At 62.3% G+C, this 112,256-nt stretch carries 111 protein-coding genes and 1 tRNA gene (1 of these 112 cut by a window edge); 64 read left to right on the top strand and 48 right to left on the bottom strand.

Annotation, left to right across the window (positions count from 1 at the left end; all coding sequences use genetic code 11):
- A protein-coding gene (glmS, locus tag UF78_RS21985) for a glutamine--fructose-6-phosphate transaminase (isomerizing) (protein ID WP_045164324.1) crosses the window boundary here: on the top strand, positions 1-1,144 show its 3' portion. 707 nt of this gene lie to the left of the window's left edge; the window shows 1,144 of its 1,851 coding nt (coding positions 708-1,851); its start codon lies off the left edge, out of view; its stop codon occupies positions 1,142-1,144.
- A gap of 435 nt (positions 1,145-1,579) precedes the next feature.
- Positions 1,580-2,275 carry a dihydrofolate reductase family protein gene (locus tag UF78_RS21980; protein WP_045164323.1) on the top strand — a complete coding sequence of 232 codons (696 nt, stop codon included), beginning with the start codon at positions 1,580-1,582 and terminating at the stop codon, positions 2,273-2,275.
- A 5-nt stretch (positions 2,276-2,280) separates the two neighbouring features.
- Here UF78_RS21980 and cysC read toward each other — a convergent pair whose 3' ends face one another.
- From cysC to UF78_RS21935, 9 genes are all read right to left on the bottom strand, one after another.
- The gene (gene cysC / locus UF78_RS21975) at positions 2,281-2,949 is read right to left on the bottom strand and encodes an adenylyl-sulfate kinase (protein ID WP_045164322.1); all 669 of its coding nucleotides are present in this window, start codon (positions 2,947-2,949) and stop codon (positions 2,281-2,283) included.
- Positions 2,950-2,972: 23 nt separating this feature from the next.
- On the bottom strand, positions 2,973-4,130 hold the full coding sequence (locus UF78_RS21970; RefSeq protein WP_230623724.1) for a sulfotransferase family protein: 1,158 nt from the start codon (positions 4,128-4,130) through the stop codon (positions 2,973-2,975).
- The gene (locus UF78_RS21965) at positions 4,127-4,843 is read right to left on the bottom strand and encodes a hypothetical protein (protein WP_045164321.1); all 717 of its coding nucleotides are present in this window, start codon (positions 4,841-4,843) and stop codon (positions 4,127-4,129) included. The genes UF78_RS21970 and UF78_RS21965 overlap by 4 nt, the downstream gene beginning before the upstream one ends.
- Before the next feature lie 80 nt (positions 4,844-4,923).
- Positions 4,924-5,187 (bottom strand): hypothetical protein, encoded by a 264-nt coding sequence (locus UF78_RS21960; protein WP_196298707.1) that lies wholly within the window; start codon positions 5,185-5,187, stop codon positions 4,924-4,926.
- Positions 5,188-5,219: 32 nt separating this feature from the next.
- Positions 5,220-6,560 (bottom strand): arylsulfotransferase family protein, encoded by a 1,341-nt coding sequence (locus tag UF78_RS21955; RefSeq protein WP_045164319.1) that lies wholly within the window; start codon positions 6,558-6,560, stop codon positions 5,220-5,222.
- A 162-nt stretch (positions 6,561-6,722) separates the two neighbouring features.
- Positions 6,723-7,286 (bottom strand): biliverdin-producing heme oxygenase, encoded by a 564-nt coding sequence (locus UF78_RS21950; protein ID WP_045164318.1) that lies wholly within the window; start codon positions 7,284-7,286, stop codon positions 6,723-6,725.
- Positions 7,286-9,685: a response regulator gene (locus tag UF78_RS21945; RefSeq protein WP_045164317.1), complete on the bottom strand. Its 2,400-nt coding sequence runs from the start codon at positions 9,683-9,685 to the stop codon at positions 7,286-7,288. The genes UF78_RS21950 and UF78_RS21945 overlap by 1 nt, the downstream gene beginning before the upstream one ends.
- Before the next feature lie 70 nt (positions 9,686-9,755).
- The gene (locus UF78_RS21940) at positions 9,756-10,241 is read right to left on the bottom strand and encodes a response regulator (RefSeq protein ID WP_045164316.1); all 486 of its coding nucleotides are present in this window, start codon (positions 10,239-10,241) and stop codon (positions 9,756-9,758) included.
- Positions 10,242-10,254: 13 nt separating this feature from the next.
- Positions 10,255-12,513, bottom strand: coding sequence for an ATP-binding protein (locus UF78_RS21935; protein WP_045164315.1), 2,259 nt, complete (start codon positions 12,511-12,513; stop codon positions 10,255-10,257).
- Positions 12,514-12,715: 202 nt separating this feature from the next.
- On the opposite strand from UF78_RS21935, the gene UF78_RS21930 reads away from it, so the two are divergent.
- A complete protein-coding gene (locus UF78_RS21930) occupies positions 12,716-13,123 on the top strand; it encodes an SMI1/KNR4 family protein (RefSeq protein ID WP_045164314.1) in 408 nt (135 codons plus the stop codon).
- Positions 13,124-13,211: 88 nt separating this feature from the next.
- Positions 13,212-13,586, top strand: coding sequence for a DUF3301 domain-containing protein (locus UF78_RS21925; RefSeq protein ID WP_045164313.1), 375 nt, complete (start codon positions 13,212-13,214; stop codon positions 13,584-13,586).
- Positions 13,587-13,593: 7 nt separating this feature from the next.
- On the opposite strand, the gene UF78_RS21920 is transcribed toward UF78_RS21925, so the two are convergent.
- Positions 13,594-14,562: a CobW family GTP-binding protein gene (locus UF78_RS21920; RefSeq protein ID WP_045164312.1), complete on the bottom strand. Its 969-nt coding sequence runs from the start codon at positions 14,560-14,562 to the stop codon at positions 13,594-13,596.
- Positions 14,563-14,654: 92 nt separating this feature from the next.
- Here UF78_RS21920 and UF78_RS21915 point away from each other — a divergent pair, with 92 nt between their 5' ends.
- Positions 14,655-15,011: a hypothetical protein gene (locus tag UF78_RS21915; protein ID WP_045164311.1), complete on the top strand. Its 357-nt coding sequence runs from the start codon at positions 14,655-14,657 to the stop codon at positions 15,009-15,011.
- Positions 15,012-15,054: 43 nt separating this feature from the next.
- On the opposite strand, the gene UF78_RS21910 is transcribed toward UF78_RS21915, so the two are convergent.
- Positions 15,055-15,579: a DUF3617 domain-containing protein gene (locus UF78_RS21910; protein WP_045164310.1), complete on the bottom strand. Its 525-nt coding sequence runs from the start codon at positions 15,577-15,579 to the stop codon at positions 15,055-15,057.
- Between the two features lie 149 nt (positions 15,580-15,728).
- Here UF78_RS21910 and UF78_RS21905 point away from each other — a divergent pair, with 149 nt between their 5' ends.
- From UF78_RS21905 to UF78_RS21890, 4 genes are all read left to right on the top strand, one after another.
- Entirely contained in the window at positions 15,729-16,247 is a 519-nt protein-coding gene (locus UF78_RS21905; protein ID WP_045164309.1) for a sigma-70 family RNA polymerase sigma factor, read from the top strand.
- Positions 16,244-17,203: a FecR domain-containing protein gene (locus UF78_RS21900; RefSeq protein WP_045164308.1), complete on the top strand. Its 960-nt coding sequence runs from the start codon at positions 16,244-16,246 to the stop codon at positions 17,201-17,203. Before UF78_RS21905 ends, UF78_RS21900 begins: the two co-directional genes overlap by 4 nt.
- 104 nt (positions 17,204-17,307) lie before the next feature.
- Entirely contained in the window at positions 17,308-19,782 is a 2,475-nt protein-coding gene (locus UF78_RS21895; RefSeq protein ID WP_045164307.1) for a TonB-dependent siderophore receptor, read from the top strand.
- Positions 19,783-19,850: 68 nt separating this feature from the next.
- On the top strand, positions 19,851-21,035 hold the full coding sequence (locus UF78_RS21890) for a PepSY-associated TM helix domain-containing protein (protein WP_045164306.1): 1,185 nt from the start codon (positions 19,851-19,853) through the stop codon (positions 21,033-21,035).
- A 166-nt stretch (positions 21,036-21,201) separates the two neighbouring features.
- On the opposite strand, the gene UF78_RS21885 is transcribed toward UF78_RS21890, so the two are convergent.
- The 3 genes from UF78_RS21885 to UF78_RS21875 all read right to left on the bottom strand — a co-directional run bounded on the left by UF78_RS21885 (position 21,202) and on the right by UF78_RS21875 (position 24,760).
- Positions 21,202-21,603 carry a DUF1850 domain-containing protein gene (locus UF78_RS21885; RefSeq protein WP_045164305.1) on the bottom strand — a complete coding sequence of 134 codons (402 nt, stop codon included), beginning with the start codon at positions 21,601-21,603 and terminating at the stop codon, positions 21,202-21,204.
- On the bottom strand, positions 21,600-23,633 hold the full coding sequence (locus UF78_RS21880; RefSeq protein ID WP_045164304.1) for a TRAP transporter permease: 2,034 nt from the start codon (positions 23,631-23,633) through the stop codon (positions 21,600-21,602). The genes UF78_RS21885 and UF78_RS21880 overlap by 4 nt, the downstream gene beginning before the upstream one ends.
- A 173-nt stretch (positions 23,634-23,806) precedes the next feature.
- Positions 23,807-24,760: a TAXI family TRAP transporter solute-binding subunit gene (locus UF78_RS21875; RefSeq protein ID WP_045164303.1), complete on the bottom strand. Its 954-nt coding sequence runs from the start codon at positions 24,758-24,760 to the stop codon at positions 23,807-23,809.
- Positions 24,761-25,129: 369 nt separating this feature from the next.
- On the opposite strand from UF78_RS21875, the gene UF78_RS21870 reads away from it, so the two are divergent.
- The 10 genes from UF78_RS21870 (at position 25,130) to mdcH (ending at position 32,628) form a co-directional block, all read left to right on the top strand.
- Positions 25,130-25,558 (top strand): DNA methylase, encoded by a 429-nt coding sequence (locus tag UF78_RS21870; protein ID WP_045164302.1) that lies wholly within the window; start codon positions 25,130-25,132, stop codon positions 25,556-25,558.
- 72 nt (positions 25,559-25,630) lie between these two features.
- Positions 25,631-25,873 carry a hypothetical protein gene (locus tag UF78_RS21865; RefSeq protein WP_045164301.1) on the top strand — a complete coding sequence of 81 codons (243 nt, stop codon included), beginning with the start codon at positions 25,631-25,633 and terminating at the stop codon, positions 25,871-25,873.
- Positions 25,874-25,954: 81 nt separating this feature from the next.
- The gene (locus UF78_RS21860; RefSeq protein WP_045164300.1) at positions 25,955-26,392 is read left to right on the top strand and encodes a YqaA family protein; all 438 of its coding nucleotides are present in this window, start codon (positions 25,955-25,957) and stop codon (positions 26,390-26,392) included.
- A 116-nt stretch (positions 26,393-26,508) separates the two neighbouring features.
- Positions 26,509-28,176 (top strand): malonate decarboxylase subunit alpha, encoded by a 1,668-nt coding sequence (gene mdcA, locus UF78_RS21855; RefSeq protein WP_045164299.1) that lies wholly within the window; start codon positions 26,509-26,511, stop codon positions 28,174-28,176.
- A complete protein-coding gene (locus UF78_RS21850) occupies positions 28,176-29,054 on the top strand; it encodes a triphosphoribosyl-dephospho-CoA synthase (protein ID WP_045164298.1) in 879 nt (292 codons plus the stop codon). The genes mdcA and UF78_RS21850 overlap by 1 nt, the downstream gene beginning before the upstream one ends.
- A gap of 2 nt (positions 29,055-29,056) precedes the next feature.
- The gene (locus UF78_RS21845; protein ID WP_045164297.1) at positions 29,057-29,356 is read left to right on the top strand and encodes a malonate decarboxylase subunit delta; all 300 of its coding nucleotides are present in this window, start codon (positions 29,057-29,059) and stop codon (positions 29,354-29,356) included.
- On the top strand, positions 29,349-30,215 hold the full coding sequence (locus UF78_RS21840; protein ID WP_045164296.1) for a biotin-independent malonate decarboxylase subunit beta: 867 nt from the start codon (positions 29,349-29,351) through the stop codon (positions 30,213-30,215). The genes UF78_RS21845 and UF78_RS21840 overlap by 8 nt, the downstream gene beginning before the upstream one ends.
- A complete protein-coding gene (gene mdcE, locus UF78_RS21835) occupies positions 30,212-30,997 on the top strand; it encodes a biotin-independent malonate decarboxylase subunit gamma (RefSeq protein ID WP_045164295.1) in 786 nt (261 codons plus the stop codon). Before UF78_RS21840 ends, mdcE begins: the two co-directional genes overlap by 4 nt.
- Before the next feature lie 84 nt (positions 30,998-31,081).
- Entirely contained in the window at positions 31,082-31,702 is a 621-nt protein-coding gene (locus UF78_RS21830) for a malonate decarboxylase holo-ACP synthase (protein ID WP_045164294.1), read from the top strand.
- The gene (gene mdcH, locus UF78_RS21825) at positions 31,699-32,628 is read left to right on the top strand and encodes a malonate decarboxylase subunit epsilon (protein WP_045164293.1); all 930 of its coding nucleotides are present in this window, start codon (positions 31,699-31,701) and stop codon (positions 32,626-32,628) included. Before UF78_RS21830 ends, mdcH begins: the two co-directional genes overlap by 4 nt.
- 162 nt (positions 32,629-32,790) lie before the next feature.
- Here the strand turns inward: mdcH and UF78_RS21820 are convergent, their stop codons facing one another.
- The 4 genes from UF78_RS21820 to UF78_RS21805 all read right to left on the bottom strand — a co-directional run bounded on the left by UF78_RS21820 (position 32,791) and on the right by UF78_RS21805 (position 36,871).
- On the bottom strand, positions 32,791-34,107 hold the full coding sequence (locus UF78_RS21820) for a TRAP transporter large permease (protein WP_045164292.1): 1,317 nt from the start codon (positions 34,105-34,107) through the stop codon (positions 32,791-32,793).
- Entirely contained in the window at positions 34,104-34,673 is a 570-nt protein-coding gene (locus tag UF78_RS21815; RefSeq protein ID WP_045164291.1) for a TRAP transporter small permease subunit, read from the bottom strand. The genes UF78_RS21820 and UF78_RS21815 overlap by 4 nt, the downstream gene beginning before the upstream one ends.
- 90 nt (positions 34,674-34,763) lie before the next feature.
- Positions 34,764-35,756, bottom strand: coding sequence for a TRAP transporter substrate-binding protein DctP (gene dctP / locus UF78_RS21810; RefSeq protein WP_045164290.1), 993 nt, complete (start codon positions 35,754-35,756; stop codon positions 34,764-34,766).
- A 173-nt stretch (positions 35,757-35,929) separates the two neighbouring features.
- Positions 35,930-36,871, bottom strand: coding sequence for a LysR family transcriptional regulator (locus UF78_RS21805; RefSeq protein ID WP_045164289.1), 942 nt, complete (start codon positions 36,869-36,871; stop codon positions 35,930-35,932).
- A 345-nt stretch (positions 36,872-37,216) separates the two neighbouring features.
- Between UF78_RS21805 and UF78_RS21800 the strand changes: the two genes are divergently transcribed.
- Positions 37,217-37,408, top strand: a complete 192-nt coding sequence (locus UF78_RS21800) for a hypothetical protein (RefSeq protein ID WP_045164288.1) — start codon at positions 37,217-37,219, stop codon at positions 37,406-37,408.
- A gap of 157 nt (positions 37,409-37,565) precedes the next feature.
- Here UF78_RS21800 and ampC read toward each other — a convergent pair whose 3' ends face one another.
- The 4 genes from ampC to UF78_RS21780 all read right to left on the bottom strand — a co-directional run bounded on the left by ampC (position 37,566) and on the right by UF78_RS21780 (position 42,444).
- Positions 37,566-38,732 carry a class C beta-lactamase gene (ampC, locus tag UF78_RS21795; protein ID WP_423831612.1) on the bottom strand — a complete coding sequence of 389 codons (1,167 nt, stop codon included), beginning with the start codon at positions 38,730-38,732 and terminating at the stop codon, positions 37,566-37,568.
- A gap of 91 nt (positions 38,733-38,823) precedes the next feature.
- Positions 38,824-39,525, bottom strand: a complete 702-nt coding sequence (locus UF78_RS21790) for a fumarylacetoacetate hydrolase family protein (protein WP_230623722.1) — start codon at positions 39,523-39,525, stop codon at positions 38,824-38,826.
- Positions 39,526-39,583: 58 nt separating this feature from the next.
- A complete protein-coding gene (locus UF78_RS21785; RefSeq protein ID WP_045164396.1) occupies positions 39,584-41,293 on the bottom strand; it encodes an IlvD/Edd family dehydratase in 1,710 nt (569 codons plus the stop codon).
- 119 nt (positions 41,294-41,412) lie between these two features.
- Complete coding sequence (locus UF78_RS21780) at positions 41,413-42,444, bottom strand: LacI family DNA-binding transcriptional regulator (RefSeq protein ID WP_045164287.1); 1,032 nt, start codon at positions 42,442-42,444, stop codon at positions 41,413-41,415.
- A gap of 236 nt (positions 42,445-42,680) precedes the next feature.
- On the opposite strand from UF78_RS21780, the gene UF78_RS21775 reads away from it, so the two are divergent.
- The 9 genes from UF78_RS21775 (at position 42,681) to UF78_RS21735 (ending at position 51,087) form a co-directional block, all read left to right on the top strand.
- Positions 42,681-43,832, top strand: coding sequence for a mandelate racemase/muconate lactonizing enzyme family protein (locus UF78_RS21775; RefSeq protein WP_045164286.1), 1,152 nt, complete (start codon positions 42,681-42,683; stop codon positions 43,830-43,832).
- A gap of 112 nt (positions 43,833-43,944) precedes the next feature.
- On the top strand, positions 43,945-44,922 hold the full coding sequence (locus UF78_RS21770; RefSeq protein WP_045164285.1) for a Bug family tripartite tricarboxylate transporter substrate binding protein: 978 nt from the start codon (positions 43,945-43,947) through the stop codon (positions 44,920-44,922).
- 34 nt (positions 44,923-44,956) lie between these two features.
- Positions 44,957-45,424 carry a tripartite tricarboxylate transporter TctB family protein gene (locus UF78_RS21765; RefSeq protein ID WP_045164284.1) on the top strand — a complete coding sequence of 156 codons (468 nt, stop codon included), beginning with the start codon at positions 44,957-44,959 and terminating at the stop codon, positions 45,422-45,424.
- 33 nt (positions 45,425-45,457) lie between these two features.
- Complete coding sequence (locus tag UF78_RS21760; RefSeq protein ID WP_230623720.1) at positions 45,458-46,966, top strand: tripartite tricarboxylate transporter permease; 1,509 nt, start codon at positions 45,458-45,460, stop codon at positions 46,964-46,966.
- Between the two features lie 56 nt (positions 46,967-47,022).
- Positions 47,023-47,952, top strand: coding sequence for a dihydrodipicolinate synthase family protein (locus UF78_RS21755; protein WP_045164283.1), 930 nt, complete (start codon positions 47,023-47,025; stop codon positions 47,950-47,952).
- 3 nt (positions 47,953-47,955) lie between these two features.
- Entirely contained in the window at positions 47,956-48,966 is a 1,011-nt protein-coding gene (locus UF78_RS21750; RefSeq protein WP_045164282.1) for a 2-hydroxyacid dehydrogenase, read from the top strand.
- Entirely contained in the window at positions 48,956-50,128 is a 1,173-nt protein-coding gene (locus tag UF78_RS21745; protein WP_045164281.1) for an alpha-hydroxy acid oxidase, read from the top strand. The genes UF78_RS21750 and UF78_RS21745 overlap by 11 nt, the downstream gene beginning before the upstream one ends.
- Positions 50,129-50,152: 24 nt before the next feature.
- Positions 50,153-50,611, top strand: a complete 459-nt coding sequence (locus UF78_RS21740; protein ID WP_052679352.1) for a GlcG/HbpS family heme-binding protein — start codon at positions 50,153-50,155, stop codon at positions 50,609-50,611.
- A gap of 59 nt (positions 50,612-50,670) precedes the next feature.
- On the top strand, positions 50,671-51,087 hold the full coding sequence (locus tag UF78_RS21735) for a VOC family protein (protein ID WP_045164280.1): 417 nt from the start codon (positions 50,671-50,673) through the stop codon (positions 51,085-51,087).
- Positions 51,088-51,118: 31 nt separating this feature from the next.
- On the opposite strand, the gene UF78_RS21730 is transcribed toward UF78_RS21735, so the two are convergent.
- Both UF78_RS21730 and UF78_RS21725 read right to left on the bottom strand, forming a co-directional pair.
- Positions 51,119-51,487, bottom strand: a complete 369-nt coding sequence (locus tag UF78_RS21730; protein WP_045164279.1) for a PH domain-containing protein — start codon at positions 51,485-51,487, stop codon at positions 51,119-51,121.
- 124 nt (positions 51,488-51,611) lie between these two features.
- Positions 51,612-52,484 carry a LysR family transcriptional regulator gene (locus UF78_RS21725; RefSeq protein ID WP_045164278.1) on the bottom strand — a complete coding sequence of 291 codons (873 nt, stop codon included), beginning with the start codon at positions 52,482-52,484 and terminating at the stop codon, positions 51,612-51,614.
- A 99-nt stretch (positions 52,485-52,583) separates the two neighbouring features.
- On the opposite strand from UF78_RS21725, the gene UF78_RS21720 reads away from it, so the two are divergent.
- The 3 genes from UF78_RS21720 to UF78_RS21710 all read left to right on the top strand — a co-directional run bounded on the left by UF78_RS21720 (position 52,584) and on the right by UF78_RS21710 (position 55,646).
- On the top strand, positions 52,584-53,936 hold the full coding sequence (locus UF78_RS21720) for an acyclic terpene utilization AtuA family protein (RefSeq protein WP_045164277.1): 1,353 nt from the start codon (positions 52,584-52,586) through the stop codon (positions 53,934-53,936).
- On the top strand, positions 53,936-54,265 hold the full coding sequence (locus tag UF78_RS21715; protein WP_196298706.1) for an AtuA-related protein: 330 nt from the start codon (positions 53,936-53,938) through the stop codon (positions 54,263-54,265). The genes UF78_RS21720 and UF78_RS21715 overlap by 1 nt, the downstream gene beginning before the upstream one ends.
- A gap of 73 nt (positions 54,266-54,338) precedes the next feature.
- On the top strand, positions 54,339-55,646 hold the full coding sequence (locus tag UF78_RS21710) for a CitMHS family transporter (RefSeq protein ID WP_045164275.1): 1,308 nt from the start codon (positions 54,339-54,341) through the stop codon (positions 55,644-55,646).
- A gap of 85 nt (positions 55,647-55,731) precedes the next feature.
- Here UF78_RS21710 and UF78_RS21705 read toward each other — a convergent pair.
- A tRNA-Arg gene (locus tag UF78_RS21705) sits at positions 55,732-55,808 on the bottom strand.
- Positions 55,809-56,137: 329 nt separating this feature from the next.
- Between UF78_RS21705 and gabD the strand changes: the two genes are divergently transcribed.
- From gabD to UF78_RS21685, 4 genes are all read left to right on the top strand, one after another.
- Positions 56,138-57,586, top strand: a complete 1,449-nt coding sequence (gabD, locus tag UF78_RS21700) for an NADP-dependent succinate-semialdehyde dehydrogenase (RefSeq protein ID WP_045164274.1) — start codon at positions 56,138-56,140, stop codon at positions 57,584-57,586.
- Positions 57,587-57,883: 297 nt separating this feature from the next.
- Complete coding sequence (locus UF78_RS21695) at positions 57,884-59,989, top strand: 3-hydroxyacyl-CoA dehydrogenase NAD-binding domain-containing protein (RefSeq protein ID WP_045164272.1); 2,106 nt, start codon at positions 57,884-57,886, stop codon at positions 59,987-59,989.
- A gap of 43 nt (positions 59,990-60,032) precedes the next feature.
- A complete protein-coding gene (locus tag UF78_RS21690; RefSeq protein WP_045164271.1) occupies positions 60,033-61,229 on the top strand; it encodes an acyl-CoA dehydrogenase family protein in 1,197 nt (398 codons plus the stop codon).
- Positions 61,230-61,241: 12 nt separating this feature from the next.
- Positions 61,242-62,384: an acyl-CoA dehydrogenase family protein gene (locus tag UF78_RS21685; RefSeq protein ID WP_045164270.1), complete on the top strand. Its 1,143-nt coding sequence runs from the start codon at positions 61,242-61,244 to the stop codon at positions 62,382-62,384.
- Positions 62,385-62,583: 199 nt separating this feature from the next.
- On the opposite strand, the gene UF78_RS21680 is transcribed toward UF78_RS21685, so the two are convergent.
- On the bottom strand, positions 62,584-63,486 hold the full coding sequence (locus UF78_RS21680) for a serine aminopeptidase domain-containing protein (protein ID WP_045164269.1): 903 nt from the start codon (positions 63,484-63,486) through the stop codon (positions 62,584-62,586).
- 92 nt (positions 63,487-63,578) lie between these two features.
- Here UF78_RS21680 and UF78_RS21675 point away from each other — a divergent pair, with 92 nt between their 5' ends.
- A complete protein-coding gene (locus UF78_RS21675; RefSeq protein ID WP_045164268.1) occupies positions 63,579-64,157 on the top strand; it encodes a TetR/AcrR family transcriptional regulator in 579 nt (192 codons plus the stop codon).
- A gap of 16 nt (positions 64,158-64,173) precedes the next feature.
- Here the strand turns inward: UF78_RS21675 and UF78_RS21670 are convergent, their stop codons facing one another.
- Positions 64,174-64,956 carry an IclR family transcriptional regulator gene (locus UF78_RS21670; protein ID WP_045164393.1) on the bottom strand — a complete coding sequence of 261 codons (783 nt, stop codon included), beginning with the start codon at positions 64,954-64,956 and terminating at the stop codon, positions 64,174-64,176.
- Positions 64,957-65,551: 595 nt separating this feature from the next.
- Here UF78_RS21670 and rpmB point away from each other — a divergent pair.
- Together rpmB and rpmG are read left to right on the top strand one after the other, a co-directional pair.
- Complete coding sequence (gene rpmB, locus UF78_RS21665) at positions 65,552-65,788, top strand: 50S ribosomal protein L28 (RefSeq protein WP_019339373.1); 237 nt, start codon at positions 65,552-65,554, stop codon at positions 65,786-65,788.
- An 11-nt stretch (positions 65,789-65,799) separates the two neighbouring features.
- Positions 65,800-65,955: a 50S ribosomal protein L33 gene (rpmG, locus tag UF78_RS21660; RefSeq protein WP_014854577.1), complete on the top strand. Its 156-nt coding sequence runs from the start codon at positions 65,800-65,802 to the stop codon at positions 65,953-65,955.
- Positions 65,956-66,019: 64 nt separating this feature from the next.
- On the opposite strand, the gene UF78_RS21655 is transcribed toward rpmG, so the two are convergent.
- Positions 66,020-67,345 carry an aspartate aminotransferase family protein gene (locus UF78_RS21655; protein ID WP_045164267.1) on the bottom strand — a complete coding sequence of 442 codons (1,326 nt, stop codon included), beginning with the start codon at positions 67,343-67,345 and terminating at the stop codon, positions 66,020-66,022.
- Between the two features lie 199 nt (positions 67,346-67,544).
- On the opposite strand from UF78_RS21655, the gene UF78_RS21650 reads away from it, so the two are divergent.
- The gene (locus UF78_RS21650; protein WP_045164266.1) at positions 67,545-69,038 is read left to right on the top strand and encodes an aldehyde dehydrogenase; all 1,494 of its coding nucleotides are present in this window, start codon (positions 67,545-67,547) and stop codon (positions 69,036-69,038) included.
- Positions 69,039-69,176: 138 nt separating this feature from the next.
- Here the strand turns inward: UF78_RS21650 and UF78_RS21645 are convergent, their stop codons facing one another.
- From UF78_RS21645 to UF78_RS21605, 9 genes are all read right to left on the bottom strand, one after another.
- Positions 69,177-70,577, bottom strand: a complete 1,401-nt coding sequence (locus UF78_RS21645) for a glycosyltransferase family 2 protein (protein ID WP_045164265.1) — start codon at positions 70,575-70,577, stop codon at positions 69,177-69,179.
- Positions 70,574-71,692, bottom strand: coding sequence for a HEAT repeat domain-containing protein (locus UF78_RS21640; RefSeq protein ID WP_045164264.1), 1,119 nt, complete (start codon positions 71,690-71,692; stop codon positions 70,574-70,576). The genes UF78_RS21645 and UF78_RS21640 overlap by 4 nt, the downstream gene beginning before the upstream one ends.
- Complete coding sequence (locus UF78_RS21635; protein ID WP_045164263.1) at positions 71,682-72,812, bottom strand: YaiO family outer membrane beta-barrel protein; 1,131 nt, start codon at positions 72,810-72,812, stop codon at positions 71,682-71,684. Before UF78_RS21635 ends, UF78_RS21640 begins: the two co-directional genes overlap by 11 nt.
- Positions 72,809-73,198, bottom strand: a complete 390-nt coding sequence (locus tag UF78_RS21630) for a response regulator transcription factor (protein WP_025243681.1) — start codon at positions 73,196-73,198, stop codon at positions 72,809-72,811. Before UF78_RS21630 ends, UF78_RS21635 begins: the two co-directional genes overlap by 4 nt.
- Positions 73,195-76,065 (bottom strand): ATP-binding protein, encoded by a 2,871-nt coding sequence (locus tag UF78_RS21625; protein WP_045164262.1) that lies wholly within the window; start codon positions 76,063-76,065, stop codon positions 73,195-73,197. The genes UF78_RS21630 and UF78_RS21625 overlap by 4 nt, the downstream gene beginning before the upstream one ends.
- A gap of 169 nt (positions 76,066-76,234) precedes the next feature.
- Positions 76,235-77,869, bottom strand: a complete 1,635-nt coding sequence (locus UF78_RS21620; protein ID WP_045164392.1) for a diguanylate cyclase — start codon at positions 77,867-77,869, stop codon at positions 76,235-76,237.
- Entirely contained in the window at positions 77,862-78,251 is a 390-nt protein-coding gene (locus tag UF78_RS21615) for a response regulator (RefSeq protein ID WP_045164261.1), read from the bottom strand. Before UF78_RS21615 ends, UF78_RS21620 begins: the two co-directional genes overlap by 8 nt.
- Positions 78,248-80,641: a PAS domain S-box protein gene (locus UF78_RS21610; RefSeq protein WP_045164260.1), complete on the bottom strand. Its 2,394-nt coding sequence runs from the start codon at positions 80,639-80,641 to the stop codon at positions 78,248-78,250. The genes UF78_RS21615 and UF78_RS21610 overlap by 4 nt, the downstream gene beginning before the upstream one ends.
- A gap of 43 nt (positions 80,642-80,684) precedes the next feature.
- Positions 80,685-81,071, bottom strand: coding sequence for a response regulator (locus UF78_RS21605; RefSeq protein WP_045164259.1), 387 nt, complete (start codon positions 81,069-81,071; stop codon positions 80,685-80,687).
- A gap of 528 nt (positions 81,072-81,599) precedes the next feature.
- Between UF78_RS21605 and desA the strand changes: the two genes are divergently transcribed.
- Together desA and UF78_RS21595 are read left to right on the top strand one after the other, a co-directional pair.
- A complete protein-coding gene (gene desA, locus UF78_RS21600) occupies positions 81,600-82,790 on the top strand; it encodes a delta-9 fatty acid desaturase DesA (RefSeq protein ID WP_045164258.1) in 1,191 nt (396 codons plus the stop codon).
- Positions 82,791-82,930: 140 nt separating this feature from the next.
- A complete protein-coding gene (locus UF78_RS21595; protein ID WP_045164257.1) occupies positions 82,931-83,929 on the top strand; it encodes a GGDEF domain-containing protein in 999 nt (332 codons plus the stop codon).
- Between the two features lie 69 nt (positions 83,930-83,998).
- On the opposite strand, the gene UF78_RS21590 is transcribed toward UF78_RS21595, so the two are convergent.
- The 6 genes from UF78_RS21590 to UF78_RS21565 all read right to left on the bottom strand — a co-directional run bounded on the left by UF78_RS21590 (position 83,999) and on the right by UF78_RS21565 (position 88,830).
- Positions 83,999-84,382 carry a hypothetical protein gene (locus tag UF78_RS21590; protein WP_045164256.1) on the bottom strand — a complete coding sequence of 128 codons (384 nt, stop codon included), beginning with the start codon at positions 84,380-84,382 and terminating at the stop codon, positions 83,999-84,001.
- An 85-nt stretch (positions 84,383-84,467) separates the two neighbouring features.
- Entirely contained in the window at positions 84,468-85,061 is a 594-nt protein-coding gene (locus UF78_RS21585) for a lytic murein transglycosylase (protein WP_230623732.1), read from the bottom strand.
- 134 nt (positions 85,062-85,195) lie between these two features.
- Positions 85,196-85,765, bottom strand: coding sequence for a hypothetical protein (locus UF78_RS21580; protein ID WP_230623718.1), 570 nt, complete (start codon positions 85,763-85,765; stop codon positions 85,196-85,198).
- A gap of 132 nt (positions 85,766-85,897) precedes the next feature.
- Positions 85,898-87,013, bottom strand: a complete 1,116-nt coding sequence (gene aguA / locus UF78_RS21575) for an agmatine deiminase (protein ID WP_045164253.1) — start codon at positions 87,011-87,013, stop codon at positions 85,898-85,900.
- A 142-nt stretch (positions 87,014-87,155) separates the two neighbouring features.
- Positions 87,156-88,034, bottom strand: coding sequence for an N-carbamoylputrescine amidase (gene aguB, locus UF78_RS21570; protein WP_045164252.1), 879 nt, complete (start codon positions 88,032-88,034; stop codon positions 87,156-87,158).
- A 148-nt stretch (positions 88,035-88,182) separates the two neighbouring features.
- A complete protein-coding gene (locus tag UF78_RS21565) occupies positions 88,183-88,830 on the bottom strand; it encodes a TetR/AcrR family transcriptional regulator (RefSeq protein ID WP_045164251.1) in 648 nt (215 codons plus the stop codon).
- A gap of 300 nt (positions 88,831-89,130) precedes the next feature.
- Here UF78_RS21565 and UF78_RS21560 point away from each other — a divergent pair, with 300 nt between their 5' ends.
- From UF78_RS21560 to UF78_RS21505, 12 genes are all read left to right on the top strand, one after another.
- Positions 89,131-89,673, top strand: a complete 543-nt coding sequence (locus UF78_RS21560; RefSeq protein WP_045164250.1) for a DinB family protein — start codon at positions 89,131-89,133, stop codon at positions 89,671-89,673.
- Between the two features lie 99 nt (positions 89,674-89,772).
- Complete coding sequence (locus tag UF78_RS21555; protein WP_045164249.1) at positions 89,773-90,285, top strand: DUF6998 domain-containing protein; 513 nt, start codon at positions 89,773-89,775, stop codon at positions 90,283-90,285.
- Positions 90,286-90,613: 328 nt separating this feature from the next.
- Entirely contained in the window at positions 90,614-91,228 is a 615-nt protein-coding gene (locus tag UF78_RS21550) for a LysE family translocator (protein ID WP_045164248.1), read from the top strand.
- Positions 91,229-91,300: 72 nt separating this feature from the next.
- Positions 91,301-91,924, top strand: coding sequence for a LysE family translocator (locus UF78_RS21545; protein ID WP_045164247.1), 624 nt, complete (start codon positions 91,301-91,303; stop codon positions 91,922-91,924).
- A gap of 93 nt (positions 91,925-92,017) precedes the next feature.
- Positions 92,018-92,506 carry a DUF1772 domain-containing protein gene (locus UF78_RS21540; protein ID WP_045164246.1) on the top strand — a complete coding sequence of 163 codons (489 nt, stop codon included), beginning with the start codon at positions 92,018-92,020 and terminating at the stop codon, positions 92,504-92,506.
- A gap of 5 nt (positions 92,507-92,511) precedes the next feature.
- Entirely contained in the window at positions 92,512-93,201 is a 690-nt protein-coding gene (locus tag UF78_RS21535; protein ID WP_045164391.1) for a class I SAM-dependent methyltransferase, read from the top strand.
- Between the two features lie 60 nt (positions 93,202-93,261).
- Entirely contained in the window at positions 93,262-93,570 is a 309-nt protein-coding gene (locus UF78_RS21530) for a chorismate mutase (RefSeq protein ID WP_045164245.1), read from the top strand.
- 62 nt (positions 93,571-93,632) lie between these two features.
- Positions 93,633-94,001, top strand: coding sequence for a VOC family protein (locus UF78_RS21525; RefSeq protein WP_045164244.1), 369 nt, complete (start codon positions 93,633-93,635; stop codon positions 93,999-94,001).
- 13 nt (positions 94,002-94,014) lie between these two features.
- Positions 94,015-94,377, top strand: coding sequence for a TfoX/Sxy family protein (locus tag UF78_RS21520; RefSeq protein ID WP_045164243.1), 363 nt, complete (start codon positions 94,015-94,017; stop codon positions 94,375-94,377).
- Between the two features lie 247 nt (positions 94,378-94,624).
- Positions 94,625-94,873 carry a VOC family protein gene (locus UF78_RS23165; protein WP_230623716.1) on the top strand — a complete coding sequence of 83 codons (249 nt, stop codon included), beginning with the start codon at positions 94,625-94,627 and terminating at the stop codon, positions 94,871-94,873.
- Between the two features lie 93 nt (positions 94,874-94,966).
- Positions 94,967-95,458: a helix-turn-helix domain-containing protein gene (locus UF78_RS21510; RefSeq protein WP_045164242.1), complete on the top strand. Its 492-nt coding sequence runs from the start codon at positions 94,967-94,969 to the stop codon at positions 95,456-95,458.
- Positions 95,455-95,862, top strand: a complete 408-nt coding sequence (locus UF78_RS21505) for a VOC family protein (RefSeq protein WP_045164241.1) — start codon at positions 95,455-95,457, stop codon at positions 95,860-95,862. The genes UF78_RS21510 and UF78_RS21505 overlap by 4 nt, the downstream gene beginning before the upstream one ends.
- A 40-nt stretch (positions 95,863-95,902) precedes the next feature.
- Here UF78_RS21505 and UF78_RS21500 read toward each other — a convergent pair whose 3' ends face one another.
- Entirely contained in the window at positions 95,903-97,279 is a 1,377-nt protein-coding gene (locus tag UF78_RS21500; protein ID WP_045164240.1) for a glutamine synthetase family protein, read from the bottom strand.
- Positions 97,280-97,530: 251 nt separating this feature from the next.
- On the opposite strand from UF78_RS21500, the gene UF78_RS21495 reads away from it, so the two are divergent.
- The 8 genes from UF78_RS21495 (at position 97,531) to UF78_RS21460 (ending at position 106,910) form a co-directional block, all read left to right on the top strand.
- Entirely contained in the window at positions 97,531-98,277 is a 747-nt protein-coding gene (locus UF78_RS21495; protein ID WP_045164239.1) for a gamma-glutamyl-gamma-aminobutyrate hydrolase family protein, read from the top strand.
- Between the two features lie 40 nt (positions 98,278-98,317).
- Complete coding sequence (locus UF78_RS21490) at positions 98,318-99,673, top strand: glutamine synthetase family protein (RefSeq protein ID WP_045164238.1); 1,356 nt, start codon at positions 98,318-98,320, stop codon at positions 99,671-99,673.
- A 91-nt stretch (positions 99,674-99,764) separates the two neighbouring features.
- Complete coding sequence (locus UF78_RS21485) at positions 99,765-101,123, top strand: aspartate aminotransferase family protein (protein ID WP_045164237.1); 1,359 nt, start codon at positions 99,765-99,767, stop codon at positions 101,121-101,123.
- Between the two features lie 255 nt (positions 101,124-101,378).
- Positions 101,379-102,476, top strand: a complete 1,098-nt coding sequence (locus UF78_RS21480) for a polyamine ABC transporter substrate-binding protein (protein WP_045164236.1) — start codon at positions 101,379-101,381, stop codon at positions 102,474-102,476.
- 231 nt (positions 102,477-102,707) lie between these two features.
- On the top strand, positions 102,708-103,793 hold the full coding sequence (locus tag UF78_RS21475; protein ID WP_045164235.1) for a polyamine ABC transporter substrate-binding protein: 1,086 nt from the start codon (positions 102,708-102,710) through the stop codon (positions 103,791-103,793).
- Between the two features lie 102 nt (positions 103,794-103,895).
- Positions 103,896-105,047 carry a polyamine ABC transporter ATP-binding protein gene (gene potA / locus UF78_RS21470; protein ID WP_045164234.1) on the top strand — a complete coding sequence of 384 codons (1,152 nt, stop codon included), beginning with the start codon at positions 103,896-103,898 and terminating at the stop codon, positions 105,045-105,047.
- Entirely contained in the window at positions 105,044-105,940 is an 897-nt protein-coding gene (locus UF78_RS21465; protein ID WP_045164233.1) for an ABC transporter permease subunit, read from the top strand. Before potA ends, UF78_RS21465 begins: the two co-directional genes overlap by 4 nt.
- Positions 105,941-106,016: 76 nt before the next feature.
- Positions 106,017-106,910 carry an ABC transporter permease subunit gene (locus UF78_RS21460; protein WP_045164232.1) on the top strand — a complete coding sequence of 298 codons (894 nt, stop codon included), beginning with the start codon at positions 106,017-106,019 and terminating at the stop codon, positions 106,908-106,910.
- A 59-nt stretch (positions 106,911-106,969) separates the two neighbouring features.
- Here UF78_RS21460 and UF78_RS21455 read toward each other — a convergent pair whose 3' ends face one another.
- Positions 106,970-107,554: a DUF6436 domain-containing protein gene (locus UF78_RS21455; protein ID WP_045164231.1), complete on the bottom strand. Its 585-nt coding sequence runs from the start codon at positions 107,552-107,554 to the stop codon at positions 106,970-106,972.
- A gap of 100 nt (positions 107,555-107,654) precedes the next feature.
- On the opposite strand from UF78_RS21455, the gene UF78_RS21450 reads away from it, so the two are divergent.
- The gene (locus UF78_RS21450) at positions 107,655-108,593 is read left to right on the top strand and encodes an alpha/beta hydrolase (RefSeq protein ID WP_045164230.1); all 939 of its coding nucleotides are present in this window, start codon (positions 107,655-107,657) and stop codon (positions 108,591-108,593) included.
- A gap of 8 nt (positions 108,594-108,601) precedes the next feature.
- On the opposite strand, the gene UF78_RS21445 is transcribed toward UF78_RS21450, so the two are convergent.
- Positions 108,602-109,372, bottom strand: coding sequence for a hypothetical protein (locus UF78_RS21445; protein ID WP_045164229.1), 771 nt, complete (start codon positions 109,370-109,372; stop codon positions 108,602-108,604).
- 153 nt (positions 109,373-109,525) lie between these two features.
- Between UF78_RS21445 and UF78_RS21440 the strand changes: the two genes are divergently transcribed.
- Positions 109,526-110,134: a 2OG-Fe(II) oxygenase gene (locus tag UF78_RS21440; protein ID WP_045164228.1), complete on the top strand. Its 609-nt coding sequence runs from the start codon at positions 109,526-109,528 to the stop codon at positions 110,132-110,134.
- Positions 110,135-110,210: 76 nt separating this feature from the next.
- Here the strand turns inward: UF78_RS21440 and dctM are convergent, their stop codons facing one another.
- Both dctM and UF78_RS21430 read right to left on the bottom strand, forming a co-directional pair.
- Positions 110,211-111,491, bottom strand: a complete 1,281-nt coding sequence (gene dctM, locus UF78_RS21435; protein WP_045164227.1) for a C4-dicarboxylate TRAP transporter large permease protein DctM — start codon at positions 111,489-111,491, stop codon at positions 110,211-110,213.
- The gene (locus tag UF78_RS21430) at positions 111,491-112,117 is read right to left on the bottom strand and encodes a TRAP transporter small permease (RefSeq protein WP_045164226.1); all 627 of its coding nucleotides are present in this window, start codon (positions 112,115-112,117) and stop codon (positions 111,491-111,493) included. Before UF78_RS21430 ends, dctM begins: the two co-directional genes overlap by 1 nt.
- Positions 112,118-112,256 lie beyond the last annotated feature (139 nt).

Raw genomic sequence — 112,256 nt, 5'->3', positions numbered from 1 at the left:
GCAGTACCACGAGGGCGCCGAAGCGGCGGACAAGGGCGAGTACCGTCACTTCATGCTCAAGGAGATCCACGAACAGCCCAAGGTCGTGCAACGCACGCTCGAAGGCCGGCTGGGCGATCATCAGGTGCTGGTGCAGGCCTTCGGTCCGCAGGCCGCCGAGCTGTTCGCCAAGGTGCGCAACGTGCAGATCGTCGCTTGCGGCACCAGCTACCATGCCGGCATGGTTGCACGTTACTGGCTGGAAGAGCTGGCCGGCATCCCCTGCCAGGTCGAAGTGGCCAGCGAGTTTCGCTACCGCAAAGTGGTGGTTCAGCCCGACACGCTGTTCGTGACCATCTCCCAGTCCGGTGAGACAGCCGACTCCCTCGCGGCGCTGCGCAACGCCAAGGCGCGTACGGCCGAGGAGGGCCGTTACCTCGCCAGCCTGGCGATCTGCAACGTCGGTATCAGTTCGCTGGTGCGCGAATCCGATCTCACCCTGCTGACCCAGGCCGGGCCGGAAATCGGCGTGGCGTCCACCAAGGCGTTCACCACCCAGTTGGTCGGCCTGCTGCTGCTGACCCTGTCATTGGGCCAGGTACGCGGCACCCTGGCACCGGCGCTGGAGGCGGAATTGATCGATGAGCTGCGCCGTCTGCCGACGCGTCTGGGCGAGGCGCTCGCCATGGACACCACCGTGGAAAAGATTTCCGAACACTTTGCCGAGAAGCACCACACGTTATTTCTCGGACGCGGTGCGCAATACCCGGTGGCGATGGAGGGGGCGCTCAAGCTCAAGGAAATCTCCTATATCCATGCCGAGGCCTATCCGGCCGGCGAACTCAAGCATGGCCCGCTGGCGCTGGTAGACGCCGATATGCCGGTGGTCACCGTGGCGCCGAACAACGAGCTGCTGGAAAAACTCAAATCCAATCTGCAGGAAGTGCGCGCGCGCGGCGGCGAGCTGATCGTTTTTGCTGACCGGGAAGCGGGCATCGAAAACGGCGAGGGCACCTTCATTGTCAGCATGCCGCACATACACGACGTACTGGCGCCGATTCTCTATACCCTGCCGTTGCAGCTGTTGTCCTATTACGTCGCGGTACTGCGCGGCACCGATGTCGATCAGCCCCGCAACCTGGCCAAGAGCGTAACGGTGGAATAAGCGGCGCCGTTCCGAGCGAGCTCCCTCATCCTCTCCTCCTGGGATACGCTCGCTCGGGGCGGCCAGCGGCATTCCGTTCTGCCAGACGGATGCTGACGCTAGGGGCGGCGTGTCTCACCCCCAACGGCGCGTAGTGCCTCGGCGATGATCATCAAGCGGTCCGCGACGGCGAACTCTCCATCGTTGTCATGCAGATCGAATATTCGCTGAAGGAATGGTTCCGGCGTGCGCAATGCTGCGCCCTAGCTCATCGCGGTGTCGATTTCAGCCGCCCTCATTCGATGATTCAGTGACCGGGAAAGTCGTTGAGGATCGTCGGCGGGCTCCACGCACGCTTGCACACGAATATCCCGCCACCTGAAACGGAAGCAAAAAACCGAGGACACCCGTCGTTCGTTCTCTGGATAACGCAACCACGGGAACTGGAGAAAGCTGATGAGAAAGATCATTGCCATCACCCATGTCACTCTCGACGGCATCATGCAGGCCCCTGGCGGGCCGGAGGAAGATCCGAGGTACGGGTTTCTGCACGGCGGCTGGGTCATGCCGTTCTGGGACGACGCCCTGGGCCAGGCGATCGGCGAGATTCTGTCCGGTGAGTTCGACATGCTCCTGGGGCGGCGCACCTATGAAATCTTTGCAGCATATTGGCCGTACGCTGGCGACAATTACATCGCGACGGCCTTCAACAAGGCCATCAAATACGTCGCCACCTGCAGCCTGGAAAAACTCGAGTGGAACAATTCGCTGGTCATAAACTGCGATGTCATGGCTGGGATCCGCCGGCTGAAAGCAACGGAAGGGCCTGAGGTACATATCTGGGGTAGCGGTGAACTGCTGCAATCGTTGATCGCCGCCGAGCTCATCGATGAATACCGCCTCTGGATCTTCCCGCTGATGCTCGGCGGAGGAAAACGGCTATTCGAACAGGGTGTGCCGCCGCGCAGCCTTACCCTTGTCGACACGCACAGCACGCCGAAGGGCGTCCTCATCAGTACCTATCGACCAGCCGGCCCGCTAGCGCTGGGCGCCACCGAGGCAGATACGCCCTCGGCCGCTGAATTGGCTCGACGCGAAAAGATCGCTGGCGAAGAAACTGACGCATACGAGACGGAGTCGCCGAAGGGCTAATTCGTTCAGAGCATGGCGCGCGCGCGTAGCAGCGCCATGACCTGTTCGGCGAGCACCTCGGGTGACGCTTCGCCCGCTGGCAGGCGCAACTCGGGCGCGCTCGGCGGCTCGTAACGGCTGTCGATGCCGGTGAAGTTAGGCAACTGGCCGGCCCTCGCCTTGCGGTACAGGCCCTTGGGATCGCGCGCTTCGCAGATTTCGAGCGAGGCGTCGACGAAAATCTCGAGAAATTCGCTCGGCTCCATCAACGTGCGCACCATCTGCCGTTCACTGCGGAACGGCGAGATGAAGCTGACCAGCACGATCAGCCCGGCATCCACCATCAGCCGTGCAACTTCTCCCACTCGGCGAATGTTTTCGATTCGATCGGCGTCGCTGAAGCCGAGATCGCGGTTGAGCCCATGGCGCACGTTGTCACCATCCAAAATCATGGTGCGTTTGCCCAGAGCGTGCAGCTGCTGTTCGACCAAGTCCGCCACTGTCGATTTGCCCGCTCCCGACAATCCGGTGAACCACAGGACACACGGCTTCTGACCGTTGATTGCGGCTCGTGCGGCCTTGTCCACCGTCATCGCATGCCGATAAAGATGCGCATCCGGCTTCGCGCCAACCCGCGGGATTTCCTCGATGCCAGGCGGCTCGGCCTGGTGCAGCGGGGCGCCGGTATGTGCCATGGGGACCTCTTCAATGGGCTGAGTCATCTTCTGGAAACTGCGTCTTCGCCGTAGCCGAAGCGGGCTGCGACCGGACCGGTGATGGTCTGGATGAGCGCCATCTCCTCGTCGCTGAACGTCGGACGGTAATAGCCGGGGGCGTGCAGTCCTGCTGCGGCGGTGTCCAACCAGTCACCTGTGACGGGCAGGTCACTGTGTTCGAAAACCCGTGCCAGCGTGGTCCTCGGGTCGCTGCACAAGGCTTCGTAGCGCACCATCAGGCAGGCTTGGTGTAACGCCTCGTCGTTCGCCAACACATCGGCCACGTAGCTGTAGATGGCTGCCCAGTAGTGCGCCCAGCCTTCCACTTCGCGTCCCGATGCCCAGAGCTCGGTGATCTTGCGGGTCAGGGCGGTGTCGCCGGTATTGATCGCCCGCCGGTCGAGCCCGAATTCATAGTGGCCGACCCTACGCATGTGTTCCAGGGCTCTGGGCTCTGCGTTCTCGCCGGTGACGAACAGGCGGTGCTGCTTGATCAGCGAAGCGATGTGCCAGATCGGATCGCGGATCGCCAGCACGAAGCGGGCTTCGGGATAGAGACGATGTAGGTATCCCAGCCGGACCAGATTGTAGTTTCCCTTGGCGACATAGCGCTGGCGTTTACGCACGGCCAACAGCTTGCGCAGGTGCTCCGCGTAGAAGCGCTCGAACTCGGGATGGACGTGTTGCCGCCCCATGACCGAGCTTTGATCCGGATCGTGAGCGTCGGGGAAAAACGCCATCCAGAGAACCTCCTCGAAGGCTTCCGGACTCTGCGAGGTGATGCTGATGCCGTCCTGGTGCGCACGCTCCCTGGCGACTTCGGTCGCACGTGGCACCATTTCCAGCCAGCGGTTCCACCAATAGGGCGTCAGTACCGGCGGATAGTCGATATAGCGATGGCTGGTCACCTGCGGGTGCGTAGCCAGCTGCTCGAGCAACACGGTGGTGCCTGAACGAGCCAGTCCGGCGATAAAGATCGGCCGATCCACCCGCACATCCTCAATGGCGTCGGCGACCGCCTTGGTCTCCAGATTACCGAGCCGGATCCAGAGTTGCGGATTGCGATGGATCCAACCGCTGAGCAGGTGCATCCAGGTCGGTACCGTGAAACCGGGATCGCGCGTCTCGTGCTTGATGTTGGCGACGTTCAGATCGTTCATTCCACGCGCGCCCAGCGATAGGTGAGCAATGACACCAGCACCATGGTTGGTAGCAGAATGGCCAGCCAGGAGCGCATCCAGGGGGGGCCGAAAGGCAGGTAGGCGCGCTGTGGCAGGTCAATGCTGACGCGCTCCAGGCCGGTTTCGCCGGACAGATAGCCAAGGGGGTTGGCGACCAGCCAGTTCCACCACTGGCGCCGCTCGATCACTGGGATCGGTGCGGTTAAGGCGATTTCCACCAGTTCGCTGCCGGCAACGCCGATGCGGACCAGCGGTATGTCGCTGTCGGCGATCCATTCAGCGAAATCGGGTTCGGGTTCGACCATCATCACCGGGGGATCGTCTCGGTCCGGAAAATCGTAGCTGTAGGTATGATCGATCCAGGTCAGCAGCGCGAGTAGCGGCAACATGGAGAGTAGGGTAGGGATCAGCACCAGGCCAAGATGGCGAAAGGCAGCGCTGAACTGACCCCGGATCAAGGGACCGGCCTCGGCGAATTCGCCGTCGAACTCGTTCAGTCGACGTCGGGCTTCGCGAGCGTCTCGCTTGGCCTGCCCGATCCGTGCCTGGGGCGAGATCAGCCGATACAGCAGCAGAGTGCCGGCGCCGGCCATGATGGCCCAGATGACCAAGCGTGCACCAGCGGGCATCAGCGCAGCCATCAGGCTGTCAATCGCGGCGAATAGCGGTCCGGGCAGATCCAGAATTCCCATGACAATCCTCCCAATCAACCAGCCGCTTGGCTGCTATGTCGGCCGGCCTTCCAGGCGTTGCCCTGGCTCGGCAAGCCGGGTCAGGAGTGCGTGGAATCCCGGCTACGTTCAGGCTCGATGGTGGGGTGCGCGGCTCCCTCAGTGCGCGCCGTAGCGGCGGCCTGTTCGGCCTTGCGCCGCCGGCGCATGCGGCGGATCGGCCACATCACTACGTAGAAGACCGCGACTCCGGCTGCCGCCAACAGACCCCACAGCGCCGTCAGGAGCCCCAGCCCAGCGCCTGGACCGACATAGGCGTTAGCAACCAGCGGCAGCGCGGCGGCCGTCACGATAAGAAAATTCATGCTGTTTCGGATGTGCCGTGAATTCATGTCATTCACCTGTTCAGCGACTGATCGATAACGGCGCGGAATGTCGCGTCGAGCGTTTCGTAAGCGATCCGTTGCCCAGATGAGACGATGGGGATAAAGGCTTCGTTATCACCGCCCCGAACCGGGTTGATGAACTCCCAGACGATGTTCCCTTCCTGAGTGACCTCAAACAGGCGCCCGCCATCGGATTCGGTGATCAAGCGGTTGCCGTTGGGCAGTGTTTCCGCAGAGCTGCGGACGTAACTTTCAAAGGGTTGCTCATCGTTTCCTTCGTAACTCCAGACCACTTCATGGGTGCCCGGGTTCACTTCCAGCACCCGGGAAATATTCGCCTCCCGATAGTTGGCCGCATTGTCGAAGAGGGTCATATTTCCGTTCGGCAGCACACGGGCATCGTGCTGGACCAGCCAGGGGCCGGTGGTGGCCCAGGTTGCGACGCCCTGTTGTGGGTCGACCAACGCGATGGTGCTGAGGTTGCGGAACGAGACGAGCACCTGCCCCGGTCGGCCCTTGGCTGGGGCGAAGGCAGCGGTTTGCCGGTCGTCGAGAAAGTGCACGCTGTTGGCATGCAGCGGATCGCCGGTGGCGTAGCTGGGCGTCTGGTACAGCGGCTCGGCGAAGCGCGACTCGAGAAAGGCCTGGGACAGCGATACCTTGCTCAACTCTTTGCCGCTTTCCAGATCCAGGGTCACCAGAAAATCATCCAGCCAAGGGCGTTGGAGACCCTGCAGGCCGGGGATATCTTCCTCGCTGAAGTCATGGGTGAGGGTGACCACCCGACCGTCCGGCGTCAGGTGCAGGTCGTGATGGGCAGCGCCGTGGTAAGCCCAGACCAGCTTGGAGTCGCGATCGATGCGGATCAGGCCGTAGCCCCAAGGCGTGTCGTTATCGGCGGTGATCACCACCAGCAAATCGCCGTTGGGCAGCAGGCGAACCTTGTCCCAGTAAATTCTGTCTTCCGGCCTTGGGGTGCGGCCGGCCGGGCTCTGTTTCCAGATCTCGCGATAGGGCAGCTGCCAGCGGTGAATCACCTTGCCCTGCATATCCATCAGGTTGGCGTAACTGCCATCGCCTGAGGTGTAGACCGTCAGCCCCTCGAACGCGCCCTGCGCATCATGAATGGTTACGCCCCGCTCCTGGCGCCGTGCTTGTCGCCATAGATGCGTCTCGGTGTAGAGATCGGTTTCGGTGAGCTGGGCCAGCGCCGCGTGAGCCGCCTTGTAGGCGTCGTTCAGATAGCGATAAGGAAAGCTCTGCGAAAGCGTGACCAACGCGCCACCCACAAAGGCGATGAAGGCAATGGCAAGGATGAATACAACGAAACCGGCACGATCTGCCTTGTCCATGAACCCCCCTGGTGGGCTGCGATATCGAGTTGGCTGCTGGCCGTTTCTGGCTAACGAAACGGTGAATGCTGCGTGTTGAGACTCGCATAGCCGGACCAGGTTCGCCGTTGCGCCCATAGGGAGCGATCGTTGGGAAGGTGAAGAAGAAATGGCCGGACGGCGCTAAGGCGATGGCGAGGCGGTCGCTTGCAATTCGTACTCGGCGGCCCGGAGAAACCGGCCGAATGCCAGCTGGGTCCCGAGCAGCAGTTGGCCGCGGTCGACGCGCGTTGCTCGTTGCTCGAATTGCGCCAGAAAACGCGGCCACAACGGAATGCCTTCGCCATGAGCGAGGTAGTGCAGTGGACTGCCCGAGCCGCCGGCGCGGACACGCTGGGACAGCACCCGGCCACCGAGCCGCGAGCCTTCCAGCACATAGACGACCCCCCAGTACCAGCCTTCGTCGCTGCCCGGTTGGACACTCAGCGCTGCTGGTAGGGCGATCTGCAGCGCCTGCAGGTCTTGCCGTAACGCCGCGCTGCGGCGCCGTTCGGGCCAATCATTCAGCAGTTGTGCTATCGGGCCCTGTTCGAGTGCCGTTTCCAGGGCGAACAGCGCCGCAGCGTGTGCACGCAGAAAAAGTTCGTAATCCTGGCGTTCGCTCAGGTCGAAGCGGGAGAAGGCCGTATCGACTCGCTGGTGCAGCGGCGCGCTAGCGTCGCGGAGCCATTGACGCAGGGATGACATCAGGCGGGACTCGTTTCGGTGAGCGCGCCGAGAATCTTGCTGGCCAGATCGTCTTCGCGGAAGGGCTTTTGGATGATCGTCGTGCTGCCCATGCCCAGTTCGCCGAGCTCGGCATAGCCGGTGATGAATACCACGGGCAGCTTCGGGTAACTCGACAGAACGGCGCGGGCCAGCTCGCCGCCGTTCATGCCCGGCATGGCGAAGTCGGCCAGAAGCAGATCCACCGTCGTGCCGTCTTTCAGCAATTGCAGGGCCCGCTGGCCGCTCTCCGCCTGGATCACCGAATAGCCCAGGTTGATCAGCATCTGCGCGGTCACTTCACGTACGCTCTGATCGTCGTCCACCAGCAGGACGGTGTTCGATGCGTCACCGATCGGTGTGCTGTGTGAGTATGCCGGCGCGTCGATCGTCAGCTCCGGAGCCCGAACCCGAGGCAGGTAGACGCTGACGGTAGTACCCACGCCCAGCTCGGTCTCGATCCGCGCGCCACCCCCGGATTGCTTGGCGAAGCCGAACACCTGGGCCAAGCCGAGCCCCGAACCCTTTCCCACCTCTTTGGTGGTGAAAAACGGTTCGAAGGCCTTCTGCAACACCTCGTCGCTCATACCTGAACCGGTATCTCTCACCGACAGCACTACGTACTCGCCGGGCCCCGGCTCTTCGGCACGTTGCGCGGGTGTGTCGATCACCGCGTTGGCGGTACTGAGGGCGAGCCGGCCACCAGAGCCCATGGCGTCGCGAGCGTTGATCGCCAGGTTGAGGATGATCATCTCGATCTGGGTCGGATCGACCAGTGCATGCCAGAGCCCGGCGCAGGTGTCGGTTTCGATGGTGACGGAGCCACCAAGCGTGCTGTGCAACAGGCTGAGCATGCCGACCAGCGTGTCGTTGAGGTCCACCGCCTTCGGGGCTAGCTGCTGACGACGAGCGAACGCCAGCAGCTGACTGGTCAGGGTCGCACCGCGCTCGCCGGACTCCTGGATGTATTGCAGGCGGCTCAGCGACTTGGCCAGCGGCGCGCCACGCTCCAGGTCGTTCTTGAGAAAGCTGGCGCTGGTGAGGATCACTGTCAGCAGATTGTTGAAGTCATGCGCGACGCCGGCGGTGAGCTGGCCGACAGCCTCCAGTCGCTGCATCTGCTGAAGGGTCGCCTCGATGCGTTCACGTTCCTTGATCTGTTCCGTCAGCTCGCGGTTGGCCGCCGCGAGCCGGTCGACGGCCGCGATCTCGCTGGTGATGTCGCGTCCCGCGGCGTACATCTTTTCGCCCTCGGGCACGGCGGTCCAGGACAGCCAGCGATAGCTGCCATCGCGGTGCTGCATGCGGTTGACGAAGCGGTCGGTGACTTGGCCCCGGCGAATCCGCTCGGTTTCTTCGAGGGTTGCGCTGAGGTCGTCGGGGTGCACCAGCGCCCAGAGCGGTCGGTCAGTGAGTTTTTCGCGCGGCCAGCCGAGCATGCCTTCCCAGACCGGATTGAGCGCGACGGCCGTGGTATCGAAGCGCATCACCGCGAGCAGGTCGCGTGACAGCTCCCAGGTGCGGTCGCGCTCGCGGGTGCGTGCCTCGACGCGCTCGCCGAGTGTTTCGTTCATGCGCTTGAGCGCTTCGGTGGCCAGTTTCTGCTCGGTGACATCCATCACCACGCCGATGAAGCGCTTGCACGCGCCGTCCTCGAAGAAGCCTTGTCCGCGGGTCTCCACCCAGCGTACCCGCCCGTCGCCGAGCAGAATGCGATAGTCGACGGTGAATTCCTTGTCGCCCTCGTCCGTAAGCGTGTCCCGGACCTTCTCGCGTATGCGCGACAGATCATCCGGATGGCAGAACGACGCCAACGCGCTGATGTTCACCGCTGCGTCGGGTGGCAGACCGAACATGGTGCGACAGCGCTGATCGAGAATCATCGTGCCGCTTGCCAGCTCGTAGTCCCACATGCCCAGGCCCGCCGCATCGATCGCCAGACGAGCGCGAACCTCCACTTCGCGCAGCGCCTCTTCGGCGCGCAGGCGTCCGTGGCGTTCCTGCACCTCGCTCAGAGCCCGCTCGACCGCCTTGGGCAAAAAATTCAGGTTCTGTTTGAGCACGTAATCAACGGCGCCGGAGCGCATCATGTTGACCGCGTGCTCCTCGCCGAATACGCCGGAGAGGAAAATGAAGGGGGTGTCGGGGGCCAGTTGCTTGGCGTCCTGCAGGGCCTGGCTGCCGGAATAACCCGGCAGGATCAAGTCCGAAAGAATCAGATCGAAACGCCGTCGTTGCAGTGCCTCGACAACGCCGGCACGGTCGTAGACGACTTCCGTCTCGATGATGTAATGGTTTCGTTCGAGCGTCAGGAGCGCCAGCTCGGCATCGTGCGGGCTGTCTTCAACGAACAGGAGGCTGATGTTTTTTTTCGGTGGCATAACCATCCTGTTGCGGGTGTCGCACGGCTTGATAAAAGTCTGCTTCTGAGTCGCTCAAAGTCGCTGCCTTTCAGCTCTGCTCCTCATCGTCCTGGCGATCCCGGCGTTGGCGTTGCAGCCGCAACGATCCCGGCGGCGGCTCGTTGAGCACAGCCCAGAAGATACCGAGGTCGGAAATGGCGGCCACGAAGTCCCGGAATTCGACCGGTTTGACCACGTAAGCGTTCACCCCCAATTCATAGGCCTTCGTCAGGTCGGGTTCCTCACGCGAGGACGTCAGCATCACCACCGGTATGCTGCGCAGCTCAGGGGTCTCGCGAACAATTTTCAGCACCTCAAGCCCGTCTACTTTGGGCAACTTGAGGTCTAGCAGCAGCACGGCCGGATTGCCATCGGCGCGATGGGCATAGTCGCCACGACGCAGCAGGTAATCGAGTGACTCGGCGCCATCGCGCATGACAATCACATCGTTGGCCAGTTGACTGCGCTCGAGCGCGACCAGCGTCAGCTCGAGGTCGTGAGGATTGTCTTCTACCAAAAGAATCGGTTTGAGCATCAAGGGTCTCGTACTAAAGGGATGACGCGTAAGCGAGGCGAGGCAGTGAAAAAAAGAAGGTCGCGCCCTGGTCGACTTCGCCGTTCGCCCAGACCTGCCCATCGTGGCGCTCGATGATACGTCGCACGCTGGCCAGCCCGATTCCGGTGCCTTCGAACTCCTCCATCCGATGCAGGCGCTGGAAGACGCCGAATAGCTTGTTGGCGTATTGCATGTTGAAGCCGACACCGTTATCGCGAACGTAAACGATGGTTTCTTCGGCGCGCTGTTCGGCGCCTATCTCGATGACCGCCTGCTCACGCGTGCGGCTGTACTTGAGCGCATTGGAAATCAGGTTGCGCAGGGCCATGTGGATGAACGCGGCGTCGGCGACCACGACGGGCATGGACTGAACGTGCCATTCTATCTGCCGGCCTTCGCAGTCCGGCGCCAACTCCCGACGGATGGATTCGACCAGCGCGCTGAGATTCACGTCGGACAGGCGCAGCGCGGCGCGGCCCATCTGGGAGAAACTCAGTAGATTGTCGACGAGCGTGCCAGCGAAACGGGCGGCATCGCCGATGTTGTCAAGGAAGCGCAGGCCACGATCGCTGAGTTTGCTGCCTTCGAGCTCGCCCAACAGCTCGGCATAGCCGGTGATATGCCGCAGCGGCGCGCGCAGATCATGCGAGACGCTGTAGGAGAAAGACTCCAGCTCTTTGTTGCTTTCACGCAGCTCACCGGCGAGCTGGGCCATTTCTTCGGCCTTACGCAGCACGATGCCGAGCACTGCGGTGCGCAGTTCGAGTGCACCTTCCAGCTCCACCGGTTGCCAGGGCTGGGCGTAGCCACGCACCGTCTCGCGCCAGTTCTCGAAACTGTCGCGCGGGGACAATCCGCCGCGACCGTCAAATTGCTTGCCCGTCTGACCGGCCCAGTTCACGGTCTTGATCTGCTCACGACGGAACCACAGCAGGTAATGCGGATGCAGGCGCGAAATCGACACCGCCAGCAGGCCCGCACAATGCGCGGCCAGTTCCGGCACGGCGGGAATGTCGCGAGAAACGCAATCGGAACTGAACACCAGACGCTCATGCTGCTGCGACAGCCATAGCGTCAAGGCGGTCAGCAATTCGGGTGGAGGTGTCTCACCGATGATTTCGTGGGATTCGCCCGAGACGATGGCGGCGCCGTCGGCACTGGCGAATCCGAGTACGGCGGCCGGAAGATTCTTGAAGCCTTCGATGACGCTGTCGCGGTCGGCCATTGCCGAAAGCAGCTCGACGATCTGGCGACGTAATTCCAGCTTGCGCTGGGCCAGCGCCGCCGCCTCCTTGGCTTCGATCTGCAGCGAAAGAATTCGCCCCAACAGCTCGCAAGCCGTGCGGGTCTGATAACCCACGGTGCGCGGCGCGGCGTCATGGCAAGAGATCATGCCCCAGAGCTCGCCCTGCACGACGATGGAAATCGACATCGACGCGAGCGTGCCCATGTTGCGCATGTACTGTAGGTGTACCGGCGACACGCTGCGAAGCGAGGCGAAGCTCAGATCCAGCGGTTCACCCGTGTCCGGATTGAGCGCGGGTACCAGCGGGGAGGGTCGGTAGTTGGCGTCCTGGATCACGCGGATCAGGTTGTTGCGGTAGAGCTGGCGTGCCTGTGGCGGAATATCCGAAGCTGGAAAGTGCAGCCCCAGATAGCGCGGGTAACCTTCGTCGGCTTCTTCTGCCAGTACCACGCCGTTGCCTTGGGCATCGAAGCGGTAAGCCTTGACCCGACCGAAGCCGGTGATGCGTTTGACTTCGCGCACGGCCAGTTGGCAGATGAATTCAAGCGCCTGCGCTTCTTGCAGCTGCACCACGAAGGTTCGCATCAGCGGATAGAGCGTGTCGTAGGCCTTGCCGGAACTGCCCGCGGCCTCGAACTCGACGATGAGCCGGCCCGAGTAGCGGTGGGCCATCAAGGCGAACGTCGGCCGGTCATTGCTACCCGGCAGCGTGAAACTGATGTCGCTTAGGTGGAACGGATTGTGATCGTCTTCGGCCAGCGCAGCCAGGCGTTCGGCGAAGCCGCACTCGCCGATGAGCTCGGCGAGGGGCTGGCCGAGCAACGCATGGGCTTCGACGCCGAGCCACTGCAAGACATTGTCGCTGGCTTGGACGATGGTCAGCTGAGGTTCGCGGAGCACCAGCAGAAACCCATGGGGTTGAATACTGCCGGGGATGTGGATGGGTTCTTCAGCGCACTGGGCGAGCGCCTCTGTGAGCCTGTCGCTTGCTGGGGTGGATGCCACGATATCTCCTAGTCGAGCCCGAGCGGGCTGAACGATGAGCAGGCATCCATGCGGCTATTCAGGTCGGTGCCTGCTTCGTAACGCTTGCATGGGCACACCGGATTTTCGAGCGGAGGCCACTTTAGCGCGACTGGTACTGGCTAGCCAATGCGAGGGCTTGTATAAACGGCGCATTCCAGGCGACTGCAGAGGGGGGATTGTCATGGAAGAGGTGATCGAGCAACTGCGTGAGCTCAACGAACCGGTACCGGTTCCGTTGGAGCTCCCGGACGACGACCGGCTGGTCGAGGTCGAGGAAGAGCTGTTGATCAACCTGCCGTTCGGTTTGCGTGAATTCCTGCTGACGGTCAGCGACGTGGTCTATGGCCGGCTGGAGCCGGTGACCGCGGCCGACCCACAGTCGCACACCTATTTGCCGGAAGTGGCCGCCAACGCCTGGGACGCTGGCGTGGCGCGCGACCTGCTGCCGATCTGCCAGGACGGGCCGGATTATTACGTGGTCGATCTCGAAGGCGAGGTCATGCTGTTCGACGGCGACGAGCACGAGTTGACCGACGAGAGCTGGGAGTCGGTGTGGCACTGGGCACGCGACGTCTGGCTGGAAAGTTGAGCGGCCAGGCCCACGTCTGCGGGCGCATATCGCCCATATCGGGCCGGCACGTGCCGTTCGCGGCGATCTCCCATGGAGCGCAACGTCCATGGTGACGCTCGGCAATCTGTTCATCTTTCTCTTGCTGCTAACCGGTGTCGCCTGGCTTTGGCATGCGCATGGCATCCGTGAGCGCGCGCTGGCAGCGGTGCGGCGCCACTGCAAGACGATGGATGTCGAGCTGCTGGACGGCAATGTGGCGTTTCGCCGTCTGGGAGTGATTCGTGACGCACGGGGACAACGCCGTTTCGCACGGGTCTACGGTTTCGAATTCACCGTCACCGGAGAGCAACGCCATCAGGGCAGCATCGTCATGTTCGGTGCCCGTCCAGGATCGATCGAGATGGAGGCGCACCCCTTTCATGCGCCACCTGATTCGGGACGAGTGATCCAGTTGGACGAGTGGCGCCGTCGCGGCGAGTGAGCCTGCGTTAGAGTCGACAGGCCGCCATTGCTGCCATCAGACGCTCTTGGTCTTGGGGCTCGTCGAAAATCAGTTCGAGCCTCGAATCCTTCCGCCATTCGCTGGGCTCGAACCGCAGCGGCTCGCCGGCCAGTGCGTTAGCCGAGCGCCAGCCATCGGGCCCGTGCACGACCAGCTTCGCTCTGCGCCAGTTGAGACTACCGAGCCATTGGGCTATGTCTTGCAGATCGAAATGCTGGCTCGGATGCCAGCGCCAGCCGATGCTCCAGCCATCCGCGCCGCCCTGGCTCTGGGAGAAGGGCTGTTGCGGATCCAGCCAGACGCCACCGGTTACGCCGGCGGTAGCGGGCAAAGGCATTTCAAGCTCGTCATGGGCCATGCCGGCTTGTCTGTCGATGCCGGGCAGTTCGGTGATCGGCAGAGCGCCCTCACGTATCCAGCGCAGGGGTAGCGCGGGCAGCCGCGTAGCGAGGTGCTGGCGATCGGTCTGAGTCAGCTGTTCGCACTTGTTCAGCAGCAACAAGCCGCTGCTCTGTAGCGCTTCTTGCTGGCTCGGCGGCAACGGCTCACCACGTGCCAGAGCTGCGGCGTCGAGCACGGTAACGCACGGCTGTAACGCCAGAACTTCGTGCCAGGGTGGCGCACTGAGTTGCTTCAGCAGCTCGGACGGATGCCCCAGTCCTGAGGGCTCGATCAGCAGCCGATCCGGTTTGGCCTTGCGCAGCAAGCGGCTCAGGCCGACCTGGAACGGCACGCCATTGATGCAACACAGGCAGCCACCGGCGATTTCGGCCAGGCTGATACCGGTGTCATCGGTGGTCAGCAGCGCGGCGTCGATTCCTATCTGGCCGAACTCGTTGATCAGCACGGCCCAGCGTTCGCTGGCGGGCTTCTGCGCCAGCAGCGAGCGGATCAGACTGGTCTTGCCGGCGCCGAGCGGTCCGCAGATTACATGGGTAGGTATGTGGGTCAGCATGTGGGCTATGGTGCGCACTCGGTGGCTGGGGTGGAAGCGATTTCAGGATCTGCGTGCTAGAGTCGCGGCGGGTAGATCAAGGGTACCGTTCGATGCGTTCAATGTGTTTTCTGTTGCTGTCGCTGACCATCGCTGGACAGGCGTGGGCCGAGGGTTGCGTGATCCACAGCCAGGATGAGCGGATCGAGGTGAAGCTCTGTCAGCAGAATCGCACGATCCCGGCGGAACTGTTTCGCTCCGGCTTCTGCCAACCGCAACTCAAGGACCAAGAGGTGGAAGTCGCTTTCGTCGAGCAATGCCCCACCGGCGCCTTTGGTATCTGCCGTAATGCCCAGGTCTCCAATATGCCCTATCGGCAAGATATTCATTATTACGGCGTCGCCAGCGACGCACGCTTTCTCCAGCCAGCCTGCGAGCAGACCAGCGGCGGTGAATGGGCTGAAGAATAGCGTGGGGCAGGCTGATGCCCATGGGTTCCACGTGAAACCTTCGCTATTTTCTCGGCTTGAGCGTGCCGCAATCGGTGCCCAGCCACTTCCCGCGTGATTGCATGCGGCTGCTGCCCTGCTGCGTGCCGACCCGATAATCGCTTTCGATCGTGCTGACCACCTCTCGCTCGCTGATCAGCTGGGTCTCGCCGTGCCCCTTGGCGTCAGGGCATTCGAAGCTGAATTTCCACAGATTGTCGGTCTGTTCGACGAGTTTCTGGCTGCAGCCGGGCTCATCCTGAAATGGCAGTTCACGGGATTTCACCTGCGCTTCGCTCAGGCACATGCGCACCCCGCCAGAGCCCAGCTCGACGCCTTGCGCCGCAAGCATGTCTTCCATCATTTTCTTTTGCTCAGGCGGCAAGCCTTTCATCTGCTCGAGCATTTCCGCCATGCCTGGCATCTGCGTGCCATCCACTTCGATGTTGTCACTGGAAAACTCCCAAAGCCCAGGAAGCATTTCCAGCGCCTGAACAGGGAGTGAGCCAAGCAGTAACGCAGCAGCGCAGAGGTGAATGATGGGTTTCATCTCGAGACTCCAAAGTGATGTCCGTAAAGCCTAGCCGAGTCAGAAAAACCCGAGTGGTGTTGAGTCATGCGTGTCGACGCGCGAGGGGCATAGCTTTGTGTTTATGAGAAGCGTTAGCATTAACGCTTCTCAAGGCGAAGGGTACGACCATGGCGACCGAGGGTATGGTCAGACATGAGCTGGTGCATCGGCTGTATGTCGACCATCAAGGCTGGCTGAACGGCTGGTTGCGGCGTCAGCTCGGCTGCAGCCAGAAGGCCGCCGATCTGGCGCAGGACACCTTTGTTCGCGTATTGAGCAAAGACCATGGTCTGGAACCCATTCGCGAACCTCGCGCCTACCTGCACACCATCGCCAAGGGGTTGCTGATCAATCACTGGCGACGCAAGCGGATCGAGCAGGCCTATCTGGACGCGCTCGCCTTGCAGCCGGAGGCGGTCATGCCGTCGCCGGAATCCCAGGCGCTGATCGTCGAAACGCTGATGCAGGTCGATACGATGCTGACGCGTCTACCTTACAAGGTGCGTCGCGCATTCCTGCTGTCGCAGTTGCACGGGTTGACCTATGCGGCCATCGCCGTCGAGCTCGATGTGTCCGAGCGAATGGTTAAGAAGTATATGGCGCAGGCCATGCTGCATTGCCTGATGCTGGCCGAGGAGGCGCCATGAGCCTCGACTATCAGGTGCTGCAAGCGGCGGCGCAGTGGTTCGCGGTGCTGCAGTCCGATTCGGTCAGCGAGGCTGATCGCGAGGCCTGGCGCGCCTGGCTCTCGACGCCGGAACATGCCCGGGCCTGGCAGCGGGTGGAGCGGATCAGCGGATGTCTGGAGCCCTTGGCCGGCGATCCGTTCAGCCCCGCGGCGACGGCTTTATTGCGCTCGGGACAGCCAACTCGGCGACAGGCGCTGAAAACCCTGTCGATTCTTTGCGGAGGCGGCGCGCTGGCCCTGGCCACGGGCGCGGTGCCTTGGCGAAGCTGGGCGGCGGACCAGCGCACGGCTGTTGGAGAGGTGCGCAACTGGCGCCTGGATGATGGCTCGCGGCTGTGGCTGAATACCGACAGCGCGGTGGATGTCGTCTTCGAAGAGCGCTCCCGTCAGCTCTCGTTGTACCGCGGCGAATTGCTGATGCAGGCGGCCGCCGAGCCTCGTCCGCTGGTGCTGCAAACGGCCGAAGGCAGGTTACGGGCGCATGGCGTCACCCGGTTTTCGGTATTGCAACGTGACGGCAGCTCCCAGCTCAGTGTGTTCGACGGCACGGTCGAAGTCATGCCCAGCGGGCAGGGGGGGGCGCGTACCGTCATGAGCGGCCAGCAAGTCGCTTTCGACAGCCGTCACATCGAACCCGAACGTTCCGTGCAGGCGGGCCGGCAGTCCTGGACCAATGGTGTTCTGGTGGCCGATAACCTGCGCCTCGACGCGTTCGTCGCCGAGCTGGCGCGTTATCGCCAGGGCTATCTCGGTTGCGATCCGCGTGTAGCGGGCTTGCGCGTGGTGGGCGCCTATCCCCTGGCGGACACCGATCGAGTGCTGGACGTGTTGGCGGACACCCTGGCGCTTCGCATCAATCGCCGGCTGCCTTGGTGGGTGAACCTCGAACCTGCGGAACAGCGTTCCAGCTCCTGATTAAACACGAATGCAAAAAATTCGTATCTGCAGTTCCCTTTTTGCGATGTCACGGGGCTTAACGGCAACGATCACGATTTTGCCTTTCGCAAAAAGGATGACTCATGCGCTCCATCGTTCTTCCGTTCCGCCGCTCCAGTACGCTTGCCCAGGCCGTTCGTGCCGCCATGCTCTGCCTGCCTCTGGCGGCGCTCGCCACTTCGCCGATGGCCTTGGCGCAGTCCACCAGTCAGCAGTCGGTGCGCGGTTACGACATTCCCAGGGGCTCGCTGTCCAGCGCCCTTAGTCGCTTTGCCGGCGAAGCCGGGGTCATGCTGTCGGTCGATGCCCGACTGATCGAAGGGCGGCAATCGAGCGGCCTGCAAGGCCAATACGGTATCGAGGACGGCTTCGCGGCGCTGCTCCAGGGCAGCGGGTTGCAGGCGGTGCGCGGGCGCGGCACCTATTCGCTGGCGCCGCGTCCTGAGCAGACCGGCACCGTCGAACTGAAGCCCATGGTGGTCGAGGGCTTTGCGCTGGGTAACGCCTTGGGCGAGATGGAAGGCTACAACGCCACGCACAGCAGCGTGGCGACGAAGACGAGCATGCCGCTGGCCGAAACCTCTCAGACCGTTTCGGTGGTTACTCGCCAGCAGATCGAAGATCAGGGCTCTCGATCGATCGCTCAGGCGGTTCGCTACACGCCGGGATTGATGAGTACGCCTTATGGCGCCACTACCCGCTACGATTATGTCGCCATGCGGGGTATCACCGATGGCTCGGTGGATAACCTCTACCTCGACGGCCAGAAGCTGCTGGGTGATAGCGGCACCTACAGCAGCCTGCAAGTCGATCCATATTTCATCGAGCGCATCGACATTCTCAAGGGACCTTCATCGGTGCTCTACGGGCGCAGTCTTCCCGGCGGGCTGGTGGCGATGACCAGCAAGAAGCCGCAATACGAAGGCAGCCGTCAGATTCAACTGTCCTATGGCAGCGAAGACAACAAGCAGGCCGCTTTCGACCTTACCGGTCCGCTGGATGATGAGCGGATCGCTTATCGGCTCGTCGGGGTCGTCAAGGACGCCGACAACCAGGTCGATGGAGTCGAGGAAAAGCGCTACGCAGTGATGCCATCGCTGAGCATCGACTTCACTGAGGACACACGCCTGACCTTGCTGGCCATGCTCCAGCGTGATCCCGAGAGCGGCTACCATGGCGGATTGCCGGCAGACGGAACCATCACCTCGCACAATGGGCAACGCATCTCGCGCAGCTTCTTCGAAGGCGACGAAGACTACGAAAAGTTTGAGCGCGACCAGCAGATGATCGGCTATCAGTTGGAGCATCGCTTCAACGACGTGGTGTCGGCCCGTCAGAATTTCCAATATCTCGATTCGACGGTGGAATCCGGGCAGGTCTACCAGTACGGCTATGCCACTGCAGATGAATTGGTGCGCTACTACACCGGTGCCGACGAAGTCCTGCATGCTTGGACCATCGATAACCAATTGCAGTTTCTCTTCGATACCGGCGCGCTCAGTCATACGCTGGTAACGGGCCTGGACTATCAGCGTCGCAAGGCCAAGGTCGACTACGACGCCGGTAATGGGCTGAGCAAAATCAACCCCTACACCGGCAGCGTCAGCGCCGGTAGCCCAACCTTCTATCACCAGTACGATGAATTGCGTGAGCTGGAGCAGACCGGGCTCTATGTGCAGGATCTAATCAGCCTGGGTAATTGGCGATTCTCGCTAGGGGCGCGGCAGGATTGGGTCGACGTCTCTTTCGATCAGACCGAATCGATCTACGGCGATCAGTCCGATCAGTCCAAGCTCGAACAGTTCACCGGACGCGTCGGGGTGCTCTATGCCTTCGACAACGGATTGTCCCCCTACATCAGTTATTCCGAGTCGTTCAATCCCAACGCCACCGGCGCCTATAACTACGATGGCAGCGCCTACGACATCACCTTGCTCGACCCCACCGAAGGCGAACAGGTAGAGCTCGGGCTGAAATACCAACCTCTCGGCACCGATGACCTTTATACGATTTCGCTGTTCGACCTGAAGCAATCCAATCTGTCGAGCAAGGATTCCAACGAGAACTTTTTCCGCTCCGTTGGCGAAATCACCTCTCGTGGCGTGGAGCTGGAAGCGCGTTTGAACCCGCTGGAAAACGTCAACGTGCTGGCCAGCTACACCTACATGGATGTCGAGTACAGCAAGGACTACATCGGTACGGCCGGCATTAATAACCGTGGCAACACGCCCAACGCGGTGGCGCGCAACATGGCGTCGCTGTGGACGGACTATACCTTCGATAAGGGGCTTATCGCCGGCCTGCAAATCGGCGGTGGCGTGCGTTACTTCGGCAAAAGCTGGGCGGATGCGGAGAACACGTTGCGTATTCCTTCCTACACGCTCTATGACGCCATGCTCAGCTACGACATGTCCCGCGTCGGGGTGGATGGCGTGGGTGTACGCCTGAATTTGAACAACCTTACCGATGAAAAGTACGTTGCGGCTTGCAACAGCCTTAACCAGTGTTACTACGGTGAAGAGCGCAACGTGATGGCCACTCTGACCTACGACTTCTGAAACGGGCATTCGCGCCGCTGGCTCAAAAGGCCGGCGGCTTTTTGCTATCTGCAAGAAGGGAACCGACGATGCGCTCCATACTCGTTCTTCTGCACCGCTACATCGGCCTGGCCACGGCGCTGTTCCTTTTTCTCGCCGGCATCACCGGCAGCGTTCTAGCCTTTCACCATGAGCTGGACGAGTGGCTGAATCCGGAGTTCTATCACACTGAGAGCCGTGGTCCGGTGCTGGCCCCGGGCACGCTGGTCGATCGTGTCGAACGGGCGAACCCGCGGATGCAGGTCTGGTACATGGAATTCCCGGATGAACCGGGGCACGCCGCGCTGATGGCGTTGGTGCCGCGCAACGACCCGGCGACCGGCAAGCCATTCGAAGAGCAGCCGGTGGTGCATTATCTCGACGCGGTGACCGGTGAGCAGGTCGGCACGCGCTATTGGGGCGAGTGCTGTTTCTCGCGGCAGAATTTCGTGCCGTTCCTGCTGGAGTTTCACTACAACCTGTCGCTGCCGGGCAACTGGGGACTTTGGTTGATGGGGCTCGTTGCCATCTTCTGGACCCTCGACTGCTTCGTCTCACTGCTGCTGACCTTCCCTCGCGGGCGGCCGTTCTTCGGCAAGTGGTGGACGGCCTGGAAAATCAAGCGGCAGCGCCTCAACCATGATGTGCATCGCGCCGGCGGCCTTTGGTTGTGGTTGTTGCTCACGCCGGTGGCGGTCAGCAGCATTGCGATGAACCTGCCCGAACAGGTCTTCAAACCGGTGGTGTCGCTGGTATCGAAGGTGGAGCCGAGCGTCTACGCGGCGCGCGGCAAGTTGCCAAAGGAAGAGCTGGGCGTGACTCAGTACGACTTTCATCGGGCCTATGACTTCGCCATGCAGCATGCCGCCGAGTTGGGCCTGAGCGAGCCCATCGGCGAGCTGTATTACAGCTTCGAGTACAACTTCTACGGGGCCGGTTTCGGTGATCACGACAGCGATCAGGGCAACGCCTGGCTGTTCTTTCATGGCAGTGATGGCACGCAGTTGCTGGGGCAGGAAATACCGGGGCAGGGCACGCTGGGCGAGCAGTTCCACATGCTGCAGCCGGCGATCCATGGCGGACGGATTCTCGGCTTGCCCGGACGCATTTTGATCGCGGTATTGGGCATAGCGATCGCCGTGCTCTCAGTGACCGGCGTGGTGATCTGGTGGCGCAAACGGCGCGCCAGGTACGTAGCGGCCAGCAAGCGCAACGAGGCATTGCACGCGATCTGATGAACGCCTTCGGCGCTGAGTCAACGTAGGGTGGATCTCGCTTCACCGATCTACCGTGACGTGATCCCGAGCGCGGCAGGCCTCCAGCTAACGTAGGGCGGATCACGCTTCACCGATCCGCCAGGGCGTTGTACGCGCCCCGAACGAGGCGAAGCCTGACACAGAATTAGGTGGAGCCGTCCGCTTGCGCGGCGCAACTCCAAAGTTCCAGCGCGGGCTGGTCCGCTTTTGGCGGGCCGAGCCATTCGCTCACCGCGTGGCAACGCTGGTCGAAACACAGTTGGTAGTCCCCTGCTTCGGGGGTTCGCCCCACACGCAGCGGTTGTAACGGTGGCATCTGGCGCTGGTAGTGCCAGGCCCCGTCACGCAGTTCGGCGTTATCCGGAATCTCCATTCCGGCACCTGAACCCTTGACCCGCGCTTCGCCGAGCAGCAGCCCGTCCGGTGTCACGCGGTAATCTTCTTCCCAGCGGATCTTCTCGATCGTATGGGTCCAGGCCAGGGTGAAGTCGGCTGTGGGCACCTGTGCCCACACCACCCCGGCCAAGCCCAGGCAGAGTCCGATCACGCCAGCGCCGGTCCGGCGCGGCGGGCCCGGACGATGTGCTGTGCCAGCAGCAGCGCGCCGATGGCGAAGCCAATTTCATCGGTGATCGGCATGGCCATGATCAGCGTCGCACCTGCGGCAAATCCAAGCACGCGTTCCCACCAGGCCAGCGGACGCTGCAGATAGCCGATCGAGGCGATACCCCAGAGACCGATGGCGAATGCGGCCTTGAACAGCATGTACGCAGTCATCCAGAGGCTGTCGCCCTGCAGCATCAGCGCCGGGTTGTAGACCGCCATGAATGGCACCACGAATCCCGCGATGGCGATCCGTACGGCCCACATGCTGATTTTCAGCCCGGTCTCCTTGGCAATCGGCGCAGCGGCAAAGCACGCCAGCGCCACGGGCGGGGTGAGATCGGCAAGGATGCCGAAGTAGAACACGAACATATGCGAGACGATCAGCGGTACCCCGAGATCCAGCAGCGCTGGCGCGGCGATCGAGCTGGTGATGATGTAGTTGGGGATCGTCGGGATGCCCATCCCCAGAACCAGACAGGTCAGCATTGTCAGGAGCAGGGAGAGGAACAGGTTGTCCTGGCCAACCGCGAGGATGTAACCGGCGAAGGTCGAGGCCACACCGGTCAGTGAAACCACGCCGATGATCACGCCCACCAGGGCACAGGCGATACCGACCGGGACCGCATGACGGGCGCCTTCGACCAGCGCATGCAGACATACCCGCAGCGTGTCGCGGCCACCCTTGATGAACCAGCAGGTCGCCACCAGTGCCGCGATGACCCCGAAGATCACTCCGATGCCCATCTGGAAGAATCCTGCGCAGAGCAGCCCCAGGGCGATCCAGAAGGCGATTCGCAAGCCGAACGAGGAAACCTTCAGAATGATCGCCGAGCCGAGGATCACGATGGCGGTCAGCGACAGGCCGATAATCCCGGCGAACATGGGCGTGCGGCCGGAGAACAGCAGCCAGACCAGCACCAGCAGCGGAATCAGCAGGTACCAGCGTTCTTTCACAGCCGCCATGGCGCTGGGGCACTGATCTTTCGGGAGACCCTTGAGGTCGGCGCGTTTGGCTTCCAGATGCACCATCCAGAACGTCGAGCCGAAATACAGCAGCGCCGGAATCAGGGCGGCCTTGGCCACTTCGACGAAGGGCACGTTGATCGTCTCGGCCATGATGAAGGCTACGGCGCCCATCACGGGCGGCATCATCTGGCTGCCCATGCTCGCCGTCGCCTCGACACCGCCGGCAAACGCGGCGCGGTAACCAAAGCGCTTCATCAGCGGGATGGTGAACTGGCCGGTGGTGACCACGTTGGCCACGCCCGAGCCGGTGATGGTGCCCATCAAGGCTGACGACACCACCGACACCTTCGCCGGGCCGCCGAGCTTGTGGCCGAACAGGCCCATGGCGAAATCGGTGAACAGCTTGATCATGCCAGCCTGCTCTAGGAAGGCACCGAACAGGATGAACAGGAAGATATAGGTGGCCGACACGTAGGTCGGTGTTCCGTATAGGCCCTCGGTGCCAAATGCCAGCTGATTGACCAGTTGGTCGAAACCATAACCGCGGTGTGCAAGGTCGCCGGGCAGGTATTCACCCAGCAGACCATAGGCGAGGAACGTCGCGCAGATGATGGGCAGTGCGATGCCCATCACACGGCGCGCGGCCTCGAAGACCATGACGATGAGCACCACCCCGACAGCGAAGTCGAAGGTCGTCAGATCACCGGAACGCTGAATCAGGTCGCCTTCGAAATACCACTGATAAAACGCCGTACCCATGCCGGCCAGCGCGAGCACCCAGGCCAGGGGTTGCCAGGGGCGACCTTTGCCATGGGCAGGGAAGCTCAGGAAGACAATCATCAGCAAGAAACCGACGTGCCCCGCCCGCAGTACCTGACTCGACACCGGATGAAACGCCGCCATGGTGATCTGGTAGATGGAAAACAGCAGGGCGACATAGAACAGCGCCTTGGGCCACTCGGCAGGGCTGCCGCCCAGGCCTTGCTCTTGTTGTAATTCGCTCATGAAATGCCTCGAGCTGATAAAGCGTGGTCGCGTAGAGCCGCTAACAAAACCTGCCGTGAACACACGCTGGTTTTACTAGCACCTCTGCAAAGATCGTTTGGGATGCCGGCAGCGAGTGCGGGGATGCACTCGCCAGCCGGAGTCGGAGCGGCGTTTGCCGCTCCTCGGCGTACTCAGAGTACGCCGGCTTCCTTGTAGTAGCGCTCGGCGCCCGGATGCAGCGGGATCGGCAGGGCCTTGGTGGCGTTTTCGAGCTTGATGTCCTTGGCAGCCGAATGGGCCTTGGTCAGCTGGTCGAGGTTCTCGAACAGCAGTTTGGTCATTTGGTACGCCACGTCATCGGATACGCCTTCATGGGTCACCAGAATGTTGGTGATGGCCACTGTAGGTACGTCAGCATCCTGGCCGTCATAGGTGCCCGCCGGGATGTTGGCCGCCTGGTACGCCGGGTTGTTGATCTTGGTGACGACGTCTTGCGGAATTTCGACGTAGTTCAGCGGCATGGTGGATGACAGGTCACGGATCGCAGCCATGCCCAGACCAGCGGACTGCAGGGTGGCATCGAGCTGACGGTTCTTGATCAGCTCCACGGACTCTGCGAACGGCAGGTATTCGACCTTGCCGATGTCCTCGTAGCTCAGGCCTGCCGCCTTGAGGATGGCGCGAGCATTGAGCTCGGTACCGGACTTCGGTGCGCCGACGGACAGCGATTTACCCTTGAGATCGGCCAGGGTCTTGATGCCGGACTCTTTGCTGGCAACGATCTGGATGTAGTTCGGGTAGCTGCCGCCGATGGCGCGCAGCTTTTTCAGCGGGGCCTTGAAGCCGGCGTCTTCGACACCATTCCAGCCGTCTGCCACCGAGTCACCAAGCGCGAGGCCCAGCTCACCGCGGCCGGCTTGCAACAGGTTGAGGTTTTCCACCGAAGCCTTGGTGGCCTGTACGGACGTTTTCGAGCCTTCGATGCCTTTGCTGTACAGCTGGGAGATGGCTACGCCGATCGGGTAGTAAACACCGCTGGTGCCGCCAGTCAGAATATTGATAAAGGTCGGCGCGGCAACCGCGGCGGTGCTGGCGGTAAAGGCCGCTGCGGCAGCCAGCAGGGTGAGTTGTTTGGTCAATCTCATTGTGTTTCTCCGTTTCGTTGTTATTGGTTTTCGCAGAACTGACGATAGACGATCAGCCGCAGCCATAGCGCTGCGAGCGGGCAAGAAAAGACGGATACACACGAATGGCTTTCGCTGGAAAGCGGGAGTGCGCTGTGCGGCTTTTCTTGTGGTTGATCGCATCGGGCACTACAGACATAGCACGAGCTGTGCCATCACTGGCGAAGGCTCTGGCCCGCGGCGTCGATCTATTTCCGCTGTGTCTATGGGCGAAAAGCTGCCTATGGGTGCATGGGGATCGGCGGATTTTCGCCTATCAACCCGGCGCTATGGGAACCCCGGCATGCATCGAGGCGTCGCATTGGGACGCCCTTTCAGACGAGGTGCAGCATGGCCAGCGAAATCAGTGCGAAGGAACTCGGTATCGACATCGAGAAGGGTGAAGGCGAGCTGTTCAAATGGTTCATTGCCAGCTTTCTGTTCGGCAAGCGCATCCAGCAGGACATCGCCGCCGAGGCCTATCGGGTGATCGTCGAAAAGCATGGGCGCGACACGCCCCGCAAACTCTGCAATTGCAGCTGGCAGGCGCTGGTGAACATGCTCGGCGAGGGGCATTACGTGCGCTACGACGAGTCGACCGCTGAGCGCCTGCTAAAGCTGTGCGACAAGCTCAACAAGGAATACGGCGGCAAGCTCGGTAACCTTCACCAGCAAAGCAAGGATCGTAAGGACCTGGAGAAGCGGCTGGCGGAATTCGAGGGCGTCGGGCCGAAAACCGTTGAAATCTTCATGCGTGAAGCACGTAAGGTCTGGGACTGAGCGCGCCGGATGACGCTTGCGCCGGCCCAGGATCCGGTTAAAGTGGCGCCAGCTCCCCATCGAATCCCGATCATGCGCGCCTTCCTTCTCACCTTCAGCCTGTTTCTGCCTCTGCTGGCCACCGCTGGCCCCGCGCCTTATTACCAGTGGCAAAGCAAGGCCGACGGTACCGTGATATGCCGGCAGACGCCGCCCGGGCATGGCTGGGAGCTGCTCAACGGACAGCCGTTTCGTGATCTCAACTGTACGCAACCGGCCGGGCGAGTCGAGCGTCCCAGTGTGGTGCCGGGCTTTCGCCCACAGCCGGGGCGGTGACGACGAGCCGTTTCATCAGCGTTGAGCAGCGGCTGCGCTAGCCAGTGCTCAGCACGATCATTCCTTAAGCCAGCAGAACCCATGCTCGACCTGCCCGCCTACTTCGGCCTGTTCGGTGCTGCCCTTGCCGCGGCCACGCTGGTGCCCGCGCAATCCGAAGCCGTGCTGGTCGGGCTGTTGCTGCACGGCGGCTACTCGGCCACCGGCCTGCTGCTGGTTGCCACCTTGGGCAACGTGCTGGGCTCGCTGGTCAACTGGCTGCTGGGCCGCTCGGTTGAGCGGCTGCGTCATAAACGCTGGTTTCCGGTCAGCGACCAACAGCTCGAACGCGCACAGCGCCGATATCACCGCTACGGTCGTTGGTCGTTGCTGCTGAGCTGGGTGCCGATCATCGGCGACCCGCTGACCGTGGTCGCCGGCACTCTGCGCGAGCCGCTGTGGAGCTTCCTGCTGTTGGTGACCCTGGCCAAGGGTGGCCGCTATGTGCTGCTTGCAGCCATCACGCTCGGCTGGCTATGAGCCCATCCAGAGCCTTCGTTAACCTCAGCGTAACGAAACACCTCTGCGCTTGATTGATGACCCTTCGGTCGTCTCCCTACTGTGCGCTCCACAAGCGGAAAACCTGTGGAGTCGCCATGACAACAACAATCTCCCCACCGCCGCAGTGGTCGCGTCGCCGCGCTGAAAAAGCCCGTCGTCTCGATCAGGTGCGGCGCCTCGCCGATGGCGTGGTGCTGCCCAGCGCGCGGATCGTCGAGGCCCTGGAACTCTTGATCGCCCCCGGCGACCGGGTGGTGCTCGAGGGTAACAACCAGAAGCAGGCGGACTTCCTCTCCCGCTCCCTGGCCAAGGCCGACCCCGGCAAGCTGCACGACCTGCATATGATCATGCCGAGCGTCAGCCGCGCCGAGCATCTGGACCTGTTCGAACGGCAGATCGCCCGTAAGCTCGACTTCTCCTTTGCTGGCCCGCAGAGCCTGCGCATCAGCCAGCTGCTCGAAGACGGCCTGCTGGAAGTCGGTGCCATCCATACCTACATCGAGCTCTATTCGCGCCTGCTGGTGGACCTGATTCCCAATGTCGCGCTGGTCGCCGGCTTCCAGGCCGACCGTCACGGCAACATCTATACCGGCCCTAGCACTGAGGACACCCCAGCGCTGGTCGAGCCAACCGCCTTCTCCGATGGCATCGTCATTTTCCAGGTCAATGAAATTGTCGACGAGCTGCCACGCGTGGACATCCCGGCCAGCTGGGTCGACTTCGTGGTGGTCGCCGACAAGCCGTTCTACATCGAGCCGCTGTTCACCCGCGACCCGCGCCATATCAAGCCGGTGCACGTGCTGATGGCGATGATGGCCATCCGCGGCATCTACGAGAAACACAACGTGCAGTCGCTCAACCATGGCATTGGCTTCAACACCGCTGCCATCGAGCTGATTCTGCCGACCTACGGCGAGTCGCTGGGCCTTAAAGGCAAAATCTGCCGCAACTGGACTCTGAACCCGCACCCGACGCTGATCCCGGCGATCGAGACCGGTTGGGTCGAGAGCGTGCATTGCTTCGGCACCGAGCTGGGGATGGAGAACTACATCGCCCATCGTCCGGACGTGTTCTTCACCGGCCGCGACGGCTCGATGCGCTCCAATCGCATGATGTGCCAACTGGCCGGGCAATACGCGGTGGACCTGTTTATCGGCGCCACCCTGCAGGTCGATGGCGACGGCCATTCCTCCACCGTCACCCGCGGGCGCCTGGCCGGTTTCGGCGGTGCGCCGAACATGGGCCACGACCCGCGCGGTCGCCGTCATCCAACTCCGGCTTGGCTGGACATGGCCATGCCCGGTGGCGAAGCCCCGGTGACCCTGCTCGAGCGCGGCAAGAAGCTCGTGGTGCAGATGGTCGAGACCTTCCAGGAAGGCGGCAAACCCACCTTCGTCGAGCAACTCGATGCGGTGGAGGTGGCGAAAAAGAGCGGCATGCCGCTGGCCCCAATCATGATTTACGGCGACGACGTCACCCACCTGCTGACCGAGGAAGGCATCGTCTACCTGTACAAGGCGCGTTCGCTGGAAGAACGCCGGGCGATGATCGCCGCGGTGGCCGGCGTCACCAGCATCGGCCTGCGGCACAACCCGAAAGACACCGAGCGCATGCGCCGCGAAGGCCTGATCGCGCTGCCGGAAGATCTTGGCATCCGCCGCAACGATGCGACTCGCGAGCTGCTGGCCGCCAAGAGCATCGCCGAACTGGTCGATTGGTCCGGCGGCCTCTACAACCCGCCCGCGAAATTCAGGAGCTGGTGATGAGCGCACTCATTGCAAGACAGGCGCAGCCAACCCTGGCTGAGCGCCTGGCGGACCTGGCGGTGCAGGCGCTGATCGACGAGGCCGACCTCTCGCCCAAGCCGGGGCTGGTCGATCGGCGCGGCAACGGCGCGCATGACGACCTGCACCTGGGCCTGATGCACGCCTCGGCTGATGCGCTGTGGCCGGCCTTCAAGGCGATGGCCGAAGCGGCGCAGGAAATTGGCGAAGTCGGCCAGCCCTTGCGCGAAACCCTCGGCCAACTGGGCCGGGCCGGAGAAGCCGACATGCTCCGCGTCACCGGCGGTGTGAATACCCATCGCGGCGCTATCTGGGCGCTGGGGCTGCTCAGCGCGGCGGCGGCGCTGCAAATCGACGCGCCTGATGCCCGAGGCGTTGCGGCGACCGCCGCGGCACTGGCGCGTTTGAGCGACCCGGCCGCCCCGCACAATCCGCACAGCCATGGCGCACGGGTCTGCCGTACCTATGGCGTGCTCGGTGCACGCGAACAGGCGCAGCACGGCTTTCCCGCCGTCATCGAACAGGGCCTGCCGCAGTTGCTGGTGAGCCGTCGCGGCGGGGCGGGTGAGCAGAATGCCCGGCTTGATGCGCTGCTGGCGATCATGACCGAACTGAGCGACACCTGTGTATTGCACCGCGCTGGCCTCGCCGGGCTGAATCGCATGCAGCTAGGCGCCCTCGCCGTACTGGCTGCCGGCGGTTGCGCCAGCCTCGCCGGGCGCCGCCAGCTGCGCGCACTGGAAGGCGAGATGTTGTCGCTGCGCGCCTCGCCGGGCGGAGCTGCCGATCTACTCGCCGCCACCTTATTCCTCGACCGCCTGGCGCCCGCCGCACCGGCGCCGACTGGGAGCAATTGAACATGGAAACCCTGTCTTTCGAATTCGCCGCCGGGCAACCCGCCCGCGGCAGGGCCCTGGTCGGCGTGGTCGGCTCGGGCGATCTGGAAGTGCTGCTGGAACCCGGCCAGGCCGGCAAGTTGGCGATCCAAGTGGTCACCTCGGTCAATGGCGCCGAGCAGCGCTGGCAGCAACTGTTCGAGCGAATGTTCCGCGAGCAGAACCTGCCAGCGCTGAATATCGATATTCACGATTTTGGGGCCACACCCGGCGTAGTGCGTCTGCGTCTGGAGCAGGGGTTGGAGGAGGTCGGCCATGACTGATTCCTTTGCTGATAACGTGGCCCGTTTACTCAAGTCGCGCAGCTTCGTCGAACTGGGCGCCCGCCAGCGTGCCCGTGTGCTGCTGGACGCGGGCAGCTTTCGCGAATTGCTCGATCCCTTCGCCCGCGTCACTTCGCCCTGGCTACCGAAGCAGGGCATCGTCACCCAGGCCGACGATGGCTTGGTGGTTGCCAAGGGCACGATCGACGGCCAACCGGCGGTGATCGCCGCCATCGAAGGTGCCTTTCAGGGCGGCAGCATGGGCGAGGTCGGCGGCGCCAAGATCGCCGGCGCCCTGGAGCTAGCCATCGAAGACAACCGCAATGGCATTCCGACTCGCGCCGTGCTGCTGCTGGAAACCGGCGGTGTACGTCTGCAGGAGGCCAACCTGGGCCTGGCGGCCATCGCCGAGATTCAGGCAGCCATCGTCGAACTGCGTGACTATCAGCCGGTGATTGGCGTGGTCGCCGGCTCCGTCGGCTGCTTCGGCGGCATGTCCATCGCCGCCGGGCTGTGCAGCTATCTAGTCGTCACCCGCGAAGCCCGCGTCGGTCTCAACGGCCCACAAGTGATCGAGCAAGAAGCCGGGATCGAGGAATACGACTCGCGCGACCGGCCGTTCATCTGGAGCCTGAGCGGCGGTGAGCAGCGTTATGCCAGCGGCTTGGTGGACGCCTATGTCGCTGACGACACCGACGCCATCCGCGAGCAGCTGCACGAGCTGTTCGCCCTCGGCATTCCCGTTCAACCGCGCAGCTGCCGTCACGCCTGGTTTCTGCAGCGCCTGGCGGACGTCGATACCCGTGCGCAGCTCGATGCAGACGCCGTGCGTGCCCTCTACGAAGGAGATGCCCAATGAGCCGTGGACTGAACTGGTTGCAAGCCCTGGCCGGTGGTCAAGCACTGGATGGCTATCCGGCCTCGGTACAGGTGGTCGACGGGTCGCTGGACGACCGCACGGCACGCTATATCGCCGTGGTGCCGGACGCCGAGAATCCCTTCCCGCGCGCGCGCAACGGCGAGGTCGGTCTGCTCGAAGGCTGGGCGCTGGGCCAGGCGCTGGACGAGGTGATCGCGGCCGATCGCGACAAGGCGGACAAACGCGTGGTGGTCGCCATCGTCGACGTGCCGAGCCAGGCCTATGGCCGTCGCGAGGAGGCGCTGGGCATCCATCAGGCCCTGGCCGGTGCGGTGGACGGTTATGCTCGCGCGCGCCTGGCCGGGCATCCGGTGATCGCGCTGCTGGTGGGCAAGGCCATGTCCGGTGCCTTTCTCGCACACGGCTACCAGGCCCAGAGGATCGTCGCCCTGCGTGATCCGGGCGTAATGGTGCACGCCATGGGCAAGGCCGCCGCGGCGCGCATTACCCTGCGCAGCGTCGAAGAGCTGGAAGCCCTGGCCGAATCAGTGCCGCCAATGGCCTACGACATCGACAATTACGCGACCCTCGGCCTGCTTTGGGAAACCCTCTCGGTGGACAGCATCGAGCAGCCTTCTGCCGGCGATCTGCAGCGTGTGCGTGACTGCCTGCAGCGAGCCGTGGACGACATCGGCAGCAGTACCGACTTGCGTGGTCGTCTCGGCGCACCGAACCGTGAGGCCTCGTCGCGGGTGCGGGAGTTGATGCGCGCGCAGTGGTAGGTCATTCACGTCGGGGCTGCTGTCGAATGTGACGAAATCGGCTCCGATGTCTCACTCATAACGAGGTTTCGCGAGGAGGTTTTAATGCACGACCGTCCATGCCCCCATGATCTGCTCTGGGGCATGAGCCCGACACAACTGCCCTCTGACACGCCGGTGTGGGTGCGACAGGTGCTTGAGATCGACCAACCCGTGGTCGTGCGACGGGCCATGGTGGCGAGCGGTCAGATCGCCGTCGGAGTACGTGGCGCCTCGCGTGATCAGCGCTATGCCACGCTCATGTCAGTAGACGCTGTGCGCCGTCGTGTGCGGCCTGAAGAGCTGACCGCGGGTGTCTACGCCAGTGAGCTACCGGCACTGCGTGCGCTGATACAGCTCAGGCCGGTGATGAATGAACTGGGCTTGGATTGGGGCATAACCGGTTCCGTCGGCTATCAGCTGGCCACCGGCATCCCGGCTGCGCATGCCAACAGCGATCTCGATTTGCTCGTGCGCGTGCCGCAGTCCTTTTCACGGCCCAGGGCCCGCGACCTGTTGCAGCATCTTGATGACGGTCCCTGTCGCGTCGACCTACAGCTGGAAACGCCCTTCGGTGCCATCGCCCTGCGCGAATGGGCCGGTGACTCTACACGCGTATTGCTCAAGTGCCCCACCGGGGCGCGGCTGGTCGGAAACCCATGGAACCAGCAGGAGCAGGTCGCATGAGCAGCCTGTTCGCTTTCCCCGGCCAGGGCGCACAGAAACCCGGCATGCTGCATCGATTGCCGCAGGAGCCCGAGGTGATTGATTGCCTGGAGCAGGCAAGCGAAGTCCTTGGCCATAACGTGCTGGATCTGGACAGCGAAGATGCTTTGGCCTCAACCCGCGCCGTGCAGCTGTGCTTGCTGATCGCCGGGGTCGCGGCTGCCCGGTTGTTGATGCGCGGCGGTCAGGCGCCCGACTATGTGGCAGGCCTGTCCATTGGCGCTTATGCCGCTGCAGTGGCGGCGGGTGCGCTGGATTATCGCGATGCCGTGCGGCTGGTCGAGCTGCGCGGCGAGCTGATGCAGAACGCTTATCCCCAGGGTTTCGGCATGACCGCTATCCTCGGGCTCGATCTCACTTCGGTCGAACGCCTGCTGGGCGAAGTCCATGACAAGTCGGTGCACCTGGCCAATATCAATGCCGACAACCAGATCGTCATTGCCGGGGCAGACGATGCCATGGCGGCGGTCGCGGCACGCGCTAAAGCGCTGGGCGCCTCATGTGCCCGACGCCTTGCGGTCAGCGTGCCGTCGCATAACGCTTTGTTGGACGCACCGGCTGCACGACTGGCCGAAGCGTTCTCCCGCGTCGAGCTCCGTGCGCCACGCATTCGCTATCTGAGCAGTACCACGGCACGTCCCATTGCTGTTCCCGAGCGCCTGCGCGACGACCTGGCTTTCAACATGTGCCGCGTCGTCGACTGGCACGGCACCCTGCGCACCGCCTACGAGCGCGGCGTGCGGCTGCATATCGAATTGCCCCCCGGCTCGGTGCTGACCGGCCTGGCACGGCGGGTGTTCGAACAGGGCACGCTGATCGCTTTCGACGGTGCACGGCTGGACACCCTGATCGCCTTGCTGCGTCAGGAAGCCGATCGAGTCGAATAACCCCATCACCGCACTGGCCTTACTTTCCAGGCGCTTAGATTGCTCCGATCCGAGCGCTACGCATTGGCGTAAGCGCAAAAAAAAACGGGCCCCCAAAGGAGCCCGTCAAATTCGCCTATGGCCAATGGCCAATGGCCAATGGCCAATGGCCAACATATATGCTTATAGGGCTTCGCCCATCACATAGTCAGGCAGTACGGTCGCGATCTGTGGGAACGCACACAGCACGATGATCGCCAGCACCATGACCAGCGCGTAAGGGAGCGCCCCCCAAAGGATGTCCCGGGTCGGCACCTGGGGTGCGATGCCATTGATGACGAACAGATTCAGGCCCAGCGGCGGCGTGATCAAGCCGATCTCCATGTTGATGGTGAGGACCACTGCGAACCAGTAGGGATCGAAGCCGGCCTGTACGACGATGGGGAAGAGCAGGGGCGCAGACATCACGATGACCGCGACCGGCGGGAGGAACATCCCGGCCACCAGCAGGAACAGGTTGATCACACCCATCAGCACCCAGCGGTTGACCTCCAGACTGGCAATCGTCTCGGCCAGCGACTGAGTGATGTAGAGCGACGACAACGCGAAGGCAAACAGCTCGGCAGAGGCCAGGATCATCATGATCATGACGCTTTCACGCATGCCGGAGCTGAAGATATTGCGGAAGGTGCCCATCTTGAACAGCCGGTAGGCCAGCACCACGACCACCAGCGTGAGCATCGCACCTGCGCCGGCTGCCTCGGAAGGCGTGGCCACGCCGCCATAAAGCACGTAGAGCACGCCGATGATCACCAGGATCAGCGGAAAAATACGCGGCAGTGCTGCCAGCTTGTCGCGCAGGCTGTAATACACACCTTCGGTGCCGAAGCGGAAGCCCTTGCGGCGGGCATCGATCATCGCCCAGCACATGAACATGGCCGTCAGCATCAGGCCCGGCAGAACCCCGGCGAGGAAAAGCCGGCCGATGGAGGTTTCCGTGGCGATGCCATAGATGATCATCGTCACCGAAGGAGGTAACAGGATGCCGAGCGTGCCGCCCGCGGCAATCGAACCAGTCGCCACCGAGGAGGGGTAGCCGCGGTTGATCATCTCCGGGATGCCCAGCTTGCCGATCGCAGCGCAGGTGGCCGGGCTCGAGCCTGTCATACCGGAAAAGACAGCGCAGGCGCCGATGTTCGAGAGCACCAGACCGCCTGGAACCTTGTACATCCAGCGGTCCAGCGCGCGATAAAGATCGGCTCCGGCGGGCGTGCCGGCCACGATGGCGCCCATCAGCACAAACATCGGAATCGAGACGAATGCCAGATTGCCGATCCCGGCGAACATGGTTTCAGCCACCACGCCGATGACATCAGGGCCCATCGCCAAGAACAGACCGCCCATGGCCGCCAGGCCCAGGGCAAAGGCGATCGGCATGCCGGTGGCCAGGAACAGGAGCAAGGCGCAGATCAAAAGCGTACCTGTAAGGGTCGGCGTCATGGTGCTTCTCCCAGATTCTGGCGGCTGTGTCCGATGGGTTCATCCGTGATGGCCGAAGCGCTTTGCTGCTCCGAGATGGCCAGGGCGGGGCAGATGAGCTTCATCATCTCTGCCACGTATTGCAGGCATAGCAGGCCGAAGCCCACGAGCATAGGCGTTGCAGGAATCCATAGCGGTATGGCGGCAATCGTCGGGGTGGTCCAGCCGCCTTCCCAGGCTTCGTGGACATAGATGACGCTCGCCACGGTCATCAGCAGGCAGAACGTCAGGCCCAGCACCGCCCCGAGCAGCTGCATACGGCGCCGGTTGGGCGAGGACATCATCAGTTCTATGACGTCGACGCCGACGTGGCCCTTTTTCATCAGCACGTAGGGCGCGCCGATAAAGATCGCCGCGGTGGCGGCAAATACCACGACCTCGGTCTGCCAGACGGTGGGCGCTCTGAATAAGTAGCGCATCAGGATCATCTGGCACATCACAACCATGGCGATGATCAACAGGAACACGGAGCTGACCCCACCAAGGCGCGACAGGGCCTCGATGGAGCGAATAAATCGTCTGGACATGGGGACTCCTTTGAACCCGGGCCATGAAGCAGAAGCACGGAGCGTGCTTGAACACAGCGAAGGCCGCTGAGGTAGCGGCCATGTGGGGCATCACTGCACGGCGAGGGCCTTGTCCAGGAGGTCTTGGCCGCCTTTGACTTTCTCGGCGAAGTACTTGTAGGAAGAGTCGCGGGCGACCTGCATCCAGGCGTCGTGTTCTTCTTTGCTCAGGCTGACAACCTTGACGCCGGCCTTGGCGAACGTCTCGTTCATCCGCTGCTCACCTTTTGGTCCTTCCTCGGCGAAGTAGGCCTCGGCCTTGCTTGCTGCCGCGAGCATGGCTTCCTTTTGTTCCGGGGTGAGTTTGTCGAAGGTGCGCTTGGAGATGAGGACGGGTTCATACATGAACCATAGGGCGTTCTCGCCCGGCGCGGTCAGGCATTTCACCTGCTCATACAGGCGGTATGAGACGAAGCTGTCGTTGGAGGTGTTGGCCGCATCAAGTACGCCGGTCTGCATGCCGCTGTAGATCTCGGACGAAGGCATCGACGATATCGAGGCACCGGCGGCGGCGAGCATGTTTTCGAAAGCCGGACCAGCGGCGCGGATGACCTGCCCTTTGATGGTGTCAGGCGAGGTAATGCAGCTCTCTTTGGAAGCGAATCCACCAGCCAGCCAGGCATCAGCGAGAATGATCGCGCCGTTCTTCTCAGCCAGCGCGTGTATTTCCTTGATGAAGTCGGAGTCGTTCAGGCGCTCGGCGTGGTCGTAGTTCTTGACCAGCCCAGGCATCAGCGTGGCGGAGAATTGCGGTACGCGGCCCGACGCGTAGTCCAGCGGCAAGGCTGTCATGTCGAGTTGGCCACGGGTCAACGCGCCCCATTGTTCGTTGGCTTTGTACAAGGAGGAGGCGGGATAAATCTGGACTTTGAGGCCAACATTGGCGGCGGCCACTTCGCGCGCGATGATCTGCACCATTTCATCGCGCGGGTCGCCCTGATTGCCAGGGAACTGATGGGAAGCGCGAAGGACTGTCTCGGCGAAACTGGGGGCGCTGGCGACTAGCATTGCAGCCACAACCGATGTACGGAGTAGGGCTTTCATTGGAATTCTCCTAGATTGACACTTAGAGCCACGCTACGCGGCTCATAATTATTTTTATTACGTCACAGGAATTTCTTCTTGTTATCCGAGCGTCCGCTGCTCGAGTGAAATGCAGGCTAGCGTGCGCAACGGGGGGGATCAATTAAGACCTCCCTTCTATCGTTACGGCTAAGTTAACGATCCGTTGAAGACCCCGGTTCGGTGCTGGATCGGGACCGATACATTCGGCATTCGGCGACCAGAGCAAGCAGGTTGGGATCGCGCTCCTTGGCCTTGAGGAACACAATGCCGATCTGCTGCTGCAGGCGGTACTTGCTCTGTAGGGGGATCAGGCGGATGCGGTTCTCGTAAACCGCTGCGACCCGCCCTGGAAGCAGGGCGTAACCGACGCCTGAACTGACCATGCTGAGCAGAGTGAAGATGTCGTTGACCTGCATCCCTACATTCGGCTTGAAGCCTGCCTGGTCGAACACACGAGCGCTGTCGCGATGGGTGGCGAAACCCTGGGTGAGGGTGATGAAGGTCGCATCACGCAAGTCGCCTAAGTCCACCTCTGCCTGCTCGGCAAATGGGGAGTCGGCGGGTACAGCAAGAAAGATGTCATCGGCAAAGAGCAGCAATTGCTCGCAATCTATATTGATCAGGCTGTCGTCGAGAGAAATCAGGACGGCATCGAGTTCCATGTTCTTGAGTTTGTAGAGCAGATCTACGTTGGAGCCGAGGATCAGGTCGATGTTGAGCTCGCTGCGGCGCAGCTTCAGGCCCATGATCAGCTGCGGCACGGTCTTCACCGTCAGCGAATAGAGCGCCCCGAGTTTGAAGCGCTCGGCCGAGAACCCAGCCGATTCACGCGTCTGGCGCACCGTTTCGAGGACATCCTGGACCAGCTTCTGCGCATGTTCCTCCAGCACAAAGGCACTCTCCAGCGGGATCAGGTTGCGGCCCTCGTGTTTGAACAGCGGGCAGCGCAGGGCGCTTTCCAATGAATGGATGGCGCGGTGAACGCTGACGTTGCTGGTGTTCAGCTCGGCGGCCGCTTTGCTCAGGTTGCCGCTACGCATGAAGGCCAGAAAGACTTCAAGCTTCTTCAGGGTGAGTTCTTCGTCGATTTGCATGGGCAAGGGCTCGGGCAAGGAGGACAATTATGCCTAACGCGGACCGGCTTAGGGCTTGGCCATGGGAACGATCTGCGCGTGTCGGGTTGCTCGTCCTGTTCGGCTGTGTGTGATGCCTGCTCAAGGCGCCAGCGGGCGACATGCACATCGCATGGCGCGCTAACGGAGGCCATGCAATTTGCACGATAATTGAAATTTGCCATCACAGCAACTATTTGATTTATAAGGAAAAATTAAGAAATACGCGATGGCACGTTCGATGCTGTTGTGCTGTGCCAATTTGGCAAAGCAGACAAAAACACGAACGAGGGCTGGACGACGCTCCGGCCCAGGAAATGGAACGAAATGGATAACAGGCTAAACAGCAAGACGCAAATATGGGCCGACGGGTACTCCTTCATGGAGGTTACCGAGACGCTGCTGATGGCTCTGGGAATCCGACCGGACGACCCCGGGCGTGGCGAACCGGAACCTGCGCAACCGGAGCCGGCCGCCTCGACCACCCATGATTCAACCGACGCGAAGGTGGGCCGCTAGCCCGGCTCTGGTGAGCGAGTATCGATAGCGCCCAGACCGCTGAGCGAAAGCCGATCGTCTTGGCATTCTTAAGCGGCCGAGGCGGTCGGCTCCCCTTCAGCCCACCGCCGAGGCATGCCTTTGAGCCGCGTTACGCGATCCGGCTGACCTGTTTCCGTTATTGCGCCAACTGGCCGAGGATGCGATAGGCGAGCTTCACCCGGTCCTCGTTCGGGTAATACCGGTTGGCCAGAATGACAATGCCCAGCTGTTCGGCCGGAATGAAGGCCAGGTAGGCACCAAAACCGTTGGTCGAGCCGGTCTTGTTGATCCAGACGTCGGCCTGCGGTGGTGACGGAGGGGAAATCGGTTCCACCGGCTGGCTGTCGAGTACCATCTTGCTGCCATTGCCAACCAACAGATCGTCCAGCGCGACCGGATAATCGTACTGTTCCCATACCAACGCCTGGGTCATGGCGCCCACCCGGTAATGGCGGGTTTGGGTCGCGGTTATGGCCTGTCTGACCGAGCGGTCCGTTTTGATCGTGCCGAGCTGCGCTTCGACGAAGCGCAGCAGATCCTGACTGGTGGTCTTCACGCCGTACGCTTCATTCGCCAGCAGCGCCGGATTCAGCCGGACCGGGTCGCCGTTCTTGTTGTAACCCTGGGCATAGCGCATTCTCTCGCCGGACGGCAGATCGATGTAGGTGCTGTTCATCCCGAGCGTTGGCAACAGCCGGCTCTGCAGGGCCTCGACATAGGGGATCCCCAGGCCGCTGGCCACCGCCATGCCCAGCAGACCCATGCCGGGATTGGCGTAGACGCGCCTGGTGCCAGGTGCGTAGCGCGGCTGCCAAGACCTGAAGTAATCCGTCAACTGCTGATCGTTGCGAATCGCATCGGGCAGCTGCAACGGGAAATCTCCAGCCGTATGGGTGGCCAGGTCGATCAGGGTGATCCGGTCGAGCTGGCTGCCTTGCAGGGCGGGCAGATAGCGGCTGGGGCTGTCGGTGAGAGACAGCTTGCCCTGGGTTTCGGCATAGGCCGCCAGGGTTGCGGTCAGGGTTTTGCTGACCGAGCCGATCTCGAACAGGGTATCGCGGGTCACGGCCTGCTGCGTCGCCTTCGAGGCCACGCCGAACTCATAGAAACGCTGCTCGCCCTGTGCCGTGATCGCGATCGCCAGACCGGGGATCGCGTGTTGCGCCATGACGGCTTGGGCGGCGTCCGTTACCGTCGCGTCGATGCCGGCGAAATCCACGTCGGCCGCGGCGGGGCGGCTGAGCGCCATGGTCACCGCGACGAGCAACAGCCCCGCCCGGCACTTTCTGGATGAGCGCATCATGGCTCCTCGAATCACCTGAAGGGCTTGGAAACTAGCATCTGCCGGCCGCTTGCAGAAGTGCCTTTCCAGCCCCGTCAGTGATACCGAACATTTAACCCACCGTGACTTCCAGCGTACCGATGCCTTCAACGCCGCCGCTCAACCGATCGCCACGCTGCACCGCGCCGACACCGGCCGGCGTGCCGGTCATGATCAGGTCGCCGGGCTCGAGCACGAACAGCCGCGACAGGTAGGCGATTACCTCCGGCACGCTCCAGATCAGCGACGCCAGATCACCTTCCTGACGGAGCTCGCCATTGATCTCAAGCCAGATGCGGCCTTCGCTCGGATGGCCGACCTTGGTTGCCGGTACCAGCGCCGAACAGGGCGCGGCGTGATCGAAGCCCTTGGCCACCGCCCAGGGTCGGCCCATCTTCTTCGCCTCGGCCTGCAGGTCGCGGCGGGTCATGTCCAGCCCCACGGCATAGCCGTAGACGTGCTCAAGCGCCTGTTCAGGCGGAATATCGGCGCCGCCACGGCCAATGGCCACGACCATCTCGATCTCGTGGTGCACACTCTCGGTGCCCGGCGGGTAGGGGAACACACTGCCATCGGGCAGCAGGCTGTCGGGATGCTTGGTGAAGAAGAACGGCGGCTCGCGGTCCGGATCATGACCCATCTCGCGGGCGTGTTCGGCATAGTTGCGGCCCACGCAGTAGATGCGCCGCACGGGGTAGCGTTGGTTGCTATCCGCAATCGCGAGGCTGGGGATGCTGGGGGTGAAGAGGTAGTCGTTCGGGTCTGTCAAATTCACTGTTCGGGCTCCAGGTTGTTGAGGTTTTTGCGCTGGGTGCGACGCGACGGCTTTGGAATCATTTACGCAGCGGCACGCTGCCGGCCTCGTCCAGGCTGCGCAGAAAGTCGAAATCACAGCCGCGATCGGCTTGGGTCACGGTGTCGAGGAACAGCTTGCGATAGCCGCGCTCGTCGCCTTCGCGCGGTTCCGGTCGCTCAAGCGCATCGCGCCGACGCGCCAGCTCCCCGTCGCTGACCAACAAATCCAGGGAACGCTCGGCCACGCTCAGACGCAGGCGATCGCCGCTTTCGATCAGCGCCAGTGGCCCGCCATCCGCCGCTTCGGGCGTGACGTGAAGGATGATGGTGCCGCCCGCCGTGCCGCTCATGCGGCCATCGGAGATGCGCACCATGTCTTTGACGCCGGCACGCGCCAGCTTGCGCGGAATGGGGATGTAGCCGGCTTCCGGCATGCCGGGCGCGCCCTTCGGGCCGATGTTCTTCAGCACCAAGATGTCGTCGGCGTTGACGTCGAGGTCCGGGTCGTCGATGCGCTGGGCCAGATCCTCCAGGCCATCGAACACCACCACCCGGCCTTCGTGCTCCATCAGCTCGGCGCTGGCGGCCGACTGCTTGATGATCGCCCCGTCCGGCGCCAGGTTGCCGCGCAGGAAGGCGATGCCGCCCTGTGGATAGATCGGGTTGTCCAGCGAGCGCACCACGTCCTGCGGGAAGGCGGCGATTTCATCCAACTCTTCGCCCAGCGTGCGTCCGGTGACGGTCAGTGAATCGAGGTGCAGGAAAGGCCGTAGTTCGCGCAGCACGGGGGCCAGGCCGCCGGCCTTGTGCAGGTCTTCCATGTAATGCGTGCCGGACGGTTTGAGATTGACCAGCACCGGGATCTTGCGACCGAGCGCGTCGACCTGATCCATGTCGATGCGGATGCCGCAGCGGCCGGCGATCGCTGACAGATGCACGATGGCATTGGTCGAGCCGCCGATGGCGAGCAGCACCATCAGGGCGTTCTCGAAGGCCTGCTCGGTGAGGATGCGGTCTGGCGTCATCCGTGACTGGATCATCGCCACCGCCTGGGTGCCGGTGCGCTCGGCGATACGGATGCGGTCGGCGGTGACCGCCGGTGGTGTGGCGCCGCCGGGCAGCATCATACCCAGTGCTTCGGTGACGCAGGCCATGGTGCTGGCGGTGCCCATCACCGAGCAGGTGCCGACGCTGGCCACCAGCTGGTCGTTGACCTCGGTGATCTCCTGCTGGTCGATCTCATCGCCGCGGTACATGCCCCAGAAGCGCCGGCAATCTGTACAGGCGCCGACTCGCACACCACGGTGCGAACCGGTCAGCATCGAGCCGCTGACCAGTTGAATGGCCGGCACGCCGGCGCTGGCGGCACCCATCAACTGAGCGGGCACGGTCTTGTCGCAGCCGCCGATCAGGACCACCGCATCGATCGGCAGGGCGCGGATCATTTCCTCAGTGTCCATCGACATGAGATTGCGCAGGAACATGCTGTTGGGATGGGCGAAGCTCTCGTGAATCGAGATGGTTGGGAAGTCCACCGGCAGCCCGCCGGCGAGCATCACCCCGCGCTTGACCGCTTCGATCAGCTGCGGCGCGTTACCATGGCAGGGATTGAAGCCGCTGCCGGTGTTGGTGATGCCGACGATCGGACGCGACAGCGCATCGTCCGAATAGCCCGCACCCTTGATGAAGGCCTTGCGCAGGAACAGCGAGAATTCCTCATCGCCATAGTTGGTCAACCCTTTGCGCATGCCGCGCGCCGGATCGTCGGTTTTGCTGCCGGAGTCATTGTTGTTGTTCACGGGCGTTACCTCTCGATCGTTGTGATGCGTGCCGGGCGTGCGGCACTTTGGCGGCGAGGCGCGCGGCCTCAACCGGAGGGTTCGGGTGCCGGCCCCGAGCTGCCGCGTACGATCAGCTCCGTGGCGACGGCAATGGGGCCCGGCCTGGGCTTGCCGTCGAGCGCTTCCAGCAGGTAGGTGCCGGCGCGAGTGCCGATCTGTTCGAGCTCGACGCGGGTGGTGGTCAGCGGTGGCGACAGGTGCCGGGCATAGTCGAAGTCGTTGAAGCCGACCACCGAGACATCCTCGGGCACCCGCACGCCAAGGTTCTTCGCCGCCAGCAGGGCGCCAAATGCCAGCAGGTCGTTGGCGCAAATCACCGCCGTGGGCCGTACTGCGCCCTGCAGCAGGCTGTGCATCGCGGCGATACCGTCTTCGAGCGTCAGGTTGGTCTCCATCAGCCATTGCTCGGGCACTTCCAGCCCGACTTCGGCTAGGCGTGCCCGGGCGCCGAGGATTCGGTCGCTGACCCGGTCGTTGAAGGGCGCGTTGACCAGCATGGCGAACCGGCGATGACCGAATGCCAACAGGTGATCGACCATATCCCGGGAAACCGCGATGTTGTCGAAGCCGACGCTCGGGCGGGCGCTGTCCTGCGTCCACGCCTGTACGCAGGGGATGCGCTTGTTGTCGATCATCTGCCACATCTTCGGATCGTGCGTTCGACCGACCACCATCAGCGCATCGACGCCGTGTTCGAGCATGGTCTGGACCTCCTTCAGTTCGACCTGTTCGTCGAAGCCGAAACTGGCCACCAGCAGCGTGTAGCCGGCCTCGTGCACGGTGTGCTGAAAGGCGGCGAGGGGGCGGGAGAAGGTTTCCGTGGCGAGCGTCGGGACGACCGCGCCGATGGTCATGCTGCGGCGCGAGGCCAGGGTTCGCGCCGCGGCGTTCAGCACATAACCGAGTTCATCGCAGGCGCGCTGCACGGCCTGGCGCTTGTCGTCGCTGACGGCTGCACTGCCGTTGATCACCCGCGATACCGTAGCCGTCGAAACACCGGCTACGCGGGCAACATCGTGCAGACTGGCGCGGGACAGTAACGCTTGTGGGGGAGGCATCGAGTTACTCATTTGTTGAGCTGGAAATAAGCCACTCAGCGAATGGCGTTTGACATAAGGAAAAACCGAAACTAACTTTTTGTAAACGCTTACATCGCATTTTTTCGCAAATGTAAGCGATTACATAGCGCCGTTTCGCATTACTGGCGACGCGGTTGGGGTCATACGAGCGAACCCCGGCGGACGATGAAAACGTTTACATCGGCCTGCCGGCTTGAGACAGGACAAGAACAACAATGGCAAAGATCAGCTCCATTTCCGTTTGTGCGGCCCGCATGCCGCTGGATCAGGTCACCTCATTCTCCAACCGCACCGTGCACGCCCGCGACTACGGCCTGGTCAAGGTAACCGGCGCCAACGGCGTCAGCGGCATCGGGTTCTGCTACGTCGGCAGTGCCGGCGGTGAGCTGCTGCCGATCGCCGTGGAGAAGTTGCTGGCGCCGGTGCTGCTGGGTCGCGATTCGCTGGACGTCGAGGCGCTGTGGAAGGAGATGTACCAGGAGGCCCTCCTGCAGGGCCGCGCCGGGGTGGTCATGCGTGCGATCAGCATTCTCGACACCGCGCTCTGGGACCTCAATGCGCGCAGCGCCGGCCTGCCGCTGCATCGCTATCTCGGTGCGGCCAGTGCCGATCGTGTGCCGGCCTACGCCAGCGGTGGCTACTACCTCGACGGTAAAACTCCCGCGCTGCTCGGCGAGGAGATGGCGCACTACGTATCGCTCGGCTTCAAGGCCGTGAAGATGAAAACCGGCCGTCTCTCGCCCAAGGAAGAAGAGGCGCGGGTGGCGGCGGCTCGCGAAGCCATCGGCCCCGACGTCGAACTGATGCTCGACGTCAACAACGGCTGGAGCGATGTCACCGAGGCGCTGCAGTACGTGCGCCGCTTCGAGCGCTACAACCCGGCCTTTATCGAGGAGCCGTTCCTGGTCGATGACATCGACAGCCATGCGCGGCTGGCGCGGGCCACACCGATTCCCATTGCCACCGGCGAGGTGGAGGTCGGGCGCTGGCGCCACAAGGAGCTGCTCGACAAGGGCGGCGCGGCCATCCTGCAGACCGACGCGGTGGTCTGCGGCGGCATCACCGAGTGGCGCCGCATCGCGGCGATGGCCGCCGGTTACGGCGTGCCGATGTACCCGCACTGGTTCCACGACGTGCATGCACCGCTGGTGGCCGCCACGCCGAATGCACGTTACGTGGAGTTCTTCTGGGATGACCAGGTCCTCAACTTCCGCCGGTTGATCGACCGCCAGCTCGAGCAGGAAGACGGCTACATCAAGCTGCACCAGACCCCGGGGCTCGGCTTCGACTTCGACGAGCAGGCCGTTGCGCGCTACGCGATCGCGGCCGGCGGCCAACCCTGGATGACCCTCGAAAACAACCGATGAGCGTTGCATGACCCGCTGTAGGGGCGGCGGCGCGCGGTTGTCGCCCCTGACCACGTCTGGATCCGATTGGCCAGACACCATAAATCCAACAAGAAAATGTGGAGTGAGCGAAATGAAGATCAACAAGCAACTGTCCGCCGCCGTCTTGACCGCCGTTACGGCGTTTTCCGTTCCTTTTGCGGCCCAGGCGGACTACGTCGCCGGCGACGAGGTCACCGTGCTGCAAGGCTTTAAGCCGGGCGGCGGCAGCGACGTGCTGGCGCAGCTGGTACAGCCCTACCTGACCAAGAAACTGGGCGCCAATTTCGTCAACGAGTACATCCCGGGTGCCACCGGCGCGATCGCCTGGACGCGTCTGGCACGGCAGTCGAAAAAGGACGGCACGGTGATCAGCATCACCAACACGCCGATGCTGATGACCAACTACATCATGAACGACGCTATCACCTACAACATCAAGGACCTGACCCCGATCGCCAACGTGGTGACCGACTCGGGCATTGCAGTGGTGGCCAAGGACAGCCCCTACAACACCATCGAAGATCTGTTCGCGGCGGCCAAGGAAAAGCCAGGCCGTGTCACGGTCGGCAACTCCGGTGTGGGTGGCGATGATTTCTTCACCACGCTGGTGATCGAGAAGGCCACCGGGCTTTCCTTCAAGAAGGTGCCGTTCCAGGGCGACGGCCCCTCGGCCACCGCGGCCATGGGCAACAAGATCGACGTCAGCTTCAACAACGTCGGCAATGTTTACAGCCAGATCAAGAGCGGCAACCTGAAGGCGCTGGCGGTGTTCGCGGACAAGCGTTTCGAGAGCCTGCCCGATGTGCCGACCCTGAAAGAGAAGGGCATCAACGTGGTCGCCGGCTCCTCGCGCGGCTACAGCGCACCGGCCGGGATTCCGGATGAAGCGCGCCAGCAGCTGATCGCCGCCTTCGAAGCGCTGAAAACCGACGAGGCATTCCTGGCTGATGCCAAAAAGCGTGCGTTGCACATCGACATCGTCACCGGCGACGACTACGGCCAGATGTTCGAGGACATGGAGCAGGAGTTCCAGGGCATCTGGAGCGAAGTCGGTGGCAAGCAACAGTGAAGCCATCGGCCGAACGCGACGAGGGGAGGCGCCCATGAACATGAACAGGCTGGTACTCGGACTCTTTGGCATGGCCCTGGCGATGGTGTTTTTCAGCAACGCGCAGGGCTATCCAGAAGCCGCTGCGCAGATGCCGCTGATCTATTCGGTCACGGTGGGGCTGTTCTCGCTGGCCATGGTGTGTTCGGAATTGCTGCGCTGGCGCGCGGCCCGGCAACGTGAGGTCGAGCCAGCGGTTGCCAGCGAAGCACCCGCCGCCCCGCCACGTTACGCGGTGACGGCCCTGGTTTTCGTGCTGGCGGTAGCCTACGTCGCGGCCATCACCACGCTCGGCTATGTGCTGGCGACCGTACTGTTCATGGCCTTGGCGCTGGTGCTGATCCGCACCGTATCGATGCGCTTCGCCGTGATTGGCACGGTGGTACTGGTGGCGGTGGTATGCCTGGTGTTCGTGCAGTTCCTGGGGCTTCCCATACCGTTGTTGCCGTCAGCGATCGCCTGACCGCTCCCTTCCATTTCCGACGAGGCATTTTCCGTGGAAAGTTCGATCGTCATGACAGGGTTGGTCAACGTGCTGACCCTGGCCAATTTCGCTGCCATTTTCGGGGGCATCCTGCTGGGGCTGTTCGTCGGCGCCATGCCGGGGCTCTCCGCCACCATGGCGCTGGCCCTGCTGTTGCCCCTGACCTTCAGCATGGATACCGCCACCGGCCTGAGCATGCTCGCCTCGCTCTATGTCGGCGCCTCCTACGGCGGTTCCATCGCGGCGATCCTGTTGCGCACACCGGGCACCCCATCGGCCGCCGCAACGGTGCTCGACGGCTTCCCGATGTCGCAGCAGGGCCAGGCGGGCAAGGCGCTGGGGATCTCGCTGTTCGCCTCCTTTATCGGCGGCACCATCAGCGGCATCGCGTTGTTGCTGGCGGCGCCGTTGCTTGGCAGCATCGTGGTCGAGTTCGGCCCCATCGAGCTGTTCGCCATCGCCGTGCTCGGCATCACCATCATCGGCTCGCTGGCGCAGGGGTCGGTGATCAACGGGCTGTTTTCCGGTGCCGTCGGGTTGCTGGTGAGTACGGTGGGGATGGACCTGATGACCGGCACGCCGCGCATGGCCTTCGGCAACATCAATCTGTTCTCCGGTATCAGCTTTACGGTGGCGCTGATCGGCTTGTTCTCGATACCCCAGGCGCTGTCGCTGATCGAGAATTCCCATGGTGCGGCCAAGATCGCCAGCCGTATTACCGACCGGCTGATTCCCAAGTTCGGCGAATTGAAGGCGCTGATGCCCAACATCCTGCGCTCGAGCGGTATCGGTGTGGTGGTGGGGCTGATCCCTGGGACCGGCGGCGATACCGCCAGCTGGTTCGCCTATAACGAGGCCAAGCGTTTCGCCAAGGACAAGAGTCGCTTCGGCAATGGCGATCCGGCCGGGGTCGCGGCACCGGAAGCGGCGAACAATGCGGTGGTTGGCGGTGCGCTGATTCCCACCATCGCGCTGGGTATTCCCGGCAGCTCGGCCACCGCGATCCTGCTCGGGGCGTTGATGGTGCAAGGCATTCTGCCCGGGCCGAACCTGTTGAGCGACTATGGCGACGTCACCTACACGCTGATCTGGGCGGTGATCTTCGCCAATATCGGCCTGCTCGGCGTAGGCCTGATGTTCACCAAAGCCAGCGTGGCGGTCACCCGCATTCCGGACGGCTTCGTCGCCTGCGCCATCATCGCGCTGTGCATCATCGGCGCCTACGCGCTCAACAACAGCCTGTTCGAGGTGGGACTGATGCTCGGTTTCGGCCTGTTCGGCTACTGGCTGGCCAAGGCCGGTGTATCCCCGGCACCCATGGTCATCGGCCTGATTCTAGGGCCGGTGATGGAGAACGCCTTCCACCAGTCGATGCTGATCGGCAACGACGATTATCGGATCTTTCTGACCAGCCCAATCGCCGTAGTGCTGCTATCTATCGCGTTGCTTTCGATATTGCAGGCGACGCCGATCTTCCGCTGGCTGCTCGCACCGCTTCGCCGTCGCATACGCCTCGCCTGAGGTCATGGCTGGCAGCCTGCGGGGCTGCCAGATAATCACAACAAGAGGAGAGCATCATGAGTCAGGAAAGCGGGCGTGTCTGGTCGCCAGTCATTACGCCGTTCGGTGCGGATCTTTCGCCGGATACCAAGCGCTTCGTGGCGCATTGCCGCTGGCTGCTGGATCAGGACGTCGGGCTGGCCGTGTTCGGCACCAATTCCGAGGCCAATTCGTTGGCCGTCGGAGAAAAGATCCGGCTGTTCGATGCGCTCATCGACGCAGGGATTCCAGCCGCGCGGCTGATGCCGGGCACCGGAAGCTGCGCGCTGCCGGACACCGTCGCGCAAACCCGGCACGCGGTAGCCAAAGGGGTGGAAGGGGTGCTGATGCTGCCGCCGTTCTACTACAAAGGCGTGTCCGACGAGGGGCTGTTCCGTTATTTCAGCGAGGTGGTCGAACGGGTCGGCGACGAACGCCTGCGCATCTACCTCTACCACATCCCGCCGGTGTCCCAGGTGCCGCTGTCGCTGGCGTTGATCGAGCGGCTGCTCCGGGCTTATCCCGGCAACATCGTCGGGCTGAAGGACAGCTCCGGCGACTGGTCCAACACCCGTGCCGTCATCGAGCAGTTCGGCGCGGACGGTTTTCAGGTCTATGCCGGCAGCGAATCCTTTCTGTTACAGACCTTGCGCGCAGGCGGAGCCGGCTGTATCAGCGCCACGGCCAACGTCAATCCGGGCGCCATCGCGCGCCTTGCCAAAAGCTGGCAGGCAGACGATGCCGACGAACAGCAGGCGGCATTGGTACGTACGCGGCAGATCTTCGAACGCTTCCCGGTGATCGCGGCGCTCAAGGCCGCGACGGCACGATTCAGTGTTGACGAGCAGTGGGCACGACTGCGGGCGCCACTGCTGGCACTCGACGAGCGGCAGTGCGCCGAGTTGTTCGCGCTGCTCGACGATGCCGGCTTCGACATGCCCGGCCTCAAAACAGCTGATCTGGAGTGATCGATGCACAAGAAACGAATCGTCGCCTTGCGGCGGCTTAAAGAGTCGCACCTGCAACGCTTGCATGAAGCCTTCGAGGTTGCCTATTTCGAAGAGCCGGAGCTGCAGCCCGAGGCCGTCACCGCCGCGTTGCGCGAAGCACACGGCCTGATTGGCGGCAAATTGCAGGTCACCTCGGCGTTGCTCGATGGGGCGCCGGCGCTGGAAGCCATCGCGACCATCTCGGTGGGCTACGACAACCTGCCGGTCGCCGAGCTGAGTCGCCGCGGCATCGTGTTGACCAACACCCCGGACGTGCTTACCGAGACAACCGCGGACACCGGCTTCATGCTGATCATGGCCAGCGCCCGGCGGCTGGTCGAACTGGCCAACATGGTGCGCGAGGGTCGCTGGACCCAGCACGTCGGCGAGCCCCATTTCGGTCACGACGTGCATGGCAAAACCCTTGGTCTGGTCGGCCTCGGGCGCATCGGCCAGGCCATCGCCCGTCGCGCACGCGGGTTCAATATGCAGGTGCTGTACAGCAACGCGTCGCCCAAACCGGCGCTGGAGGCCGAGTGGGGCCTGCAGCGTCGCAGCTACGAGCAGCTGTTGGCCGAGTCGGATTTCGTCTGCCTGACCGTACCGCTCACCGAGCAGACTGAGCACCTGCTCGGCTACGAACAATGCCAGGCGATGAAGCGTTCGGCCTTCGTGATCAATATCGCCCGCGGCCGGGTGATCGACGAGGCCGGGCTGATTCGGGCGCTCGACGAGGGTCTGATCGCCGGGGCGGGGCTCGACGTCTTCGAGCGTGAACCGCTGCAAGAGTCGCCGCTGCTGCGCATGGACAACGTGGTAACCCTGCCGCATATCGGCTCGGCGACTCATGAAACCCGTGAAGCCATGGCCCATCGCGCGGTAGAAAACATCACTCAGGCCCTGCGCGGCGAGCGCCCGCGGGATCTGGTCAACCCGGAGGCCCGCCCGAACGGGTTCCACAATCAGCAGGACCCGTCTGTAAATGCCCAGTAACCCCTCGCGCCGCCTGGCGTCGATTCTCAACCTGCACGATCTCGATCACGCTGCGAAGCGCCATCTGCCACGGCCGATCTACGGCTACATCGCCAATGTCGCCGAAGATGGGCACACCGCCCGGGCCAATCGCAGCGCCTTCGATGCGTATTCGTTCCTGCCACGGGCACTGGTGGACGTATCCAACATTGCGCTTGAAACCGAGCTGCTGGGTCAGCGCTACGCCTTGCCGATCGGCATCGCGCCAATGGGCATCAGCGCGCTCTCGGCCTACCGCGGCGATCTGGTGCAGGCACAGGCGGCAGCCAAGGCCGGCATTCCGATGATCCTCAGCGGCAGCTCGCTGATCCGCATGGAGGACGTGCTCAATCACGGCAAGACCGACTGGTTCCAGGCCTATCTGCCAGGCGATGAGGCCGGCATCGAGGCGCTGATCGAGCGCGTGCGCGGTGCCGGCTTCGACAAGCTGGTGATCACCGTCGATTACCCGGTGCCGCCCAACAGCGACAACAACACCCGCTCGGGCTTCAGTTCACCGCTGCGTCCCAGTCTGCGGCTGGCCTACGACGGGCTGGTGCGGCCGCGCTGGTTGTTCGGCACCTTCCTGCGCACCTTGATCAACCACGGCATGCCGCACTTCGAGAACAACTACGCCACGCGCGGCGTCGCGATCCTGTCCGGTAACGTAAAGCGGGATTTTTCTGGTCGCAGCCACCTCAACTGGCGCTATCTCGAACGGGTCCGACGGCTGTGGCCGGGCAAGCTGGTGGTCAAGGGCATTCTCCACCCGGACGATGCGCGCAAGGCTCGCGACGTGGGTGCGGATGCGCTGATCGTGTCCAACCACGGCGGGCGCCAGCTCGACGGCACAATCTCGGCGCTGGCGGCCTTGCCTGGGGTGGTGGAAGCGGTCAGCGAACTGCCGGTCATGGTCGACAGCGGCTTCCGGCGCGGCACCGATGTGTTGAAGGCGTTGGCGCTGGGCGCGCGCATGGTGTTCATCGGCCGGCCATTCAACTACGCCGCGGCCTATGCGGGCGAGGCGGGGGTGGCCCACGCCATCGAACTGCTGGGCGCCGAATTGCAGCGAGACATGGCGCTGCTGGGGCTGACCCGGATCGAGGACGTCACCCGCGATTGCCTGATCAATAACAAGAACTAGCGCAAAGCCGCTAGCGGAGGGCTTATGGGACGTGGACTGCTGTCAGGACTATGGGATGTGGAGGCTGCCATCTATGCGGGGCCTCCGCCATTGGAAGATCGTTACCAGCTCGGCATGCAGCGCACCGAAGCCGCTCTGCGCGCGGCACGTGCCGAGGCCGAGCGCCGTGGCTGGGCGGTATCCATCGCGGTAGTCGATAGCGCGGGCGAGCCGCTTGGCCTGGTGAAACTCGACGGCAGCCCGCCCGATAGCGCCCGCTGCGCGATCAGAAAGGCCCAGCGGGCTGCGGCCGTCGAGCGATGCGGTCTGCTCGAGACGGCGCCACTGATGCGGTCTTCTCCGCGTCTGCGCTGCGTCGCGGACGCGATGCCGATCTATGTCGACGACCGTTGCATCGGTGCGGTTGGCGTGCACGGCGTCCACCGCAGCGAAGCCGCGCAGGTCGCGAGTGCTGGCGCCGAGGCGGTCGAGCGAGCGGGTTGAATCGCCGGAGCCCTGTTCTACTCTGGCCGCAAAGCCATGATCCGTAACGGAGTCTGACCATGCAGCCTCGTATCACCGTCATCACCCTCGGAGTCGAGGACCTGGAAACGTCGTTGCGGTTCTACCGCGATGGTCTGGGCTTGGCCTGCGAAGGCATCGTTGGACAGGAATTCGAGCATGGTGCGGTTGCGTTCATCCAGCTACAACCTGGTCTGCGTCTGGCCCTCTGGCCGCGCAGCAGCATTGCGCATGACACCGGGTTGGCCCTCGGTCCGGCCAGTTCGACGGAAATGACGCTGGGCCACAACGTGTCATCGAAGACCGAAGTCGACGCCGTCATGGCCACAGCCGCCACGGCCGGCGCGGTCATCGTCAAACCGGCGCATGACACCTTCTGGGGCGGCTATTCCGGCTACTTCAAGGACCCGGACGGCCACCTTTGGGAAGTGGTGTGGAACCCGCAATTGCTGGACTGACCGCCGCGTGGTGAATGCCCCGCCCGTTGGTTCAAAACACGTGCTTCGATATGTGCTTGGATATTTCCACGATCGACGTCTTGCCGGTGAACTCGAACTTCACCTGGCCCAGCGACGAGAAATAGATCTCCAGTTCGGAATCCAGATCGAAGGTCCCGGAGGTTTCGATCGAATAGGCAACGATGTTCTTGTAGGGCAGCGAGGTGAAATCCTTCTTGCTGCCGGTGATGCCCTGTACGTTGACCGCGATGATGCGCTTGTTGGTGAATACCACGCCGTCGCGCATGGACTTGTAGGCGTCGATTACCTGTTCACCGTCCAGCAGCAGGGATCTGACCCGCTCCGCGTATTCGTCGTTCTGCTTGAGCTTGAAGAAGCCCTTGTTGTTGAAGTCGATCATTCGCGTTCCTCGGTTCTGGTTTGCGTCAGTTGAGCAAGGGAAACTAATCCTGTCCACGGCTGCACCGTACCCGGCCTCAAGCGCATTTATCATGGCCACGGTGACAGCGTGACCCAGCGAACGCTCAAACGCGGGCTTCGAGCCGCTTGCGTAGAAATGCCATGAACGCGGCCAACGATGGCGAGCGTGACACCGGCCGGGTTTCCAACAGACCAATCGAGCGCCGTGCCGGTTGTTCGACCGGCACCGTGGTGCACCGCTCGATATTGAACACCGACGCGCAGCTGGCCGGCAGCAGCGAAAACCCCAGCCCCTCACGCACCAGCGCCACCACCGAACTCATGTGCGCCACCTCCCAGACGGGTGTCGATTGCATGCCCAGGTGCCTGAGCGCGGCGTCGGCCAGCGGTCGGATGCTGGTGTCCGGCGTGAGTGCGATATAAGGCAGGCTCTGCCATTGCGTGCACCGCTTGGCATCCTCTCGCACCAGCAGCACCAGGTTATCGTCCAGCAGCGGCTCGAAGTTCAGGCTCAGCCCCTCAGCGGGCGACGAGGTGATTCCGGCTTCGACCTCGCCGCTCTGCAGCCAACCGAGAATCTCGCCGGCACGGCCGTCCCGCAGATGGACTTCGATGCCCGGATGCTGCTGAGCAAAGGCGGCAATGGCTTCGGGCAGGAACGACGCCGCGGCGGTCGGCAGCGCACCCAGACGAATGATGCCGCGGGTCAGCGCCAGCGTTTCACGCGCATCGCGCACCGCATCCTCCATGTCCCGCAGCATCCGCCGTGCCTGGGTCAAAAAATGCTGACCAGCCGGGGTCAGCTCGACCATGCGGGTGTTGCGCGCCAGCAGCTGCAGGCCGAGCGACTCTTCCAGCTTGCGGATGGTGTAACTCAGCGCCGGCTGGGACAGATGCAGCAGTTCGGCGGTGCGGGTGAAGCTGCTGCTCTCGGCAACCAGAGCGAATGCACGTAGCTGACGGAACGAGACGTTCATGGCCTACCTATAAAAATAGTGAATCAATTGATCGTACTTTTCGAATTCACAGAAGAATGACGCAGCTCCACCATGCAGGCAAACCGCAGTGGAGCCCCTATGACAAAAATCATCCACATCGGCTGTGGTGCCGGCTTTGCCAATGACCGCCCCGATGCCGCGCTGCGGCTCGCCAGGGATCTGGCCGGCCGTGACGGCCAACGCTACCTGATGCTCGAACTGCTGGCCGAGCGCACCCTGGCCGAAGCACAGCTGCGCAAGCGTGCCGATCCCGCCCTGGGCTATGCGGCGCGGCTGTTCGATTTCATCGAGCCGATCCTCGAGCTCTGCCTCGAACACCAGATACCCATCATTACCAATGGCGGTGCGGCCAATCCCCAGGCTGCCGCGCGGCGGCTACGCGGGTTGCTTGGAGCACACCACGCACAGACGCGGATCGCCTGCGTGCTGGGCGATGACCTGTTGCAGGCTGACACCGCGGCGCTGGACCGCTGGTTGCCCGCCGAGACGCCGGTCGAAGGGCGGGTCTCGATCAATGTCTATACCGGTGCCGACGGCATCGCGCAGGCGCTCGAGCAGGGCGCACAGATCGTTCTTTGCGGGCGCGTCGCCGACCCATCCTTGGCCGTCGGGCCAGCGCGCCATGGGCTCGGCTGGGCGCGCGATGACTGGCAGAAGATGGCCGTCGCCACCGTCGCTGGGCATTTGCTGGAATGCTGCACCCAGGTCACCGGTGGCTATTTCGCCCATCCCGGCATCAAAGACGTTCCCGATCTGGCCAACCTCGGCTGCCCCATCGTCGAACTGGGCGAGGACGGCAGCCTGGTGATCACCAAGACTGGCGGCAGTGGCGGCTTTGTCAGCGAGCGTACCGTCAGGGAACAACTGCTCTATGAAGTCCATGATCCACGCCGCTACCTGACCCCCGATGTGGTGCTCGACCTGGGCACGGCGCGTGTTCACCAACAGGGCGAGAACCGCGTCGAAGTCAGCGGTATCCAGGGGCATCCGCAGCCGGACACCCTCAAGGGGCTGGTCGGCCTGCGCGGCCTCTGGTTCGGCGAGGGCGAGATTTCCTACGCCGGCCCGGCCGCGCTGGCCCGCGCCCGGCTGGCGCGGGACGTGCTGTTACAGCGCTTCGCGCAACTGGCGCCGCAGATCGAGCCCTGGATCGATCTGTCCGGCGTTGCCAGCCTGTTCAACGACAGCCGCGGCGAGTATCTGGCGCAGCGTTTGGAGCGGGCGCCTGAGCTGGAAGACGTTCGTGTTCGTGTCGGACTCACGCACCGGGACAAACACCTGATCGACGCGCTGCTGGGCGAGGTGGAGTCGCTCTACACCAATGGGCCCGCAGGCGGCGGTGGGGTGCGTCGGCATCTCAGCGAAAGCATCACCACGCAAAGCTTTCTGATCCCCCGCGATGAAATCGAAACATCCCTGGAGTGGTATTGATGAGCGCATTCGTCACCCTGGCCGACTATGCCCATGCCCGTGCCGGCGATAAGGGCAACATTCTCAGCATCGCGGTGTTTCCGCTGAACGACGCGCACTATGCCTGGCTGCAGCGCGAGCTGACCTGCGAGCGCGTCGCCGAGCAGTTCGCTACGCGTCGGCCGAGCAAGGTTCGCCGCTACGAGCTCGACAGTCTCCGGGTGCTGAATTTCGTCCTGGAAGACGCGCTGGAAGGGGGCGTCAACCGAAGTCCCGGGCTCGACCGACACGGCAAGAGCCTGAGCTACCTGTTGCTGTCGATGCGCTTGCCCGCGCCACCGACTGGCTGACCGCTGCTACCGCCGTATCCATGCCGGCGATGCATGCCGGTCCCGACTATAAAAACAAGACGAGGCAAACCACATGATCACAACCCTGGGCTTTCTGATGATGCTCAGCATCATCGTGCTGATTCTGCTGCGCCGGATCAGTCCGGTGGTGGCATTCACCACCATTCCCGTCGCCATCTGCCTGCTGGCCGGCTTCAGCCCGCAGCAGATAGGTGAGTTCATCAAGAGTGGTTTGATCACCGTCGCACCGACGGCGGCACTGTTCCTCTTCGCCATCCTGTTCTTCGGCATCATGCGTGATCGTGGCCTGTTCGATCCGCTGGTCAACCTGCTGATCCGCAGCACCGGCGGCAAGCCGCTGGCGGTGGCTGTGGTCACGGTGCTGGTCACCGCCGTGGTGCACCTGGACGGAGTGGGCGCAGCGACCTTTCTATTGACGATTCCAGCGCTGTTGCCCCTTTATCGGCGGTTGAACATGAGCCCCGCCATGCTGCTGTGTCTGGTCGGGACCACCGCCGGGGTTGGCAACATGGTGCCCTGGGGCGGCACCACTGCGCGTGCGGCCGCGGTCTCCGGGCTGGACGCCACCGAGCTGTGGTTGGGGTTGCTGCCGGTACAGGCGGTCGGCCTGGTCTGCATGTTGATCGTTGCGGTGCTGCTCGCCCGCCGCGCTCAGCGTGGCCGGCCGGTGTCGCTGGGGGCTGCGGCGACGATCGACTTCGCGTCGACCCAGCCCGAGCCGCGCGAACACGCGCTGTCGCCCAGGACGCTGCGCTACTGGCTCAACGTAGCCCTGACGGGCGCGATCCTGGCCTGTCTGTTCACCGGTATCTTTCCCCTGTACGCCTGTTTCATGGTCGGCCTGGGTATCGCACTGCCGCTCAATTTCGTCTCGCTGGACGCCCAGGCCGAACGGCTCAAGGCCCACGCTTCGGATGCGCTGCAGATGGTGCTGGTGATGATGGCCGCGGCGGTACTGCTGGGCGTGTTGTCCGGCGCGAAGATGTCCGACGGCATGGCGCTCGCGCTGATCGAGATCCTGCCCGCCGGCTCGGCGCAGTTCCTGCACGTGATTATCGGTGCCTTCGGCGTCCCGCTGGGCATGATTTTCTCCCCGGATGCCTACTACTTCGCCTTGCTGCCGGTGATCCGCGACGTCGCGGTGGCCGCAGGTGTGCCGCTGGAGGCTGTCGCACGGGCCATGCTGATCGGTGAAAACACCGGCTTCGCCATCAGCCCCGTGGTCCCGAGCGTCTACCTGGCGCTCGCCCTGGCCGGCGTCGAGCTGCGCAAGCACATCGCCTTCACCTTCTTCTGGGCGTGGGGCGTGAGCCTGGTCATGCTGGCCTTCGCCCTGGCGATCGGTGCGGTGCAGGTCTGATCGCCGCGATGGCAATGGCAATGGCAATGGCATGACGCGAAACGCAAAAGCCCCGGACTTTCATCCGGGGCTTTTGCGTTGAAGATGGCGCACTCGGCGGGATTCGAACCCACGACCCCTGCCTTCGGAGGGCAGTACTCTATCCAGCTGAGCTACGAGTGCGTTGCGGGGCGCAATCATACGCATGTCCTCCGCGGTCGTCCATGGCGCTTGGACAGCTGGGTGGCGGATCGCGTGAGGGCTGCGGTGGCAAGTCGAGCGGCCATCAGGCTGGGCTATGGCGCGTTAATTTTTCCGAACATGGTGTTGCCTGTTATCGGGCGATAGGCCTAGCATTCGTTCGAGATTTCAAACGCTTCGCCCCATAGCAGGAACCCTGAGGTCATCCCTCGCTCTGACAAGGTCGGACGGTTCCAATGTTGATCGCCCCCGTATCGGCCAGACGGCCTCGGTCCAATTCCCGGCATCGCGCCGGCTCTCAGGAGACTGCCATGCAACTCAAAGACACTTCGCTGTTCCGCCAGCAGGCTTATATCGACGGCGCCTGGCAGGACGCGGACAGCGGCCAGACCATCAAGGTCAACAACCCGGCCAGCAACGAGATTCTCGGTACCGTGCCGAAGATGGGCGCCGCCGAAACCCGCCGTGCCATCGAAGCGGCCGAGCGCGCACTGCCGGCCTGGCGTGATCTGACCGCCAAGGAGCGCTCGCAGAAGCTGCGTCGCTGGTTCGAGCTGATGATGGAGAACCAGGACGATCTGGGCCGGCTGATGACCCTGGAGCAGGGCAAGCCGCTGGCTGAATCCAAGGGCGAGATCGCCTACGCCGCCTCCTTTATCGAGTGGTTCGCCGAAGAGGCCAAGCGCATCTATGGCGATACCATCCCAGGCCATCAGAAAGACAAGCGCATCATCGTCATCAAGCAGCCAATCGGCGTCACCGCGGCCATCACGCCGTGGAACTTCCCGGCGGCGATGATCACCCGCAAGGCCGGCCCGGCATTGGCGGCCGGTTGCACCATGGTGCTCAAACCGGCGAGCCAGACACCGTTTTCTGCGTTGGCGCTGGCCGAACTGGCTGAGCGTGCCGGCATCCCGAAAGGCGTGTTCAGCGTCATTACTGGCTCGGCCGGCGACATCGGCGACGAGCTGACCGCCAACCCGACCGTGCGCAAGATCACCTTCACCGGTTCCACCGAAGTCGGCGCGAAGCTGATGGCGCAATGCGCGCCGGGGATCAAGAAGGTATCGCTGGAGCTGGGTGGTAACGCGCCGTTCCTGGTATTCGACGATGCCGATCTCGACGAGGCGGTGAAAGGCGCGATGCAGTCCAAATACCGCAATGCCGGCCAGACCTGTGTCTGCGTCAACCGCATCTATGTGCAGGACGGCGTCTACGATGATTTCGCCAAAAAATTCCAGGCTGCAGTGGAAAAGCTCAAGGTCGGCAACGGACTGGAAGAGGGCACCGACATCGGCCCGCTGATCGACGACCGGGCCGCGGCCAAGGTCAGGGAGCATATCGAAGATGCAGTCGCTAACGGCGCGCAAGTGGTTACCGGTGGCAAGGCGCATCAGATGGGTGGCAGCTATTTCGAACCGACATTGATGGTTAACGTGCCGCATAACGCCAAGGTGGCCAAGGAAGAAACCTTCGGTCCGCTGGCGCCGCTGTTCCGCTTCAAGGACGAGGCCGAGGGCATCGCTCTGGCGAACGACACTGAGTTCGGTCTGGCTGCGTACTTTTATGCCCGCGACCTGGGGCGCGTGTTCCGCGTGGCCGAAGCCATCGAGTCGGGGATGATCGGCATCAACACCGGGATGATTTCCACCGAGGTGGCGCCGTTCGGTGGCGTGAAGTCCTCCGGTCTGGGCCGCGAGGGCTCGAAGTACGGCATCGAGGATTATCTGGAAATCAAATACCTCTGCCTGGGGTTGTAAACCCGCACTGTTCCACGAGGAGCCAGTTCCTATCCAGGGCTGGCTCTTTTTTTCGTTCCGGTTTCGTCATTGCCTGATGACCGGCGTGCCCTGAGCGCCGCTCCTCTGCCCATCTCGCATGGCAGAGTTACCAAGCCTCGGTTATGCCCCGAGCGCGGCATGGTTTATGTCGCTTGCTAGCCGAGGGGATTATTGCCAGTCTCTCGACATGCAGAAATGACTCGATTATTCTGCTGTGCGAAACATGATTCCGTGAAATCATAAATCCAATCACATTTCACAAAGCGGAGGCCTGCCATGACGGACGTCGTACGGCTCGAACTTCAGGGCGAGATTGCTCTGATCACGGTCAACAACCCACCGGTCAATGCGCTCGGCCATGCCGTGCGCGAAGGTCTGTTGCAGGCCTTTCAGAGCGCCGAGGCGGATCCGCAGGTGCGCGCCGTGGTGCTGGTGTGCGAAGGCAATACCTTTATTGCCGGCGCTGACATCAAGGAGTTCGGCAAGCCGCCGCAGGCGCCGAGCCTGCCGGAGGTGATCGAGGTCATTGAAGGCAGCAGCAAGCCGAGCGTCGCCGTCATTCATGGCACCGCCTTGGGCGGCGGATTGGAAGTCGCGCTGGGCTGCCATTACCGCATCGCCCGCAAGGATTCCAAGGTCGGGCTGCCTGAAGTGAAGCTGGGCTTGTTGCCCGGCGCCGGTGGCACGCAGCGCCTGCCGCGTCTGGCCGGCGTCGAGAAGGCGCTGGACATGATCGTCAGTGGCACGCCGATCAGTGCTGCCGAGGCGGTTGAGCACAGCATCGTCGATGAGCTTTTCGAGGGTGATCTGCGCGAAAGCGGCCTGGCCTATGCCCGCCGTATGGTCGAAGAAGGCCGCGCACCGCGTCGCACCGGCGAGCAGACCCGCGGCTTGGAGGGTGCCGACAATGAGGCGCTGATCCGCGCCAAGCATGCCGAAGTCGCCAAACGTATGCCTGGGCTGTTCTCGCCGCTGCGTTGTATCGCGGCGGTCGAGGCGGCAACCAAGCTGCCGCTGGCCGAAGGTCTCAAGCGTGAGCGTGAGCTGTTCGCCGAGTGCCTGAACTCGCCACAGCGGGGTGCGTTGGTTCATTCATTCTTCGCCGAGCGCCAGGCCGGCAAGATCAATGACCTGCCGTCCGATGTGAAGCCACGCCCGATCAAGACGGCCGCGGTGATCGGCGGCGGCACCATGGGCGTCGGGATCGCCCTGAGCTTCGCCAATGTCGGTGTGCCGGTGAAGCTGTTGGAACTCAATGACGAGGCCCTGCAACGTGGCCTGCAGCGCGCTCGAGATACCTATGCGGCGAGCGTCAAGCGCGGCAGCCTGACAGAAGACACAATGGAAAAGCGCCTCGCGCTGATCACGGGCGTGACCGATTACGCCGTGCTCGCCGATGCTGATGTGGTGGTCGAAGCGGTATTCGAGGAAATGGGCGTCAAGCAGCAGGTCTTCGAACAGCTGGATGCGGTGTGCAAACCCGGCGCGATCCTCGCTTCCAACACCTCATCACTTGATCTGAACGCCATTGCCGCCTTCACCGAGCGTCCTGAAGATGTGGTCGGGCTGCATTTCTTCAGCCCCGCCAACGTCATGCGCCTGCTCGAAGTGGTGCGCGGCGAGAAGACCAGCAATGAAGTGCTGGCGACCGCCATGGCCATCGGCAAGCAGTTGAAAAAGGTCTCGGTGGTGGTCGGTGTGTGCGACGGCTTCGTCGGTAACCGCATGGTCTTCCAGTACGGCCGCGAGGCGGAATTCCTCTTGGAAGAGGGCGCCACGCCGCAACAGGTCGACGGTGCACTGCGCAACTTCGGCATGGCCATGGGGCCGTTCGCCATGCGCGACCTGTCCGGCCTCGACATCGGCCAGGCGATCCGCAAGCGCCAGCGCGCGACGCTGCCGGCACATCTGGATTTCCCCACCGTCTCCGACAAGCTCTGCGCCGCAGGCATGCTCGGGCAGAAGACCGGTGCCGGTTACTACCGCTACGAGCCGGGCAACCGCACGCCGCTGGAGAACCCTGAACTCGCGCCTATGCTGGAAGCAGCGTCGCAGGAGAAGGGCATCGAGCGAAAGGCGCTGGACGAGCAGTACATCGTCGAGCGCTGCATCTTCGCGCTGGTCAACGAAGGCGCGAAGATCCTCGAAGAAGGCATCGCCCAGCGCTCCAGCGACATCGATGTCATCTACCTCAACGGCTACGGTTTCCCGGCCTTCCGCGGCGGCCCGATGTTCTATGCCGACAGCGTCGGGCTGGACACCGTGCTGGCGCGGGTCAAGGAACTGCACGCACGTTGCGGCGACTGGTGGAAGCCCGCGCCGCTGCTGGAAAAACTGGCCGCCGAAGGCCGCACCTTCACCGAATGGCAGGCCGGGCAGTGAGCACCGCCCGCCTGCAAACCGAACGCACCATGAGGACCTTCCCATGAACGTCAACTACACGGCCGAAGAGCTCGCCTTCCGCGATGAAGTGCGCGCCTTCCTCACCAACGAGCTGCCGGCGGACATCGCCGCCAAGGTCAAGCTCGGCAAGCACATGTCCAAGGAAGATCACCAGCGCTGGCAGCAGATCCTGGTCAAGCGCGGCTGGTACGCGCCGGGCTGGCCGGTGGAGCTGGGCGGCACCACCTGGGGCCCAGTGGAAAAGCACATCTTCGACGAGGAATGCGCCGCCTTTGGCGCGCCGCGTAGCGTGCCGTTCGGCGTCAACATGGTCGCACCGGTGATCATCAAGTTCGGCACCCAGCAGCAGAAGGATCATTACCTGCCGCGCATCCTCTCGGGTGAAGACTGGTGGTGCCAGGGCTATTCCGAGCCGGGCGCCGGTTCCGACCTTGCCAGCCTCAAGACCCGTGCCGTGCGCGATGGCGACCACTACGTCGTCAACGGCCAGAAGACCTGGACCACCCTCGGGCAGCACGCCAACATGATCTTCTGCCTGGTGCGCACCGACCCCGAAGCCCAGCAGCAGCGCGGCATCAGCTTCCTGCTGATCGACATGAAGAGCCCCGGTATCAGCGTGCGGCCGATCATCACCCTCGATGGCGATCACGAGGTCAACGAGGTCTTCTTCGACAACGTTCGCGTGCCGGTGGAGAACCTCGTCGGCGAGGAAAATCAGGGGTGGACCTGCGCCAAGTACCTCTTGACCCACGAGCGCACGGGCCTGGCCGGCATCGGTGCCTCCAAGGCCGCGCTGGCGCATCTCAAGCGCATCGCCATGAAGGAAGTGTGCGACGGCAAGCCGATGCTCGAAGACCCGCTGTTCCGCGCTCAGGTCGCGGAAGTAGAAATGCAGCTGATGGCCATAGAAATGAGCACCCTGCGCATCCTCGCCGCGGCGAAGGAAGGCGGCGTGCCCGGCGCCGAGTCGTCGATCCTCAAGGTCAAGGGCACCGAGATCCGTCAGGCCATCACCCACCTGCTGCGCAAGGTCATCGGGCCCTACGCGTTGCCCTTCCTCGAAGAGGAGCTGCAGCTGGACTACGACGGCGAGTTGCTGCACGCCGACTACAGCGCGTCGCTGGCCGGCGATTACTTCAACATGCGCAAGCTGTCGATTTTCGGCGGCTCCAACGAAATCCAGAAGAACATCGTCTCGAAGATGATTCTCGAGCTGTAAGGGGGCACCGCAATGGACTTCAAACTGACTGAAGAACAGCAAATGCTGCAAGACACCGCGGCGCGTCTGGTGCGCGACGCCTACCCGTTCGAGCAGCGCGAGAAATTCAGCGAGTCGGAACTGGGCTTCTCCGCCGAGTTCTGGGGCCAGCTGGGAGAGCTGGGCCTGACCGCCGTGCCGTTTGCCGAGGAGATCGGCGGCTTTGGCGGCGGCGGCGTGGAAACCATGCTGGTCATGACCGAGCTGGGCCGTGGCCTGACGCTGGAGCCGTATCTGCAATCGGTGATCTTTGGCGGCGGCTTGCTCAGCCAGCTCGGTTCAGACGCGCAGAAGCAGGACCTGCTGCCCCAGGTCGCCGCCGGTTCTCTGCAACTGGCGGTGGCGCTCGACGAGCCGCAGAGTCATTACAACCTCAACGATGTACAGACCAAGGCTGAAGCGGTCAACGGCGGTTATCGCCTGTCCGGACGCAAGGCCGTAGTGATCGGCGGCCACAGCGCCGGGCAGATCATCGTCTCCGCGCGCACTTCCGGCGACAGCCGCGACGAAGCCGGCATCAGCTTGTTCCTTGTCGATCCGAACGCCCGAGGCGTCAGCCGCCGCGTCTACCCGACCATCGACGGGCGCAGGGGCTGCGAGCTGTTCCTCGACAACGTACAGGTCGGCGCCGACGCGCTGCTTGGCGAAGTCGGCAGCGCACTCCCGGCGCTGCGCTACCAGCAGGGCCGCGCTATCGCCGCGCAATGCGCCGACGCGTTGGGCAGCATGGACGAAGCTTGCAAGCTGACCCTCGACTACCTGAAGACGCGCAAGCAGTTCGGCGTGCCGATCGGCAAGTTCCAAGTGCTGCAGCACCGCATGGTGGACATGCAGACCGAGCTGGAGCAGGCCACCAGCATGGCGATCCTCGCCGCGACCTTTGCCGATGGTGAAGACAACGACGACCGCCGTCGTATCATCGCCGCGGCGAAGTACATCTGCGCCCGCGCCGCGCGCAAGGTGGCCGAGGAAGCCATCCAGTTGCACGGCGGCATCGGCATGACTTGGGAATACAACCTCGCCCACCACGCCAAGCGCCTGGTGATGATCGCCCACCAGTTCGGTGATGATGATCATCATCTGAAGGCCTATGCGAAGTTGATGCAGGTGGCGTAATCGGCCAGCTTGCAACGCAAGAACCCGCTCTCAGGAGCGGGTTTTTTGTCGGCTGGCGCCGGTAGGGTGGATGTCGCCTTTTACATCCGCGCGGGTGGCTTGGCGCCGCCGCATTGCGGTGGATCGGTGAAGCGTGATCCACCCTACGATCGCAGGCGATTTGCGGCTCACGTAGATGATGTCGTGGGTGGCGATGAGGCTACGTCGCCGTTGCCAGCGCACCAGTTTGGCCCTGGTGGCTCTGCTCCAGCTCCGGCAACAAATACTGCGTCCAGAGTGTAGGTGCGAAGGCGCGGCGGAAGAACCCGAAGTGGCCGATGCGATCGGCACCGACTTCGTCTGGGGCGATGCGGCGCATCTGTTTCGGTGCGGCGGTGTAGAAGCCATGCAAGGACTCGGTATTGCGCGCCGACATCATCTCGTCGTCAGTAAACGACAAGGACGTCAGCGGCGTCTGTACCTCGGCGAACGCACGGCGCATGGGGTCGCCCTCGATGCCAACCAGGTAATCAGGATGCAAGCACCAGCGACGCCACTGACGAATGACGCCCGCCGGCAGGTCGCCGACTGCACCGATACGCCCACCGGGGAAATAGCCGAACAGAGGCGTGAGCAGCGGAGCCAACCCATGCCAGAGCAACCAGGCTTGGCGACGAATCTGTGGACTGTTATCGCGCCAGTAACCGCTGCCTGCGGCAATGGTGACGATACGGGCGAGTTGCTCATGGCCTTTGACCAACGGCAGGATCTGCGCACCGACACTGTGGCCAATCCAATAAAGCGGTAGCGTTCCGGCCGCTTCCGCAACGTTTGCCAGTACGGCGCTGCAGTCGTGGCGGGCCCAGTCGAGAATGTTCACCTCGAGCTGGCGTAAAGGAATATGGCGGGACCGGCCCATGCCGAGGTAGTCGAAGGTCACCACTAGAAATCCGCGCTCGGCGAGCCAACTGGCGAAATGGGCGTAGAAGTCCTGCTTCACAGCCATCGCTGGAGCGATCAACACGGCACCGCGAGGTGTATCGGCGGGGTGATACCAGCAACTGGCCAGCTGATGGCCGTTACCGTTGTCGATTGAGCGTGCTTCGGCCTGTATCGTCGCCATATTCTTCTCCGGTCCTTTTTGTTGTGCCTGGATCGGTGCAGTATACGAACACTAGAAATTAATTCTAGAACATTATTCTAATCGGAGCGCCGATGGCCCGAAGCAGTCGCAAGCAGGAAATTCTCCAGGCCGCGCTGGCCTGTTTCACCGAAAACGGAGTGGAAGCCACCACCATCGAGATGATCCGCGACCGTTCCGGCGCGAGCATCGGCAGCCTTTATCACCATTTCGGCAACCGCGAGCGGATCATTGCGGCGCTGTATCTGGAAGGCATCGGCGAGTATGCCGCATTGCTGGAGGCCGGGCTGATCGAGACGCTGGAGGCCGAGGCCTGCGTAAAACTCTTCGTTACCAGCTATATCGATTGGGTGGTGGCGAACCCGGACTGGGCGCGCTTCGTGCTGCATAACCGTGGTCGGGTCGAGGCGGGAGAAATGGGCGAGCGTCTACGTGAGGTGAATCGAACCCATGGCGAGCGAGTTGCTGCGATTCTGCGTCGCCATCGCGACAGCGGCGCCTTTCGCCGCATGCCCGGCGACTGCTTCCTTGCAGTGGTGATCGGGCCCTGTCACGACATGGCCCGTAACTGGTTGGCCGGGCGTGCGCGAACGCCGTTGGCCGATTGCCGCGATCTGCTCGCCGACATCGCCTGGGCGAGTGTCAAAGCCTAGTGGTTGCCCGCGTAGGTCAGACGCCGAGACTCTCGATGTCACGTGCGAGCATTTCCAACTGGTGCGCCAATGAGCCCCTGAGCGTTTCTTCGCTGAGCTGGAACGACGGTGCGCCACAGGTCAACGCCATGATGCTGCCGTCGGCCAGGTGCAGCGGCACGCCAGCGGCCATTACATTGCGGTCCCAATCGCCGAGGGACAGGCAGAAGCCATGCTGACGGAATTCCTCGAAGGACTCCTGTAGCGACTTTTTCATGGTGGGCCAGTCTTCGCCGTATTTGGTTTCCAGCGCGGCCATCAGGTGCTCACGCTCTTTTTCCGGTGTGGCGGCGAGAAAGGCGCGGCCTGCCGAGGTGGTGGCCAGCGGCAGGCGCACACCTGCATCCATCCGCAGCGTCGAAATCTCGGGTGGACGACAGTTCTCGACGTAGATCATCGACAGCCGATCGCGGCAGGTAAGGCCCACGGAGGTATTGGTGCGACGAGAAAACTCGTCCATATACGGCTTGGCCAGCTGGCGCACGCGCAGGTTGGACACATAGGCATAACCCAAGGCCAACACGCCGGAATCGAGCTGGTACTTCTCCAGTTGCTGGGAGTAGCTGAGGTAGCCGAGCTTGGTCAGGGTGTAGGTCATGCGCGACACCGTAGGCTTGGGCAAGCCGGTGATGCGAGCGATGTCCTGATTGCCCATCACCACCGAGCCGTGGGTGAAGGCGCGCAACACATCCAGGCCGCGAGACAGGGCCTCGACGAACTTGCGGTCCTTGGGGTTCTCGATCTCTTCAACATCGCTCATGGTGGTGTCAGTCTGTCTGGTAGTGGGCAGCGGGGGCGAACGATAGCAGATCGCCCCGAAGCCTGGCATGGACCCGTTGCTGCGGGGAACTTTATTCCATGATAGTCAATAAAAGCGAATCTGAATTCCGCACAGTAAAATAATAATTCGCTCTATGTGGCCGGAAGCCTTTTCCTCCGAGGATTTCGGATGCCTGGACGCCAATGATTGGAGGCTTAGCCGCTGATGGCGAGCGCCTGCCGGGCAATGTCCTTGGCCGCTGCAGCTGCGGCAGTCCGTTTCGACGCTATAAGCCTATATAAGGTAGACGACTAAGTCCGCGAGGCGACGAATGGCGAATTCATGCGATCCGGCCACGGTGCGGCCTGGCGGGTGTTCGAGACGAGCGGGGCCAGCGAGGAAAAGTCACTCCGCGCTTGTTGCTCGGGGGGCTTTCTGATATAAAGCAGCGCTCTTTTCTAGGGGCCCGGTTTCTTCGCTTGCCGCGTAGCCGGTAAGACCCCAACGAAACGTGGCGCTGAGCGCCAAAAAAGACATTTGAATTCAAGCGGCCAACCCATGCCGGGTTGGGCATGTGGTTTTAGAGGGCTGAGGCATGTCGAGAGTCTGTCAAGTTACCGGTAAGGGTCCGGTAACCGGGAACAACATTTCCCACGCGAACAACAAAACCCGTCGTCGTTTTCTGCCGAACCTGCAGCATCACCGCTTCTGGGTCGAGTCCGAGAACCGCTTCGTCCGTCTGCGCCTGACTGCCAAGGGCATGCGCGTCATCGACAAGCGCGGCATCGACGCCGTTCTGGCTGAACTCCGCGCTCGCGGCGAAAAGGTTTAAGGAGAACTATCATGCGTGACCTGATCCGTTTGGTGTCCAGCGCCGGTACCGGCCATTTCTACACCACCGACAAGAACAAGCGCACCACGCCCGACAAGATCGAAATCAAGAAGTACGATCCGGTTGTGCGTAAGCACGTGATCTACAAGGAAGCCAAGATCAAGTAATTGATCGGCCCTTGAAGAAAAACCCGCCTCGGCGGGTTTTTTCGTTTCTGCGCTAGCGCTCCTGTCAGGCTGTCTTGCGGATGGCGTCAGCCAGGCGCTCGATCATCGCGTCGATGTGTTCACGCTCGACGATCAGTGCTGGCGACAGGGCGATGGTGTCGCCGCTGGCGCGCGCTAGGAGGCCATCCTCGAAGCATTGGCGGAACACCTCGTAGCCGCGCCTGCCGGCGCCCTCAGGGTGGGCGGCGAACTGGACGCCGGCGACCAGGCCAACGGTCCGGATATCGGTGACGTTGGGCAGACTCTGCAGGCTGAACAGCGCGTCCTGCCAATAATCCTCGATCTCGATGGCCTTCTGGAACAGGTTGTCCCGCTGGTAGATCTCTTGGGCCGCCAGCGCAGCGGCGCAGGCCACCGGGTGACCGGAATAGGTGTAGCCGTGGAAGAATTCGATGCCGCCTTCCGGGCCTTGCATGAAGGCGTCGTGAATCGTTTCGGCGACGAACACCGCACCCATAGGGATCGCCCCGTTGGTCAGGCCTTTGGCGCAAGTGATAATGTCCGGCGTGACGCCCCAGCGCTGCGCGGCGAAAGCTTCACCGACGCGCCCGAAACCGGTGATCACCTCATCGAATATCAGCAGGATGCCGTGTTTGGCGGTGATGTCGCGCAGACGCTGCAAGTAGCCCAGCGGCGGTAGAACGACGCCGGCCGAGCCGGACATCGGTTCAACGATCACCGCCGCGATGTTCTCCGCACCATGCAGCGTGACCAGGCGCTCCAGCTCGTCGGCTTTTTCCATGCCGTGCTGCGGCAGGCCACGGCTGAAGGCGTTGCGTTGGACGTCCAAGGTATGCGGCAGATGATCGACGCCCGGCAGCAGCGCGCCGAAGGCCTTGCGGTTGTTGGCCATGCCGCCGACCGAAATGCCACCGAAGCCGACCCCGTGATAGGCCAGCTCGCGACCGATCAGGCGGGTGCGACTGCCCTGGCCGATGGCGCGTTGGTAGGCCAGGGCGATTTTCAATGCGGTGTCGGCGGACTCCGAGCCCGAGTTGGTAAAAAACACCCGGTTCAGTCCGGTCGGGCTGATCTGCGCCAGCCGCTCGGCCAGTTCGAAGGCCAGCGGATGACCCATCTGGAAGGTCGGTGCGAAGTCCATGCGGGCGATTTGTCGGCTGACCGCCTCGGTAATTTCGCGGCGACCATGACCGGCATTGCAGCACCAGAGCCCGGCGGTGCCATCGATCACCTGGCGTCCATCGCTGGCGGTGTAATACATGCCCTCGGCGCTTTCGAGCAGGCGCGGGCTGCCTTTGAACTGGCGATTGGCGGTAAAGGGCATCCAGAAGTGTTCGGCAGACGCGGCAGCGTGCAGATCGTTGGCCATGACTCGCTCCGACAGGACAGTTTTGACGGCTATGCTGTAACGCGACGTCATTCCAGCGCACAGCGGTTTCGGCGAGTCTATGTTTGATAAAACGCACAAAACAAGGCGTCAACAGCAGTTTCGTAAAAAATATTGATAGGCCTGGCACTGCTGGTTTAGGGTGCTCTTCTGATTGTTCGACAGATACCGAGGATGCCCCATGACCACCCTGACACTTGCCGACTGGCAACAGCGCGCTCGCGATCTGCACATCGAAGGCCGGGCCTTCATCCAGGGCGAATACACGGCATCCACGGCTGGAGCCAGTTTCGACTGCATCAGCCCTGTCGACGGGCGGGTACTGGCGCAAGTGGCGAGCTGCGATGAGGCTGATGCCGATCGTGCCGTGATCAGCGCGCGCATGGCCTTCGAATCCGGCGTCTGGTCGCGGCTGGCGCCGGCCAAGCGCAAGGCCGTGATGATCCGTTTCGCCGATCTGTTGGAAGCCAATGCGCAAGAGCTGGCGCTGTTGGAAACCCTCGACATGGGCAAGCCGATCAGCGATGCCCTGGGCGTGGACATTCCCGGTGCGGCGCGGGCGTTGCGTTGGTCCGGCGAAGCCATCGATAAGATTTACGATGAAGTGGCGGCCACCCCGCACAATCAGCTGGGCCTGGTTACCCGCGAGCCGGTCGGCGTGGTGGCAGCCATCGTGCCTTGGAATTTCCCCCTGATGATGGCCTGCTGGAAACTCGGCCCGGCGTTGTCCACCGGTAACTCGGTGGTACTCAAACCCTCCGAGAAATCACCGCTGAGCGCGATCCGCGTGGCGCAACTTGCCATCGAAGCCGGCATCCCGCCAGGTGTGTTCAACGTGCTGCCCGGTTATGGTCATACGGTCGGCAAGGCGCTAGCGCTGCACATGGACGTCGACACACTGGTGTTCACCGGCTCAACCCGGGTCGCTAAGCAGCTGATGATCTACGCGGGCGAGTCGAACATGAAACGCGTCTGGCTGGAGGCGGGCGGCAAGAGCCCGAACATCGTCTTCGCCGATGCGCCGGACCTGCAGGCGGCTGCCGAGTCGGCGGCCAGTGCCATTGCTTTCAACCAGGGCGAGGTTTGCACCGCCGGCTCGCGCCTGCTGGTCGAGAGCTCAGTGAAGGAGCGCTTCCTGCCGCTGGTGGTCGAGGCGCTCAAGGGGTGGAAGCCGGGCAATCCGCTGGACCCGGCCACCAACGTTGGCGCCCTGGTCGACACCCAGCAGCTCGATACCGTGCTCGGCTACATCGAGGCGGGGCGCAATGATGGCGCCCAAGTGCTGATCGGTGGCCAGCGGACCCTGCAGGACACTGGCGGACTATACGTCGAACCGACCATTTTCGATGGCGTCAGCAATGCCATGAAGATCGCCCGGGAAGAGATCTTCGGTCCGGTGCTGTCGGTGATCACTTTCGACACCGCGGCCGAAGCCGTGGCCATCGCCAACGATACCCCCTACGGCCTTGCCGCGGCGGTGTGGACGGCGGATCTGTCCAAGGCGCACCTGACCGCCAAGGCATTGCGTGCCGGTAGCGTCTGGGTCAACCAGTACGACGGCGGCGACATGACCGCGCCGTTCGGGGGCTTCAAGCAGTCCGGCAACGGCCGCGACAAGTCCCTGCATGCGTTCGACAAATACACCGAGCTGAAGGCCACCTGGATCAAGCTTTGATGGAGCGGCTAGAAGTCGAAAGCTAGAAGCTAGAAGTAAAGAAGCCGTAGGGTGGATGTCGCTTTTTACATCCACCTTGAGTTCGTTACGGTGGATCGATGGGGCGTGATTCACCCTACGCTTCCAGCTCCAACCTGCCTACTGCCCCCAACGACCGCTGCGGCGCATCGCGCCCCATTGATGCTTGCGCCGCGAAAACCATTGCCATAGCCCACGGCAGCGCCACAGTGTATTCAACTGGCGGTAGCCGAAATTTTCCAGCACGGCCATGAGAAACAGCCTCAACATGTCGCGCCGCCGCTCATAGACGCGGAACGACATGGTTTCCAGCAGCAGCCCGTTCACCGACAACAGAATGCCCATGCCGATGGCGACCAGCAGGAAGGTCGCCAGCGCCGCGTAGGAGACCGCGCCAAGCATGAAACCACCGATCATGAAGCCATAGCCGACCAGCTCGATCAGCGGCCCCAGCCACTCGAACAGCGCCATGAATGGCCAGGCCAGCCAGCCCGGCGTGCCTCCGCGCGGGCTGAACGCGAGGCGAGCGTGGCGGGTCAGGCTTTCCGCCAGCCCACGCTGCCAGCGGCTGCGCTGGCGCCCCAGGGTGCCGATGTCTTCTGGACACTCGGTCCAGCAGATCGGATCCGGGAGGTAGCGGATGCGATAGGGAATGCGCTTTTCCCGGTGATAGCGATGCAGCCGCACCACCAGTTCCATGTCCTCGCCGACCGTGTCGGTGCGATAGCCGCCAACATCCATGACCCGCTCCTTGTCGAACAGGCCGAAGGCGCCGGAAATGATCAACACTGCGTTCATCGGCGACCAGCCGAGGCGGCCAAAGAGAAAGGCGCGCAAATACTCGACGATCTGGAAGCGTGCCAGCCAGTTGCTTGGTAAGCCGGCACGGATCAGAAAGCTGCCGCGCACTTGCGAGCCGTTGGCGATGCGCACGGTGCCACCTGCCGCCACGGTGCGCTCGTCTTCCAGAAACGGCTGCACCACGCGCAGCAGGCTGTCACGCTGAAGGATGGAGTCGGCGTCGACGCCGCAGAACAAGCCGTGACGCGCGGCGTTGATGCCGGCATTGAGCGCGTCCGCTTTACCACCGTTGGCCTTGTCGATCACGCGCAGATTGCCATAGCGGCGCGAGCGATAGATGGTCGCGACCGGCTGATGAGCGACGGCCTGGCGCAGTGGCTCGGGATGCGGCACCAGCTCGAACTCGTCGATCAGTACGGCAAGGGTGTTGTCCTTCGAGCCGTCGTTGATCACCACCACTTCGAACTCGGGATACTGCAACTGCAACATCGAGCGCACCGAGGTGCGGATCGTCGCCTCCTCGTTGAAGGCCGGCATCAGCACCGACACCGGCGGCTCGACACCGAGGTAGGGCGCGATTTCGCCGGTTTCGGTGCGCTGGCGGATGTAGCCCGTCAGGCTGGCCATCGACAACATATTGAGCAGCAGGTACATACCGTTGAGCAGTAGAAAATAGAGGATGAATCCCAGTTGCAGCCACCACAGCCAATCGCCGCTCACCGCCGCACCTCCGCGATGGCTCGGCGCAGTGCGTCTTGACCGTAGCGGTCTTGCACCTGATCGAGCAGTTGCTCCAGACGTTCCGGTGTGGTGCCGGGCAGCGCCGCCAGGCTGTCCGCGGCGGCTTGTCGAACCCACCAGTTGCTGTCGCTCAGCAGCGGCATGAACAGGGCGTTGTCGTCGCTGCGCGCCTGGTTGTGCAGTGCCCGCAGCGCCTCCAGGCGCACCTCGGCATGGCTATGCTGCAGCGCGCGTAACAGCCGCGCTCGATCACGCGGATCGCCCAGTTCGCAGAGGCAACGCAGGGCGACCTGCAACTGCTCCGGCGCGGCGTCTTCCTCCAGACGCGCGCGCGCCCACGGCGCTGCGTGACGGGGATCGCCATAGACCAGCAAACCCACCAAGCGCTCGCGGCGTGGATCTTCAGAACCGGCAAGGGCGATCAGCAAGGGCAGGGTCACGGCCTGTTCACCGGCCTGCTGGCAGAGACTGGCCAGGCGTGGCAACGCCCAGTCGGAACGCGCAACGGCCGCCGGCAGGATAAGTTGCATCGCACGCGGCGCATCCATGGCGATCAGCGTCTGTGCCGCCGTCAGTGAGACGATCGCGTTGCGGTTCATCAACAGCGACTGCACCGCCTCCCAGTGGGCGGGATCGGCAAGATGGCGCAGGCAGGTCAGCCCGATCAGCTTGCTTCGCACCCGCCCGCGCAGCAATCCCAGGGCGTGGCGGTCCATATCAAGGGCGACGAGGGCGCGATTCATGCGCTCGCGCGCGGTACCGCGCAATTGCAGTTGGGTGCGGTTCCATTGCAGCAGAAACCACAGCTGGCGATTGCGAGGCAGCGCAGGCACCGGCTCGGGTAGCTCGTCACCGAGGCTGCACAGCGCGAAGAAAGGTCGCCATTGCTCGTTGAACGATTGCCGCCGTGCTGAACGGCGCCTGGCGACCTCACCGAGCAGCAAGACCTGGAGCATCACCAGAGAGGTCAGGCCACCCAGGCCCACGGCGCAATAAAGCGCCAATTGCAGCATGCCGTCTTCCGGCCATATGGCCAGCCAGGCAATGCGCGGCACCTCGCAAAGCCAGATCGGGCAATCCAATTCAGAAAGCATGGCGGACGCCGAGCTGCAGCCAACGCCGCGTGTAATAGTCACCCTGGCGGTGATGGCCGATCTCCCAGGTGAGTGCCCACCGGTTGTCGAGCCAGTGCCGGCCTTGCAGGCTGAGGGCGCGCACGTCGCTGGTGATCAACCGTTGCTCCTCGACGGCTTCTTCCTCGCCGACTGTCAGGCGAAGCCCCGCGTAGTTGAGCCCGGCGTAGTAGTAATCCAGCGCCAAGTCGTGGCCGATCGGCGTACCGGCGTTGGCGACGTCGGTCACGTTCAGCGTGTAGCCGGCGCGCCACGAGTTCCAGTAGCGCTCGGCGCTGAGCGCCAGCCGATCGACTCGGGTGGTTTCGTACTCGGTGCGTCTGATACTGGCGGCGCCGAGAAAGCCCGCCGGTAGCCGTCGTTGCAGGCGTAGATCGGCGTGCCATTCAGGCAGAAAGTAGGGCGATGGCTGGTAGCCGATCTCGGGCTGGAGGGTCCAGTTGTCATCCAGGGCGATCACCGCACCCGCCTCGACACCCTGATCCCATTCGCCGAAGCGCTGTTCGCGCAGCAGGGCACCGTACCAGCCGAGGCCTTCCGGTTGCGTCGAGGCATAATCCAGGCGCTGACTACGCCAGTTGTCGAAACCGCTGTCCAGCCAGTCCTGGCGGGCGGACAGTTCGAGCTCATGGCGGCGCTGCGTCGGCGCTATGACAGGTGGCGCGGTCGCGGTTGCCGGTGATGTCAGCGCGGCACGGGCCTGCTGTATGACCTGCTGGATGTCGGCATAATCCGGCGCGATCTCGGCGGCCCGCTCGAGAGCCGTCAACGCTGTCTGCGGATCTCCGGCCCAGAGCAGCGCCTGGCCCTGCCCGAGCAGATAGTCGGCATTGTTCGGCTCGCGTTGCAGTAACTGCTCGTAAAGGGGCAGCGCCTGCTCGGGGTTGCCCTGCCAGGCACGAACGCGGGCCAGCAGAAATTGTGCTTCGCTGTCATCGGGCTGGCTGGCCAGGTGGGTTTCAAGGGTCGCCCCGGCGGCATCGAATTGCTGTGCCGCGACCTGCCGTTGAGCGGTCGCGACATCCGCCAGCGTCAACGACGGCAAGAGGCACAAGGGCAGCGCCAGAAGCAGGCGATTCATCGTGGCCTCCTCAGCAGGCGACGGATACGCGCCAGCAGTTCCTCCGGTTGGAAGGGTTTGGTTACGTAATCATCGGCGCCCAGTTCCAGCGCCCGGACGATGTCCACTTCACGCGCCTTGGCCGTGAGCATGAGTACCGGAACGCGTTCCCAGCCGGGCTGGGCGCGCAGCCGTTCGATCAGCTCCAGGCCATCGTGATAGGGCAACATGATGTCCATCAGCGTCAGGTCGGGCGGGCTGGAGCTGCTCAGTTTCTCCAGGGCCTGACGACCGTCGACCGCATGCTCGACGCTGAACCCATGGCGCTCGAGCATGAAGCGGATGAGGAATGCGATGTCCTCTTCGTCCTCCACCATCAGAATGCGCTGGCTTCCGGAATCACTCATGCGTTGACCTCTTCGGTATCTGGGGCCTGACCAGGCGGCCAGTGTTGAAGCAACTGCTGGATCAGTTCGGCAAGCTCTTTGCCGTCATGGCGGGTCTTGACCAGCTGGCGCAGCGCCAGGCGGCTGTCTTGCACAGGCGAATCCAGCGCGGAAAAGATGATCACCGGCGGGGGTGGCAGGGTCTGAGCCAACTGATCGAACAGTTCGCTACCATCACCGTCGGGCAGTAGCAGGTCGATGATCGCCAGGTCGAAGTGCTGGCGGTCCAGCAGGCGGCGGGCTTCGGCCAGACTGGCGGCGCACTGCAACTCGATGTCCAGGGGTGCGACCAATCGGACCAGCAACGCCTGCAGATCTTCGTCGTCCTCGACATGCAAGATGCGCGCGCGGGCTCCCCGGGGATCGAGACAGGCACGCACCACCTCCATGACCCGTGACGGATCGACCGGCTTGTGCAGCCAGTCGATTACGCCCACCGCACCGCCGCGCAGGGTGCCGTCGTCATTGTCGCGGCGCTGCGGTTGCAGGCTGACGATCAGCACTGGCAAATGCCGATAGAGGTTCTGGCTGCGCAGGTTCTGCAGGAAAGCGATGCTGTCCTCATCGTTCAGCGCGGGGCTAAGGGTCAGTGCCTGGACGCTGTATTCGGCCAACAGCGCACGGGCCTGGGCGGCGGTTTCGGCGAGCAATGTCGTGTAGCCGTGCTGCTCAAGGATATTCGCCAGCTGCGCAGCGGCGGGCGCATCGGGTTCAAGTATCAGAATGCGCGCTGCTGGCCGGCTCGTCCCGTCGTCCGGCAATGCCCGCTCCGCCATCGTCGGACTGATTGCCGGCGTCCGTACTCGTGGCAGACGTAGCCAGAAACGCGTGCCCTGGCCTTCCTGCGAGTCGAAGCCGATCTGACCGCGCATCTGGTGCACCAGCGACCGGGTGATCGCCAAGCCCAACCCAGTGCCGCCACGTCTGCGCGCATCGGAGGAATCGGCCTGGGCGAAACGCTCGAAGATGCGCGCATGGAACGCCTCTGGAATACCCTGGCCCTGGTCCTGCACGCCAATCTCGAGGTTGCCGTCGTCGCTGTGCAGCTCGACGCTGACCACGCCGCCGGCCGGTGAGTGCTTGATCGCATTGGAGAGCAGATTGGCCATCACCTGGGCAAAGCGGTCGGGGTCTAGATCGACCTCGGCCCGGAGCGGATCGGCAGGCTGAACGAGCTTCAGGCTGACAGCGTAATCGTCCGCGTAGGGCCTGATGTCGAGCAGGGCCTGTTCGATCAGCGCCTGTACATCGCAATGGCTGAAGTGGAACCGCAAGCGTCCAGCTTCCAGCTTCTCGATATCGAGAATGTCATTGATCAGGCGCACCAGGCGCTCGCTATTCTTGTGGGCGATATCGAGCAGTGGACGCGTCCCTTCGCCGATCTCGCCGCCGATGCCGCCGACCAGCATCCCGAGTGCGCCGCGAATGGCGGTCAGCGGTGTGCGCAGCTCGTGGCTGACGGTGGCGATGAATTCGGCCTTCATCTGTTCCATGCGTCGCCTGAGCGACATATCGACCGCCACGGTGACGACGTGGCAAGCGCCGCTGGACATCGTCATGGGGCGCTTGACCACCTGCAACCAACGCTCATGGCCCTGTGCATCGGTCAGCCCGACCTCGGTGATGCGCAGTTCGCCGTTGCCGCTGAGCAGCTCCATTTCACCCTGCAACAGGGGCAGCACCCGCTGGGCACCAATAACGTCCTCGGCTCTGCATCGCTCGATGGCACTCGGATGACTGTCGAGCAGGGCGGCGAAGGCGTTGTTGCACAGCAGGAAGCGGCCCTGCGCATCGCGTACGAAAATCAGGTTCTCATCGGTGTCCACCACTCGCCGCAGGAACATCTTCTGGTCTTCGAGTTTGTCGTGGCTGCGTTGGAGTGCGGTGACGTCGCGGGCGATTGCCAGGTGATCGCCAAGACCGGTGGGCGCCAGGCGCACCTCGAAGGTGCGCTGGCTATCCGCTTCACACCAGGTCGTTCGCGAGAACGCCAGGGCGTCGTCCGCCTGCTGTAGCAGGCCCAACAGCAGCGGCTCGATGGCACTGGGTGCCGGGCTGCGACTGTCGCTCGCCTGGGACAACGCGGTGACTCGCTGCTGCTTGTCGATGGCGTACAGGTTGTCGGGGATGGCCTGCAACAGGGCATCCAGGCGCGCCTTCCCGGCCTGCGCTTTGTCCGCCAGTGCGTAGCGGATCTGCAAATTGCGGCGAGTCGCCCACAGGGCTGCGAAGAACAAGCCTGCCACCGTCAGGCTGCCGATCAAAGCCTGCCGCCTGCTGTGCTCGATCGTCTCGGCCAATGCGCGGTTGGCGGCGGCGAGCTGTTTTCGCTCGCGCTGCTCGACCGCCCCGAGGAGCGCTCGTAAATTGTCCATGACCTGCTTGCCACCGGACAGGCGCGAGTGCTCGGCGGCAGCTTGCAGTCCAGCGTTGCGGCGTGTCTGGATGTTACCGGCGGCGATCACCAGGCGCTCGGCCACGTTCCGGTCGAGCTGCTCGAACCAGTGACGGTTGGGATATTCGCGATTATCGAGCAGCGTCTGCAATTCACGACGGCGTGCTTCGACTTGCCTCAGCCCGCGCTCGTAGGGTTCCAGATAGTCGGGTACGCCGGTCAGGACAAAACCACGGGCCCCGGTTTCGATGTCCTGCAATGAGGAAAACATGGCCTGGATGGCCGTGATGACTTCCAGACTGTAACTGACGGACTGGTTGGTTTTCAGCACTGCTTCTGTGGTTCGCTTGCCCTGCCAGCCGAGGGCGACGAGCAGCATGAACGCAAACAGGAAGGCGAGCGGATGCCAGCGTATAGCGGGTTTTGCATGCAAAACCGATACTCCTTCCGCCGGTTGAAAAGGCATGGACCGCAATGGAATCGGCTTTAGCTACGTCCAGCGCTGCAAACCTGGGGCGTGCGACGTGGCTGCAAGATTTAATACAGTGTAGTTGGAGTCCCGGACTGCGCAGCGGTTCGCCTGGTTTCGCGCGACGAGGCGATTAGCCCGGTAACGCGATCTGAACCTGATCGCGGCCGTTGTGCTTGGCGGCATAGAGGGCCTGATCGGCTCGCTCCAGCAATGCCGATGAGCTGGAATGGCCGTCGGTCTCGCTGATGCCGGCACTCAGCGACACGCTGAACACCCTGGAATCTGCATGGAAGGGTAGCGCTGAGAAGCGTTGACGGATTTCATCGAAGATCTGCCTGGCCTGCTCCAGGTTGCAGTCAGGCAATACCGCGACGAATTCCTCGCCACCATAGCGGCCGAGGCTGTCGATGCGGCGCAGGCGCTGACGCATCAGGTTGGCCAGCGATCGGATGACATTGTCACCGGCCGCGTGGCCGTACTGGTCGTTGACCTGCTTGAAATGGTCGAGATCGAGCATGACCACGCTCGCGGGTTTGCCGCTGCGCAGCGCGCGCTCCACTTCCAAGGCGACCTGCTCCTTGATATCGGCATGTTTGAGCAGCCCGGTGAGGCTGTCGCGCGACAGCGCCATACTCAGCGCGCGGGCTCGCTGTGCATGGGAAAGCACCGCGGCGGTCAAGGCGCCGTCGCCGATGGGTTTGGTGATGAAATCGTCGCCCGCCTTGAGCAGCGCCGCCATTTGCCGGTTGATGTCGGTTTCGCCGGAGAGGTAGATGAGCGTCACGCGCAACCACTCGTCATTGAGCCGAATCATCTGGGCCAGTTCGAGCCCGGTGAAATCTGGCATGTTCATGTCGAGCAGCACCACCTCGGGATTGAACGCCCGCATGACCTCGAACAGCTGGCTGGGATCGGTCAGGGTCTGCACCAGCATCTGCGAATTGCGCAGCACCAGGCTGTAACGCGCCGCCAGATCGGTATCGTCATCGACGATCAGCACTCGGTATGGCTCGCTTAGCTGCAGGTTGAGGCAGTTTTCCAGCTTGTTTTCCAGCTGGGTAACGTCCAGCGGACGCGTGAAATAGCCTTTAGCGCCGGCGCGTACGGCCGCCAACTGACTGTCGAAATCGACGTGATGGCCGATCACCAGCAGGGGCAACGGCGATTCCAGGGTCTGCTGCAGCCTGTCCACCTCCTCGAGCTCAGCCTCGTGCTGGCTGACGATCAGGGCGTCTGGCAACTGCCCCTGGATAGCGGTCTGCAGAAGGTGGGGTTCCGGAAACAGCAGCACGTCGTAGCCGAAATTGCTCAATGTTCGGCACATTTCCTGTCCGGCTTCGACATTTTTTTCGAGTAGATAAATGCGGCAGCCTGCCGGCAATTGTTCGTGGTTCTCCGATGGCTCGGCCTGGCCGAGGGTTCCGGTCTGCGCGGCAGCGCCCAGTTGGTGGATGGCCTGAGTCAGCGCGGAGAGTGCCTGACCGCTGGGCCTGGCCGCGTTCAGCCAGCAATCGGCACGCTGCTCGAGCAACCGCGACTGCTCGCCCAGAGCGGTGAAGCCGAAGGTGCCCGCCGTGCCCGCCAGGCGGTGCAGACGTTGGTGAAGATCAATCACCATCTGCCGGCGCTGCTCCTGCTCATGAATTAGCAACAACCGCTCGGCACCTTGTTCGAGGGCCGCCAATTCCTCTTCCAGGCGGTCGGCAAACTTCTCGTTCAGAGCTTGCAGTTTGTCGTGCAACGCTTCGTTGGCGCTGTCATTCATGCTCAGCATTCCATACTTCATTCAGCTGCGCCGCCAGCTGTAAGGGGTCGAAGGGTTTGTGAAGCATCTTGCGCACACCGAGCCGCCGGAATTCTTCCGGATCGGTGGGCGTGTGCGACTGGCCGGTGAGTAGTACCACCGGCGTGGCCCGCAAGTCGATCAGCTGCGCCAGCTGGCACAGCAGCTCCATACCGCTCATTCGCGGCAGCATCATGTCCATCAGAATCATGTCCGGGGCGAAGTGTTGGACCTGATCCAGCGCTTCCTGGCCAGAGGCGCAGCTGAGCACCTCGAAGCCACCAATTTTTTCCAGGGCGACCCGGGTCACCACCCGGATGGAAGGCACGTCTTCGACATGCAGGATTCGCCGCAGCGGCTTCACGTCCGAGGCTCGTGCAGCGGATGGCAGGGCAGCTCGAACCAGAAACAGGCGCCTGCACCGGGTGTCGAATCGAAACCGATCTGTCCGGCCATATGCTCGATCAACTCCTTGCTGATGGCCAATCCCAGGCCGGTGCCGCCTTGTTGCCGGGTATCGGAGGCGTCCGCCTGGGCGAACTTGCTGAATATCCGCGCGCGGAATGCATCGGCGATTCCCGGTCCCTTGTCTTGCACGCTTACGCGTACCCTGTGCTCTCCGATCGCCTCGGCCCACAGTTCAACGGTTTCACCAGGCGGTGAATATTTCGCCGCGTTGGACAACAGATTGCTCAACACCTGTTCCAGACGCATCGTATCGACCTCGATCAATACGGCCGGACAACTGCGCAGTTCGATAGTGACAGCATAGCTCTCGGCGTACCCCTGGTTGCTACGAAGGGCTTGCTCCAGCAATGGCTGCAGCGGTTGCCGCTGAAACTCGAAGCGCATCTTGCCGGCGTTGAGCTTGTCGATGTCGAGCAGGTCATCGATCAGCGCGCTCAGGCGTTTGCTGTTCTGGTGGGCGATCTCGAGCAACTCCTGCAGATGCTCCGGCACCTCGCCCATCACCTGCCCGCAAATCAGCCCCAGCGAAGCGGTGATAGAGGTCAGCGGCGTGCGCAGTTCATGGCTGACGGTCGAAACGAAATCACGCTGCAGGTTTTCGATCTGCTTGCGTTCGGTGATGTCATGCAGCACCACCACCGCACCGCTCTGCTGGCCATTGGATGCATACATTGGATCGGCGTTGGCCAGCACATGGCGGGCCTTGCCGTGCAGCACGATGGCCATTTCCACGTTGCGGATCTGCTCGCCACGCAGCGCGCGCATCAGCGGGACCTCGTCGTAAGCCATCGGCGTCACGCCGTCGGCTTGGTAGAGGCGGTAGACGTTCGGCCACTGTTCCGGTGCAAGGCGTTGCGCGTCGAGCCCGTGCCAGCGTCGGGCGGTGTGATTGAACAGGGTCAGATTGCCTTCGGCATCGCAGGCCACGACGGCCTCGGACAGCGCCTCAAGTAGGCGTCGATTCATTTCCTGCTGCTTGTCCAGCTCCAGCTGCTCGGCTTTGCGCTCGGTGATGTCGGTCACCAACCCGTGCCAGAGCACCGAGCCATCTGCCTGACACATCGGCGTGGCGCGCGCCTCGACCCAGATACAGCCCTTGCGCGGATGGTTGATCCGGTGCTCGAAATGCCACGGCGTGAGCGTCGAGGCTGCGTGGCGGATGCTCGCCAGCACATGCTCGCGATCCTCGGGATGAACCCGTTCGTAGACCGGACCAATGCTTGGCGCCATCTCGGCCGCGCCCAGCCCGTAAATGTCTTCGACGCCTTCGCTGAGGTAGGGGAATGAGCTGTTGCCATCGGGCTTCCAGCAGAACTGGAACAGCATGCCTGGGACTTGCGCGGCAATCTGCTGCAGACGTAGCTGCAAGTGCTCCTGATGGGCCAGATCATAGGCGCTGACGATGTAGCCGCGTAGCAGCTCGTGTTCGTCATGGATCGCCGAGACATTCAACAGTACGGGCACGCTGTCGCCGTTGCGATGCAGCAGGCGCCATTCGCGCATCTCGCGACGCCCTTCGAGCAGCGGCGCGGTCAGCACGGCGAACCCCGGCGCGACGGGCTCACCCAGTTCGTTACTGAGGATGGCTGCGCGGCGGGCCAGCGCGGCCGGCGGAAACAGTACCGAGGTCAGTGGATGACCGATCAGCATCTGCTCGGAATAGCCGAACAGGCGCTCGGCCGTCGGGTTGACCCCCGATATCCGTCCTTCGGCGGTGGTGACCAGCATCGCACTCGCGGCGCTGTTGAGCAGGGCCTGCTGCAGCGCTGCCTGCTCGGCATAGCGGTGCGCCTGCAGACGCTCCTCGAACAGACGCATGATCTGGCGGCTCAAGCGCACCAAGGCGCCGCGTTGCGCCTCGCTGAGCTGACGCGGCTGGCGGTCGATCACGCACAGCGTGCCGAGGTTGTAGCCATCCGGGGTGGTCAACGGCGCGCCGGCGTAGAAACGGATGTGCGGGTCGTCGGTCACCAGCGGGTTGTCGCGAAAGCGCTGATCCTGGCTCGCGTCATCGATCTCGAAAATGCCCTGACCTTCGATGGTATGAGTGCAGAAGGAGATGTCCCGTGGCGTCTCGCTGACCTCCAGACCAATGCGACTTTTGAACCACTGGCGATGGTCGTCCACCAGCGAGATCAGGGCGATCGGGGTGTCGCAGATGTATGCAGCCAATTGGGCGAAATCGTCGAAGGCGGACTCGTCCGGCGTGTCGAGAATCTCGTAGCGCAGCAGCGCAGCGAGTCGGGACAGCTCACGGGGGGCGGGCATCGATTTCGGTGACTCCATCTGGCGGTCCTTTCTCGCTGGGCTGAGGGCTGGTCGATGACGGCTAATCGCCGTCGGCGTCCCAGATGGCTTGGATCTGGCTGGCCAGACGCATCGGGTCGAAGGGCTTGATGATGACGTCGCGCGCGCCGAGGTTGCGCAGATGTTCGATCTCGCCGGGCTGTACCTTGGCGGTCATGAAGGCCACCGGTACCTGTGCCAGGTCAATCCGCTCGCCGAGTTTGGTCAGGGTCTCAGTGCCGCCCATGCCGGGCATCATCACGTCGAGCAGGATGAAGTGGGGGACGAAGCGTTCAACCTCCTCCAAGGCCTGCAGGCCGGACGAGCAGGACAGCACCTGATAACCACCGATCATCTCCAGCGCGACCTTGACCACCGCCTGGATGGAGGGGTCGTCCTCGACGTGCATAATCCGTTTCAGCTCGGTCATGCGGGACCTCCGACAACAATACTTCGAGCGCTCGAAACGAGCAGTTTGCCACCTTGCAGGTATGCTGGCACATCGCTCACGAAAAATAGCCTTACAGACGGAATAGCCCGGGGTTGCTGACGTTCGGCTGATGCGGGGCAGCTGTTCGAAAACGGGCCGAGCCGATGCGCAGCCGCCCGCAGTTGCGGTTTCGTCCCAAGGCTTCACAGCGTTCGACTTCGCGGCCAGACGAGAATTTCCCCGTGCGAGCCCTTCTCGCGGCTCATTTACCGGGCTCAGGTGAGTGGCATCTGCAGGCTACACGCTGCAAATGCCGGACTAGAGCTGTCCATAGCGCAGCCGCGACCGGGCGACGGCGGCCATCCGTTGCGCTCGCGCCGGCAGCTGGCCGCCGGACGGGCCTTGGCCTCGTCGCAAAATCGATATCTTGCGACGGGCGGGTGCGGCAATACGCCGCCATAAGCAGATAATGTTCGGGTGCTGGCATTGCCGGCCTGTGTTTCTCTTCGCTGCGAGGCTGCAACAACTATGTGGTACACCGGTTTCCTCGACCTTTCGGCCTGGGGGGTGATCGCCGCCACCCTGCTTTTGACTCACGTGACGATCGTTGCCGTTACCGTCTACCTCCATCGTTATTCCGCTCACCGTTCGCTCGAGCTCAACGCAGGGCTCAAGCATTTCTTCCGTTTCTGGCTGTGGCTGACCACGGCGATGAACACTCGCGAATGGACCGCCATTCATCGCAAGCACCACGCCAAATGCGAAACCCCGGACGATCCGCACAGTCCGGTGCAGAAGGGCCTGGGCACGGTCCTGCGGCGGGGCGCCGAGCTGTATATGGAAGAGGCGAAAAACGAAGAAACCCTGCGCATCTACGGCAAGAACTGTCCGGACGACTGGATCGAGCGCAATCTGTATTCGCGTTTCCCCAACCTGGGCATCGTGCTGATGCTCGGCCTCGATCTGGCGCTGTTCGGTGTCCTGGGCCTGACGGTCTGGGCGGTGCAGATGATCTGGATCCCGCTCTGGGCCGCAGGGGTGGTCAACGGGCTGGGGCACGCTGTGGGCTATCGCAACTTCGAGTGCCGCGACGCGGCGACCAATCTAGTGCCGTGGGGCATCCTCATCGGCGGCGAAGAGTTGCACAACAATCACCATACCTATCCGAACTCGGCCAAGCTGTCGGTGCGCAAGTGGGAATTCGACATGGGTTGGGCCTGGATCAAGTTGTTCAGTCTGTTCGGGCTGGCGAAGGTGAACCGCACCGCGCCTATCGCCCATCGCGTCACGCCCAAGCATCAGCTGGACATGGACAGTGCCATGGCTATTCTCAACAACCGCTTCCAGATCATGGCGCAGTACCGCAAATTGGTCATCAAGCCGTTGGTGCGCCTGGAGCTGGATCGCGCCGATGCATCGGTGCGTCATCAGTTCCGCCGGGCCAAACGGCTGCTGTCGCGCGAGCCGAGCCTGCTGCAGCACGAGCAACAGGCGCGTATCGCCGTGATCCTCGAACAGAGCCAGTCGCTGCGGGTGATCTACGAGCAGCGCTTGGCGTTGCAGCAGATCTGGACCCGTACCAGCGCCAACGGGCATGACATGCTCGCGGCGATCAAGCAATGGGTTCAGGACGCCGAAGCCAGCGGTATCCAGTCGCTACGCGAGTTTGCCGAGCACCTGAAAACCTACTCATTAAGACCAGCCGTCGCCCTGGCATGACCTTCGATCGACACGATCACTGACGGGAGGGCGAACTGGAACTTTGCCCATCTGGCACTCTCTGATGGGCATTCTGGTGCTAACGCGACAGCTGCCCCTGCGGGTCTCCGCTGGTGCCTGGCGCCTTTCGGAACGCAGGTATGAATTTCGTGAAGCAGCGAAGCGAAGTGGGGGCTGGCATTGTGCCTCCGACCGAGGCGCAAACTTTGTTGGCTTTGATGCACGCGCGCGCCGAGGTCGAGCGCCTCAGCGAGCGAGAGCAGCTGTTCAGTACCCTCATGGGTGCCGTCAACGCGGTGCTCTGGGCCTTCGACTGGCAAGCCCAGCAGATGATCTATGTCAGCCCGGCGTACGAGCAGGTGTTCGGTCGCTCGGCCGCTTTGTTGCTGGCGGATTTCGGCGAGTGGCGCAACAGCATTTATCCGGACGATTCGGAATACGCGCAGCAGAGCTTGCTCGAAGTGCTGGAAAAGGGCTCCGTCGAAGCGCGCGAATATCGCATCATCCGCGCCGACGGGCAGCTGCGCTGGCTTAGCGACAAGTGCTTCATCGCACGCAATGCGGACAACTCGCGCGGGCCGATCATTGTCGGGATCGCCGAAGACATTACGGAAAAGAAGCAGCTCGAAGGTGAGCTGCAGCGTCTGGCCACCGTCGACGTGCTGACTCAAAGCAGCAACCGCCGCTACTTCTTCGAATGCGCCCAGCGTGAGTTCGACCTGGCTCGGCAATACGCCACCTCGCTGGCGTTTCAGCTGCTGGACATCGACGACTTCAAACGGATCAACGATACCCATGGCCATCAGATGGGCGATCAGGTGTTGCAGCGCGTGGCCCAGTGCGGTTCATCCGTGTTGCGCCGTGGCGACCTGTTCGGCCGCATTGGCGGTGAAGAATTTGCCTTGCTGCTACCCGGTTGCCAGCCAGACCTCGCCGAGCAGATCGCCGAGCGCCTGCAGCGCGAAATCCAGCGGCTGGTCTTCACCAGCCCGGACGGCCAGCGCTTCGGCGTCACCATCAGCCTTGGCGTGACCTACCTCCGGGCCAGCGACCCGGACCTCAGCGCGCTGTTCGCCCGCGCCGACGCGGCCATGTATACGGCCAAGCGTCTGGGCAAAAATCAGGTGATCGTGTCCTGAGTGGCGCCTCGGGCTGGTACGGCGTCGCTTGCCGCGACCGATGGCCTATGCCGTCGGTCGCGGATGCTGTCACTGCGTGAACTGCTGAGCTAACCCTTCCATCTCTTGCTTGAACTCATTGCATTTGGCCTGCCGTTCAGACGCCGGAATGGTTGCCCATTTTGCTTTCGCCTCGCTTGCGCCGGCGTTGAAGGCTTTGTCAAAAGCGGCCGCGTCCATACCGTTTTGGATCGACAGGGCTCTTTGCTTCTCTTTTTGCTCGGCCAGCTGCTCGTCCGAGGAACCCCCGCAGACCTTGGCCGTCGTGTGCATAGAGCCGCCGAAGTTCGCCAGTTGGGCGTGCATGTTCGACATCATCATCTGATGACTCGGTTCCTGAGCCTGTCCGCTGAGGCTGATCAGCATGAGTACGCCGGCCATGGAAAGCGTTTGCAGCCCTGTCGCTAAAGACATGTTCGCTCCTGTTTCCTGTTTTTATATTCTGCGCTGTCGCTGCGCTTAGTTTGTTCATTGTCTTGCCCGTTCAGTTTCTGTGACGTCAACGAAGCATCTTGTGAACGGCAACCGCACCTTCAATGGCTTGGTCGTTGGTGATGCCCCGCATGCTCTCGACTTTCTGCAGCGCAATGCCTCCCGCCGCCGCGGTAACGGTGACTCTGCCGACAACTACCTGCGGGCCAACGATGCCCAGCTGGGCATCAGGATCCAGCTGCTTGCTCGGGTCCACGACGAATCCACCAATGTCCTCAACCCTGTGATCGTCGTAGATCATCCCCATCTGTCGAAGCAGCATCGCGTCCGACGGCTCCGGGTCCACGCTGATGGCGATGGCCAAGCCGCCGCCCTTGACCATCTCGAACGCGTTGCCGGATTGCGTTTCCTTAGATAGCCAGGTGCAGTTGATGCCGTAGACATTCACATTGTCATAGCGGCCGCCGTCTTCTTCGTCGACCAGCACCAGGCCGTCGATCACCGGCCCAAGCGTTGCGCCTATCTGGTTGCAGTTGGGAAGTTGCTCCAGGGTCGGCGGGACGTAGTCAGCGCTGGGATCGGCGCCGGGGTCGCCATCGTCATCGCAGCCGCCGGTGACAAGCGCAAGGGCCAACAAAGCCGGCCGGGCAGAACGGGGCATCAGCACAGCAGCATGTTCCTGTTCATAGTCAGGTGATCGGGATGGCGACCGCGGTGCTGGCGCCGCCGCCGTCTGAAAGCCTGAACTCTAGACCAGATCGGCTGCGCTTCAAGGAAGCGAGATCAGACAGAGCGTTAGGGTGCTTCGCGGTAGACGTCGTCGAACCGAACATTCATCCCGCCGCAATGGCTGTTGTCGCTCACGACCAGATTACCGGCAACGTACTGCAAGGTGACACTGCAGTCGTGGTCGCCATCACCCTCGGCGATCTTCAGCAGATCGTCGGAAGGCTGTGCCTTGCCCGCGAATGCACCGACATGCATGATCCGCTCGCCATGGCTGTTGAGACCGCCATACCAGATCGCCTCGCCCTCGGCGAAAAGCGGGCCGGTCGGCGAGGGACGGCTGATGACGATGCTGTTGCCGCCCGCAATCGGCAGCCAGCGGCCGATCCAGACATCAGTCGAGGGTGTTGGCGCGGTTCTGCTGCTGACATTGCGTGCGGGCAGCCATCCGACGAACTCGCGTTTCTCGGCGAAGTACCAGACGCATGCCCAGCCATCCGCCTGGTTGCCGACAAGGAGCCTGTCGCCATCCACGAGATAGGCCTTCTGCAGGCAGGACTCATCTTCGGGGCAGCCGGCGGCGTCGTTTCTGAAATGCACCCGCTGGCCGCTATCAGCGACCACTTCGGCCTGGCGCACCTGACCTGCGAATGCCGGGAATAAGCCGTTGCGGCACGAATAGGCCTCGATCGCCTGAACCGGTGGTGCCAGCAACATGCACAGTAGAACGGCTCTGAAAAGCATGGCCGGCGACCTTCTCTGATGGGTGCGCTACGCCGAAGAGCGGCTCGACGCGGCGGGCTGCTGTTGGGTAATGCAGTGGATGTTGCCGCCGCCGAGCAGAATCTCGCGACCCGGCACCATGACCACCTGGTGATTGGGAAACAGTCGCGCCAGGATGGTTTCAGCTTCCTGATCCAGCGGATCACCGAACGACGGGGCGATGATGCCCCCATTGACGATCAGGAAGTTCACGTAGCTGCCCGCCAGGCGGATCGAGGGATCACGCGGCTGGGTGCCCACCAGCGGCACGACACCGGCGCATTCCTGCTCGGTAGCGTGCAGCGGGCCGGGAATCGGCATCTTGTGTACGGTCAGCGGACGATCCCACGCATCCCGTGCCTGCTCCAGCACGCGCATGGCGGCCTGGCAACGCTCGTAGTTGGGGTTGTCGCGATCGTCGGTCCAGGCCAGCAGCACTTCGCCTGGACGGACGAAGCAGCAGAAATTGTCCACATGGCCGTCGGTCTCGTCGTTGTACAGGCCGTGCGGCAACCAGATGACCTTGTCGATCGCTAGATAATCGGCGAGAACCGCTTCGATTTCTTCGCGGGACAGGTGTGGGTTGCGGTTGTGGTTGAGCAGACACTCCTCGGTGGTGATCAGGGTGCCTTCGCCGTCGACGTGAATCGAGCCGCCTTCAAGCACGAAGCCCTCGGTGCGGTAGCGATCGCAGCGCTCTATTTCGAGGATCTTGCGTGCCACCTCATCGTCGCGCTGCCAATCTTCGTAGAGCCCGCCCTCCAGCCCGCCCCAGGCATTGAACGTCCAGTCGACACCCCGTAAACCGCCCTTGCCGTTGATCACGAAGGTCGGCCCCGTGTCGCGCACCCAGGCGTCGTCGCTACTGATCTCCACCAGCCGGATGCGCGCGTCGTCCAGCTGTTCCCGCGCGGTCACGTACTGCTCGGCGGTGGCACAGACGGTGACGGGCTCGAAGCGCGCAATGGCTTTGGCCACCGCGGTAAAGGCCGCTTGCGCCGGCGTGCCCTGGTCGCGCCAGTTGTCCGGGCGCTGCGGCCAGACCATCCAGGTCTGGCTGTGCGGGGCCCATTCGGCAGGCATGTGGTAGTCGTCGGCGCGCGGGGTCGTGGTCAGTGTGGTCATGGGTTTACCTGGCAAGGACGGCAATTTTCGAGGCCGGGATACGATCGGCCATTCATCAGGGACGAACTATCTGACCACGCCGGACAGGATTCAGCCGCACCAAAGCTGTGCGGTTGCATCCTGTGCCGATCAGAGGCCGGGCTCAGGACTCCAGCGAACCATCCAATGTCTTGATCGGGCTGTACAGGTTCGGCCGGCGGTCACGGAACACGCCCCAGGCACTGCGGATGTGCTCCAGCTGATCGAGATCGAACTCGTGCACCAGCACACCTTCGCTGGTTTCGTCCATTTCCTCGACCTTGGCGCCGAACTGGTCGGCAATAAAGGACGAGCCATAGAAGGTGATGTCGTAGCCGTCCTGCTCTTCCTTGCCGATGCGGTTGCTGGCGATCAGCGGCATCAGGTTGGCGCCGGCATGGCCCTGCTGAACGCGCTGCCAGTGGTCGCGCGAGGTGATGTTGGGGTCATGCGGCTCGCTGCCGATGGCGGTAGGGTAGAACAGCAGCTCGGCGCCCATCAGCGCCATGCTGCGCGCCGTCTCGGGGAACCACTGGTCCCAGCAAATGGCCACGCCGATCTTGGCGTAGCGGGTGTTCCAAACCTTGAAGCCGGTGTCGCCCGGGTTGAAGTAGTACTTCTCGTGATAGCCGGGGCCGTCTGGAATGTGACTTTTGCGATAGACGCCGAGGACCTTGCCGTCGGCATCGATGATGGCGATGGAATTGAAACGCGCACGGCCGGCGACCTCGAAGAAGCTGACCGGCAGCACCACCTGCAGCTCGGCGGCGATTCGCTGGAAATGCTGGATCGCCGGGTTCTCCTCGACCGTGGTGGCCAGCTGCAGATACTCCGGATTCGGTTTCTGGCAGAAGTAGGGCGTCTCGAACAGCTCCTGGATCAGGATTACCTGCGCGCCCTTGGCGGCTGCTTCGCGAACCAGCTTCTCGGCATTGGCAATGTTGGCTTGGCGATCCCAGGAGCAAGCCATCTGGGTAGCGGCGACGGTAACGGTGCGGGACATGGAAAACCTCGCGGATGCGGCGTGAGTGTGAACCCTACCTCGGGCGGAGCGGAATTTATTCGATACTTATCCGCTTTTGAAGCGTTATTTTTTGCCAGGTCTGCTTAGATGACCACCGGTTATCGATAAGTATCGGTCATGCGTTCGACTAATCACGTTTGGGCAGAAACGGCGGAAGATAAAGACCCAGATACGCATCGAATACTCGCATGCCTTCTTCCGCCATTCGCTTCGTAATATGACCGTGCTCCTGCACGGACCGCGCATACACCCGGTCGCCCAGTTCCAGCGCGAGGGCGAACACCTCGATATCGCCGGGCAGTGGGGGAAGATGGAAATGCCGTTCAAAAAGGACCCGCATCAGTTCACCGAGTTCGACGTCGTGCTGGCGGTCCGCCTGGGTGACTTCGGTCAGGCCATGCTGTGTCAGGATCAGTTGCCGGGCCGCGGCATCGTCCTCATAGATCATCAGCATGCGTCGTTCGATCAGCCGGGACAGGTCTTGCCAGCGGTTCAACGTCTGTGGGTCGACGGGCTGCTCAAGGCTGGCCCGAAAGGCCGCATGCACGTCGGCCGTTAGCGCGCGGAGCAGCGCCGGTACGCTGGCGAAGAAATGATAGACGGAGGACGGCGGAATCGCCGCCCGCTCTGCCACGCTGTAGATCGACAGGCCAACCACCCCCTGTTCGGCGAGCAGTTCGCGGGCCGCCGCGAGAATCTGCGCAATCCGCGCCTGGCTACTGGCGCGAGGCTTGCGGCTGGTGGGAATGTTCGAGGAAGGGGTGGCTGCGCTCATGGATCCTATTGGATGCTAGGGCGGCGCCAGATGCAACGGCTATGGCCGTCTTGCCCGCCGCCAGGATTAACGCCGTTGTCGGTCCCTACCAGCACGCTATCCCCCTGCTTGGAGCTGCCGCGGTGACAAGGCGGAGATTCGGGGTATGAGCCGGTTACATGCTCCGGCCAAGACGTCGTCTAAAGTAACAGAGGCGAGAATTGATAGACCGGACGGAGTCGGTGGAGCCCATTCTGGACGCAGCACCAGTCGGTAGGCTCGGTACATGTGATGGGTAACTGACGGCTGAGCAGGTCTCCGATGAGCTTGAAAAATCACTTCGAATTAATGGCTTCCTACAACCAATGGATGAATTCAAAGATCTATCAGGCTGCGGGTCAGCTAGGTAGAGATGAACTGGCGATGGACCGTGGAGCTTTTTTTGGTTCGATTTTGGGTACGCTGAACCACATCCTGGTTGCCGATATCATTTGGCTGAAGCGCTTTGCTACACCGCCGCACGGCCTGCCCGCTCTGCGCGAAATCGTCGAGCTTCCATATCCGAGTCGCCTGGATCAGATACTTTTTGAAGACGTTGCCGCCTTGTCCGAGCGAAGGTTCTGGTTGGATCGCCAGATCTGCAGTTGGGTCAGTGAGCTCTCCAATGACGACTTGGAGCTCGGCCTCAGCTACCGCAACACCAAAGGAGTTCCGGGTAATAAACGGTTTTCGAGCCTGATTCTTCACTTCTTCAACCATCAGACTCACCACCGCGGTCAGGTAACGACGCTGCTATCTCAGGCGGGTAGGAATGTCGATGTTACCGACCTTCTGGCTTTGATTCCGGATGAGGGCAATCTATAGCCCTTTGCATCTGGCCTATGAGAAGGAGCTAGCAATTCATTCCGACCGACGCCGTTCCGTGGCGCGGCTTAATTGAGGCGTTAGAGAGGCTTTAACGACATGGACCTAGCCACCTTTACTACGCGAGAACTGCTCAATCTCCAGGCCGTCGTAATAGGCGAGCTTAGAAACAGGGGCATTCTTCGAACGAAAAATAATCCTGTCGGTGATTATGCCGAATGGCTGGTTTCTTCAGCCTTGAATTTAAAGCTCGCAAAGAACTCAGCGGCAGGCCATGACGCTGAGTCTGATTCCGGTCGAAAATTTCAAATAAAGGCCCGCCGCGTAACTGCCGACAATCGATCTAGACAGTTAGGGGTAATACGGAATCTGGAGAAAATGGACTTCGATGAGCTCGTCGCTGTTATTTTTGACGAGTCGTATGAAGTTGTTGTGGCTGTATCCATCCCTCACGTCGTAATCGCGGACTACAGCATCTATCGGGCGCATGTTAACGGCCATATTCTGCATATTCGGGGAGCGTTATTGTCCGACAGCCGTGTTCGAGACATTGGCGCAGAATTAAAGAACTCCAACCATGTGCTCAAAACCCTCGCTTCGTTTGCTGGGTAGCTAAGCCCGCTCGTATGACCGTTCCTTCCGCTCGCCAACCCCGGCCCTTAACCAAACGCCAGCCCTACATCGAGCGCTCGGGGTCGTTGCTGAGGTTGCGCTGTGTGGCGTTTTGCGCCGGGGTTGGTTTCCGAGTAGAAGACGGCGGCCAGGTCGGTTCTCCCCGCTCTTCAATCACCGACGCCTTGGTATAGAAGCGTGGTGTGAGGAGAACGCATTCCTGGATTTCACACCGCTCCGTTTGCACGCAATGGAACGAGCCAACACCCGCCTCATGTTCTATCGTTAGCCGTCACCAAGGCCGCAAAGCGTAGCGCACGGAGCAAACATGGTCAGTGTCGAGTTCCTTCTCACTTCCCTCATCGTTGTGCTCATCCCCGGCACGGGCGTCATCTATACCGTCTCCACAGGGCTTACTCAGGGACGCCGAGCCAGTGTCTACGCCGCGTTGGGGTGCACTGCCGGAATAGTGCCGCACCTTCTTGCCACCGTGCTCGGCCTGGCAGCCGTCATGCACACCAGTGCCTTGGCGTTCCAGGTGCTGAAGTACGCAGGCGTCGCGTACCTCTTTTACGTCGCCTACGTCACTTGGCGCGACCGTTCCGCCTTCGCCGTCGATGGCACCTTGTCGAAGGTCTCTGCCGTGGAGCTGGTCATCAAGGCCTTCCTACTGAACATCCTCAACCCCAAGCTCACCATCTTCTTTCTCGCGTTCCTGCCTCAGTTCATCGAGCCCAATACGGCCCGGCCGCTGTTGCAGCTGCTGTTCCTCAGCGGGGTGTTCATGGCCATGACTTTCACTGTCTTCGTCATCTATGGGCTCGTTGCCCATGCGTTCCGCCGGATGGTTATCGAGTCCACCACCGTGCAGCGGTGGCTCCGCTACAGTTTCTCCGCCGCTTTTGCCTGTCTCGGAGCCAAGCTCGCCCTCAGCGAGAAATAACCCGCCCATCTCAAACGTCAGGATATACGACACGTTCTCGTTCGAACGTTAGCTGTTTAAGGAATACCGCACATGTCCATCGAACTCTGGTTTGCCTTCGCCGCCGCGTCTGCGCTCCTGCTGATCATCCCGGGCCCAACCATTCTCACGGTCATCAGCTACTCCATGGCTCATGGGCGGCGAGCCAATGTGCCGCTCGTTGCTGCTGTGGCGCTGGGTGACTCAACCGCCTTGCTTGTCTCGCTTCTCGGGCTGGGCGCGTTGCTCGCCACTTCGGCCTTCTGGTTCACCGTCGTCAAGTGGGCCGGCGGTCTGTATCTGCTCTATCTTGGCGTCAAGCTCCTGCGCGCAGGTATTTCGGCAACTGAACGGGTCGTACCAGCCGCGCCGGGCTCACGTTGGAAGCTGTTCGCGAACACCTACCTCGTAACCGCGCTGAACCCGAAGGGCATTGTGTTCTTCGTAGCCTTCTTGCCTCAGTTCATAGATCCGAGCGCGGGTGTCACGCAGCAGCTTTGGGTGCTTGCCATCACGTTCGTGGTCATGGCTACGCTCAATGCGACCTTGTACGCGGTCTTTGCTGGCTCGGCTCGAAAGGTGCTGTCTTCGCCACGTGCACAGCGGCGGTTCAATCTGGCTGGCGGGTCCCTTCTGTCCATCGCGGGTGTATGGGCGCTGCTGGCCAAGCGCGCATAAAAAGGCGTGGGTGGACGTGCTTGCCCATCAGGACCGTCTCTTGACGGCTCGGCTTAAGAAGTGCCATGCGCTTGCCACATCGGGAGCAAGACGATGAAATCACTGCGATTTCTCACGATCATGCTGACGGCCCTCAGCCTGAGCGCGGCGTTCGCCCACCTTCTGGAACTGCCGGCCAAGCTCACCTATAACGGTGCTCAATGGCTTGGCCTGCTACAAACGCTCTATCCGACCTATGGCAAGGTCTCAGGTGTTTGCGAGATCGGCGCGGTTGTCGCTGTGCTGGTGCTCGTTGTTGCCCTTCGCAGCCACCGAACGGCGTTTCTCTGGACGTTGCTTGCCGCCACTTGCCTGATCGCGACGCATGCGACTTTCTGGATATGGGTCGCTCCAGTGAACGCAGCGCTGGTGCCTCTGTCGCCTGAGACGTTGCCTGCTGACTGGACGCGGCTGCGCAATCAGTGGGAGTTTGCGCATGCCGCGCGCGCGATCCTGCAGATAGTCGCACTGGCGGCGTTGGTGATCTCCATTCTCGCCGAACTTCCACCGAACGCTGGCGACGCAGAGGAGCGATCCACTTGATCGACATGGACATGTGCCGCGACCAGCAAATAATCGACTCGTGGAGAAAAAATGCTCATCAATGGGTGGTGGCGGTGCGTGGCGGGCAGGTCGCGAGCCGCAAGCTGGCTACGGATGAAGCGATAGTCAACGCAGTCATGAGCCGCGCGCCCCGTTCCGTTCTGGATGTCGGTTGCGGAGAGGGGTGGCTGGTCCGCGAGCTGGCGGCCAAAGGCGTCCATGTGCTTGGCGTGGATGCCATCCCGGACTTGCTTCAGCACGCCCAAGCGGCCGGAGCTGGACGCTTCCGCGCGGCGACCTACGAAGCGATTGCGGCGGGCATTCTGGAAGAAGCCTTCGATCTCGTCGTCTGCAATTTTTCCTTGCTGGGAAAGGAGTCGGTCGAGGTTCTGTGCAAGGCGATGCCATCGCTGTTGCGTCGGCAGGGCGCGTTCGTCGTACAAACGCTTCACCCGATAGCCGCCTGCGGGCATTTGCCGTATCTGGAGGGCTGGCGAGAAGGGTCATGGGATGGTTTCGACTCGGCTTTCACGGATCCTCCGCCCTGGTATTTCAGAACTTTGGCAAGCTGGGCGACGCTGCTATCGGAAAGTGGCTTGCGGCTTGTCGAATTGCGCGAGCCGGTCCACCCGACGAGCAGAGAACCGCTCTCGATCATATTCATTGCAGAGTTGGCGACTAACGATTCGCCGTAGCAGGCACGCTAACGCGAGCGCTTTACCCACACGTCAGATGGAAAAACGAGGTATGTGCTGATGGGCATCAAATGTCATTCACTCGGCGAAGTTCGCGACAACATCGACCGGGTGGATAGAGAAATAGTGACGTTACTCGCCGAGCGAGGAGCGTTCGTCGCGCAAGCAGCATCCTTCAAAGCGACGGTGGCCGAAGTAAAAGCCCCTGATCGGGTAGAACAGGTCATCGCGAAGGTCGGCTTGCTTGCGCAAGAGCAGGGGGCAAACCCTCGCGTGGTGGAAAACGTTTATCGCGCCATGATTGCAGCGTTCATCGAAGCCGAGCTCACAGCTCATTCGTTGCTCGCTGAAAATGATGCACAACGCTGACCTGGGATTTAAATCGGTTACTGGCAATCGCCTATGGCGCGTCGCCTCCTATGGGAGTTCGCATGAAGGTCAAACGCATCGTGGCCAACGTTTCCGTCGCCGATCCGGCTGTTGCGCATGCATTCTACAAAGACGTTCTGGGGCTTGACCTGGCAATGGATCATGGCTGGATTCGTACCTATACGAGTCCGGCGAACATGACCGCGCAGGTAAGCTTCGCAAGCCAGGGCGGCTCCGGCACGGCTGTCCCGGATCTTTCCATTGAGGTGGATGACTTATCTGACGCCCTGCGTCGTGTTCAGGATGCGGGTATCGCCTTGGAATACGGCCCGGTCATCGAGCCCTGGGGTGTTCGGCGCTTCTATGTCAGGGACCCGATGGGCAAGCTGGTCAATATCCTGCAGCATGAGCAAAACCCGACTCAGATGTGAGTGCGAGGAAGGTATGGCCAGTAGCCGCGACTTCGTGGAATACATCGCTGAACAGGTTGGCCTGGGTGGTCGCCTGACCTATCGAAAGATGTTCGGAGAGTACGCACTCTATCTTGACGGCAAGGTCGTGGCGTTCGCTTGTGACAACAGCCTCTTCGTCAAGCCATCCCAGGCCGCCTCCGATCTTGCGCCCGAGCTGCCACAACGGCCGCCGTATCCCGGCGCGAAGCACTATCCTGTCGCTGACGAGCTGCTGGACGATACCGATGTGCTTCGCCGTCTCATCATTGAAACCGCAGCGCTCATGCCTGCCCCGAAAGCCGCCAAGCCGCGCAAGACTCGTTCGGCCAGGGTAGCCAAGTCGCTCGAGCCCTGACGCAGCATTTCCGGCAGAACAGCAAGGCGCTTCAAGTCTGGCGTCGCTCTGCAAAGTGTTTTCTACAGGCTCTTACTTACGAGGAGATCGTCATGCAGTTTCACCGAGGCAGGCTCTTTGACCATATCCACCTACGGGTCGCCGATCTTGACGCCAGCAAAACTTCTATCGCGCGGTGTTCGCGGCGTTGGGGCACGAGGATGCACTGCAAGAGGGGCCAGGCTTCTTTCACGCCGATGAGTTGTTCGTGGACAAAGCCGATGGCTATATCACCCGGGTTCATCTCGCTTTTCAGGCGCCCGATCGCGAAACGGTGCAACGCTTTCATCTGGCAGCGCTTGCGGCGGGCGGTCGGGATAATGGCGCGCCGGGCGAACGGCCTTATCATCCCGGCTACTTTGGCGCGTTCGTCCTGGATCCTGATGGAAACAATATCGAGGCCGTCTTTCATGGACCGGCCGAGCGCAGTGCGCCCTCGGTGGTGATAACCGCCTGATGATCAGGCGCACCGTTGCGCACTGGGCTGATGACTGAATCGAGTCGGCCCGCGGCTTGATTCGGGGAAACCGGACTCAACCTTGGATCCTGCATGAGTGGAGAAACCGCCAGCCAGAGTCCCGAGTTGCTGCGTCGACTGCTGCGCGCGAAGGATAGGATGGATGCCGCACCGGCCGAGGATTGGCCTGTCTGGCGGTTGGCGCGCGTCAGCTGCATTTCTGCGGCCCATTTCGCACGATCGTTCAAGCAGGCGTTCGGCGTTCCACCACATCGCTACCTGCTCACGCGACGCATCGAGCGAGCCACGACATTGCTGCGAGAAACTGACCTGCCCATCACCGAGATCGCCTATCGCACAGGTTGGCGAAGCCTGGGCACGTTCGGGCGCACCTTCCGCGACATAACCGGCAGGAATCCGGGCGAGATCCGAGCGTACGAGCGGTCCAGGATGCAAGACCCCGGTCGCGTACCCGCCTGTGTCCTCGGCGCAGCGCTGCGACCCGCCCTGACAATGGCAGTTTCGGAGAAGCGACGTCGGAAAGCGGGCGATATAACGGGAGCCCAAGAAAAGGAGGCTCTATGACTCAAGGTATCGAAGTGGCTGGTTTGTACGTTCGGGACCAGGATGAAGCGCTGGCGTTCTATGTCACGAAACTCGGCTTTCGCGTTCACACGGACGTGCGCAACGGCGATTACCGCTGGCTCACGGTACAGCATCCCGAGCAGCCGACATTCCAGCTCGGGCTGCTCTTGCCGGGACCGCCGACTCACGATGCGGCGACCGCACAGACACTGCTCGCAATGGTAGCCAAAGGCGCGATGCCGCCCCTCGTGCTGGTTGTCGACGATTGCCGTGAGGCCTACACGCGGATGCGCGACCAGGGTGTGGAATTTACGCAGGAGCCCGAAGATCGGTACGGCAACGTGGATGCCGGTTTCCGTGATCCATCCGGAAACGGATGGAAAATGCTGCAGATGCGCCGCTGAAACAGCGAGCCCCGCACGCTCGGGTGCGGGGCCCGGGGCGTCACACGGTGTGCAGATACCAGTTGTATTCCAGGTCGGAGATCGAGTGTTCGAATTCGGCCAGTTCACTCTCTTTGCAAGCGACGAAGATGTCGATGTACGTGGAGTCGATATAGCGCGCCATGATCTCGCTGTCGTCCAGCTCGCGCAGGGCATCGCGCAGGTTGGTCGGCAGGCTCTGCTCGACCTGCTCGTAAGAGTTGCCCTCGATCGGCTCGTCCGGGGCGATCTTGTTGGTCAATCCGTGGTGAACCCCGGCCAGTACGCCCGCCAGCAGCAGGTAGGGGTTGGCGTCGGCGCCGGCTACACGATGCTCGATGCGCACGGCGTCCGGGCTGTCGGTCGGCACTCGTAGTGCCACGGTGCGGTTGTCCAGACCCCAGCAGGGCGCATTCGGTACGTAGAACTGAGCACCGAACCGGCGGTAAGAGTTGACGTTAGGGCAGAGGAAGGCCATCGACGCGGCCATGGTCTGCTGAATGCCGCCAATGGCGTGGCGCAGCGTCTCGCTTTCCAGCGGATTATCGGTGGCGAAGATATTGTTGCCGTTCTTGTCCAGTAGCGAAATGTGCACGTGCAACCCGTTACCGGCCTGGCCCGGGTAGGGCTTGGCCATAAAGGTGGTGTCCATCTCATGGTCGTAGGCAATGTTCTTGATCAGCCGCTTGAGTAGCACCGCATAGTCACACGCCTTGATCGGGTCGGCGACGTGGTGGAGGTTGACCTCGAATTGCGCCGGGGCGCTTTCCTTGACGATGGCATCGGCGGGAATGCCCTGTTCCTTGGCGCCCTCGAGAATGTCCTGCAGGCAATCGACGTATTCGTCGAGGTCATCGATCAGATAGACCTGCGTGGAGTGCGGGCGCTTGCCGGAGATCGGTGAGCGTGGCGGTTGCGGACGGCCGTTCACGTTCTCTTGATCGATCAGGTAGAACTCCAGTTCGAAGGCCGCGCAAATGGTCAGGCCCAACTCGTCGAACTTGCTCACCACCTGGCGCAGCACCTCACGCGGATCGGCGAAGAACGGCGAGCCGTCGCGCTCGTGCATGGTCATCAGTAGCTGCGCGGTGGGGCGCTTCTGCCAGGGTTCGTTGCTCAGCGTGTTGGGGATGGGGAAGCAGGTTCGGTCGGAATCACCGATGTCCATCCCCAGCCCGGTGCTTTCCACGGTGATGCCATTGATGTCGAGGGCAAACAGCGAGGCGGGGAGGTTAATACCTTTTTCATACACCCGATGCAGGCTGGCGCGCTCGATGCGCTTGCCTCGAACGACACCATTCATGTCTGCGATCAGCAGGTCGACGTATTGGACCTCCGGGTGTTCCTTGAGAAATGCGTTCGCTTCGTTGAGCTGAACGGCACGCGGCGGCGGGAGCATGATGAAGCACCTTAATTGTTAAAAATTTCAATCATCAAATAGCTTGTCTCGGAGTCAATCGAAAAGCCAGGTCGCTGTCAATAGCGCCTCGAAATGCCCCGTCGAGGCCCACAATGGGCGTTTTTGGGGCGGTTCGAGAAAAAATCGCAAAGCGCTTACTCAGCTTTCCGAAGCGGCAACGGTCGGCTATTGTCTATAAAAATGAACAAGACTACTCTCCGACGAGCCCCATCCGGAAAGACGAGTATCCCATGCCTCGCGTGCCATTGATCGGCGTTTCCGCCTGTACCAGGCAGATTGGCCACCACAACTTTCACATTGCCGGCGACAAGTACCTGCGTGCAGTCGCTATCGCGGGTTTGCCGCTGGTCATCCCGGCGCTGGATGATCTCATCGATCCAGCCGCCCTTCTTGATAGCGTAGACGGGCTGTTCCTCACCGGCTCGCCTTCCAACGTCGAACCTCACCGCTATGGCGGACCCGCCAGCGCCGAAGGCACGCCGCACGACCCTTCTCGCGACCAACTGACCCTGCCGCTGATTCGCGCGGCGGTCGAGGCCGGCCTTCCGGTATTTGGAGTCTGCCGCGGGTTTCAGGAGATGAACGTGGCGTTCGGTGGCAGCCTGCATCAGAAGGTGCATGAAGCCGGCCCCTACGCCGATCATCGCGAGCGCGCCGAAGATCCGGTCGAGGTTCAATACGGGCTCAGCCACGACCTGCATGTACAGCCTGGCGGGCTGCTGGAGCGGCTCGGCCTGCCGCCGCGCATCGAGGTCAATTCGGTGCACGGTCAGGGCGTCGAGCGCCTCGGGGGGGGGCTGCGCATCGAAGCGCTGGCGCCCGATGGGCTGATCGAAGCCTTCTCCGTGGAGCATGCGCAAAGCTTCGCACTCGGCGTGCAATGGCATCCGGAATGGAAAGTGCACGACCACCCTTATTATCTGGCGTTGTTCCAAGGCTTTGCCCGAGCATGCCGGGAGCATGCAGAGCGCCGTTAAGCGCAGTTGCACGGTGCCTGTTTCATACATCGAGGTCGTTATGTCCAGCAAGCTCGACCAGCTCACCGGCTGGCTGAAAGAACGCAAGATCACCGAGGTGGAATGCCTGATCAGCGATTTGACCGGCATCGCCCGCGGCAAGATTTCCCCCACCAACAAGTTCCTCGACGAGAAAGGCATGCGCCTGCCGGAGAGCGTGCTGCTGCAGACCGTGACCGGCGATTATGTCGAGGACGACATCTATTACGAGCTCCTCGACCCGGCCGATATCGACATGTTCTGCCGACCCGATCCGGATGCGGTGTTCCTGGTGCCCTGGGCCATCGAACCGACGGCTCAGGTGATTCACGATACCTACGACAAGATGGGCAACCCCATCGAACTCTCGCCACGCAATATCCTGAAGCGCGTCTTGAAGATGTACGCCGACAAAGGCTGGCAGCCTATCGTCGCGCCGGAGATGGAGTTCTACCTGACCAAGCGCTGCGAGGATCCGGATTTGCCGTTCCAGCCGCCAGTCGGCCGCTCGGGCCGCCAGGAGACCGGCCGGCAGTCGTTCTCCATCGATGCGGCCAACGAATTCGACCCGCTGTTCGAAGACATGTACGACTGGTGCGAAGCCCAGGGCCTGGATCTGGACACCCTGATTCATGAGGAAGGCACCGCGCAGATGGAAATCAATTTCCGTCATGGCGAAGCGCTGCATCTGGCCGATCAGATCCTGGTGTTCAAGCGCACCATGCGTGAGGCGGCGCTCAAGCACAACGTCGCGGCTACCTTCATGGCCAAGCCCATGACCGGCGAGCCGGGTAGCGCCATGCATCTGCACCAGAGCGTGATCGACGAGACCGGGCGCAATATCTTTTCCAACAGCGACGGCACCATGAGCCAGCTGTTCCTGCATCACGTCGGCGGCCTGCAGAAGTACATTCCCGAGCTCCTTCCGCTGTTCGCACCCAACGTCAATTCGTTTCGTCGGTTCCTGCCTGACACCTCGGCGCCGGTCAATGTCGAATGGGGTGAGGAGAACCGTACCGTCGGCCTGCGCGTGCCGGATTCAGACCCGCAGAACCGTCGCGTCGAGAACCGTCTGCCGGGGGCTGATGCCAACCCGTACCTGGCCATCGCGGCGAGCTTGCTGTGTGGCTACATCGGCATGGTCGAGGAGTTGCCACCGAGCCAGCCGGTGAAGGGGCGGGGCTATGAACGGCGCAACCTGCGCCTGCCATTGACTCTGGAAGCCGCGCTGGAACGGATGGAGAGCTGTCGACAACTGGAGAAGTACCTGAGCCCGAAATTCATCACCGGCTACGTCGCAGTCAAACGGGCCGAGCAGGAAAACTACCACCGGGTCATCAGTTCCTGGGAGCGCGAATTCCTGATGCTCTCGGTGTGAAAAGCAGCTGGAAGCCGGAAGCCGGACTTCGGCGTTGCGCTTTGACTTCCAGCTTCCAGCTTCAAGCTAAATTCTGATCAAGAGGTGATCGATGAGCGATTCGCAAACCCTGCAGTGGCAAGCCCTGAGCCGCGACCATCACCTGCCGCCGTTCACCGACTTCAAGGCACTCAACGCCAAGGGCACGCGCATCATCACCCGTGGCGAAGGCGTTTATCTGTGGGACAGCGAGGGTCACAAGATCCTCGATGCGATGGCCGGGCTCTGGTGCGTCAATCTGGGTTATGGCCGCGAGGAGCTGGTCGAGGCGGCGACTCGGCAGATGCGCGAGCTGCCCTACTACAACCTGTTTTTCCAGACTGCCCACCCGCCGGCCCTCGCGCTCGCCAAGGCGATTGCCGAAATCGCGCCGGACGGCATGAACCATGTGTTCTTCACCGGCTCGGGTTCGGAAGCCAACGACACCGTGCTGCGCATGGTGCGCCATTACTGGGCGATCAAGGGTCAGCCGCAGAAGAAGGTGGTCATTGGCCGCTGGAATGGCTATCACGGGTCGACCATCGCTGGCGCCAGCCTCGGCGGGATGAAAGCCATGCACGAACAAGGCGATGGTCCGATTCCGGGGATCGAGCACATCGACCAGCCCTACTGGTTCGGTGAGGGCGGCGACATGGAGCCGGAGGAGTTCGGCGCTCGTGTGGCCGAGCAGCTGGAGCAGAAGATTCTCGAGGTGGGTGAGGACAAGGTCGCGGCCTTCATCGCCGAACCGATCCAGGGCGCCGGCGGCGTGATCATTCCGCCGGACAGCTACTGGCCGAAGATTCGCGAGATTCTTGCCCGCTACGACATCCTGTTCATTGCCGACGAAGTGATCTGTGGCTTCGGGCGCACCGGAGAATGGTTCGGCAGCGACTACTACGGCAATGCGCCTGACCTGATGCCGATTGCCAAGGGCCTGACCTCCGGCTACCTGCCGATGGGCGGCGTGGTGGTGCGCGACGAAGTGGTGCACACCCTCAACGAGGGCGGCGAGTTCTATCACGGCTTTACCTACTCGGGGCACCCGGTAGCCGCGGCGGTGGCGCTGGAGAACATCCGCATCATGCGTGAAGAGAAAATCGTCGAGCAGGTGAAGAGCAAGACGGCACCTTATTTGCTGTCTCGCTGGCGTGAGTTGGTCGAGCATCCGTTGGTGGGCGAGGCGCGTGGCGTCGGCATGCTCGGCGCGCTGGAGTTGGTAAAGAACAAGAAAACCCGTGAGCGTTTCGCTGATCCGGGAGTGGGCATGCTCTGCCGCGAACATTGCTTCCGTAACGGCCTGGTAATGCGGGCGGTGGGCGACACCATGATCATTTCGCCGCCGCTGGTGATAAACGAAGAGCAGATCGACGAGCTGATCGGCAAGGTTCGCCTATGTCTGGATGCGACTGCCAAGGACGCGCTCGGCTGAGCGGGGCGAGGTGCACCGGGCAATGCACACCGGTGCCGGGATGAATGCAACCAATGAGCGTGCCAGCACGCTCAGGTTGTTGAAAAACGGCCCCCGACCTTGCCAGACTGCGCGCGTGCTTTGGCCTGACTTACCGAGGGGTGTGTCGATGCCGGCACTGCCTCAGTTTGCTGCCGGGAAGTGGTGGAAGATGGCACTCATCTTTCCAACCTGTCCCTAGCCCCGATACTAACGACGACAACAGGAGCTGCACGGATGAAACCCTTTGCCAAGACCCTACTCGCCATGACGCTGGCCGGCGCAGTCGCCGGTGCCGCGCAGGCTGAAGACAAGGTGCTGCACGTCTATAACTGGTCCGACTATATCGCCGAAGACACCTTGGAGAACTTCACCAAGGAAACCGGTATCAAGGTCGTCTACGACGTCTTTGACAGTAACGAAGTGCTGGAAGCCAAGCTGCTCGCCGGCAGCTCAGGCTATGACGTGGTCGTACCGTCCAACCCCTTCCTGGCCAAGCAGATCAAGGCCGGCGTATTCCAGAAGCTCGACAAGAGCCAGCTGCCGAACTGGCAAAACCTCGATGAGGACCTGCTCAAGGCACTGCAACCGAGCGATCCGGGCAACCAGTATTCGGTTCCCTACATGTGGGGCACCATCGGCATTGGCTACAACCCCGAGAAGGTCAAGGCCGCGCTCGGTGCGGACGCTCCGGTGGATTCTTGGGACCTGGTATTCAAGCCGGAGAACATGGAAAAGCTGAAGTCGTGCGGGGTGTCCTTCCTTGACTCGCCAACGGAGATCCTGCCGGCCGCATTGCATTATCTGGGCTACAAGCCGGACACCACGAAGTCCGATGAGCTGAAAAAGGCCGAGGAGCTGTTCATGCAGATCCGTCCGAACGTGGCCTACTTCCATTCTTCCAAGTACATCTCGGACCTGGCCAACGGCAACGTCTGCGTCGCCATCGGCTATTCCGGCGATATCTACCAGGCCAAGGCGCGTGCAGAGGAAGCGGGCAACACGGTCACGGTGAAATATAACATTCCGCAGGAAGGCGCGGGCACTTTCTTCGACATGCTGGCCATCCCGGCCGACGCGAAGAATGTCGAGAGTGCGCATGTGTTCCTCAATTACCTGATGAAGCCTGAGGTGATGGCCTCTATTACCGACTACGTGCAGTTCCCCAACGGCAACGCAGCGGCCACCCCGCTGGTGGACGAGGCGATCCGCACGGACCCCGGTATCTATCCGAGCAAGGCTGTCCTGCAGAAGCTCTATACCTTCCCGGACCTGGATCCGAAAACCCAGCGGGCGATGACTCGCAGCTGGACCAAGATCAAGTCCGGTCGTTGATGCACAGCCAACTCGCCAGATCCCCTTGCAGGTCTGGCGGGTTGGCAACAAAACCCTGAAGGAGGCCATGTACGGACCCGCATCTCTGGCTTGCGATCCGCATGCAGTGTCTCCTTTCGAGCGTAGCCGTATCGCTCTTTACGCAGTGCCAGTTGATTTTTAGAGGTTTTTCCAATAAACAGCCCGCCTTTCGCCCGCTGATCGCGCGGCTTGCAACAAGAGGACACTCTCATGCGCTCGACATTGAAGTCGCTTCTTCTAACCGCTGCGGTCAGCGGTGCTGCATCCGCTCAGGCTGCCACGGTGCATATCTACAACTGGTCCGATTACATCGGTGAAACCACTCTGGAAGAATTCGAGAAAGAGACTGGTATCAAGCCCGTCTATGACGTCTTCGATTCCAACGAAACCCTCGAGGGCAAACTCCTCGCCGGCCGCACCGGCTACGACGTGGTGGTGCCCTCCAACCATTTCCTCGGCAAGCAGATCCAGGCCGGGGCTTTCCAGAAGCTGGACAAGAGCAAGCTGCCAAACTGGGAGAACCTGGATCCGGCGTTGCTCAAGCAGTTGCAGAAGAACGACCCGGGCAACGCGTACGCGGCTCCTTATCTCTGGGGTACCAACGGCATCGGCTACAACGTCGAGAAAGTGACCGCGGCGCTGGGCATCGAGAAGGTCGACTCCTGGGCCGTGTTGTTCGAACCGGAAAACGCCAAGAAGCTCGCCGGTTGCGGCATTGCCTTTTTCGACTCGGCCGACGAGATGATTCCGGCGATGCTCAATTATCTGGGGCTGGACCCCAATAGCGAAAACCCGGACGACTACGCCAAGGCCGAAGCCAAACTGCTGGAAGTGCGTCCTTACGTGCGGTATTTCCACTCTTCCAAATACATTTCCGATCTGGCCAATGGAAACATCTGCATCGCTGCCGGTTACTCCGGGGATGTCTTCCAGGCCGCCGCTCGTGCCGATGAGGCCGGCAAAGGCATCGACATCGCCTATGCCATTCCCAAGGAGGGCGGCAATCTCTGGTTCGACATGCTTGCCATTCCGGCCGACGCGCAGAATGTCGACGAAGCCCATGCGTTCATCAACTACCTGCTGAAGCCGGAGGTGATTGCATCCGTCAGCGATTACGTCGGCTATGCCAACCCCAACCCGAAAGCGGACGGGCTCATGGACCAGGAGGTGCGCAATGACCCCGCGGTTTATCCGCCGCAAGAAGTATTGGACCGGTTGTATGTCTCCGCCGAGCTGCCGCAAAAGATCTTGCGTCTTAAAACGCGTAGTTGGAACAAGGTGAAGTCCGGTCAGTAAAAGCCGCGAACAACACGAGCGCGGCGGAGCTGCCGCCGCGTATCGAATCGATATTCCCGGTGCTGTCCGGGCCCATTCTTTTTTCCAATCGGGAGTTCGCGCATGGCCGTTGCCTCCAGCGCCTACAAAAAAGCCCTCACCGGCGAGAGTCAGAACAAACAGGTGCTGCTGAAGATCGACCGCGTCACCAAGAAGTTCGACGAAACGGTGGCCGTCGATGATGTCTCGCTGAGCATCCATCAGGGCGAAATCTTCGCTCTGCTGGGCGGTTCCGGCTCGGGCAAGTCGACCTTGCTGCGCATGCTGGCGGGTTTCGAGCGACCGACCGAAGGGCGGATTTTTCTCGACGGTCAGGACATCACCGACATGCCGCCTTACGAGCGGCCGATCAACATGATGTTCCAGTCCTATGCACTGTTCCCGCACATGACGGTTGCGCAGAATATTGCCTTCGGCCTCAAGCAGGACGGACTGCCCAAGGATGAGGTGCAGGCGCGAGTCGATGAGATGCTGACCTTGGTGCAGATGAGTCAGTACGCCAAGCGCAAGCCGCATCAGCTGTCCGGCGGCCAGCGTCAGCGCGTCGCCCTGGCCCGCTCGCTGGCCAAGCGGCCCAAGCTGTTGCTGCTCGACGAGCCCATGGGCGCGCTGGACAAGAAGCTGCGCTCGCAGATGCAGCTGGAACTGGTGCAGATCATCGAGCGGGTCGGCGTGACCTGCGTGATGGTCACCCACGATCAGGAAGAGGCCATGACCATGGCCGAACGTATCGCCATCATGCATCTGGGCTGGATCGCCCAGGTCGGCAGTCCGATGGATATCTACGAGACTCCGGCAAGCCGGCTGGTCTGTGAGTTCATAGGCAACGTCAACCTGTTCGAGGGCGAGCTGATCGAAGACGTGGAAGATCACGCCGTCATCGCCTCTCCCGGTCTGGAGAATCCGATCTACGTCGGGCATGGCATCAGCACCCGTGCGCAGGACAAACAGATTACCTATGCCATTCGTCCAGAGAAGCTGCTGATCGGCACCGAACTCCCTGAGCTGCAGCGACCGGGCTACAACTGGGCCAAGGGCGTGGTGCACGACATCGCCTATCTGGGCGGGCATTCGGTTTACTACATCAAGCTCTCGTCGGGGATGATCGTGCAGGCTTTTCTCGCCAACGCCGAACGCCACGTGAAATGGCCGACATGGGAGGAAGAAGTGTTCGTCTATTGGTGGGACGACAGCGGCGTGGTACTGCAGGCATGAACCGCTCACGCTTGAATACCGGGCGCCGGCTGGTCATCGGCGTACCCTTCATCTGGCTGATGCTGTTTTTCCTGCTGCCGTTCGCCATCGTGCTGAAGATCAGCTTTGCCGAGGCGGACGTGGCGATACCTCCCTATACGGAGATATTCACCTACGCCGAGCAGCAGCTGCAGCTGGTGATCAACCTCGGCAACTACATTTTCCTCAGCGAGGATGACCTGTACTGGGCGGCCTACGCCGGCTCGCTGCGCATCGCCTTCTTCAGCACCCTGATCTGTCTGGCGGTCGGCTATCCCATGGCCTACGCCATCGCCCGGGCGCGCAAGGATCTGCAGACGGTCCTGTTGCTGCTGATCATGATGCCCACCTGGACGGCGATTCTGATCCGGGTCTACGCCTGGATGGGCATTCTCAGCAGCAACGGCATCCTCAATGGCCTGCTGATGGGCATGGGGCTGATCGACGAGCCGCTGCGCATCCTCAACACCGATTTGGCTGTCTATATCGGCGTGGTTTATTCGTACCTGCCGTTCATGATTCTGCCGCTCTATGCCAACCTGGTGAAGCATGACACGAGCCTGCTCGAGGCGGCCTCGGATCTCGGCGCCAGCAATCTGAAAGCGTTCTGGAAGATCACCGTGCCGCTGTCCAAGAACGGCATCATCGCCGGCTGCATGCTGGTGTTCATTCCGGTGGTGGGTGAGTTCGTCATCCCCGAACTGCTCGGTGGACCGGAGACGCTGATGATCGGCAAAGTGCTCTGGCAGGAGTTCTTCAACAACCGTGACTGGCCGGTGGCGTCCGCTCTGGCGGTGGTGATGCTGGCGATCCTGCTGGTGCCGATCATTCTGTTCAACCGCAACCAAGCCAAAGAGCTTGAGGGCAAGCTATGACTCACCTAACTAGCTGGCTGCCCTGTTCAACCGGCACTCTACCCACAAGCATGGCGAAAGAGTTGGAGGGCAAGCTATGAAGCGCTACAGCTTTTCCAACCTGATCCTGGTCCTCGGGCTGCTGTTCATCTATTTGCCGATGGTGTTGCTGGTTATTTACTCGTTCAACGCCTCGCGGCTGGTGACGGTGTGGGGTGGCTGGTCGCTGAAGTGGTATGCGGGGCTGCTGGACAATAGCCAGCTGATGGGGGCTGTGATGCGCTCGCTGGAGATTGCACTCTACACGGCAGTCACAGCAGTGGCACTGGGCACCATGGCGGCGTTCGTACTGACTCGGATTCCCAACTTCCGCGGCCGCACGTTATTCGGTGGCCTGGTGACGGCACCGCTGGTAATGCCCGAAGTGATCACCGGTCTGTCGCTGCTGCTGTTGTTCGTGGCGATGGCCCAATTGATCGGTTGGCCGGCGCAGCGGGGTATCACGACCATCTGGATCGCGCACACCACCTTCTGCTCGGCTTATGTCGCGGTGGTCGTGATGGCGCGGCTGCGCGAGCTCGACCAGTCCATCGAGGAGGCGGCGATGGACCTTGGCGCACGGCCCTGGAAGGTGTTCTTCCTGATCACCATACCGATGATTGCACCATCGCTGGCAGCTGGCGGGATGCTCTCGTTCGCGCTGTCACTGGATGATCTGGTCCTGGCCAGCTTCGTCTCCGGGCCGGGTTCGACCACGCTGCCGATGGAAATCTTCTCTGCGGTCCGGCTCGGCGTGAAGCCCGAGATCAATGCCGTGGCGAGCCTGATTTTGTTGGTGGTGTCGCTGGCAACCTTCATTGCCTGGTACGTCAGCCGCCGCGCCGAGAAGCGTCGCGTGCGCGCGATGCGGCAGGCCATGGACGAGGGCGCCAAGCAGAACTGGCAACCAGCCACCAGCAACGTGGCGACGCCGCCCTCGGCGCATAGCTGATCGGTAGGCCGGTCGGCCGGAATGCCTGGCCGCGGCAGGTTGGCTACTGTAGCGGTATCTCAGCCCTCCGGCAGGTAACCGTTCCAGTCACAGAAGCAGCCCACCGCGAGCGAGTGCGTGGCGTTGACCTGCCGGCCGGCCAGCACCGCTTCGAGGATCGGCTCGATGAAGCTGTTGCTGGAATTGCACACCGCCCCTTCGCTATAGGGGCCGATGTACACCAGCCGGCCACTGGCATCCCAGATGCCCACGGCCGGGCTGGCCGGCAGGTCTTCCGCGCCCGGCAAGGCGTTGAGGGTCTGCAGGCCGGCCAGCTGTTCCGGCAGACGACCGTGGCTTCCCGGTTTTTGCAGTGCGTAAAAACTGACGCCTCGGGCACCGAAGCGCTGTACCAGCTCGGCCAGATGTTGCTGGTTGCCGGCGTTGCAGGGGCAGGCGGGATCCCAGAAATGCACCAAGCGGATCGGCCCGGCTCCTTTCAAGGCCTCGGGCAATGCCAGCTTTTCGCCTGAGAACAGCGCCGCACGTTCGCTTTCGAAGGGCCTCAGATAACGCGCTTCGAACCACCGGAAGGCGGCCAGCATGGCGCCGCCCCAGAGCAGCGCGACGAGTGCGGCGATCAGATATTTGTTGCGGACGGACATGGCGGCACTCTTCAGCGGATACGCATCAGGGAATACGCCAGCTTGCCACGTCGCGTTGCAGAGCTGAATATTCCGTTCAATTCGAGCTAGAAATCCTGTCATGCCCTCGCGAATCGATCCCGACACCCTCCGCGCACAGCTGAAACCGCTCAGTCATGATGGCGAGCTTTCCTCGCAAGCCCGCTTTTATCAGGCGTATTACGGTCTGGATCTACCCCAGCATGCCAACGTGCAACGCCGGCTGGGGTGCTTTGCGGTACACGGCTACAAGGTGGTCGCGCAGGCGTGGTATCCCGAACAGCCGGTGGCGACGCTGCTGATCCTGCACGGTTACTACGACCACATGGGCCTCTACCGGCATGTGGTGGACTGGGGCCTGCGCATGGGGTTCGCGGTACTCGCCTGCGACCTCCCGGGGCATGGACTGTCCAGCGGGCCGCGCGCCAGTATCAATGAGTTCGATGAGTATCAGACGGTTCTGCAGGGGCTGCTGCATGAGGCCGCCGCGTTGCGATTACCTCAGCCGTGGCATCTGCTGGGACAAAGCACTGGCGCCGCAATCGTGCTGGATTATCTGCTCAGCCATCCACGGCAACCGCAGCTGGGGCGCGGTATTCTCCTGGCGCCGCTGGTGCGACCGCGCGCCTGGGGTTGGTCCAGAATGAGCTACGAAGTCATGCGCCGTTTCGTCAAACAGATCCCCCGGCGCTTCAGTGAGAACTCGGGCGATCCGGCGTTTCTCGACTTCATTCAATCGAACGACCCGCTGCAGCCGGATATTCTGCCCACTGCCTGGGTCGGCGCGCTGTCGCGTTGGATCCCGCGAATCGAAGGCGCACCGCGTAGCCCGCACAGTCCGATCATCATTCAGGGGGACGCTGACATGACCGTCGACTGGCAGCACAACCTACCAGTGCTCAAGCGTAAGTTCAGCGAGCCGGAGATCCTGCGCCTCCCAGAGGCGCGTCATCATCTGGTCAACGAACGCGAAGCCATACGCGACGCGTACTTCGATTTTCTCAGCGAACGGCTGCGATAACCTCAGCCCTAGCGCGCGGCGCCCGCTTGTGCCTGGACCGCGCTGCCGCTCATGCCGACCGCGAGACCTGCTCGCAGGGCTTGTAGCGCGGCCTGGTAGTAGCGCTGGCCGGCTTCTGACTGGGCGAACTCGACGAATTTCTCCAGCTCCACGTCGGACAGGTCGCGATAGATATACAGCAGGGTATTGTCCAGATCGCTCTCGACCTGTTGCTGCAAGCGTTCGCGCTGGCTATCCAGCAGTCCCTGTGCCTGATCGCCGCCTAACAGCCCGGGAATCATCTGGCTGAGACTGTCGGCTGCGACCCCCGCCAGCGCCAGGCTCACCTCGGCCCCGGCTTCGGCGGCCGGTAACGCCTGGGCCAGGTGGCGAATCAACAGCTGCCGATTGCTGCCGGCCTCCATTCGCGGCAAACCATTTTCATAGCGGGCCAGCTGCTCGCGTCGGCCGGCCAATGTTTCGGCTGCGACTACCTTGTGGCCCAGCGTCGACTGGAAGAAATCCAGCGCTGGTTGAGGATCCGGCAGGTTCTGGCGCAGTGCGCGCTGGGCACGCTGGTCGATGGCGTTAGCGGCGAAGCGTCGGTTGCTGTTGGTCACCAGGGCCTGATAGACCGCCGGCGGGAGGCTGTTCTTGTAGCGCTGCTGGGCGGCGGTCAGGGCATCGGAAAAATTGGCGCGTTGTTCGGTCCAGCCCGCAGCCTCGTAAAGTTCATCGTAGCTATCGGCCAGCGTGTTCAGGCTGAAGGCGAGTAATACACAAGCGATAAGGGCGCGCATGGAAGCTCCTCTGTGGCGGGCGGTTTATTTTCAGCGCCGCGACCCGGGCTTGTCGAGGAGCGAAAGCACTGCTGCTAGACTCAGCCGCTGTTTCCCTGCGGGCCCACCGAGGCCGCAGGGAAGCGTCATCCTGACCCGTTGGAGTCACTTTCCTTGCCGTTCTCTACGATCATCGACGACCTGGCCGCACGCGGCTGGTCGCTGCAGAGTTCTTTCCTGTCCAGTGATGTGACCCGAAAGCTGGCCGACGAGTGCCGCAGACGCTATGCCGAAGGGGCGCTGGCGCCCGCCGGCGTCGGCCGAGGCGAGGAGCAGGCGGTGCGCGAAGGCATTCGCGGCGACCACATTCACTGGCTGGAAGAGGGGCAGGCGGAGGTCTGCGATGCCTACCTAGCGTTGATGGACGAACTGCGGCAAACGCTCAATCGCGAGCTGTTCCTCGGTCTGGAAGAATTCGAATGCCACTTCGCGCTCTATCCGCCCGGTGCTTTTTATCAGACCCATCTGGATCGTTTCCGTGATGACGACAGCCGCTGCGTAAGCGCGGTGCTCTATCTGAATCCGGACTGGCAACCGACTGATGGCGGCGAGCTGCGCATGCATTTCGCCGACGGTTCCAGCCTCGACATTGCACCGCTGGCTGGCAATCTGCTGATGTTTCTATCCGGCGACTTCCCTCACGAGGTGTTGGTTACCCAGACCGACCGACTGTCACTGACCGGCTGGTTTCGCCGACGTCCGGTGGATGTGCTGGCGCTTTGAAACCTGAATAGCTGCGACGACAGATAAAAAAGCCCGGCACAGGGGCCGGGCTTAAGGCAAAGCTTGCGTTGGGGTGTCACATCCCCAGCAGGTTCGGCAGGCCGAGGGATATCACCGGCACGTAGGTGATAATCATCAGGAAGCTCAGCAGCAGCGCCAACCACGGCAGCACCGCCCGGATCACCTGAGTCACCGGCATGCCGGTCACGGCTGAGGCGACGAACAGGTTCAGACCCACCGGCGGGGTGATCAGGCCGATCTCCATGTTCACCACCATGATGATGCCCAGGTGGATCGGGTCGATACCCAGTTGTACGGCGATCGGGAACAGGATCGGTGCCAGGATCAGGATGATCGCCGAGGGCTCCATGAAGGCGCCGGCGATCAGCAGCACGATGTTCACCACCAGCAGAAACATCCACGGTTGCAGGCCGGCCTCGAGCACCATGGCGGTGATCTGCTGCGGAATCTGTTCGGTGGTCAACACATGCGCGAAGAGCATGGCGTTGGCGATGATGAACATCAGCATGATGGTGAGCTTGCCCGACTCCAGCAGCACCTTCGGGCAGTCGCGAAAGCTGATGTCCTTATAGACGAACAGCGCGATGAAGGCCGAATACACCGCCGCCACGGCAGCTGCTTCAGTCGGGGTGAACATGCCCGAGTAGATGCCGCCGAGGATGATCACCATCAGCAGCAGGCCCCACAGCGCCTTGCGGGCCGACGACAGCCATTGGCGCAGAGTCGCGCGCGGCATGGCGGGCAGGTTCTTTTTCACCGCGACGATGTAGATCGCTACCATCAGCCCGACGCCCAGCAGAATGCCAGGAACCACACCGGCCATGAACAGCTTGCCTACCGAGGTTTCGGTGGCCGCGGCGTACACCACCATGACGATCGATGGCGGGATCAGAATGCCCAGGGTACCGGCATTACATACGATGCCGGCGCCGAAGGCCTGGGGGTAGCCGGAGCGGACCATGCCGGCGATGGCGATGGAGCCGACCGCCGCCACGGTAGCCGGCGACGAACCGGACAGGGCCGCGAACAGCATGCACGCCAGTACCGCGCCGATGGCCAGACCGCCACGGATGTGGCCGACGGTCGCGTTGGCGAAGTCGATGAGACGCTTGGCCACGCCGCCGGTGGTCATGAAGGCGCCAGCGAGCAGGAAGAACGGAATCGCCAGCAGGGTGTAATGCTCGGAGGTCTCGAACAGCTTGATCGCCAGTGAGCGCACCGAATCGGGGCTGAAGAAGAAGATGGTCAGCGAACCGGCCAGGCCAAGGGAAATGGCCACCGGCACACCGATGAACATCAGCACGAAGAGCGCCAGGAAGAGGAACAGGATAGTCATTACTTCGGCTCCTCTTCACCGAGCTTGGCCGCTTCGGCCGCTTCGTCTGCAAGGCCTAGGCCGGTTTGTTCGTTGCGCAGGATGCGCACGAAAATTTCGGCAAAACGGATGAAGACCAGGGCGAATCCGATCGGCACGATCATGCCGATGTGCCACTGTTTGACGCCGAAATGGCCCAGATCTTCGGCACCGATGTTGGCGGTGAACAGGGCCTGGATCCACTCGAAGCTGGCCACAGTCAGTAGACCGGCGTAGCCCAGGCAGACCAGGCAGGCGATCACGCCGATGTAGCGCTGTACGTGGCGCGGGGCCAGCTTAACCAGCGCATCGACCCCGATGTGCCCGGCAGTGCGTACACCGTAGGCGAGGCCAGAGAAGATCAGCCAGGCGAAGAGGGCCTTGGTCAGCGCGGTGCTCCAGGTCATCGCCTGGGCCAAACCGATGATGAAGTCGCCCAGTGCGAAGAAGAAATCACTGGCCGCCTCAAAGGTGTCACCAAGGCTGTAGAAAACGGTATAGAGGTTGTTCAGGACCACATAAACGAAGGTCACCAGAGTCATGGCGGCCAACAGGAAGGCAATGAATCCTTCCTCGAAATGGTCCCAGACCCGCCAGAGGGCGTTCATGGATGACATCTCCCGATGGAATGCGTTGTTTCGACAGGCGTACGGAACGTGCGCCATGAACCGGTCTGGTAACCGGATGACAGAGCAATGAAAAATGTTGTTCTAGGCGAGGCGCAGAGCCTGGATCGGCTTGCCGTGA

Origin of the sequence: Stutzerimonas stutzeri, assembly GCF_000952685.1 — a bacterium.
Taxonomy (GTDB): domain Bacteria; phylum Pseudomonadota; class Gammaproteobacteria; order Pseudomonadales; family Pseudomonadaceae; genus Stutzerimonas; species Stutzerimonas stutzeri_E.
Note: the sequence above shows the minus strand (reverse complement) of the source record. Positions and strands in the feature narration are given on the sequence as shown.

What these genes read in the sequence shown, in the direction of transcription:
- UF78_RS21655 (WP_045164267.1), bottom strand. Translation starts at nt 67,345, where the DNA reads ATGGCCAACGATCTGCACGCTGCCGCGTCTGCCGAACACTTCTGGATG.
- UF78_RS21900 (WP_045164308.1), top strand. Translation starts at nt 16,244, where the DNA reads ATGAGCCTCGACTATCAGGTGCTGCAAGCGGCGGCGCAGTGGTTCGCG.
- UF78_RS21830 (WP_045164294.1), top strand. Translation starts at nt 31,082, where the DNA reads ATGCACGACCGTCCATGCCCCCATGATCTGCTCTGGGGCATGAGCCCG.
- UF78_RS21895 (WP_045164307.1), top strand. Translation starts at nt 17,308, where the DNA reads ATGCGCTCCATCGTTCTTCCGTTCCGCCGCTCCAGTACGCTTGCCCAG.
- UF78_RS21755 (WP_045164283.1), top strand. Translation starts at nt 47,023, where the DNA reads ATGAGTCAGGAAAGCGGGCGTGTCTGGTCGCCAGTCATTACGCCGTTC.
- UF78_RS21630 (WP_025243681.1), bottom strand. Translation starts at nt 73,198, where the DNA reads ATGAGTGATTCCGGAAGCCAGCGCATTCTGATGGTGGAGGACGAAGAG.
- UF78_RS21765 (WP_045164284.1), top strand. Translation starts at nt 44,957, where the DNA reads ATGAACATGAACAGGCTGGTACTCGGACTCTTTGGCATGGCCCTGGCG.
- UF78_RS21445 (WP_045164229.1), bottom strand. Translation starts at nt 109,372, where the DNA reads ATGCGCGCCCTTATCGCTTGTGTATTACTCGCCTTCAGCCTGAACACG.
- UF78_RS21905 (WP_045164309.1), top strand. Translation starts at nt 15,729, where the DNA reads ATGGCGACCGAGGGTATGGTCAGACATGAGCTGGTGCATCGGCTGTAT.
- UF78_RS21945 (WP_045164317.1), bottom strand. Translation starts at nt 9,685, where the DNA reads ATGCCACCGAAAAAAAACATCAGCCTCCTGTTCGTTGAAGACAGCCCG.
- rpmG (WP_014854577.1), top strand. Translation starts at nt 65,800, where the DNA reads ATGCGTGACCTGATCCGTTTGGTGTCCAGCGCCGGTACCGGCCATTTC.
- UF78_RS21670 (WP_045164393.1), bottom strand. Translation starts at nt 64,956, where the DNA reads ATGAGCGATGTTGAAGAGATCGAGAACCCCAAGGACCGCAAGTTCGTC.
- potA (WP_045164234.1), top strand. Translation starts at nt 103,896, where the DNA reads ATGGCCGTTGCCTCCAGCGCCTACAAAAAAGCCCTCACCGGCGAGAGT.
- UF78_RS21550 (WP_045164248.1), top strand. Translation starts at nt 90,614, where the DNA reads ATGGTCAGTGTCGAGTTCCTTCTCACTTCCCTCATCGTTGTGCTCATC.
- UF78_RS21955 (WP_045164319.1), bottom strand. Translation starts at nt 6,560, where the DNA reads ATGGACAAGGCAGATCGTGCCGGTTTCGTTGTATTCATCCTTGCCATT.
- UF78_RS21725 (WP_045164278.1), bottom strand. Translation starts at nt 52,484, where the DNA reads ATGAACGTCTCGTTCCGTCAGCTACGTGCATTCGCTCTGGTTGCCGAG.
- UF78_RS21565 (WP_045164251.1), bottom strand. Translation starts at nt 88,830, where the DNA reads ATGAGCGCAGCCACCCCTTCCTCGAACATTCCCACCAGCCGCAAGCCT.
- UF78_RS21800 (WP_045164288.1), top strand. Translation starts at nt 37,217, where the DNA reads ATGGATAACAGGCTAAACAGCAAGACGCAAATATGGGCCGACGGGTAC.
- UF78_RS21455 (WP_045164231.1), bottom strand. Translation starts at nt 107,554, where the DNA reads ATGTCCGTCCGCAACAAATATCTGATCGCCGCACTCGTCGCGCTGCTC.
- UF78_RS21460 (WP_045164232.1), top strand. Translation starts at nt 106,017, where the DNA reads ATGAAGCGCTACAGCTTTTCCAACCTGATCCTGGTCCTCGGGCTGCTG.
- UF78_RS21715 (WP_196298706.1), top strand. Translation starts at nt 53,936, where the DNA reads ATGAGCGCATTCGTCACCCTGGCCGACTATGCCCATGCCCGTGCCGGC.
- UF78_RS21690 (WP_045164271.1), top strand. Translation starts at nt 60,033, where the DNA reads ATGAACGTCAACTACACGGCCGAAGAGCTCGCCTTCCGCGATGAAGTG.
- UF78_RS21820 (WP_045164292.1), bottom strand. Translation starts at nt 34,107, where the DNA reads ATGACGCCGACCCTTACAGGTACGCTTTTGATCTGCGCCTTGCTCCTG.
- UF78_RS21695 (WP_045164272.1), top strand. Translation starts at nt 57,884, where the DNA reads ATGACGGACGTCGTACGGCTCGAACTTCAGGGCGAGATTGCTCTGATC.
- UF78_RS21965 (WP_045164321.1), bottom strand. Translation starts at nt 4,843, where the DNA reads ATGGGAATTCTGGATCTGCCCGGACCGCTATTCGCCGCGATTGACAGC.
- UF78_RS21650 (WP_045164266.1), top strand. Translation starts at nt 67,545, where the DNA reads ATGACCACCCTGACACTTGCCGACTGGCAACAGCGCGCTCGCGATCTG.
- UF78_RS21840 (WP_045164296.1), top strand. Translation starts at nt 29,349, where the DNA reads ATGACTGATTCCTTTGCTGATAACGTGGCCCGTTTACTCAAGTCGCGC.
- UF78_RS21560 (WP_045164250.1), top strand. Translation starts at nt 89,131, where the DNA reads ATGAGCTTGAAAAATCACTTCGAATTAATGGCTTCCTACAACCAATGG.
- UF78_RS21605 (WP_045164259.1), bottom strand. Translation starts at nt 81,071, where the DNA reads ATGACCGAGCTGAAACGGATTATGCACGTCGAGGACGACCCCTCCATC.
- dctP (WP_045164290.1), bottom strand. Translation starts at nt 35,756, where the DNA reads ATGAAAGCCCTACTCCGTACATCGGTTGTGGCTGCAATGCTAGTCGCC.
- aguB (WP_045164252.1), bottom strand. Translation starts at nt 88,034, where the DNA reads ATGTCCCGCACCGTTACCGTCGCCGCTACCCAGATGGCTTGCTCCTGG.
- UF78_RS21750 (WP_045164282.1), top strand. Translation starts at nt 47,956, where the DNA reads ATGCACAAGAAACGAATCGTCGCCTTGCGGCGGCTTAAAGAGTCGCAC.
- UF78_RS21590 (WP_045164256.1), bottom strand. Translation starts at nt 84,382, where the DNA reads ATGTCTTTAGCGACAGGGCTGCAAACGCTTTCCATGGCCGGCGTACTC.
- UF78_RS21730 (WP_045164279.1), bottom strand. Translation starts at nt 51,487, where the DNA reads ATGATCGACTTCAACAACAAGGGCTTCTTCAAGCTCAAGCAGAACGAC.
- UF78_RS21555 (WP_045164249.1), top strand. Translation starts at nt 89,773, where the DNA reads ATGGACCTAGCCACCTTTACTACGCGAGAACTGCTCAATCTCCAGGCC.
- UF78_RS21805 (WP_045164289.1), bottom strand. Translation starts at nt 36,871, where the DNA reads ATGCAAATCGACGAAGAACTCACCCTGAAGAAGCTTGAAGTCTTTCTG.
- UF78_RS21845 (WP_045164297.1), top strand. Translation starts at nt 29,057, where the DNA reads ATGGAAACCCTGTCTTTCGAATTCGCCGCCGGGCAACCCGCCCGCGGC.
- UF78_RS21680 (WP_045164269.1), bottom strand. Translation starts at nt 63,486, where the DNA reads ATGGCGACGATACAGGCCGAAGCACGCTCAATCGACAACGGTAACGGC.
- desA (WP_045164258.1), top strand. Translation starts at nt 81,600, where the DNA reads ATGTGGTACACCGGTTTCCTCGACCTTTCGGCCTGGGGGGTGATCGCC.
- UF78_RS21785 (WP_045164396.1), bottom strand. Translation starts at nt 41,293, where the DNA reads ATGCGCAAAGGGTTGACCAACTATGGCGATGAGGAATTCTCGCTGTTC.
- UF78_RS21745 (WP_045164281.1), top strand. Translation starts at nt 48,956, where the DNA reads ATGCCCAGTAACCCCTCGCGCCGCCTGGCGTCGATTCTCAACCTGCAC.
- UF78_RS21635 (WP_045164263.1), bottom strand. Translation starts at nt 72,812, where the DNA reads ATGAATCGCCTGCTTCTGGCGCTGCCCTTGTGCCTCTTGCCGTCGTTG.
- UF78_RS21475 (WP_045164235.1), top strand. Translation starts at nt 102,708, where the DNA reads ATGCGCTCGACATTGAAGTCGCTTCTTCTAACCGCTGCGGTCAGCGGT.
- UF78_RS21740 (WP_052679352.1), top strand. Translation starts at nt 50,153, where the DNA reads ATGGGACGTGGACTGCTGTCAGGACTATGGGATGTGGAGGCTGCCATC.
- UF78_RS21620 (WP_045164392.1), bottom strand. Translation starts at nt 77,869, where the DNA reads ATGAATGACAGCGCCAACGAAGCGTTGCACGACAAACTGCAAGCTCTG.
- UF78_RS21920 (WP_045164312.1), bottom strand. Translation starts at nt 14,562, where the DNA reads ATGCTGACCCACATACCTACCCATGTAATCTGCGGACCGCTCGGCGCC.
- UF78_RS21775 (WP_045164286.1), top strand. Translation starts at nt 42,681, where the DNA reads ATGGCAAAGATCAGCTCCATTTCCGTTTGTGCGGCCCGCATGCCGCTG.
- UF78_RS21780 (WP_045164287.1), bottom strand. Translation starts at nt 42,444, where the DNA reads ATGCCTCCCCCACAAGCGTTACTGTCCCGCGCCAGTCTGCACGATGTT.
- rpmB (WP_019339373.1), top strand. Translation starts at nt 65,552, where the DNA reads ATGTCGAGAGTCTGTCAAGTTACCGGTAAGGGTCCGGTAACCGGGAAC.
- UF78_RS21610 (WP_045164260.1), bottom strand. Translation starts at nt 80,641, where the DNA reads ATGGAGTCACCGAAATCGATGCCCGCCCCCCGTGAGCTGTCCCGACTC.
- UF78_RS21970 (WP_230623724.1), bottom strand. Translation starts at nt 4,130, where the DNA reads ATGAACGATCTGAACGTCGCCAACATCAAGCACGAGACGCGCGATCCC.
- UF78_RS21640 (WP_045164264.1), bottom strand. Translation starts at nt 71,692, where the DNA reads ATGCTTTCTGAATTGGATTGCCCGATCTGGCTTTGCGAGGTGCCGCGC.
- UF78_RS21940 (WP_045164316.1), bottom strand. Translation starts at nt 10,241, where the DNA reads ATGCTCAAACCGATTCTTTTGGTAGAAGACAATCCTCACGACCTCGAG.
- UF78_RS21520 (WP_045164243.1), top strand. Translation starts at nt 94,015, where the DNA reads ATGGCCAGTAGCCGCGACTTCGTGGAATACATCGCTGAACAGGTTGGC.
- mdcA (WP_045164299.1), top strand. Translation starts at nt 26,509, where the DNA reads ATGACAACAACAATCTCCCCACCGCCGCAGTGGTCGCGTCGCCGCGCT.
- UF78_RS21545 (WP_045164247.1), top strand. Translation starts at nt 91,301, where the DNA reads ATGTCCATCGAACTCTGGTTTGCCTTCGCCGCCGCGTCTGCGCTCCTG.
- UF78_RS21770 (WP_045164285.1), top strand. Translation starts at nt 43,945, where the DNA reads ATGAAGATCAACAAGCAACTGTCCGCCGCCGTCTTGACCGCCGTTACG.
- UF78_RS21960 (WP_196298707.1), bottom strand. Translation starts at nt 5,187, where the DNA reads ATGAATTTTCTTATCGTGACGGCCGCCGCGCTGCCGCTGGTTGCTAAC.
- UF78_RS21505 (WP_045164241.1), top strand. Translation starts at nt 95,455, where the DNA reads ATGACTCAAGGTATCGAAGTGGCTGGTTTGTACGTTCGGGACCAGGAT.
- ampC (WP_423831612.1), bottom strand. Translation starts at nt 38,732, where the DNA reads ATGATGCGCTCATCCAGAAAGTGCCGGGCGGGGCTGTTGCTCGTCGCG.
- UF78_RS21595 (WP_045164257.1), top strand. Translation starts at nt 82,931, where the DNA reads ATGAATTTCGTGAAGCAGCGAAGCGAAGTGGGGGCTGGCATTGTGCCT.
- UF78_RS21910 (WP_045164310.1), bottom strand. Translation starts at nt 15,579, where the DNA reads ATGAAACCCATCATTCACCTCTGCGCTGCTGCGTTACTGCTTGGCTCA.
- aguA (WP_045164253.1), bottom strand. Translation starts at nt 87,013, where the DNA reads ATGACCACACTGACCACGACCCCGCGCGCCGACGACTACCACATGCCT.
- UF78_RS21535 (WP_045164391.1), top strand. Translation starts at nt 92,512, where the DNA reads ATGGACATGTGCCGCGACCAGCAAATAATCGACTCGTGGAGAAAAAAT.
- UF78_RS21880 (WP_045164304.1), bottom strand. Translation starts at nt 23,633, where the DNA reads ATGAGCGAATTACAACAAGAGCAAGGCCTGGGCGGCAGCCCTGCCGAG.
- UF78_RS21925 (WP_045164313.1), top strand. Translation starts at nt 13,212, where the DNA reads ATGGTGACGCTCGGCAATCTGTTCATCTTTCTCTTGCTGCTAACCGGT.
- UF78_RS21950 (WP_045164318.1), bottom strand. Translation starts at nt 7,286, where the DNA reads ATGTCATCCCTGCGTCAATGGCTCCGCGACGCTAGCGCGCCGCTGCAC.
- UF78_RS21480 (WP_045164236.1), top strand. Translation starts at nt 101,379, where the DNA reads ATGAAACCCTTTGCCAAGACCCTACTCGCCATGACGCTGGCCGGCGCA.
- mdcH (WP_045164293.1), top strand. Translation starts at nt 31,699, where the DNA reads ATGAGCAGCCTGTTCGCTTTCCCCGGCCAGGGCGCACAGAAACCCGGC.
- UF78_RS21430 (WP_045164226.1), bottom strand. Translation starts at nt 112,117, where the DNA reads ATGAACGCCCTCTGGCGGGTCTGGGACCATTTCGAGGAAGGATTCATT.
- UF78_RS21495 (WP_045164239.1), top strand. Translation starts at nt 97,531, where the DNA reads ATGCCTCGCGTGCCATTGATCGGCGTTTCCGCCTGTACCAGGCAGATT.
- UF78_RS21875 (WP_045164303.1), bottom strand. Translation starts at nt 24,760, where the DNA reads ATGAGATTGACCAAACAACTCACCCTGCTGGCTGCCGCAGCGGCCTTT.
- UF78_RS21735 (WP_045164280.1), top strand. Translation starts at nt 50,671, where the DNA reads ATGCAGCCTCGTATCACCGTCATCACCCTCGGAGTCGAGGACCTGGAA.
- UF78_RS21710 (WP_045164275.1), top strand. Translation starts at nt 54,339, where the DNA reads ATGATCACAACCCTGGGCTTTCTGATGATGCTCAGCATCATCGTGCTG.
- UF78_RS21850 (WP_045164298.1), top strand. Translation starts at nt 28,176, where the DNA reads ATGAGCGCACTCATTGCAAGACAGGCGCAGCCAACCCTGGCTGAGCGC.
- dctM (WP_045164227.1), bottom strand. Translation starts at nt 111,491, where the DNA reads ATGACTATCCTGTTCCTCTTCCTGGCGCTCTTCGTGCTGATGTTCATC.
- UF78_RS21530 (WP_045164245.1), top strand. Translation starts at nt 93,262, where the DNA reads ATGGGCATCAAATGTCATTCACTCGGCGAAGTTCGCGACAACATCGAC.
- UF78_RS21870 (WP_045164302.1), top strand. Translation starts at nt 25,130, where the DNA reads ATGGCCAGCGAAATCAGTGCGAAGGAACTCGGTATCGACATCGAGAAG.
- UF78_RS21490 (WP_045164238.1), top strand. Translation starts at nt 98,318, where the DNA reads ATGTCCAGCAAGCTCGACCAGCTCACCGGCTGGCTGAAAGAACGCAAG.
- mdcE (WP_045164295.1), top strand. Translation starts at nt 30,212, where the DNA reads ATGAGCCGTGGACTGAACTGGTTGCAAGCCCTGGCCGGTGGTCAAGCA.
- UF78_RS21685 (WP_045164270.1), top strand. Translation starts at nt 61,242, where the DNA reads ATGGACTTCAAACTGACTGAAGAACAGCAAATGCTGCAAGACACCGCG.
- UF78_RS21915 (WP_045164311.1), top strand. Translation starts at nt 14,655, where the DNA reads ATGCGTTCAATGTGTTTTCTGTTGCTGTCGCTGACCATCGCTGGACAG.
- UF78_RS21525 (WP_045164244.1), top strand. Translation starts at nt 93,633, where the DNA reads ATGAAGGTCAAACGCATCGTGGCCAACGTTTCCGTCGCCGATCCGGCT.
- UF78_RS21465 (WP_045164233.1), top strand. Translation starts at nt 105,044, where the DNA reads ATGAACCGCTCACGCTTGAATACCGGGCGCCGGCTGGTCATCGGCGTA.
- UF78_RS21500 (WP_045164240.1), bottom strand. Translation starts at nt 97,279, where the DNA reads ATGCTCCCGCCGCCGCGTGCCGTTCAGCTCAACGAAGCGAACGCATTT.
- cysC (WP_045164322.1), bottom strand. Translation starts at nt 2,949, where the DNA reads ATGGCACATACCGGCGCCCCGCTGCACCAGGCCGAGCCGCCTGGCATC.
- UF78_RS21510 (WP_045164242.1), top strand. Translation starts at nt 94,967, where the DNA reads ATGAGTGGAGAAACCGCCAGCCAGAGTCCCGAGTTGCTGCGTCGACTG.
- UF78_RS21815 (WP_045164291.1), bottom strand. Translation starts at nt 34,673, where the DNA reads ATGTCCAGACGATTTATTCGCTCCATCGAGGCCCTGTCGCGCCTTGGT.
- UF78_RS21450 (WP_045164230.1), top strand. Translation starts at nt 107,655, where the DNA reads ATGCCCTCGCGAATCGATCCCGACACCCTCCGCGCACAGCTGAAACCG.
- UF78_RS21865 (WP_045164301.1), top strand. Translation starts at nt 25,631, where the DNA reads ATGCGCGCCTTCCTTCTCACCTTCAGCCTGTTTCTGCCTCTGCTGGCC.
- UF78_RS21980 (WP_045164323.1), top strand. Translation starts at nt 1,580, where the DNA reads ATGAGAAAGATCATTGCCATCACCCATGTCACTCTCGACGGCATCATG.
- UF78_RS21485 (WP_045164237.1), top strand. Translation starts at nt 99,765, where the DNA reads ATGAGCGATTCGCAAACCCTGCAGTGGCAAGCCCTGAGCCGCGACCAT.
- UF78_RS21585 (WP_230623732.1), bottom strand. Translation starts at nt 85,061, where the DNA reads ATGCCCCGTTCTGCCCGGCCGGCTTTGTTGGCCCTTGCGCTTGTCACC.
- gabD (WP_045164274.1), top strand. Translation starts at nt 56,138, where the DNA reads ATGCAACTCAAAGACACTTCGCTGTTCCGCCAGCAGGCTTATATCGAC.
- UF78_RS21890 (WP_045164306.1), top strand. Translation starts at nt 19,851, where the DNA reads ATGCGCTCCATACTCGTTCTTCTGCACCGCTACATCGGCCTGGCCACG.
- UF78_RS21860 (WP_045164300.1), top strand. Translation starts at nt 25,955, where the DNA reads ATGCTCGACCTGCCCGCCTACTTCGGCCTGTTCGGTGCTGCCCTTGCC.
- UF78_RS21720 (WP_045164277.1), top strand. Translation starts at nt 52,584, where the DNA reads ATGACAAAAATCATCCACATCGGCTGTGGTGCCGGCTTTGCCAATGAC.
- UF78_RS21540 (WP_045164246.1), top strand. Translation starts at nt 92,018, where the DNA reads ATGAAATCACTGCGATTTCTCACGATCATGCTGACGGCCCTCAGCCTG.
- UF78_RS21930 (WP_045164314.1), top strand. Translation starts at nt 12,716, where the DNA reads ATGGAAGAGGTGATCGAGCAACTGCGTGAGCTCAACGAACCGGTACCG.
- UF78_RS21675 (WP_045164268.1), top strand. Translation starts at nt 63,579, where the DNA reads ATGGCCCGAAGCAGTCGCAAGCAGGAAATTCTCCAGGCCGCGCTGGCC.